The 91375-nt window shown below is 46.2% G+C and carries 83 protein-coding genes, 1 tRNA gene and 1 other RNA gene; 75 read left to right on the top strand and 10 right to left on the bottom strand.

The window, feature by feature from the left end; translation table 11 throughout:
* The first annotated feature begins 323 nt into the window (after positions 1-323).
* The gene (locus E4665_RS12360; protein ID WP_135349104.1) at positions 324-1109 is read left to right on the top strand and encodes a hypothetical protein; all 786 of its coding nucleotides are present in this window, start codon (positions 324-326) and stop codon (positions 1107-1109) included.
* Between the two features lie 250 nt (positions 1110-1359).
* Positions 1360-1797: a transglutaminase-like domain-containing protein gene (locus tag E4665_RS18845; RefSeq protein ID WP_135349103.1), complete on the top strand. Its 438-nt coding sequence runs from the start codon at positions 1360-1362 to the stop codon at positions 1795-1797.
* A gap of 210 nt (positions 1798-2007) precedes the next feature.
* Here the strand turns inward: E4665_RS18845 and E4665_RS12350 are convergent, their stop codons facing one another.
* Positions 2008-2298: a hypothetical protein gene (locus E4665_RS12350; RefSeq protein ID WP_135349102.1), complete on the bottom strand. Its 291-nt coding sequence runs from the start codon at positions 2296-2298 to the stop codon at positions 2008-2010.
* A gap of 225 nt (positions 2299-2523) precedes the next feature.
* Here E4665_RS12350 and E4665_RS12345 point away from each other — a divergent pair, with 225 nt between their 5' ends.
* The 15 genes from E4665_RS12345 (at position 2524) to fliT (ending at position 17411) form a co-directional block, all read left to right on the top strand.
* Entirely contained in the window at positions 2524-3174 is a 651-nt protein-coding gene (locus E4665_RS12345; protein ID WP_135349101.1) for a GIY-YIG nuclease family protein, read from the top strand.
* A gap of 316 nt (positions 3175-3490) precedes the next feature.
* A complete protein-coding gene (locus E4665_RS12340; protein WP_206663586.1) occupies positions 3491-4555 on the top strand; it encodes a nucleotidyltransferase family protein in 1065 nt (354 codons plus the stop codon).
* Positions 4548-5249 carry an acylneuraminate cytidylyltransferase family protein gene (locus tag E4665_RS12335; RefSeq protein ID WP_135349099.1) on the top strand — a complete coding sequence of 234 codons (702 nt, stop codon included), beginning with the start codon at positions 4548-4550 and terminating at the stop codon, positions 5247-5249. Before E4665_RS12340 ends, E4665_RS12335 begins: the two co-directional genes overlap by 8 nt.
* Positions 5246-6262, top strand: coding sequence for an N-acetylneuraminate synthase (gene neuB / locus E4665_RS12330; RefSeq protein ID WP_135349098.1), 1017 nt, complete (start codon positions 5246-5248; stop codon positions 6260-6262). Before E4665_RS12335 ends, neuB begins: the two co-directional genes overlap by 4 nt.
* 11 nt (positions 6263-6273) lie before the next feature.
* A complete protein-coding gene (gene neuC / locus E4665_RS12325) occupies positions 6274-7425 on the top strand; it encodes a UDP-N-acetylglucosamine 2-epimerase (protein ID WP_135349097.1) in 1152 nt (383 codons plus the stop codon).
* Between the two features lie 16 nt (positions 7426-7441).
* Positions 7442-8089 carry an acetyltransferase gene (locus E4665_RS12320; protein WP_135349096.1) on the top strand — a complete coding sequence of 216 codons (648 nt, stop codon included), beginning with the start codon at positions 7442-7444 and terminating at the stop codon, positions 8087-8089.
* Positions 8090-9082, top strand: coding sequence for an NAD-dependent 4,6-dehydratase LegB (locus tag E4665_RS12315; protein WP_135349095.1), 993 nt, complete (start codon positions 8090-8092; stop codon positions 9080-9082).
* 19 nt (positions 9083-9101) lie between these two features.
* Complete coding sequence (locus E4665_RS12310) at positions 9102-10208, top strand: DegT/DnrJ/EryC1/StrS family aminotransferase (RefSeq protein ID WP_135349094.1); 1107 nt, start codon at positions 9102-9104, stop codon at positions 10206-10208.
* 163 nt (positions 10209-10371) lie between these two features.
* Complete coding sequence (locus E4665_RS12305) at positions 10372-11610, top strand: flagellin N-terminal helical domain-containing protein (RefSeq protein ID WP_135349093.1); 1239 nt, start codon at positions 10372-10374, stop codon at positions 11608-11610.
* 175 nt (positions 11611-11785) lie between these two features.
* Positions 11786-12388, top strand: coding sequence for a hypothetical protein (locus tag E4665_RS12300; RefSeq protein ID WP_135349092.1), 603 nt, complete (start codon positions 11786-11788; stop codon positions 12386-12388).
* On the top strand, positions 12375-14222 hold the full coding sequence (locus tag E4665_RS12295; protein ID WP_167815201.1) for a motility associated factor glycosyltransferase family protein: 1848 nt from the start codon (positions 12375-12377) through the stop codon (positions 14220-14222). Before E4665_RS12300 ends, E4665_RS12295 begins: the two co-directional genes overlap by 14 nt.
* A gap of 91 nt (positions 14223-14313) precedes the next feature.
* A complete protein-coding gene (locus E4665_RS12290; protein ID WP_135349090.1) occupies positions 14314-14661 on the top strand; it encodes a flagellar protein FlaG in 348 nt (115 codons plus the stop codon).
* 14 nt (positions 14662-14675) lie between these two features.
* The gene (fliD, locus tag E4665_RS12285; protein ID WP_135349089.1) at positions 14676-16646 is read left to right on the top strand and encodes a flagellar filament capping protein FliD; all 1971 of its coding nucleotides are present in this window, start codon (positions 14676-14678) and stop codon (positions 16644-16646) included.
* Positions 16647-16668: 22 nt separating this feature from the next.
* Positions 16669-17064, top strand: coding sequence for a flagellar export chaperone FliS (gene fliS / locus E4665_RS12280; protein ID WP_135349088.1), 396 nt, complete (start codon positions 16669-16671; stop codon positions 17062-17064).
* A gap of 2 nt (positions 17065-17066) precedes the next feature.
* Positions 17067-17411 (top strand): flagellar protein FliT, encoded by a 345-nt coding sequence (fliT, locus tag E4665_RS12275; RefSeq protein ID WP_135349087.1) that lies wholly within the window; start codon positions 17067-17069, stop codon positions 17409-17411.
* A 100-nt stretch (positions 17412-17511) separates the two neighbouring features.
* On the opposite strand, the gene E4665_RS18185 is transcribed toward fliT, so the two are convergent.
* Positions 17512-17649: a hypothetical protein gene (locus E4665_RS18185; protein WP_167815200.1), complete on the bottom strand. Its 138-nt coding sequence runs from the start codon at positions 17647-17649 to the stop codon at positions 17512-17514.
* 402 nt (positions 17650-18051) lie between these two features.
* Here E4665_RS18185 and hpf point away from each other — a divergent pair, with 402 nt between their 5' ends.
* The 5 genes from hpf to E4665_RS12250 all read left to right on the top strand — a co-directional run bounded on the left by hpf (position 18052) and on the right by E4665_RS12250 (position 24142).
* Positions 18052-18606, top strand: a complete 555-nt coding sequence (hpf, locus tag E4665_RS12270) for a ribosome hibernation-promoting factor, HPF/YfiA family (RefSeq protein ID WP_135349086.1) — start codon at positions 18052-18054, stop codon at positions 18604-18606.
* 501 nt (positions 18607-19107) lie between these two features.
* A complete protein-coding gene (gene secA / locus E4665_RS12265; protein WP_135349085.1) occupies positions 19108-21624 on the top strand; it encodes a preprotein translocase subunit SecA in 2517 nt (838 codons plus the stop codon).
* A gap of 29 nt (positions 21625-21653) precedes the next feature.
* Positions 21654-22752, top strand: a protein-coding gene (gene prfB, locus E4665_RS12260) for a peptide chain release factor 2 (protein WP_135349084.1) whose coding sequence is annotated in 2 segments (ribosomal slippage) — positions 21654-21716 and positions 21718-22752 — 1098 coding nt in all. Because the reading frame shifts where the segments join, the coding sequence is not laid out codon by codon here.
* 207 nt (positions 22753-22959) lie between these two features.
* On the top strand, positions 22960-23748 hold the full coding sequence (locus E4665_RS12255; RefSeq protein ID WP_135349083.1) for a helix-turn-helix domain-containing protein: 789 nt from the start codon (positions 22960-22962) through the stop codon (positions 23746-23748).
* Positions 23732-24142, top strand: a complete 411-nt coding sequence (locus tag E4665_RS12250; protein WP_135349082.1) for a toxin-antitoxin system TumE family protein — start codon at positions 23732-23734, stop codon at positions 24140-24142. The genes E4665_RS12255 and E4665_RS12250 overlap by 17 nt, the downstream gene beginning before the upstream one ends.
* Before the next feature lie 188 nt (positions 24143-24330).
* On the opposite strand, the gene E4665_RS12245 is transcribed toward E4665_RS12250, so the two are convergent.
* Entirely contained in the window at positions 24331-24675 is a 345-nt protein-coding gene (locus tag E4665_RS12245) for a DUF4181 domain-containing protein (RefSeq protein WP_135349081.1), read from the bottom strand.
* A 162-nt stretch (positions 24676-24837) separates the two neighbouring features.
* On the opposite strand from E4665_RS12245, the gene E4665_RS12240 reads away from it, so the two are divergent.
* The 6 genes from E4665_RS12240 to E4665_RS12215 all read left to right on the top strand — a co-directional run bounded on the left by E4665_RS12240 (position 24838) and on the right by E4665_RS12215 (position 31465).
* A complete protein-coding gene (locus tag E4665_RS12240) occupies positions 24838-25734 on the top strand; it encodes a YitT family protein (protein ID WP_135349080.1) in 897 nt (298 codons plus the stop codon).
* A gap of 380 nt (positions 25735-26114) precedes the next feature.
* Positions 26115-26801, top strand: coding sequence for a cell division ATP-binding protein FtsE (ftsE, locus tag E4665_RS12235; RefSeq protein WP_135349106.1), 687 nt, complete (start codon positions 26115-26117; stop codon positions 26799-26801).
* Positions 26791-27684 (top strand): permease-like cell division protein FtsX, encoded by an 894-nt coding sequence (gene ftsX / locus E4665_RS12230; RefSeq protein WP_135349107.1) that lies wholly within the window; start codon positions 26791-26793, stop codon positions 27682-27684. Before ftsE ends, ftsX begins: the two co-directional genes overlap by 11 nt.
* Positions 27685-27924: 240 nt before the next feature.
* Positions 27925-29379: a S41 family peptidase gene (locus E4665_RS12225; RefSeq protein WP_135349079.1), complete on the top strand. Its 1455-nt coding sequence runs from the start codon at positions 27925-27927 to the stop codon at positions 29377-29379.
* 313 nt (positions 29380-29692) lie between these two features.
* Positions 29693-30895, top strand: coding sequence for a cell division protein (locus tag E4665_RS12220; RefSeq protein WP_135349078.1), 1203 nt, complete (start codon positions 29693-29695; stop codon positions 30893-30895).
* 279 nt (positions 30896-31174) lie between these two features.
* Entirely contained in the window at positions 31175-31465 is a 291-nt protein-coding gene (locus E4665_RS12215) for an AbrB/MazE/SpoVT family DNA-binding domain-containing protein (protein ID WP_135349077.1), read from the top strand.
* A 262-nt stretch (positions 31466-31727) separates the two neighbouring features.
* On the opposite strand, the gene E4665_RS12210 is transcribed toward E4665_RS12215, so the two are convergent.
* Positions 31728-31931: a hypothetical protein gene (locus E4665_RS12210; protein WP_135349076.1), complete on the bottom strand. Its 204-nt coding sequence runs from the start codon at positions 31929-31931 to the stop codon at positions 31728-31730.
* 203 nt (positions 31932-32134) lie between these two features.
* Between E4665_RS12210 and uvrB the strand changes: the two genes are divergently transcribed.
* From uvrB to E4665_RS12140, 15 genes are all read left to right on the top strand, one after another.
* Positions 32135-34105: an excinuclease ABC subunit UvrB gene (gene uvrB / locus E4665_RS12205; RefSeq protein ID WP_135349075.1), complete on the top strand. Its 1971-nt coding sequence runs from the start codon at positions 32135-32137 to the stop codon at positions 34103-34105.
* A gap of 7 nt (positions 34106-34112) precedes the next feature.
* Complete coding sequence (gene uvrA / locus E4665_RS12200) at positions 34113-36995, top strand: excinuclease ABC subunit UvrA (RefSeq protein WP_135349074.1); 2883 nt, start codon at positions 34113-34115, stop codon at positions 36993-36995.
* A gap of 116 nt (positions 36996-37111) precedes the next feature.
* Positions 37112-37306, top strand: a complete 195-nt coding sequence (locus E4665_RS12195; protein WP_135349073.1) for a PspC domain-containing protein — start codon at positions 37112-37114, stop codon at positions 37304-37306.
* 5 nt (positions 37307-37311) lie between these two features.
* Positions 37312-37689, top strand: a complete 378-nt coding sequence (locus E4665_RS12190) for a phage holin family protein (protein ID WP_135349072.1) — start codon at positions 37312-37314, stop codon at positions 37687-37689.
* A 152-nt stretch (positions 37690-37841) separates the two neighbouring features.
* Complete coding sequence (locus E4665_RS18180) at positions 37842-38033, top strand: hypothetical protein (RefSeq protein WP_167815199.1); 192 nt, start codon at positions 37842-37844, stop codon at positions 38031-38033.
* A complete protein-coding gene (gene hprK / locus E4665_RS12185; protein ID WP_135349071.1) occupies positions 38011-38931 on the top strand; it encodes an HPr(Ser) kinase/phosphatase in 921 nt (306 codons plus the stop codon). Before E4665_RS18180 ends, hprK begins: the two co-directional genes overlap by 23 nt.
* Before the next feature lie 89 nt (positions 38932-39020).
* Complete coding sequence (gene lgt, locus E4665_RS12180) at positions 39021-39830, top strand: prolipoprotein diacylglyceryl transferase (RefSeq protein ID WP_135349070.1); 810 nt, start codon at positions 39021-39023, stop codon at positions 39828-39830.
* 193 nt (positions 39831-40023) lie between these two features.
* The gene (gene ppaX / locus E4665_RS12175) at positions 40024-40677 is read left to right on the top strand and encodes a pyrophosphatase PpaX (RefSeq protein WP_135349069.1); all 654 of its coding nucleotides are present in this window, start codon (positions 40024-40026) and stop codon (positions 40675-40677) included.
* A gap of 172 nt (positions 40678-40849) precedes the next feature.
* Positions 40850-41371: a DoxX family membrane protein gene (locus E4665_RS12170; protein ID WP_135349068.1), complete on the top strand. Its 522-nt coding sequence runs from the start codon at positions 40850-40852 to the stop codon at positions 41369-41371.
* Between the two features lie 177 nt (positions 41372-41548).
* The gene (locus E4665_RS12165) at positions 41549-43063 is read left to right on the top strand and encodes a tetratricopeptide repeat protein (protein WP_135349067.1); all 1515 of its coding nucleotides are present in this window, start codon (positions 41549-41551) and stop codon (positions 43061-43063) included.
* 135 nt (positions 43064-43198) lie between these two features.
* Entirely contained in the window at positions 43199-44149 is a 951-nt protein-coding gene (gene trxB, locus E4665_RS12160; protein ID WP_135349066.1) for a thioredoxin-disulfide reductase, read from the top strand.
* Positions 44150-44487: 338 nt separating this feature from the next.
* Positions 44488-45351: an RNase adapter RapZ gene (rapZ, locus tag E4665_RS12155; protein ID WP_135349065.1), complete on the top strand. Its 864-nt coding sequence runs from the start codon at positions 44488-44490 to the stop codon at positions 45349-45351.
* Positions 45352-45360: 9 nt separating this feature from the next.
* Positions 45361-46323: a gluconeogenesis factor YvcK family protein gene (locus E4665_RS12150; protein ID WP_135349064.1), complete on the top strand. Its 963-nt coding sequence runs from the start codon at positions 45361-45363 to the stop codon at positions 46321-46323.
* A gap of 188 nt (positions 46324-46511) precedes the next feature.
* Entirely contained in the window at positions 46512-47444 is a 933-nt protein-coding gene (gene whiA, locus E4665_RS12145) for a DNA-binding protein WhiA (RefSeq protein WP_135349063.1), read from the top strand.
* 33 nt (positions 47445-47477) lie between these two features.
* On the top strand, positions 47478-47735 hold the full coding sequence (locus E4665_RS12140) for an HPr family phosphocarrier protein (RefSeq protein ID WP_135349062.1): 258 nt from the start codon (positions 47478-47480) through the stop codon (positions 47733-47735).
* 639 nt (positions 47736-48374) lie between these two features.
* On the opposite strand, the gene clpP is transcribed toward E4665_RS12140, so the two are convergent.
* Entirely contained in the window at positions 48375-48965 is a 591-nt protein-coding gene (gene clpP / locus E4665_RS12135; protein ID WP_135349061.1) for an ATP-dependent Clp endopeptidase proteolytic subunit ClpP, read from the bottom strand.
* Between the two features lie 302 nt (positions 48966-49267).
* Positions 49268-49342: transfer RNA gene (locus E4665_RS12130), tRNA-Arg, on the bottom strand.
* 212 nt (positions 49343-49554) lie between these two features.
* Between E4665_RS12130 and E4665_RS12125 the strand changes: the two genes are divergently transcribed.
* The 27 genes from E4665_RS12125 (at position 49555) to E4665_RS18175 (ending at position 78606) form a co-directional block, all read left to right on the top strand.
* Positions 49555-50004 (top strand): CotD family spore coat protein, encoded by a 450-nt coding sequence (locus tag E4665_RS12125; protein WP_135349060.1) that lies wholly within the window; start codon positions 49555-49557, stop codon positions 50002-50004.
* Positions 50005-50712: 708 nt separating this feature from the next.
* On the top strand, positions 50713-51654 hold the full coding sequence (locus tag E4665_RS12120; RefSeq protein WP_135349059.1) for a magnesium transporter CorA family protein: 942 nt from the start codon (positions 50713-50715) through the stop codon (positions 51652-51654).
* Between the two features lie 237 nt (positions 51655-51891).
* Positions 51892-53211, top strand: coding sequence for an RNA polymerase factor sigma-54 (rpoN, locus tag E4665_RS12115; RefSeq protein WP_135349058.1), 1320 nt, complete (start codon positions 51892-51894; stop codon positions 53209-53211).
* 481 nt (positions 53212-53692) lie between these two features.
* A complete protein-coding gene (locus E4665_RS12110; protein ID WP_135349057.1) occupies positions 53693-54718 on the top strand; it encodes a sugar-binding transcriptional regulator in 1026 nt (341 codons plus the stop codon).
* Positions 54719-54742: 24 nt separating this feature from the next.
* Positions 54743-55750, top strand: a complete 1008-nt coding sequence (gap, locus tag E4665_RS12105; RefSeq protein ID WP_135349056.1) for a type I glyceraldehyde-3-phosphate dehydrogenase — start codon at positions 54743-54745, stop codon at positions 55748-55750.
* 159 nt (positions 55751-55909) lie between these two features.
* Positions 55910-57097 (top strand): phosphoglycerate kinase, encoded by a 1188-nt coding sequence (locus tag E4665_RS12100; protein ID WP_135349055.1) that lies wholly within the window; start codon positions 55910-55912, stop codon positions 57095-57097.
* Positions 57098-57138: 41 nt separating this feature from the next.
* Positions 57139-57900 carry a triose-phosphate isomerase gene (gene tpiA, locus E4665_RS12095; RefSeq protein ID WP_135349054.1) on the top strand — a complete coding sequence of 254 codons (762 nt, stop codon included), beginning with the start codon at positions 57139-57141 and terminating at the stop codon, positions 57898-57900.
* 239 nt (positions 57901-58139) lie between these two features.
* Entirely contained in the window at positions 58140-59423 is a 1284-nt protein-coding gene (gene eno, locus E4665_RS12090) for a phosphopyruvate hydratase (protein WP_135349053.1), read from the top strand.
* A gap of 414 nt (positions 59424-59837) precedes the next feature.
* Positions 59838-60701, top strand: coding sequence for an AraC family transcriptional regulator (locus E4665_RS12085; protein ID WP_241654842.1), 864 nt, complete (start codon positions 59838-59840; stop codon positions 60699-60701).
* A gap of 219 nt (positions 60702-60920) precedes the next feature.
* Entirely contained in the window at positions 60921-61790 is an 870-nt protein-coding gene (locus E4665_RS12080; protein WP_135349051.1) for a DUF2231 domain-containing protein, read from the top strand.
* Positions 61791-62196: 406 nt separating this feature from the next.
* Positions 62197-63285 carry a hydrogenase small subunit gene (locus tag E4665_RS12075; protein WP_135349050.1) on the top strand — a complete coding sequence of 363 codons (1089 nt, stop codon included), beginning with the start codon at positions 62197-62199 and terminating at the stop codon, positions 63283-63285.
* Positions 63282-65000, top strand: a complete 1719-nt coding sequence (locus tag E4665_RS12070; protein ID WP_135349049.1) for a nickel-dependent hydrogenase large subunit — start codon at positions 63282-63284, stop codon at positions 64998-65000. The genes E4665_RS12075 and E4665_RS12070 overlap by 4 nt, the downstream gene beginning before the upstream one ends.
* A 13-nt stretch (positions 65001-65013) precedes the next feature.
* Entirely contained in the window at positions 65014-66297 is a 1284-nt protein-coding gene (cybH, locus tag E4665_RS18840) for a Ni/Fe-hydrogenase, b-type cytochrome subunit (protein WP_135349048.1), read from the top strand.
* Positions 66297-66725, top strand: a complete 429-nt coding sequence (locus E4665_RS12060; RefSeq protein WP_135349047.1) for a Rieske (2Fe-2S) protein — start codon at positions 66297-66299, stop codon at positions 66723-66725. The genes cybH and E4665_RS12060 overlap by 1 nt, the downstream gene beginning before the upstream one ends.
* Positions 66718-67071: a hydrogenase maturation nickel metallochaperone HypA/HybF gene (locus tag E4665_RS12055; RefSeq protein ID WP_135349046.1), complete on the top strand. Its 354-nt coding sequence runs from the start codon at positions 66718-66720 to the stop codon at positions 67069-67071. Before E4665_RS12060 ends, E4665_RS12055 begins: the two co-directional genes overlap by 8 nt.
* A 4-nt stretch (positions 67072-67075) precedes the next feature.
* Positions 67076-67735: a hydrogenase nickel incorporation protein HypB gene (hypB, locus tag E4665_RS12050; protein WP_135349045.1), complete on the top strand. Its 660-nt coding sequence runs from the start codon at positions 67076-67078 to the stop codon at positions 67733-67735.
* Positions 67720-70011: a carbamoyltransferase HypF gene (hypF, locus tag E4665_RS12045; RefSeq protein WP_135349044.1), complete on the top strand. Its 2292-nt coding sequence runs from the start codon at positions 67720-67722 to the stop codon at positions 70009-70011. The genes hypB and hypF overlap by 16 nt, the downstream gene beginning before the upstream one ends.
* Before the next feature lie 67 nt (positions 70012-70078).
* Positions 70079-70303 (top strand): HypC/HybG/HupF family hydrogenase formation chaperone, encoded by a 225-nt coding sequence (locus tag E4665_RS12040; protein WP_135349043.1) that lies wholly within the window; start codon positions 70079-70081, stop codon positions 70301-70303.
* Complete coding sequence (gene hypD, locus E4665_RS12035; protein WP_135349042.1) at positions 70287-71396, top strand: hydrogenase formation protein HypD; 1110 nt, start codon at positions 70287-70289, stop codon at positions 71394-71396. Before E4665_RS12040 ends, hypD begins: the two co-directional genes overlap by 17 nt.
* Before the next feature lie 3 nt (positions 71397-71399).
* Entirely contained in the window at positions 71400-72404 is a 1005-nt protein-coding gene (hypE, locus tag E4665_RS12030; protein ID WP_135349041.1) for a hydrogenase expression/formation protein HypE, read from the top strand.
* Positions 72405-72617: 213 nt separating this feature from the next.
* On the top strand, positions 72618-72854 hold the full coding sequence (locus tag E4665_RS12025; protein WP_135349040.1) for a twin-arginine translocase TatA/TatE family subunit: 237 nt from the start codon (positions 72618-72620) through the stop codon (positions 72852-72854).
* A gap of 16 nt (positions 72855-72870) precedes the next feature.
* Positions 72871-73629, top strand: coding sequence for a twin-arginine translocase subunit TatC (gene tatC / locus E4665_RS12020; protein ID WP_135349039.1), 759 nt, complete (start codon positions 72871-72873; stop codon positions 73627-73629).
* Between the two features lie 114 nt (positions 73630-73743).
* Complete coding sequence (gene secG, locus E4665_RS12015) at positions 73744-73977, top strand: preprotein translocase subunit SecG (protein WP_135349038.1); 234 nt, start codon at positions 73744-73746, stop codon at positions 73975-73977.
* 221 nt (positions 73978-74198) lie between these two features.
* Entirely contained in the window at positions 74199-74951 is a 753-nt protein-coding gene (locus E4665_RS12010) for an alpha/beta hydrolase (RefSeq protein ID WP_135349037.1), read from the top strand.
* A gap of 19 nt (positions 74952-74970) precedes the next feature.
* A complete protein-coding gene (gene rnr, locus E4665_RS12005; protein WP_135349036.1) occupies positions 74971-77313 on the top strand; it encodes a ribonuclease R in 2343 nt (780 codons plus the stop codon).
* A 222-nt stretch (positions 77314-77535) separates the two neighbouring features.
* Entirely contained in the window at positions 77536-78381 is an 846-nt protein-coding gene (locus E4665_RS12000; RefSeq protein ID WP_135349035.1) for a Cof-type HAD-IIB family hydrolase, read from the top strand.
* A gap of 51 nt (positions 78382-78432) precedes the next feature.
* On the top strand, positions 78433-78606 hold the full coding sequence (locus E4665_RS18175; RefSeq protein ID WP_167815198.1) for a hypothetical protein: 174 nt from the start codon (positions 78433-78435) through the stop codon (positions 78604-78606).
* Positions 78607-78733: 127 nt separating this feature from the next.
* Here E4665_RS18175 and E4665_RS11995 read toward each other — a convergent pair whose 3' ends face one another.
* On the bottom strand, positions 78734-79891 hold the full coding sequence (locus E4665_RS11995; protein WP_135349034.1) for an RNA-guided endonuclease TnpB family protein: 1158 nt from the start codon (positions 79889-79891) through the stop codon (positions 78734-78736).
* Between the two features lie 224 nt (positions 79892-80115).
* On the opposite strand from E4665_RS11995, the gene smpB reads away from it, so the two are divergent.
* Both smpB and E4665_RS11985 read left to right on the top strand, forming a co-directional pair.
* Entirely contained in the window at positions 80116-80583 is a 468-nt protein-coding gene (gene smpB / locus E4665_RS11990) for an SsrA-binding protein SmpB (protein WP_135349033.1), read from the top strand.
* Positions 80584-80697: 114 nt separating this feature from the next.
* A complete protein-coding gene (locus E4665_RS11985; protein ID WP_135349032.1) occupies positions 80698-81639 on the top strand; it encodes an aldo/keto reductase in 942 nt (313 codons plus the stop codon).
* A 343-nt stretch (positions 81640-81982) separates the two neighbouring features.
* Here E4665_RS11985 and E4665_RS11980 read toward each other — a convergent pair whose 3' ends face one another.
* Positions 81983-82732: a class I SAM-dependent methyltransferase gene (locus tag E4665_RS11980; RefSeq protein WP_135349031.1), complete on the bottom strand. Its 750-nt coding sequence runs from the start codon at positions 82730-82732 to the stop codon at positions 81983-81985.
* A gap of 518 nt (positions 82733-83250) precedes the next feature.
* On the opposite strand from E4665_RS11980, the gene E4665_RS11975 reads away from it, so the two are divergent.
* Both E4665_RS11975 and E4665_RS11970 read left to right on the top strand, forming a co-directional pair.
* The gene (locus E4665_RS11975; protein ID WP_167815197.1) at positions 83251-85875 is read left to right on the top strand and encodes a winged helix-turn-helix domain-containing protein; all 2625 of its coding nucleotides are present in this window, start codon (positions 83251-83253) and stop codon (positions 85873-85875) included.
* Positions 85876-86031: 156 nt separating this feature from the next.
* On the top strand, positions 86032-88794 hold the full coding sequence (locus tag E4665_RS11970; protein WP_167815196.1) for an InlB B-repeat-containing protein: 2763 nt from the start codon (positions 86032-86034) through the stop codon (positions 88792-88794).
* A 76-nt stretch (positions 88795-88870) separates the two neighbouring features.
* Here E4665_RS11970 and E4665_RS11965 read toward each other — a convergent pair whose 3' ends face one another.
* Positions 88871-89638 (bottom strand): nucleoside phosphorylase, encoded by a 768-nt coding sequence (locus tag E4665_RS11965; RefSeq protein ID WP_206663585.1) that lies wholly within the window; start codon positions 89636-89638, stop codon positions 88871-88873.
* Between the two features lie 276 nt (positions 89639-89914).
* Between E4665_RS11965 and ssrA the strand changes: the two genes are divergently transcribed.
* Positions 89915-90273, top strand: a transfer-messenger RNA (tmRNA) gene (ssrA, locus tag E4665_RS11960).
* A 353-nt stretch (positions 90274-90626) separates the two neighbouring features.
* On the opposite strand, the gene E4665_RS11955 is transcribed toward ssrA, so the two are convergent.
* The gene (locus tag E4665_RS11955) at positions 90627-90950 is read right to left on the bottom strand and encodes a hypothetical protein (protein ID WP_135349028.1); all 324 of its coding nucleotides are present in this window, start codon (positions 90948-90950) and stop codon (positions 90627-90629) included.
* Positions 90951-91375 lie beyond the last annotated feature (425 nt).

The raw sequence follows: 91375 nt of genomic DNA, 5'->3' as shown, positions 1-91375 counted from the left end.
ACGTATGTCAATTGCCGAAACTTTGATGAGCCGATTCATTTTGAATCTGGACGTGTCAAAAATGGCTTGATTTTTCGAGAAATCTCCGCTCAGGAACGGAAAAAACTCGTTCTATGAATAATTCAGGATAAATATTTGAGGGACTTCGTTAAACATTTTGAAAATAGACTTGCTTATTTTTCTATAAAGAAGATTTCCTTAAGAGAAGGAGTGTTAGATAAATGTTTTAATTACTCAAAGAAATGCACTAAAAGATGCATCCACTAAATAATAAACGATTATTGGATCGACCTTTAAAATTGATCAACCTGGGGTGACAGAATATGAACAATTTGGATTTATTAGATGTACCATATGAGAAAAGAAAATACGTATTAATTGTTGAAAGTCAAAAGGAAGAAGCATCAATCTTAAAAGAACTTAAAAAATATTTTGTTATTCCATCATTGATTGCTAGACCAATCCCTACTTTGTTAGTTTATCTTTCAAGTGAATTACTGAGACAGATTGAAAAAAGAATAAAAGCAAATATTTATTTCGCAACATCCGATCAAGTAAGTGGTATCGTGTTTCCAGGCATAGGTTCACCTCAAAAGAACATGTTGTATGTTTGTAATCCCGTTGATCCAAAAAGATATTACCATATTAACAATTTTCATAATGAAATGGAAAAACATAAGATGAACGAAATTATTTACTTACTACAGTCCTTAGGTGCAGTCGAGATAAATGTTGCATTAGAAAATAGTAGCCAAAGAAATACGACTGTTGGTTTAGCAGATGATAGACAACAAACCCATTCATCGAAAAACTCAGATTTGAAACTTAGATTTCATGGTACATACGAACCAAAACATTCCCCTTATATTCCGGTTGATTTGAATTGGTATGATGATGAACCACAATGGAAAAATATCGCACAAGAAAGAATGCGTTATGAACTAAAATCATTTGAATTTGAAATAGGAATAGAAAATGACTTTGGAGTAACTGCCAAATTATTCGCCCAGTTAAAAAAAATTCCTAAAATACAGCTAGGGGGAGAGTACCATTCTTTTCAGAAAAAACATCTTGTCATTTCTGGGAATTTCAAAGATATGTTGATGTAAATAGCAAGGGTCTGTCCTTCTTACAATTCTTTAATAATAAGATAATATTCTGATAAGAGAAGTGATGGAGTTGCAAGGGAGAGGATGAGTAGATGTCATGAAAAAAACATATAAATTATTTGCCGTTTTGTTGGCAGCCTTTGTACTTGTTTTTTCAGTTGAGAATCCTTCAATTACCTAAGCAACAACACATCGAGTCATTTATTCGTCGAAAGGCTGGACAAATGGCAATTTTGTAGATATATGGATTATGTTGCCATGTCAAATAATTCGATTAATAGACAAGCGGATAAACTCGGAAAGAAGAGTTACGAGCGCTACCGCATTAGCCGTCAGTACATGGACACATAATCATTTAAAATATGGACATCCAAAAGTTGGAGGAGGCGCCATTCGTGCATTCCAACAGAGACGAGGTGTCTGCACAGACCATTCTTACTTGACAGTGGTTATGTTAAGCCATTTGAAGATTAAGGTAAGATTAGTGTCTTCGAGACCCCTATCTAATGGATTAATGAATCATGTATGGACTGAAGTATGGACTCCCTCAAAACATCAATGGCGTGTTTATGATTCAACCTGTGGCCTTTATGACTTTAGTAAGGCGGATTACAACTTTTATTTAGATTACTTCATCGAACCAAATATTGACCATAAACATCAGCATGTGATTGGACAATGGAATTAAATTCAATCGAGACACTCAGGAGGCTCTTTATTTGTGGACTTTTGTCCGTTGAACACGCATCGCCTGCGAAACTGAGAACCATCACTATTGAACTGACGCTTTGAAGCTGGACAATTAAAAGCCAACTCAGGGGTTTTGATTAGACGATTATTCTGTTACGCTATTGGATACCTGGGCTTTGGTAAGCAATGAGATGTAATGAAATATCGTTCAGATTTCTTCACTTTCTATTATAAGTCGGCTGGTATAGTCTAACCCATTTTTACAGGCTTCCTGAAATTTTGATGACGCCTCTAGGATTCTATTAATATCTACTGAAGTTACTTTGCCATTAATATTTCCAGTATAAACATGAATGGACCATTTTAGATTTTCCAGCTCTTTACTGTATTTATCCACCATTGCACTGTCGTTAATTTTTTGAAAGCTATTAATACACTTATTTAGACAATCAATTCGTCGTTTAGCGTTTTCTATATCCTTAATAGCTATTTGGGACAACGTTATCATTTCCTTCAAGAATTTAGTGTTTTACATATACTATATACTATACGCGAGTTTATACATTAATATAATTCAATGGAGAGAAACATACTTATTGAGAATAGTTTTAACCATTCGCTTATTATTTAGTTTCCAAACGTTTCTTCTCTATGTAATAGCCTCAATTATTAACCGATAGCGATAATAAGCAGAACAAGAATAATTTTTTTGGAGGTGAAGAAAATGGGCTTTTTGGATATTTTATTTACTGTTGGAGAATATATTTTAGAAAGTGCACAAAAATCAAAAATAAGAAGAGACAGAGCATTGGGAAGAAGATTAGATAATTATGAACGAAAAATCAATAGGGCAGAAGATTTATCATCTAATAATATAGAACAGATGCAAAAAATAAAACAAGCTAGGGAAAAATTGGACAGAGCACGTCAAAAAATTGAAGAACAATCCCTATATGGAATTTCCCAAAGTAATTTAAATGATAATAACGGCCTCCTTACAGGCGGAAAAACACTTGATCAGTGGGATCGACAATGGATTTGTATTGGTTCATTAAAGGATGCAACCTTAGAGCCTTTTAATCATGTTGTTGGATTATATCGACATGATATAAATGGGACAACTGTATATGTAGGGCGCGCAATTGAACTTTTTAATGGTGGAATTAGAAAAAGGTTAAGTGACTACAGAAGGGGTAGTAATAGTGCCAGAATATATTCTTCCGGAAGAGCAATAAATGATCATATTGATGAAATTATCACTTATGTATTAATAGTAGGAAATGATGGAGTGGCAGTAGATAATGTAAAAAAGTTAGAGGTTTACTTCATCGGACGATATCATCCTCAGTATAATAAAATGTTCAAATATATATAACTTTAGCAGCTTAGCTATAGTAGGTAAGCCTTGATATAGTTGGGTAGTCTGTCAATTTATTGCTGGAGTTGATAAGAGCCCCCACTTTTTGATCGTATTCTTGGTTCCGACTAAACGATCACCTGCTTCAGCTGGTGGTCGTTTAGTAACTCAATTACTTTCTGCACTTAACTTCGAAATTAAAGATTAAACGCCTAGCTAATCTCTTAATAATGCATGTTACATATCCGATAATTATAGTAGTATAGGGAGAGTTGAACTACCTTTCCATCGTTTTTTCCTCTTACCAAAATAATAGCTGAAAGGGATGACAGTTTTGAAGAAACTGGATAAATTCCTTCTTTCTGAACAAACGACAATTATTGATGCATTAGTGCACATAAATAACAATGCGACGGGAACGGCAATCATTGTGGATGAGAACGATAAGCTGCTTGGCACATTGACAGACGGTGATATTCGCCGGGCCCTGATTCAGAGCGTTCCATTAAATGGGATCATAAAAAACATATATCGATCCAATTGCATATTCTTTTATGATGGCTATGATGAAGAACGGGTTAAGGAAGTTTTTAATACATACATTAAAATCATTCCGGTGATCGATCATAATCGTACAGTGATAGACGTAGTGACTGACAAAGACTTTTCAGTACAGAACCATCCACGGACCAATGCGGTACTGATTATGGCAGGCGGACTGGGTACAAGACTACGGCCACTGACACAAGAAATCCCCAAACCGATGCTTAAAGTCGGCGAAAAACCCATTCTGCAGCTGATTATTGAGCGTTTTAGAGATCTTGGTTTCAAAAATATTTTGTTATCCGTGAATTACAAAGCCGATATTATAGAAAACTATTTTATGGATGGATCGGCCTTTGGTGTCACCATAAAATATATCAAAGAAACGAAAAGGATGGGAACTGCCGGTGCCATTGGCCTTGCAGAAAAGTACTTAAAGGAACCCTTCATTGTTATGAATGGCGATATATTAACTAACCTGGACTTTAATAGACTGCTTGACTATCATAAAAATAACGATTTTTCTATGACAATAGGTTCAAGAAGCTTTGAGATGCAGGTGCCTTATGGTGTTCTCAATGTAGATAATGAAAAAATTATTTCGTTGGAGGAGAAGCCAACCGAACGATATGTCGTAAGTGGCGGCATTTATGTTTTGAACCCCAATGTCATTGAACATATTCCTGATAATGAATTCTATGATATCCCTCAATTAATTGACGGGTTAATCTCATCTCATAATAAAGTAGGCAATTTCCCGATTCTAGATTATTGGATGGATATTGGCAAAATGGGGGATTATCATCAGGCAAACGAAGATATGAAAGAACAGTTTGAGGGGCTTAATTATGTATAACGGGGAAAACATTCTGGCAATTATTCCGGCAAGAGGCGGATCAAAGGGAATTCCACATAAGAATATTGTGGAAATCTGTGGGCAGCCCTTGATCGCTTATAGCATTAATGAGGCCAAAAAAAGCAGTTATATCGATAAGCTCATTATTTCGACTGAAGATGAAGAAATAGCAAAAATTGGGGAAAAATTTGGAGCGGAAGTTCCGTTTATGAGGCCTCAGGCACTGGCTCAGGATTCCACACCAGGAATTGATCCAATTCTGCACGCAATGGACTGGTTCAGGCAAAGAGGAATTGTTTATAATTATGTTATGTGCCTTCAATGTACTAGCCCGCTTCGAACAGTTAACCAAATTGATGAAGCGATCAAACAGCTTATTGATCAGGGAGCAGATTCAATAGTAAGTGTTTGTGAAAGTAAGGTATCACCTTTTTGGATGAAGAGAATCAATGAGGGCGTTTTGGCAGACTTTCTAACAAATGCCCCCTTTTATGCAAGACGCCAAGAGGCCCCTACTGTTTATCAGCTAAATGGAGCATTGTATTTGGCCAGGGAAGAGATATTAAGGACAAATAAAAACTGGTATACAAAGCAAACCCTTCCTTACATTATGGATGAAATCAGTTCATTAGATATTGACTCTCAGACAGATCTGCAATTTTTTGAGTTTCTTGAAGGGAGAAAGAGGAAATGAGAGAACCTCATCATACGTTTATCATTGCAGAAGCAGGGGTTAATCACAATGGCGACGTTAACACGGCGATTCGATTGATTGATGCGGCAAAAGAGGCGGGGGCAGATGCTGTCAAATTTCAGACATTCAAAGCTGAGAATTTGGTGACACGTGAAGCACCTAAAGCGAAGTATCAAAAATCGACGACTGGGAGCGGAAACCAGTTTGATATGTTAAAAGCACTGGAACTATCATTTAATGATCATCTAATTCTAGAAAACTACTGCGATGAAAAAAAGATCAAATTTTTATCCACACCGTTTGATTTTGAGAGCGTTGATCTTCTTGAAAAAATCGGCGTTGAATTTTACAAAACAAGTTCCGGAGATTTAACGAATACTCCGCTACTCGCATACATAGCAAAACAGGGTAAGCCCATGATTGTTTCAACAGGTATGGCTAATTTGGGTGAAGTAGAATCAGCTGTTGAGGCAATGAAACAAACAGGTAATGATCAAATCAGTCTATTACACTGTACATCAAATTATCCAACAGCGATGGAAGATGTCAATCTCAACGCAATGATCACTTTACGAAATGCGTTTATGCTGCCTATAGGCTATTCGGATCATACGCTCGGAATAGAGGTTCCAATTGCTGCCGTTGCATTAGGAGCAGAAATTATTGAAAAGCATCTGACGCTTGATAAGAAAATGGAGGGACCCGATCATCAGGCATCCCTTGAGCCGAATGAATTAAAAAAAATGATCAAGAGTATCAGGAATATTGAACAGTCTTTCGGTGACGGTATAAAAAGTTGTCAGACAAGTGAAGAAAATACGAAAAGTGTAGCCAGAAAAAGTATTGTTGCAAGATATGATCTTAAAAAGGGCGATAAATTAACTCTGTCGAATTTGGATTTTAAAAGGCCTGGGTCTGGTGTCAGTCCACGTTATATTAATTTAGTGATTAATAGAAGAATAGTCAGAGATATCAAACAAGATGAGCGCATCACTTTTGATTTATTAGAATAGAAGGTGAACGGATGAGGAAAATCCTTGTTGTAACGGGAACAAGAGCTGAATACGGGCTGCTGTACTGGACGATGAAGAGAATAAGTGAAGATGGCGAGCTAAAACTGCAGCTTATTGTAACTGGAAACCATCTTGTTCCAGAATACGGATACACCGTTGAAACGATAAAAAAAGATGGTTTTGTTATAGATGAAGAAATCGACATGCTGGTCAATTCTCCTCAAAAAAGCAGCATTCCCAAGTCAATGGGGCTGGAATTGATTCAAATGGCGCAATCATTTGATCGATTAAAACCGGATCTGCTTTTGATCTTAGGCGACAGGTATGAAACTTTTGTGGCTGCGACATGCGCCATGATGATGAATGTTCCCATCGCTCACATGAATGGAGGGGAATCCACAGAAGGGGCTGTAGATGAACAAATACGACATGCGATAACAAAAATGGCCCATATTCATTTCCCTGGTTCTGAATATTATAAGAATGTTATTCTGAAACTGGGAGAGGAATCTTGGAGAGTACATAATGTTGGAGAAGCAGGAATTGAAAATATCAAAAAAGTCAAGCTGTTGACAAAGCAAAATCTGGAAAAAGAATTGGGTATTCATTTTAATAAGCCCATTTTTTTAATTACCTATCATCCGGTAACATTAGAAGCTGAAAGCACTGAAGTACAGATTGTTAACTTATTAACAGCCATTAAACAATTCGATGCGGAATATGTCATTACTTATCCCAATGCTGACTTCGGAAATGAAATTATTATTAATAAAATTAAACAGTTTGCTGGAGAAAATAAGAACACTCATGTTTATAAAAACTTGGGACAGAAACGATACCTAAGCATGATGAAATATTCATCTGTAGTCATTGGAAACTCTTCAAGTGGAATAATAGAGAGTCCGGTATTTAAAACTCCGTGTGTGAACATTGGAAACAGACAAAAAGGCAGAATAAAAAATATAAATATTATTGATACGGGGTATGCAGAGGAAGAGATTTATAAAGGAATATATCAAGCGATTTATGACGGTAATTACAGAAGAAATCTAGAGAATCTAGTCAATGTTTATGGTGATGGCACGACGAGCAATAAAATCATTCACATATTAAAAGGAATAACCATTGATAAAACATTATTATTAAAAAAGCTTTCATTTTAAATAAATGGAGGTCATGATGAAGAAGATCGTTTTAATAGGCGCTGGAGGGCACTGCAAAGTCATTATTGATCTGATAAGAGCAGCAAATGAGTTTGAAATAGTCGGAATTACAGATCGTCGCCCATCAAAAGATCAGCTCTTAGGCGTTCCAATCATTGGTGATGATGAAAAGTTACCTTCAATTTTTAATAGTGGCGTTCACCATGCATTTATATGCATAGGGGCACTCAATAATATGAATTTGAGGAATGTCATTTACAGGAATTTAAAACAATTGGGATATGCACTGCCCATTCTCGTACATAATACTTCCTCAGTTTCCAAGTTTGCCAGAATTGAAGAGGGGACCTGTATCATGCCGCAAGCGATCGTGAATGCAGGGGCTTTGATCGGCCCTAATTGCATTGTCAACTCTGCTGCGATTGTAGAACACGATTGCTTCTTAGAGGATAACATTCATATTTCACCAAATGCTGCCTTATCAGGTGGTGTTCATATAGGTCGCAACACACATATGGGTATCGGATCTTCGACAATACAATCACTGACGATTGGCCGGAATGTAACAGTTGGAGCTGGAGCAGCGGTCATTCATGACATTCCGAATAATGCAGTGGCAGTAGGCGTCCCTGCAAAAGTCATCAAATTTAAGGAGAATAAATAAATGGATCTACAGGGAAAGAAAGTACTGGTGACTGGGGCTGAAGGGTTTATTGGCAGTCACTTAACCGAACGTTTAGTGGAACTTGGCGCGGATGTAACGGCTCTTGTGCAGTATAATTCCTTCAACAATTGGGGCTGGATTGATACTTTTGAAAAAAAGGTTAAGGACAGTATTCATATTGTCACGGGTGATGTCCGGGAGTATGACGGTATGAGCCGTATCATAAAAGGGCAACAAATTGTTTTTCACCTCGCGGCATTAATAGCCATTCCTTATTCCTATCTTTCACCTATGGCTTATGTGCGGACGAATGTGGAAGGTACAACGAATGTTCTCGAAGCCTGCCGAAATTATAATGTGGAGAAAGTCATTCATACCTCAACTTCGGAGACTTATGGAACGGCCCTCTATGTCCCTATCGACGAGAAGCATCCGATGCAGGCACAATCGCCTTATTCTGCTTCGAAAATGGGCGCGGACAGGATGGCAGAAAGTTTCTATAAAAGCTTCGACCTTCCTGTAGCGATTATCAGGCCTTTTAATACATATGGACCAAGACAGTCCGCAAGAGCAGTGATTCCAACGATCATCTCACAGATCCTTTCAAGGAAGAAAGAAATAAAATTAGGCAGCCTGACTCCGACGCGGGACTTTAATTATGTTAAGGACACGGCGGAGGCCTTCATTGAAGTAGCTATAAGTAATCAAACCATTGGCCAAGTGGTTAATGCCGGATCAAACGACGAGATATCTATTGGGGACACTGTCAACAAGATCGTCCATTTAATGGGATCAGACGTGGAAATTGTTTGCGATGATCAAAGAATGAGGCCTGTAAATAGTGAAGTCAATCGTTTGTGGGCTGATAATACGAAAATTAAAAAGCTAACTAATTGGCGGCCGCGTTATTCACTCGATCAGGGATTATTGGAGACTATAGAGTGGATAAAGCAAAACTTGCACTATTTTAAAACGGATATTTACAATGTCTAAAAAAGAGGGGGCAGTGTCGATGATTCCTTTATGTGTTCCGGAAATCAGGGGTAATGAATGGAAGTACGTTAAAGATTGCCTGGATACGAACTGGGTCTCTTCAGCCGGATCCTATGTTGATCGCTTTGAAAAAGACTTTGCCCAATATTTGGATGTCCAACGCGCTGTGGTGACCATGAATGGTACAGTTGCTCTGCAATTAGCGTTACTCGCCCTAGGGATCGGTTCCGGAGATGAAGTCATCGTTTCTTCAATGACATTTATTTCACCTGTGAATGCGATTCGTTATGTTGGCGCGGAACCGGTATTTGCTGATGTACGGGAAGACACATGGGTGCTCGATGAGCGGCAGATTGAGGCACTTATTTCTCCAAGGACAAAGGCCATTCTTCCGATCCATATTTACGGGCAACCGGTGAACATGTCCAAGGTAATGGAAATAGCTGAAAAACATCATTTGTACGTCATTGAGGACGCAACGGAAAGCCTGGGTGCTAGTTGGAATGGACAAAAGGTTGGTACGATCGGGGATATTGGCTGTTTCAGTTTTAATGGTAATAAACTGATGACAACTGGAGCAGGGGGTATGTTAGTAACCAATAACGAGCAAATCGGGGAACGCGCTAAATATCTTTCGACACAAACAAAAACAATTCGTGAGAATGGATCTTTCTTTCATGAAGAAGTGGGCTACAATTTTCGAATGCCGAATCTTCTCGCGGCGATGGGCTGCGCACAATTGGAGAAAATTGATGAATACAGCTTATTGAAAAGAAATCATGCCAGACTATATAATGAGTTGCTTCATAAGATACCCGGACTGATATTGCCGGCAAATGAAGAGGGATTTCAGAACGCCTACTGGCTTTACTCTGTATTGGTGACGCATGACTTCCCTATTTCCAGAGATCAACTCATTGATCATTTGCGTGAGAATGGCATTCAGTCTCGGCCATTTTTTCAGCCGGTACATGAAATGCCGCCATATTCAGGCAGTCGTACCTCATTGGACATGAGTGCCACAGTCCATACCTCAACATTTGGACTGAATCTGCCCAGCTCAGTGGGTCTGACAGAAGATCAAATCCGTTATATTTGCAATACAATCAGGAATTTAGACCTATGATCCACGGATTAAAAAAGTCACGGGAATTTTTCATGAAACTATTAAACATTTCCGATTGATGACGATATATAAATTGTCAGGAGATGAGGAGGGCGCCCTCCAGATTCTCTTAATATATCCATAGGGACGTGGATGAATATCAATTTCAGGGAGGAAATTTTAAATGATTATCAATGACAACATTCCGGCGTTGAATACGCTGAACCAGTTGGCCAAAAACAATAATTCGGTCAACAAATCATTACAACGTCTGTCTTCTGGTCTAAAGATCAACAGTGCAGCGGATGATCCGGCAGGACTCGCCATTTCACAGAAAATGCAGGGACAGATCAATGGCTTGGATCAGGCTTCACAAAATGCACAGGACGCTAACTCGCTGATTCAGACAGCTGATGGATCACTGAGCGAAACACAGTCGATTCTTCAGAATATGCGTGAACTTGCCGTTCAAGCCGGCAACGACACGAATACATCTGCTGACCGTCAGCAGCTGCAGCAGGAAATCAACCAGTATACTTCAGAAATCAACGGTATTTCCAACACGACTCAGTTCAACACACAGAACCTGCTCGACGGCAGCCAGAACGCAGCTAAAGGCGTATCAGGAATACTGAATTTCAAACTGCTTGCAAATGCTTCAGGTGGTGGGACAATACTGGTTGGTAATCAGTCGTTTACTTTCATCAGCGGTACCAGTAACTATGCGAGTGGGCAGATCAAAGCATCTAGTGGTATTTCAGGATTGGCTGCTGCAATTAATAAGAACCACGGCTTAAGCGGTAATTATAATGCAAAAGCAAGTGGATCAGTATTGGTACTTCAGCAGAAGAAACAAAATTCTTTGACGGTTAGCATTGCGGGTACGGGCGTTGATGCTAATACAGTCAAAGTTGCAACACAGGGTGTAACTGCTGGCAGTGGAAAATCCTTAACTTTCCAGATCGGTGCGAACCAAAATCAGACGCTTTCCCTGAACATTGGCAAAATAGATGCCGTTTCTCTTGGCATTGCGTCAAATACTGCTGGTGCAAGCGGCAACGGCTTTACATCATCTTCTAAGAGTGTTACCAATGGCATAAACAATACGGGTGTTGAATACGGCTTGGATATCACCACTGCAAGCGGTGCTGCCAAGGCAGTCACGACCATCCAGAGTGCGATCGATATGGTTTCGACACAGCGTTCCGTACTTGGTGCTTACCAGAACCGTCTCGATTCTACGGTTAACAACCTGACGACTTCTTCACAGAATCTGACGGCTGCTAAATCCGGCATTACCGATGTCGACATGGCTGCTGAAATGTCTAACTTTACGAAAGAAAATATTCTTACTCAGGCCGCTCAGTCGATGCTGGCTCAGGCCAACCAGCTTCCTCAGAACGTTCTGAAACTCTTGCAGTAATAGTTAGTCTTTACAGGACAGGCTTCCCAATGGGGGCCTGTTTTATTTTGGCCTAAATTAATTTGGAGTAAACAGGGCCTTGAAAATCATATGAAGAGACATAGAGTTTCACTTTGAATGCTTTTGTTCCGATATAATACATATGGAACGTTTATTGGAAAGTGGGGCAAAAAAAGTGAAGTTCATCGTAAAAGAAGAACGGCGTGAAATTAAGCAGCCAACGGTTCAGAAGGTGCTTGATCTCATTGCCACACGGTTGCAGTCGGATTGCTACTATAACGGCTTGATCGTGGACGGTCATCCTATTGATGGGGACTACGCCACTTATATCAGCACTCATTTGGATGATATTCATGAACTGGAGCTTGTGACGCAAACGCTGGAGCAGATGTTGTACAACAATCTGGTTATGGCGAGAGACTATCTGGAGCGGGCAATGGAAAATCTGCCGCTGCTCGCGGATCACTTTTATGCCGGTCCTAAAGTGCCGGACTGGCAAGGTTTTTCTAACTTTGTGCAGGGCATGGAATGGATTGGAAAGTTGGTGGAAACCATTCGGGAGAATAAACGGATATATGGCAAACATGCCGATCAATTTCTGGATCTTTATGGGAATCTGAGGAATCAATTAAAGGTGTTGGAGGACGCTGTAGCAGTGAAAGATACAGTAACTATCCCGGACACGATTCTGTATGAACTTCAGCCACAGTTACTCGAACTGAAGAATGCAATTGGATCCATATTGGTGCGGAAGGGGAAAATTAATGATACGGAGTGAGAACCGTAATATTCTGCACTTTAAAAATGAATCTCTGCTTGAAAGGCTGTCTCATTCGGACGCGCGGACCTCAACGGATATCGTGCTGGAAACCTCAAAAAATGGCGCCCCGACACTAAAGAAAAAAATAGGTTCAACCTATCACTACATGCACAGCCAGTATAACCCGGTTCGAGAGGCCGAGAGCTTTGTCTCGGGAATGGGTGACGTGCAGGACTATGATCAGGTACTCTTCATCGGTGCTGGGCTGGGTTACATAATCAAGGCTTTTTCAGTGGCCTATCCGGATAAAAAAATTTATGTCTACGAACCGGAACTTGATGTGCTCGATGCGTTTCTGGAAATTCAGGATCTGTCAGAACCCTGGGCAGCAGGGATTCGCTCTATCACCAACAATAGCGATGAAATTTTGCAGACCGTTGGGCAGTTGCTCGATGAAACAGGGAAACCCTTTTATTTCAGCGTCCTGCCTTTTTACGAACGGAATAATACAGAAGGAGTCAATCAGCTGCTTACGGCGCTCAAAGAGCGGCTGATTAACAGAAAATCGGCCCTGGTGACGGATTTTTCCTTCCAGCAGCGCTGGATTTTAAATGCAGTGAAGAATTTTCTGCGGGTGATGAAGACACCTAATATTCTGATGGATCTGGATCCGTCTGTCTTCAAGAGAAAGCCGGTTATTCTGATCGCGGCCGGTCCATCGCTGAACGATGAGCTGGATCATCTGAGGAAGATTAAAACGGAAGGCTCGGCTTATCTTTTTGCCGTGGGATCGGCCATTAATGCGCTCATCAGCCATGATATTATTCCGGATGCTTTTCTCTCCTATGATCCGACGGAAAAGAACCAGATGGTTGCTCAGCTCGTCAAGGATCGTGGGCTGTCTGAACTGCCTCTGATTTTCGGCAGCACGGTCGGATTCGAGACTTTGGAAGATTATCCGGGTCCCATGTGCCATGTGGTTAATATACAGGATACACTTTCTCCGCTGTTGCTTCAGCGGGAAGATGGGAAACCGGTGGAAGCAGTGTATGATGCGCCCTCAATTGCCATCATAACGATGCAGATCCTGCTTCGGTTGCAGGCGGATCCGATTATTCTTGTTGGACAGAATCTGGCCTATTTGAATAGCAAATTTTACGCACAAGGTATTTCGTATGATGGAGTGAAGAATGAACTGAGCGAGAATCAGTTAAAATCTGCCATCAAAGTGAAGGATGTCCTCGGTAATGAGGTGCTGACCAGCCGCGGTTACGATTCCATGCGTAAGGAGATGGAAATGTACATCGGTCAGCATCCAGAATGCCGAGTGATCAATACCACACGTGGCGGGGCAGCAATTGCCCATACGCCGTATCAACCCATGGATCGGGTTCTAGAAGGACTGAAACCCGGTATTGTTGTTAAGGGCTGGTATGATCGCGGAAACGGGTATAATCCGTCGGCTGCCTCTGAAAGTGCGGCGCGCCTGCTCTGGCAGGGGAGAGAACTCAAAGAACTTTTCGGTAAAGTGGTTAAAGCACTGCGCCGCTTAAAGAATTTGAAGGAACAGCATGCAAAAGCGACGGAACTAACTTTGCAGATTGAGAAGGCCAATCAGTTCCTTCGGAGAATGCAAAAGAATAATTTTTTCCAAAGTCTGATCGTACCGATGATGCGCGTTCAGGTCGAACATTTTAATAAGGTCGGAAATCATATCCGCACGATCGTTGACGCTGGTGAGAAAACCGAAACGGTTTTGAAAGAAATCACTGTTTTTTTAAATGAATGTATCATGAATTATCGCGTTATTTTCCCTCTGGTGGAGGAATTACGAGACAAAATCAATGCGTGACTTTTGACTTATTGTCACTGTTTTCTTTAACACTTTTCATGCCCCATCCGATAATTAGGTTAGAGAGTCAAGCGGATATGGGGGGAAAGCCATGAATGTGTCAGTAATCAGGCCAGAAAATACGGTTCAGGTACCAGAGACATATTCTTTCCAGAATAAAGATGACAGTCCAAAAAGTGTGGCAGATGGTGAAACACAACAGGAAAATGAGAAGACAAGAGGACGTATGAAGCAGATGGCTGAAGAGGCAAATAAAGTGCTCCAGCCTGTTCAGACAGAACTGCATTACGTTTTCTATGATAAATTAGATCGTTATTATGTTCAGGTTGTGAATACGCGGACACGGGAGGTTGTCCGGGAAATACCTCCAAAAAAAGAACTTGATTTCTACGCGGCAATTGCTCAACAAATGGGATTGATTACGAATCATAAGATCTGAAGGGGTGAAATGCAGTGACAAGCATTGGCAGTTTAACGACAAGTTCGTCAAATTCTACTTCAAGTTCAAATAGTTCTTCAGCCGTTACAATCCAGCAGATTAACAGCCTGATTGGCTATACAAACAGCAATCAAGTCAGTGGACTGGTCAGCGGCATTGATACGGACAGTATTGTTGCCAAAATGATGGAGTCTGCCGTTGCACCGCTTATTAAGATGCAGCAGACGCAGCAGCAGATGGAGTGGCAGCGCGATGACTATCGCTCAATGAATACACTGCTTCAGACTTTTCAGCAAAATGTTCAAACGATGAGCCTGCAGGGGACTTATTTGGCGAAGACGGTGAGTTCCAGCAACTCAGCTGTTGCAACGGCGACGGCGGGACCAACGGCAGGAAATTCAACTTATTCATTAGTTGTCAACAACTTGGCAACTTCTGCTTACATTAATGGAGGAAAAATTTCAAACGCTAGTTTTGATCCTTCAAAGAGTCTATGGAGCATGCAGTCAAATTTAGCCAATGGGGTTGCCTGGAGTCCACAGCAGGTTAATAACGAAAAAACTACGGTATCAGCGACGGGATCTACATTCCAGTTACAGCATGCATACATTGATTCTTCTCAACCACTTAGTGTTCAAGTTGACGGGACGAGTTATTCTGTGATCACAGACAGTAGCACAACTTTAGATCCAGCACAGAACGAAGTTTATGTAAATAAAGACAGTGGACAGCTAACTTTTAGCCATTCTATTAGTCAGGGTTCAACAATTACTGCTAATTACAGCTATGATATGGCTAATGTGACAATTGCGACTTATGATTCAAGCGGGAATCAAAATCCCCAGAGTTTTTCATTCAGTCCAAGCACATCTTTGAACGATATGTTAACGACAATATCGCAGTCAAACGTAGGTGTGAACGCTTTTTACGATACAACAAAGGGTCAAATTTCTATTACAAGAACTGATACAGGAAATCTTGTTTCTAGTTCCGGTCAGGCTATAGAAGCTATCACCCCATCTAATCCTGCTTCATCGGATATTTCAGATCAATCCATAAACTTTTTTAACCAGACATTAGGCCTAGATACTAACAGTTCGGATAGCAAATATCTTGGCGGAACCCTTGGTGTAGGTAAGGATGCTTCATTTACAATAAATGGGCTTAATACCACACGTTCCAGTAATTCTTTTACGATTGGTGGCACGACATTTTCTTTACAGGGCACAGGTTCTGCTTCTCTCAATGTGACCAACAATACAGATTCTGTCACAACAGCCATCAACAATTTTATCAGCACATACAACAGTACAATCAGTCAAATCAACAGCAAAATTGATGAACAACCCAATCCTGATTATAAGCCGCTCTCCAGTATTCAGCAGTCGCAGATGTCGGATACGGATATTTCGAACTGGAATGCGAAGGCGCAGCAGGGAATGCTGGCAAACGACAGTATTCTCAGCAATGCGCTGTCGCAAATGCGTCAGGATTTGTATGCACCAGTCAGCAGCACTGGAGATTCAACAATCAGTCAGCTCGCACAGATCGGAATTACCGTAAGTACGGACTACACGCAGCACGGTCAGCTTATCGTGACAGACCCGACGAAGCTTCAGAATGCACTCAACACAAATGCCCAGGCCGTCATGGAGTTATTCACAAATAATGGCACTGTAACCAATCCTGACGGAACAACCAGTACAGATTCTTCGAAGCAGGGAATCATGGATCGGTTGAGCGCTACAATAACAAGCACCATGAACCAGATTGAGCAGAAGGCCGGAAATACAACCATGGCGGATCAGCAATATTATCTGGGGCAAAACATCAATAATTTGAACACACAAATTTCTCAAGAAAAAACAAAGCTTAATGGTGTTGAAACCAATTATTACAGCCAATTCAATGCTATGGAGATCGCTATTGAACAGGCCAATCAACAATCTAGTTACTTACAGAGCTTCTTAAGTAATAATTCGTGATTTCTGGAAGGTGGTTAACTCATTGCCTGCAAATGCCTATCAAACCTATCAGCGAAATTCGATTCTGACGGCGAGTCAGGGGGAATTGATTCTGGCGCTTTACAATGGATGTCTTAAATTTATCCGTTTGGCTAGAGTGGCTATGAACAACAAAGATATGAGTTCCAAGAATACTTATCTGCAGAAGGCACAGTCAATTATTCTGGAATTAACCGTTACCCTTGATGAAAAACAGCCAATTTCCGAAGACATCGCGAGAATCTATAATTATATCCGGCAGCGGCTGATTCAGGCTAACCTTAAAAATGATCCGGACATGCTTGATGAAGCTGAAAAGCTGGTTGCTGATTTTCGTGATACCTGGAAACAGGTTGTTGAGAAAGTCCAGAAGAATAAACCCAGACAGGATCGTATATAAAAATGACAATGGAGCAGGTTTATCAATTGACGGAAAATCTGAAACAGCTCCTTGATCACTATCATCTGCAGGATCGTGTTGTAACGATCCGTGAACTTAAAGAACTGCTTGATAAAAGAGGAGAACTTATTGATCGACTGGAGTTACCGTGCTCAGAAGAAGATCAAGTACTCGTACGGAAGATTGATGCAATGAACCAAAAAATAAACCCTGTTCTAGAATCAATAAGAACAGAGATTATTAAAGACATGCAGCAATTGAAAAAAACAAAAAAAACGATTAGCCGTTACCGCAATCCCTACCAGGGACCTTCACAGGATGGCATGTTTCTAGATAAGAGGGAGTAAAAATCACCGTCTGAATGAACGGTGATTTTTTCATAAATAAAAAGCCCACCCGCGCATATTCTGCCGGATGGGCCTCTCAATTTATCACTTGTTTGTTCTGTCAGTCGGCTACAGCCGCCGTCTCATTTTCTTCCACATTCAAACTTGTCAGGAACTGCAGGTAGTTGTAAGTCGATTCTTTCTCGTCTTCATTGAGCCTTTCGAACAATTCAACGATTTCTTCTTTTTTAACAGACATTCTGAAGTCTCCCTTTTCGAGATGTTTTTGTCACCGTCTCAGCGCGAACTTCGTGAAATTTATCACAAACTTGTTAACAAAGTCAAACTTCAATCTTATTATGATGTCCCATAAAAACCTGTGAAAACGATCACTTACTGAGGTTTTCCCTCACTGCGTAATTTATTATATGTGCTATTCAAGACATGGTCAATAGGATTTGGCGCTTTAAAAGCCCGTGTTTCAATTGAAGTTTTGCATGTGATTGGTACATTTTTTGCATGAATTTAAAAAAGTCTGTGTGTTAGGCATTTGTGTCGAATCATTGAAAATGAAAGCGCTATTTGTAAAAATATTTTGAAGTTTGGGAAGGAATCAGGACGGGAATGGCGAAGATATATAATATCGAAGGGAGGCTTTCTCATGGAATTGAACATTCGAGGAGAAAACATTGCTGTAACACCGTCTCTGCAGGAATACGCGGAGAAAAGGATTGGCAAGCTGGAGAAGTATTTTAGTTCGCCGCTGACAACAGGGGCCCGTGTGAATATGCGGGTACACAACAAAGAGCAGGTGATTGAAGTCACGATTCCGGTTCAGGGGCTCCTCCTGAGAGCAGAAGTAGGGCAGGAAGACATGTATACGGCGATCGATTTGGTTGTTTCGAAGCTCGAACGCCAGATCAAGAAGTATAAAACAAAGCTGAACCGTAAAACCCGCCAGGATGCGCGTCAGGTCATCGAGGTTGCGGGCAGCAGTACGCTGACAAGGCCGGCTGCAACTGAGGCAGTCGAGGATTCGCCGGAAATCGTCCGGAGAAAGAGCTTCGTTCTGAAGCCGATGACGGCGGAAGAAGCGATCCTTCAGATGGATATGCTGGGCCACTCGTTCTTTGTTTTCAACAATGCCGACAGTGGGGAAATCAACGTTGTTTATCAACGCAAGGATGGACGCTACGGGCTGATCGACCAGGAATAAGTTTTGTAATGAATAAATGATGATCGGGGGGATTCGTACTTTGCGAGTCTCCCTTTAAATTTCGTTTTATTTCAACGCGGTACAAGGGGTGCTATGGCTAAAAAAAATGTGCGCTGTGCAGCATCAAGGGTTCCCCACATCTATTTTCAAGCCTGCCATTTTGGCGTATAATGATAATTGTTTGTTTTTAACCTGATTTTGGAAGAACGGATACTTTGCCCCGCAATGCCGGTTATGCGTGCGAACACTTTGGACGAAATAGGTTCTATAACGGGTCTTGTTAAGTAAAGATGACCTTTTACAGAGACGTGAATGACATTGTCACCTGGCCGGATCATTGCTACAATTAGGGGACATGCTTGTCTGCTTTTTTTCAGGCAAAGCGGATTTTTGTGTCCTGTTTTGATGAGAAAAACTGCTGATTGAAGATTGGAAAGATACAAATAGCCCGCCTGCCTGACAAGGCACGGCGCGGAAGTCTAAAATGAGGTGTATGCAGGCATGATAGGAATGCTTAAAAAGGTATTGGGAGATACGAGCCTTCGCAAACTCAGCCGAATGGAGAAGATGGCTCACGGGATTGAAGCGCTTGCCGATGAGATGAAGGCGCTGAGTGATGATGAGCTGCAGGCGAAAACACCGGAGTTTAAGAAACGTCTGGAAGATGGCGAGACTCTGGACGATTTGCTTCCGGAAGCTTTCGCGGTTGTCCGCGAGGCGTCGACGCGTATTCTTGGTATGACTCCTTTTTATGTTCAGCTGGTTGGCGCCATCGCCCTGCATGAGGGCAACGTGGCCGAGATGAAAACCGGTGAAGGTAAAACGCTTGTTGCGACGATGCCTCTTTACCTGAACGCGCTTGAAGGCAAGGGCGTCCACTTGATTACGGTCAACGATTATCTGGCTTCTCGTGACGCGAACGCACTCGGCCCTCTCTATAATTTTCTCGGAATGTCTGTCGGGCTGAACTCGGCCGGCATGCCTCCGGAAGAGAAAAAGGTTTCCTATGAAGCGGATATTACGTATGGCACAAACGCAGAATTCGGTTTCGATTATCTGCGTGACAACATGGTGCTTTATAAAGAGGAAAAAGTTCAGCGTCCGCTTAACTTCGCGATTGTCGATGAAGTCGACTCCATCCTGATTGATGAGGCGCGGACACCGCTGATCATTTCCGGAAATGCGGAGAAATCGACGGATCTGTATGTACGGGCGAACCAGTTTGCCAGGCTGCTGACCGAAAAGCAGGACTACACGGTGGACCTGAAAACGAAAACCGTCCAGCTGACTGAAGAAGGAATGACTAAGGCGGAAAATTTCTTCCACATCAAAAACCTGTTTGACTACTCGAATGTTGAATTGAACCATCATGTCAGCGAGGCATTGAAAGCCCACGCGATCATGCACCGCGACACGGATTACGTGGTTCAGGACGGCCAGATCATCATTGTCGATCCGTTTACCGGCCGACTCATGCAGGGTCGCCGCTATAGCGAAGGGTTGCACCAGGCGATTGAAGCCAAGGAAGGCCTCGAGGTGCAGAGCGAAAGCAAGACGTTGGCGACGATCACACTGCAGAATTTCTTCCGTATGTACGGCAAACTTTCAGGTATGACCGGTACGGCGAAGACCGAAGAAGAAGAATTCCAAAGTATCTATAATATGGACGTTATCGTCATCCCAACGAATAAGCCGATGATCCGTCTGGATAATCCGGATCTGATCTACAAATCGAAGGACGGCAAGTTCAAGGCGGTAGTCGAGGAAATTTCCGAATTGTATCATCGCGGCCAACCGGTGCTTGTCGGTACGGTTGCTGTTGAAACATCGGAACTGATTTCGAAACTGTTGAAGAGGAAAGGCATTCCGCACAATGTACTGAACGCGAAGAACCACGCGCGTGAAGCCGAAATCATTGAAAATGCTGGACAGGTCGGTTCAGTTACGATTGCGACGAACATGGCCGGCCGTGGTACGGATATCAAGCTCGGCGAAGGTGTGGAAGAGCTCGGCGGGTTGTTTATTCTCGGCACCGAGCGCCACGAATCCCGCCGTATTGATAACCAGCTGCGCGGTCGTTCAGGCCGTCAGGGTGATCCCGGTGAATCGAGGTTCTATCTTTCTCTTGAAGACGACTTGATGCGCCGTTTCGGCTCGGATAAAATGAAGAGCTGGATGGAACGGCTTGGCATGGAAGATGATCAGCCGATCGAAAGTAAAATTGTCAGCAAGTCCGTCGAAGCGGCGCAGAAACGCGTCGAAGGAAACAACTTTGACGCTCGTAAACAATTGCTTAAATTTGACGATGTCATGCGCCAGCAGCGTGAAATTATTTACAAACAGCGCAATGAAGTGATGGAATCGAAGAACGTCCGCCCGGATATCGAGAATATGATAAACGCGGTGATCGAAAATGAAGTCAAGGCGCATACTCCGGACAATGAAGTGCCGGAGGAGTGGGACCTGAACGCGGTGATCGATTACCTGAACGGGCAGCTGTTTGACACAGGAGTGCTCGCTGTCAGCGACCTTGATGGCAAAGATCCGGAAGAAATGATTGAATCTCTTGAAGAAAAAGCGATCGCGAAATACGATGAAAAAGAAGAACAGTTCACTCCGGAACGGATGCGTGAGTTTGAGCGTGTGATCATGCTCCGTACGGTTGACACGAAATGGATGGATCACATTGACGCGATGGAACAGTTGCGCGAAGGTATTTACCTGCGCGCATACGGTCAGGTGGATCCTTACCGTGCCTATCAGATCGAAGGATTCAAGATGTTCGAAGAAATGGTCGCCAGCATCGAAAACGAAGTCGCAAGCTTTCTGATGAAAGCGGAAATTCGCGAAGAACCGGTTCAGCGCGAACGTGTCACACACGGTCTGAGAGTCATTTCCGGTGGGCAGGATGATGAGCCGCAAAAGGCAAAACCATTCGTCCGCAAAGTGCATGTCGGACGGAACGATCCTTGCCCGTGCGGCAGCGGGAAAAAATATAAAAACTGCCACGGCAAATGAGCCGGGTATATTGGAAAGTAGGATGAATGATGGATTTACCTGAAATGAAGCACGAGATTGACGAAATGGAGACCAGTCTCCAAAAATTTAGGGGGTCTCTTTGACTTAGATAACAAAAAGGCCCGGATCGCCGAGCTTGAGGAAAGAATGACGATGCCGGGTTTCTGGGATGACAACGAAAAAGCCCAGAAAGTGATTGATGAGTCAAACGATCTGAAAGCCAAGGTTGATAATCTTGGCGAACTGGAATCCAGGTTTGAAGATTTGCAGGTGGCGTACGAGCTGGTTAAGGAAGATGACGATGCGGAGCTTAAGGATGAGCTAGAAGAGTCGCTCACCGAGGCAGGTCAGGCATTCCGCCAATATGAAACACGTCTTCTCCTCAGCGGTCCGCATGACAAGAGCAACGCCATTCTTGAATTGCATCCGGGGGCGGGCGGCACGGAAGCCCAGGACTGGGCTTCAATGCTGCTGCGCATGTACACACGCTGGGCGGAAAGCAAGGGTTTCGCGGTTGAAACGCTGGACTATCTTCCCGGTGATGAAGCAGGTGTTAAAAGTGTCACGCTGCTAATTAAGGGGCTGGATGCATACGGCTATCTGAAGGCGGAAAAAGGCATTCACCGGCTCGTCCGGATTTCGCCGTTTGACGCGGCTGGACGCCGCCACACGTCTTTCGTTTCCTGCGAAGTGACGCCTGAGCTGGACGACGATATTGACATTGAAGTCCGGCCGGAGGATGTGAAAATGGATGTCTTCCGTTCGAGCGGCGCCGGCGGGCAGCACATTAACAAAACATCGTCGGCGGTCCGCTTGACACACATTCCGACAGGGATTGTTGTCAGTTGCCAGTCGGAACGCTCACAGTTCCAGAACCGCGACCAAGCAATGAAGATGCTGAAATCGCGTCTTTATCAATTGGAAGAAGAAAAACGCGAGGCGGAAAAAGCGGCGCTCCATGGCGAGCAGAAGGAAATCGGCTGGGGCAGCCAGATTCGCTCCTACGTTTTCCATCCGTACTCGATGGTCAAAGATCACCGGACCAATGTGGAAGTCGGCGACGTCAACCGCGTCATGGACGGCGATCTCGATCCGTTTATTGATGCGTATCTGAGATTGAATCTATAATTTGAGTGAAAAGAAGCCTGATGAGGGCTTCTTTTTTTACGAGCAGGAGAAATATTTCACTTTGTTTGTCGAATATCAATGATTCATCTTAGAACAGGGTTAAACTTATAAATTTTATTAATGAGGTATTTAATTTAAATAATGGATTTAAATTAAATGTAAAATATTGAAATAAAGTCAAAATAACTTATAATAGAGGTAAGCATTATGGGGGGAGCGATTGATATGCCAACCTTAGTATTTGATAAGTCTAAGGAGTACATTGCCCATGCCTTTAAAGAAAAAGATTCCGCCGCTCTTCAAAAAGAGGCTGTCTTTTTGATCAATACCCTAGCAACAAGCATACCTAACATTTTCTCTGATTATGTTCGTTATGTTGCTGTTCGACGGCCCGTATATAAAATACAAAAAAATTTTCTTCCTAAATATGAGACAGAATATCTTAAATTTCTGGAACTCCTGACAACAAAAATGGGAAACAAAAGCAAGGATTTGGGTAACGTTAAACTTGAATTTAATAAATTTTTCTTGAACAACACGGATGAAGGATTTATCGACTTTGATTACCAGACTTCTGAGTTGTTGTCTGTTGATGAAACGGCACATTTGCTAAGTTGCAGTAAACAATCTGTTTACAACTATCTGAAAAGAGGACTTGAGTTTCAGACAGTGAACAATGTAGCGAAAATACCGAGATCAACCGTTGAGTTATGGAAGGATCCGAGGACTGCATTTGAAATACAGTGGGTATATCAACAAAACCAGTTAAGAAAACAAACCCATGAAGATAAGTATGACAGGATTCAAAGTGAAATAGCTGCCTTTGAAAAAAAATACGGAGATACTTTTGAAAATATTTATGGCTCATTTACAGAAGATGAACTCGACGGCCGTGATGAAGCGGTTGATATTAGTGATTGGAAAGAACTGATTATGGAGAAAAAAGACGTGCTATATAAAATTAAACAGGATAGAGATAATGCCAAGTCTGAGTGATTATGGTGCAATCATTTCCAGATATTCGACGATTTTCCGTCAGCCACCATCCTTGATTCTGAATGAAAATGAGTTAAAAATAACCTTATACTTTATCACAAGTTTTTACGGTGAGACGCAGTTGCGTGTCAGAGAATGGTTTGATTCTGATGATAAAAAAATCAGATATCGCTATTGCTGGGAGAGAAATAATAGTCATCCGGGTCATATCAGCGCATGGGAAAACGAGCATGATCATGATGGATTACAAACGAATCCGCATCATCATCACTATGTCCCTGGAAACAGGCACCAAGTTCAGAATAATTACAATGTAAGAGATCTAGAAAGCGCATTATCCGTAGTCAAAGATTATCTTCTTAGCAACCTCGAATATGATGGCAAAGAAATCTAAGATCCCTGAGCGGATCTTTTTTTGTGAAAAATTTTTCAGCGGGGTGGAACGGCTGAGCTAATTGGTGCTTAAATTGATTTTAAGATAGACGCTACGAATAAAGTGATCAGGGCGCTGACAATGATTGATAAATATAACAAGCACAATCGTCTCTCAATCCTAAAAATCAACGGCCTGTCATTGAATAATCATTTAAAGAGCCAGAAGGGGGTCAAAGCGAGTAAATAACCTATTCCCCAAAGCATGGTGATCAGATATTGTTTCTTTTCTCTGGAATACTTCCACTCAAAGAAAGCGCGTATTCCCTCAAAAAAGAGGAAAAACAAAGGGTAGATAAAGACATAGTCCATAAAGAAAAACATTAAAATGATCATTAAAATGAAAAGGCTGGTTTCGACCCAAGCTTGCATTTTATTGACGGGCTGATAAATAAACCCTTCCACCTTTGGAATTTGCAACTTTTTTCGCAGTACTCTGTCAACGCTAAATAAAATACAGAACATGACGATGATAATGCCAATGATATAGAACAATGAATCACGTCCTCTCGGTTTATTACCATTATAAGGAACATCATTATTCTGAGAAACTCTGAGACTGCAGGAATATGCCGGATCGGTTTGACCGCCGCCATCTCATGCTATAAAATGGTCACATTGCATTCCATTTTGAACGTGTTACAGAGGAGAATGAATATGGCTTTGTTATGGAAGAGGGACAAGCATGCCACTGCACCGCGCGGGTGGCGAGCGGTCGTGCTTGATTATGTTTACATTGTGATCGGTTCGGTCATTCTGGGGATTTCGTTTAATGTCTTTCAGTTGCCGAATAAGATTGCTGGCGGCGGTGTCAGCGGAATCAGTATCATTTTGCACTATACATTGGGATGGGAGCCGGCTTTTGTGCTCTGGGGGCTGAATATTCCGCTTTTTATCGGTGGTGTACTAATTCTGGGACGCAGCTTCGGCTACTTTGACTATGCGCTGAAAACGTTGGTGGGGACGCTCTTTTTACCGTTAACCGTTTATCTGACGTCCGACTGGCCGGCGGCGACCAACAATCCGCTGCTCGGCGCACTCTACGGTGGGATCGGTGTCGGGCTGGGATTGGGCATTGTGTTCCGCGGCCGGGGCTCCACCGGCGGAACAGCTCTAGCCGGGCAGGTGATTCAGAAATTTACCGGCCTTTCGCTTGGATTATGCGTCTCAGTGATCGACGGTATGATCGTCGTCACTTCCGCCTTCACTCTATCGCTTGAGTCGGCCCTATACGCGCTGATTTGCATCTACCTGCAGGCAAAAATGATTGATGTGGTTCAGCTTGGTTTCAACACTGAAAAAATGGCGCTGATCATTTCTGATAAAGAGGAAGCGATGCGCCAGGCAATTTTGGATGAAATTGACCGCGGCGTGACGCGGATCACCAGTCAGGGCGGGTATACCGGCGACGACCGGCCGATGCTGATGACTGTTGTGTCTCAGGGGGAATTAACTCATCTGAAGCAGCTGGTCAAGGCGATTGATCCGGAGTCTTTTTTCATTATTACCAATGCGACCGAAGTATTCGGCAAGGGATTTTATACCCGAACGTAAATCAAGTACTTCTCTGCTTCTTGAAAACGGTTTTAATCTAGTTTTCTTTTAAAAAATCGTTTCATGTCGCATTTTGAAATTTAAATGTAATATTTTTCATACGGAATGGCCGTGGCGAGAATGGTATAATAAAACTTGTTCGAAGCTTGATGAGCGGAGAGCAGATACATAATGCGACATTTTGAAACGCCCGCGCCAGTCGAGCGAAAAAGTTTTAAACGTTTGTTTACTTACAGTGCAGATGCGTTCCGGATGACCGGAACCGACGCATATTCTGACTTAACGCGAATGATTTCAGATAATGGTTTAGCTGTCGTGAATTTTGTTGTTTTTATCAAATTCAGTGCAAAAGGAGCAGAGGAAAGTACATTATGGATGACATGATTGTGATGCAGAATGTCTGGAAGGCCTATCCAAATGGTGTCATGGCACTGAACGGCGTCGACCTGTCGGTCAAAGAGGGCGAATTCATTTATGTCGTCGGGCCGAGCGGTGCCGGGAAATCGACGTTCATCAAGATGATTTTCAGAGAACTGAAGCCAACGAGGGGAAAAATCTTCGTTAATCATAAAAATATTGCGAATCTGAGAGAACGGCAGGTTCCGTACTTCAGGCGTAAAATCGGAATCGTTTTTCAGGATTTTCGTCTGCTGCCGAAACTGACCGTTTATGAGAATGTTGCGTTCGCCCTTGAGGTGATTGAAGAGCCGCCGCGCATGATCAAGCGGCGTGTCATGGAAGTGCTGGATCTGGTCGGGCTGAAACATAAGATGCGTTCTTTCCCTGATCAGCTGTCCGGCGGCGAGCAGCAGAGAGTCTCAATCGCGCGTTCGATCTGCAACAGGCCTCCAGTGCTGATTGCCGATGAACCAACGGGCAATCTTGACCCGGAAACATCATGGCAGATTATGGATGTTTTCAAAAGGATCAACGAGCAGGGCACAACGATCGTCATGGCGACACACAACCGAGATATTGTCAACACGGTGAAGCACAGAGTCATTGCGCTTGAAGGCGGCATGATCGTGCGTGATGAAGAGGAAGGTGCATATGGTTATGAAGCTTAGGACTCTGCAAAGGCATGTCAAAGAGAGTTTCAAGAGCCTCGGACGTAACGGCTGGATGACTTTCGCGTCGGTCAGCGCGGTGACTGTGGCACTTGTCCTGGTCGGACTCTTCATGATGGTGCTTTTCAATCTGAATAAAATAGCCGGCGACATTGAAAGCGATGTTGAAGTGCGCGTCTATGTCGATCAGTCGGCAACAAAGGCTGATCAGACTCAGCTGGCAAGCAGCTTGAAGCAGCTTAAAAATGTTCAGTCGGTAACGTTCCAGTCGAAAACACAGGGACTGAACAGCCTGATGAAAAGCCTCGGAAATGACAAAAATGTGTTTGCGGATGTGAAGAGTGACAATCCGCTTCCGAATGCTTATATATTGAAAACGAAGCAACCGGAACAAACCGCGAGTGTGGCTTCTCAGGCGAAGACTCTGCCGCACGTTTCAGATGTCCGGTATGGGCAGGGCACCGTTGAAAAACTGTTTCACGTCATCAATATTGCGAGAAATGTCGGCATTGTTCTGATCCTGGGGCTGCTGTTCACCTCTGTCTTCCTGATCGCTAATACAATTAAGCTTACGATTGTAGCGAGGCGCCGTGAAATTGAAATTATGAAACTGGTCGGAGCGACCAACGCCTTTGTCCGATGGCCCTATTTTATAGAAGGTCTGATCATGGGCGTGCTTGGTTCCGTTATACCGGTTTTTCTGGTCATTGTGGTCTATCATTTCGCTTACTATAACCTTGGCGGAAACTTATCCTCAATGTTCATCAGCCTGATACCGTATCAGACAATGACGACAAACCTGAGCTTGCTCCTGGTTGGAATCGGAGCGGTGATCGGAGTCTGGGGCAGTTTAAGTTCCATCCGCAAATTCCTGAAAATCTGAGGTTCTCCGGATTCGGAGAACCTTGTTTTTTATCCTGAAGTTTGGGAAAACTTTAAAGAGCCCTTGCACCGGTACGGACGCGCAAGGGTTTTATTCCCGCTCCCTGATCGTCAAGGCATGGCCCGCGTCCCTTGGGAGAGACAAACCGATTAAAGTGCGGTATCATATCACTAAAGTTCGTTTCAAGATGCCACTGGTGTCCAAGGCTCTTGGTGACACTAATGGAGGAGGCAGTTTTCTATGAAAAAATTCAGCAGCAAAGCAGTTGTGCTGCTCATGGCGCTTTCCCTGATTGTGGGGGCGCTGGGTTCATTTGCAGTTTTCAGTGCCGTGCAGCATCGCCAGGCTACACCGGCTCCCGCCGTTGAAACGAGTGCGGCGGCCTCAGGCGAAACGGCCAAGCTGAAAACCATTCATGATCTGATTGAAAAAGATTATTTTCAAAAGGTCAGCAGCAGTAAGCTGTATGACGGCGCGATTCAGGGCATGATTAATGCCTTGGGTGATCCTTTTTCCAGCTATATGAATGCCCAGACGGCTTCAGACTTCACCCAGTCGCTGTCTTCCTCGTTCCAGGGGATCGGCGCTGAGGTACAGATGGTCGGAAATACGATCAGCATCGTTGCGCCGATCAAGGGCTCTCCAGCTGAAAAAGCGGGGCTCAAGCCCAACGACCAGATTGTCGCTATCAATGGCAAATCGACCGAAGGCCTTGATATTAATACGGCAGTTAATCGGATCCGCGGGAAAAAAGGGACGACGGTCCAGATAAAAATTAAGCGACCCGGCGTCAGTAATATTCTGACTTTCTCGATCAAACGTGATGATATACCGATCCAGACGGTCAACAGCCGGATGATTCACCAGAACGGCCAACCGATCGGATATATTGCGATCACACAGTTTAATGAAAATACGGATCAGGAATTCTCCAAAGCATTGACCTCTTTACAGGATCAGAAAATGAAAGGCCTGATCATTGATGTTCGCGGCAATCCGGGTGGTTATCTTCAGGCAGTGGAAAAAATGGCCAATCTGCTTGTTCCTGACAGTAAGCCAATTGTTCAGGTTCAAGACCGGTCCGGTAAAAAAACGCCATTCTACTCAACACTTAAAGAGAAGAAAAGCTATCCAGTTGTCGGCCTGATTGACGGCGGGAGCGCTTCTGCGGCCGAGATTATGGCGGGCGCCTTGAATCAGGCCGCCGGTTATCCTCTGGTCGGTGTAAAGTCGTTTGGCAAAGGAACGGTTCAGCAGGGCATTGAGCTGTCGGATAAGAGTGAATTGAAGCTAACGACAGACAAATGGCTGACGCCGGATGGCGACTGGATTCACAAGAAAGGCATCCAGCCGACCTACAAAGTACTCCAGCCATCCTACTTCTATGCCGCTCCTCTGACATTGAAAAAAGGCCAGACACTTAAATATGACCAGACGGGTTCATCCATCGGAGACGCGCAGAAGATGCTGATTGCTGCCGGTTTTGATCCGAAACGCACGGACGGTTATTTCAGCCAGACGACGCGACAAGCGGTCTTGGCATTCCAGAAGTCAGCTCATTTGAGCGCTACGGGCGCCATCGATCAAAAGACAGCCGACGCGCTGCAGGCAGCGACGCTGAAAGCCATAGCCAACCCTAAGAATGACAAGCAGCTGAATGAAGCGATTAACATTATTGAAAAATCGATTAAATAAAGGAATTATGTTGGGAAGCCGGGGCGTTCGCGCTCCGGCTTCTTTTTACTTAATCGACGAGCGGGTTCAAACCCCTGAGTTCCGATATATTTCTCCGAGTTCTGATATATTTCCCTGAGTTCCGATAAAACCCCATAAGTCCCGATAAATCTCCGCTAGTTCGGATAATCGGGCCTCCTGAATGGATGGAATAGGGTAAAAATTCCTGGCGAGTCTCATATTTTGTATCTAAGCGGTTCACAGATGTAGCCTGTTTGCTGTATTCTTAAGTTATCGAAACTTTTATCAGCTCATGGACTTGGGGGAACAGCATATGGCGGACGTCATTCGTTCAATTTTGCTTGGTATCGCGGCTTTTTTTATTAATCCGGTTTTTTATCTTCTGGTGGTCGGCCTTTTTCTGTTCAGCGCGCAGCGGGTGAGGCGTGAGCGGCGATCTTTCCGCGTCAAGGCCTATGGGATGTTCAACACGATTTTCAGAAGTATCGCGCCAAGTCTGATCATTGGTGCCGCCGGTTCCGCTCTCTTGCTGATCTCGGGAACCGCTCTGCCGGCAGGAACGATAGTGCTGATTTCGTGCGCCTATCTCGCCATTATGCTGACTACCCAGTTGCGCTTCCTTTCACCCGCAATTGCTGGAGGGCTGAGCCTGATTGTCGTCTATTTTATGCCGGATGTTCACACTTCTTACCCACTTGTCAATCAGTGGATTGCCGGTATACGGCACACGAGTTTTTTGTCATTGGGTGTTTTCATCGCTGTCGGCATGCTTGCGGAATCGGTTCTTGTTTACCTGTGGGGGGCGAATCAGCCGTCGCCTCGCCTGATTAACAGCCGCAGAGGCGGCATGGTTGGGGCCCAGGAAGCAAGCGAGCTCTGGATCATTCCGCTGTTTTTCCTTGTCCCTCTTTCAGGGCCCATTGGCCACATCGGGTTCTGGCCTTTGATTCCGGGTACGAGAAATTCGTTTGGATTGGCTCTTTTCCCGCTTGGGGTAGGCATGGCGCAGCTGATCACTTATTCGCTTCCCAAAGAGGCTGTCCGGAAAACGGGGCACTGGCTGCTCATCACGGCAGGAGGCTTCGCCGTTTTTATCGCACTGGCCGCTGTATTACGAATGCCGCTTTTTGCCGTTACCGGCGGGGCGCTGGCACTGGTCAGCCGCCTGGCATTGATCTGGCATCAGCACGTGCTTCGTGAGAACAAACCATTCTATTATATCAGGCCGAATAAGGGAATCCGCGTGATCGGTGTCATTCCGCACTCACTCGGTGCCAAAATGGGTATTCTTCCAGGTGAAGAGATCATGCGTGTCAATGACATAGATGTCGTCAGTGAGTACGATTTTTACCAGGCGCTACAGAAACATGTAGCCTACTGCAAACTGGAAGTGATTGACCGGTTTGGGGAGCCGCGGTTCGCCAAGGGGCCGGTTCATGAAGAAGACGGGCATAAAATTGGCCTGCTTTTTCTGGAATCAGATCAATGGAATGGAAATCTAAAGACAAAATCGTGACTGGTATCACGAATACTATTTTTGGAACTTGATCCGGTATTAATAGACTGTCCGATGCTTTTTCCAGCTTATGAAAAGTATGGAATCCAGCTTTGAGAAGTGCGCTGCCCGCCGGTTCTGAAAGCGAGGACCGGACTGTTTTGTTCTCCGGATGTTCCATTTTTAATTTGGATAAAAGGAAGTATGTAAAAAAAGAGTTAATTTTTCGTGGTTTTTATTTTTTGTGTTATGCTGAATTTAAGATTTGAGACAAATTAGGAAAGGAGTAAATATAAGGATATGAAATCAACAGGGATTGTACGAAAAGTAGATGAACTGGGCCGTGTTGTTATTCCGATCGAACTGAGACGGACGATGAATATCAAAGAAGGCGATCCGCTGGAAATATTTACAGAAGATGACCGCATTATCTTTAAAAAATATATTCCGAGTATGGCCTGCCAGATTACTAACGAAGTTTCACCGGACAACCTGGTTCTGGCGAATGGCAAGCTGATTCTGAGCCGGAAAGCAGCCAAAGAAGTTGTTGATGAAATTGAAAAATATATTGGCGAAGACGCACATTCGTAATTTTTGCCGCTTGGCGGCGGGTTAAGCTCAGAGGTAAATATCTTATTTGGCAAGGTAATCAGCGATTCGGATCGAAGATGATCGGAATCGCTGATTTTTTTTATCTAAGGTTTTCTATCAGTAAAGATTGACCACCCATCAGCCAAAATCAATCGCTTATCACAAAAGTTTTTCACAAAGCCTGGATAAATGCGTGCGTTGAGAAAAAATCCCTTTTTAGGTTTACCGCACAGCAAAAAGTGAAATGATTTTATGAGATAAATCAATTTCTCCAGAAAATGCTGTAGGTTAGTACGGCCAGAGTAATCAGACTGATCAAAAGACCGATGATGTGGTTAACAAACAGCTTAACCCGGTCCTTATGATCGGCTCCGGACCATCTGACAATGACCCAAACAGACTTGGCAGCAATGGCTGCAGCTAAAACGATATAACCGAAAATAATAAATCCATGCTCCTGATCCATGTGCTTCATCTCCGGATTTCAATCACTATGTTTGTCTGAAAAATCGGCATCTTCTTATTCATAGTCTAACAGATTTTTGAGAAGACGAATCCAGATTTTTGCTGGCAGTCAACTGAGAATATCTGTTCGCTTTTTCTGCCTTTTTTATTATGACATGTGTTATAATCATACTTAACGATTCTTATGATTTGGAGGGCGGATGAATGGATTTTCAGCTTGTTTCCAATTATCAACCGCAGGGCGATCAGCCTGAAGCGATTCGTGAACTGGTCAATGGCATTGAAACCGGGAAAAAGCACCAGACTTTGCTTGGCGCGACCGGAACGGGCAAGACATTCACGATGTCCAATGTGATTGCGCAAGTGAAAAAGCCGACGCTTGTGATTGCGCATAATAAAACGCTGGCGGGACAGCTCTACAGTGAGTTTAAGGACTTTTTCCCGAATAACGCCGTCGGGTATTTTGTCAGCTACTATGATTATTATCAGCCTGAAGCGTACATTCCACAGACGGATACTTATATTGAAAAAGATTCGAGCATCAATGACGAGATTGATAAGCTGCGGCATTCGGCGACCAGCTCGCTGTTCGAGCGACGTGACGTGATTATCGTGGCGAGTGTTTCCTGTATCTACGGTTTGGGTTCTCCGGAAGAATACAAATCGCTCGTTGTATCCTTGAGGCCGGGGATGGAAAAAGATCGGGACGCGATGCTGCGTCAGCTGGTGGATATCCAGTATAGCCGCAATGACATTAATTTCACCCGCGGCACGTTCCGCGTGCACGGGGATGTCGTCGAAATTTTCCCGGCGTCCCGCGACGACCACTGCATACGCGTCGAATTTTTCGGCGACGAGATTGAGCGGCTGACGGAGATGGATCCGATGACGGGGGAAATTGTCGGTGAACGCGATCATGTTGCCATTTACCCGGCTTCCCACTTCGTCACCGGCCAGGAAAAGATGAAAAAGGCAATAGTCAATATTAAAGAGGAACTTGACGGTCAGCTGAAAATGCTGAAGGACAACAACAAGCTTCTGGAGGCGCAGCGTCTGGAGCAGCGTACCCGCTATGATCTGGAAATGATGGAGGAAGTCGGGTACTGCTCTGGCATTGAAAACTATTCCCGCCATCTGACGTTCCGTAAAGCCGGGGAGTCACCTTATACGCTGATGGATTACTTTCCGAAGGATTTTCTGATTATGGTGGATGAATCCCATGCCACTCTGCCTCAGGTGCGGGCTATGTATAATGGCGACCAGGCGAGAAAAAATGTGCTCGTAGACAACGGGTTCCGGCTTCCGTCGGCGAAGGATAACCGGCCGCTGAAATTCGAGGAGTTCGAAGAAAAAGTTAATCAGGTCGTTTTCGTTTCGGCGACACCGGGTGATTATGAATTGGAGCACTCCGGAAAACCGGTGGAACAGATTATCCGGCCGACAGGACTGCTTGATCCGCTGATTGAAATTCGGCCGATCAAAGGACAGATTGACGATCTGTTTGATGAAATCAACCTCAGGGTGAAGCGCCGGGAAAGGGTGCTTGTTACCACACTAACAAAGAAGATGGCGGAAAATTTGACGGATTATCTCAAGGGCATGGGTGTCAAGGTCCGTTATCTGCATTCGGAAATCAAGACACTGGAGAGGATCGAGATTATTCGCGACCTGCGCCGCGGCGAGTTTGATGTGCTGGTTGGTATTAACCTGTTGCGTGAGGGTCTTGATATCCCGGAAGTGTCGCTGGTCGCAATTCTTGACGCTGACAAGGAAGGTTTCCTTCGCTCTGAACGCTCATTGATTCAGACGATGGGACGCGCCGCACGAAATGAAAACGGCAAGGTGGTTATGTACGCCGACCGGGTGACGGATTCAATGCGAGTGGCTATGGATGAAACGACGCGCCGACGCACCATTCAGAATGAGTTCAATGAAGAACATCATATCACGCCGAAAACAATTAATAAGGCGATACCGGAACTGATCAAAGCGACTTACGAGGTCGAAGATGAGGCGAAAGCCGGCAAGAAGAAGAAACGCAAACTCACGAAGAGTGAACGTCAAAAAGCGTTGGTCAGCATGGAAAGCGAAATGAAAAAGGCTGCGAAATCGCTTGATTTTGAGCGCGCGGCAGAACTCAGAGATATTATCTATGAACTGAAGGCGGAGGGATAACGAGTCTATGGTACTGGAAAACATCGTCGTTAAAGGCGCTCGCGAACATAATCTGAAAAATGTCAGTGTGACCATACCGCGTGACAAAATGGTCGTTGTCACCGGACTTTCCGGCTCCGGCAAGTCTTCACTGGCGTTTGACACCATCTATGCCGAAGGTCAGCGCCGTTATGTGGAATCACTGTCGGCCTATGCACGCCAGTTCCTCGGCCAGACAAACAAACCGGATGTCGACGCCATTGAGGGGCTCTCTCCGGCGATCTCGATTGACCAGAAAACGACAAGCCATAACCCGCGTTCGACCGTCGGTACAGTAACGGAGATCTATGACTATCTGCGGCTACTCTATGCACGTGTGGGCCATCCGTTCTGCCCAAATCATGGGATTGAAATCACGTCCCAGACGGTGGAACAGATGGTGGATCGCGTGCTCGCCTATCCGGAGCGGACAAAGATTCAGATCCTCGCACCGCTCGTTTCCGGAAGGAAGGGGACACAGGCTAAAGTTCTTGAAGAGATTAAGAAAAAAGGGTATGTCCGTGTCCGCGTTGACGGGGAGCTTCGTGAAGTCAGCGAGGAAATTAAACTTGAAAAGAATAAGAAGCATGATATAGATGTGATCATCGACCGGATCGTTATCAAACCGGAGATTGAGGGCCGGCTGGCCGATTCCCTCGAAGCGGCCTGCAAACTGACGGAAGGACATGCCCTTGTCGACGTGATCGGCGGAGAAGAGCTGCTTTTTTCCGAACAGCACGCTTGCCCCTATTGCGGTTTTTCCATCGGCGAACTGGAGCCGCGCCTCTTTTCATTCAATAGCCCATTCGGCGCCTGCCCGGACTGTGACGGGCTCGGCTCGCGGATGGAAGTGGATCCCGATCTGGTGATTCCTGACCGGACAAAGACTCTGGCGGACGGCGCAATAGCCGCTTGGGAACCAACCAGCTCGCAGTACTACCCACAGCTGCTGAAGGCGGCCTGCGCACATTTTGGCATTGACATGAATGTGCCTGTTGAAAAGCTGCCTAAAGATCAGTTGCACATGCTTCTGCATGGTTCAGGAACTGAGCGGATCCATTTCCATTATGAAAATGAATTCGGCGATGTCCGCGATAAGGACATGTATTATGAAGGTGTCCTGCCGAACATCAGCAGGCGTTATAAAGAAACGACTTCGGATTACATCCGTGAACAGATGTCGGAGTATATGATGCAGAAGCCTTGCCCAACGTGCCACGGCTATCGGCTTCGGCCCGAAGCGCTGGCCGTTAAAATCAGTGGGAAGCATATCAGTGAAGTGACGGAGATGCCGATCAGGCTGATGCTTCAGTTTTTCAACGGTCTGGAACTGACACCGAAGGAACAGACGATTGCCCGACTGATCCTGCGCGAAATCAAACAGAGAACAGAATTTCTGATTGACGTCGGTCTGGATTATCTGACGCTGAGCCGGGCGGCAGGAACACTTTCCGGCGGTGAGGCGCAGCGTATCCGGCTGGCGACTCAGATTGGCTCGCAGCTGATGGGGGTGCTTTATATTCTGGACGAGCCGTCCATCGGCCTCCATCAGCGGGATAATGACCGACTGATCCATACGCTGCTCAATATGCGTGATCTCGGCAACACACTGATTATCGTCGAACACGACGAAGACACGATGCTTGCTTCGGATTATATTATTGACGTTGGCCCGGGCGCCGGCGAGCACGGTGGGCGGATTACCGCCCAGGGTACCCCGCGGGAGATCATGAAGGATGAACACTCGCTGACCGGCCAGTACTTGTCGGGTAAGAAATTTATTCCAATACCGGCGAAACGCAGAAAAATAACAAATCGGGCGATCAAGATTGTCGGGGCGAAGGCGAATAATCTGAAGAATATCAGTGTCAGCTTTCCGCTTGGCGTGATGACCGTTGTGACGGGTGTTTCCGGCTCGGGAAAGAGTACGCTGGTCAATGAAGTGCTCTTCAAAGCCCTTGCCCAGAAACTGCATGGCAGAAAAGACGCTCCGGGAGAATTCAAACAGATCAAGGGGATCAAGGAACTTGACCGCGTCATTCAGATCGACCAGTCGCCGATCGGGCGTACTCCGCGATCCAACCCGGCAACCTATACCGGTGTTTTCGACATGATCCGGGATGTATTCGCCGCGACAAATGAAGCCAAAATCCGCGGTTACAAAAAGGGGCGTTTTAGTTTTAACGTTAAGGGCGGACGCTGCGAGGCCTGCACCGGTGACGGAATCATAAAAATCGAGATGCACTTCCTGCCGGATGTTTATGTCCCGTGTGAAGTTTGCCACGGAAAGCGTTACAACAGAGAAACTCTGGACGTTACCTATAAAGGAAAGACGATTGCTGATGTACTTGATATGACTGTGGAGGAGGGCCTTGAGTTTTTTAAAAATGTGCCGCGGATCAGAAGGAGGCTGGAACCCCTGTTTGATGTCGGCCTAGGATATATTCGTCTCGGACAGCCAGCGACAACTTTGTCGGGCGGCGAAGCGCAGCGTGTCAAGCTGGCTTCACAGCTGTTCCGGAGAACGAAAGGGCGCGCACTTTATATTCTGGACGAGCCGACAACCGGCCTGCACACCGATGATATCGCCCGCCTGCTCCGGGTACTCCAGGCACTCGTCGACAGCGGGGACAGCGTGTTGATCATTGAACACAATCTTGACGTCATAAAATGCGCCGATTACCTGGTCGATCTCGGACCTGAAGGCGGAGACGGCGGCGGAACGATTGTTGGTACTGGCACTCCGGAAGTGATCGCAGAAACATCGGGATCCTACACTGGAAAATATCTGAAACCGATACTTGAGCGTGACCGGAAACGGATGGATTCACTGCTTGAGGATCAAGAGCTGGCAGCAGGGAAAGCGGAATAAACAAGACCTGGGAATTTTTTTTCAGCAAGTCCATTAAAATCAGATAGACATCCGGCTTGTTAATCTGGCCGTGAACAGGGTATAGTTGAAAGAGATTCGTATTCGGGAGGCAAACCATGAAGAAGAGACTTGTTCGATCCCGTAATAACCGTGTTTTGGCGGGAATTCTCGGGGGCATCGGAGAATATTTTGATATCGACCCGACGCTTGTCCGTGTCATCTTTATCGTTCTGCTGGTCGCCAGCTTCTTTTTTCCATGTACCGTCGGCTATTTTCTGGCCTACTTTATCATTCCCGAACAAGGGGAGTGAATGGGTTGTTTCGAAGCTGGATTGCCAATTCTTTGCTTAATATCGTCATCAACATGATTATTCTTATGACGCTGGCGGGTTATCTACACACAATGGTTCAATTGTCAGGTGTTGGGGCGGCTTTCCTAGCCAGTGTGGTATTATCCATACTTAATGTATTTGTCCGGCCGGTTCTGCTTCTTTTTTCACTTCCGGCGACCATTCTCTCACTCGGGTTTTTTATTTTTGTGATCAATGCGCTGATGCTTCTTCTGACCTCAGCCATTATGGGGCCGGCTTTCAAACTTGAAGGCTTTGGCAGCGCGCTGATCGTGGCTATTATCATGGCGCTTTTTCAGATGATTATCCAGACATTTATTATCCGACCATTGAAAAAAAGGTAACCAGATGCCCGGCTATTTCTCATAGTGAAGAAGGAGCATCAATTCCAACAATCTATGGTAAAATGAAAAAAAGATCGGATGCGCCAGGTAGATCGCATTTCTGATCAGAATGTTAATTGTGAACGAGAATCAGGCTTCCGGGAACGCCGGGTGTGGCGGCGCGGCGCAATTTCAGAGAGAATTCGGAGGGGAAGCTCTCCCGGGGGTATGTACGCCGCGCTGCGGCGGAATTTAAGCTTTCGGAGTGCGTGCCGGACTGCAGCAGCAGATGCACGATGAAGAGAGAACGGACGAAGTCGGTCCGGGCAGCGGCTATCGCTTATGAACAAAGTGCGCGTCAGTGAACTGATTGAACATTTCGATTTAACACTGGTCAGCGGTGAGAAAGGGACCGGCCGGGAAATTATTGTTAGTGATATTTCGCGGCCCGGGCTGGAAATTGCCGGTTATTTTACCTACTATCCGAGAAGGCGGCTGCAGCTGCTCGGGCGGACTGAATTGTCTTTTTTTAATGAGCTGAGCACGGATGAACGTTACAAACGTACATCACAGCTGTGCACGGCCCAGACACCCTGTATCGTCATTTCGCGCGGAATTGAAGTTCCTCAGGAATTTATTATTTCTTCCAATAAGCGTGATGTTCCGATCCTGCAGTCCAAGATGAAAACGACTCGCTTGAGCAGTATGATTACCAATTATCTTGAATCGCGGCTTGCGCCAATGACGGCGGTTCATGGTGTCCTTGTCGATGTCTATGGTGTCGGCGTGCTGATCACGGGGGAGAGCGGGGTCGGCAAAAGTGAAACGGCGCTTGAACTGGTTAAACGCGGGCACCGTCTGGTAGCGGACGATTCGGTGGAGATCCGGCAGGAAGGTGAATCCGAACTAGTCGGAAACGCGCCTGAACTGATTCAGCATTTGCTGGAAATCCGCGGACTCGGCATCATCAATGTGATGACTCTGTTCGGAGCGGGAGCTGTCCGAAACTACAAGCGAGTATCACTCGTCATTCATCTCGAACTCTGGGATCAGAATAAAGTCTATGATCGGCTCGGTCTTGATGAAGAAAAAATAAAGTTAATTGATACGGAAGTGCCGCGTCTTGTGCTTCCGGTGCGCCCTGGCCGTAACCTGGCCGTGATTATTGAGGTGGCAGCGATGAATTTCCGCCTGAAAAATATGGGCTATCACGCCGCGCAGCAGTTTTCCGACCGCTTGAACGATACATTGAATGAACGCTGAACGGAATCTTGATTCACTCTTTTCGTGAGTCTTTATCTTATTGATCAGAACTCCCTTTTACATCTATGAAAGGCATGGTGGAAAAAAGAATGGATCAGTCGATTGAACCTTTGAACCGGGTCGCCCTTCAGCTGGGCCCGATTCATATTTACTGGTACGGCATCATCATTGCGGGTGGCGCTTTGCTCGGTTTGCTTCTGGCGATGCGTGAAGGGAAAAAACGAGGCCTTCCTCATGATACATATATTGACTTAATCATGTTTGCAGCTCCGATTGCGGTGATTTCGGCGCGAATCTACTATGTCGCTTTTGAATGGCCCTACTATTCTCAGCATCCTGCACAGATCATCGCGGTCTGGAACGGCGGTATCGCTATCTATGGAGCCTTGATTGGTTCCGTAGTGACCGCTATTGTTTTTTGCCTCGTTCGCCATCTTCCCTTCTGGAAGGTGGCCGATGTCGCGGCACCCAGCGTGATTCTTGGCCAAGCGATCGGACGCTGGGGCAACTTTATGAATCAGGAAGCGCACGGTGGTCCCACGACACGGGCCGCGCTTGAAAGTATGCATCTGCCGAATTTTATTGTCAATCAAATGCTGATCAATGGTGTCTACTACATCCCAACCTTTTTGTACGAGTCGGTGTGGGATTTTGCGGGCTTCATCCTTCTGCTTATTCTGAGACGGGTGAATTTGCGCCGCGGTGAACTTTTTCTGTCCTATGTCATCTGGTATTCACTCGGCCGCTCATACATCGAAGGACTTCGTACCGACAGCCTGATGTTGGGACCGCTACGTGTCTCTCAATGGCTCGCTGTGATATTGGTTATTTTCGGGGTAGGCCTGATCCTGTTCTGGAGACTGAAAAAAGAGAAGCGTCCACATTATCTGGACACCTGACTCTACTGTGCCGTGCCGTAAATACGGGGCGGCGTTCTTTTTACTTTGGTTCTGTTAAAGTTCAATGTTGATTTCGCTCCTTTGTTGAGTAGGCTGAAGGTGCGCAACGCCCGCGGAAAGCGAACATCTGGAGCGAAAAAGAGCAGACACGTTTAACTGAGCCTTTACTTTTAAAACGCTTGGGGGATTTAGCTTGATTCGAACGGTTTTATTTGATCTAGACGGGACGCTAATTAATACGAATAATCTCATCCTGGCATCATTCCAATACACACTTGACCGCTATTTTCCGGGTAAATATACAAAAAAGGATCTGATTCCTTTTATAGGAGAGCCGCTTGAACTGAGTTTTGACCATGTCGATCCTGCACAGAGGGATGAAATGATCGAAGTGTACCGGGCACATAACAGCAAATTTCATGACCGACTGGTGACTGAATTTCCCCATGTTCATGAAACACTGGAAAAGCTTTCCTCAGAGGGATGCAAAATGGGTGTCGTTTCAACAAAAAAGAGGGACATGGTCAACCGCGGTCTTGAATTTACCCACATTGCCGGATATTTCGATACTGTCGTGACGAGTGATGACGTAGCACGTCTGAAGCCGGATCCGGAACCGGTTGAAAAAGCGATGGTGCAATTGGCGGCGCAGCCGGAATCCACTCTGATGGTAGGAGACAGTCCCTCCGATATTCTCGCGGGCTCGGGCGCACATGTCCGCACAGCAGCGGTCGGCTGGTCAATGAAAGGCCGCTCTGTTCTGGAAAAATTGCATCCGGATTATTTGATCGACAGTATGAACGACTTGCTGAAACTGGTCCGGACAGCGGACAGCGCCACTTTATGAAATCGGTGTGTGCCCACTTAGATGACATGGAATTTTTTAAAAGAGGGTTATTTATGTGATTCAAATCACATAATTATTTAATGAAAGGGGGTATAAAATAGTTAGGTGATGAAAATCACTTTGATTGACCAGTAAAAATGAAAGCGCTTAATAATGAATGGGGGCCGGCATTATGGTTAATTGGTTAAGAACCAGTAAAACGTCTTCAGTTATCTTACTTCTTCTGCGCTTATGGCTCGGTTGGCAATGGACAATGGATGGATTTCACAAAGTTTTCGGAGCTAAGCCTTTCGATGCATCAGGCTTTATGCATGGTGCAATCGCTCATCCGGTCACCGGACCAACAGGTAACATTCTTTACGGTCCATTCAACGCGTTTCTTCAGCATATCGCACTGCCCGCATCACCATTTTTCAGTTTCCTTGTGAAGTGGGGCGAACTGCTGGTTGGTATCGGTCTGATTCTCGGGACACTGACGACCGCAGCCATTTTCTTTGGCCTGCTCATGAATTTTATGTATATGTTCGCGGGTACGGTTTCAACAAACCCTCTTTACGTCTTGATCGGAGTCATTATTCTCTTTGCTGGCTTTAACGCGGGTAAGCTTGGCGGCGATTTTTGGGTCATCCCTTGGATCCGTAAAACGGTGGGTGGCTGGTTTGGAAAGTCGGCGTCCAGAGATGAGGCTGCGTGACAAAGAGTCAAATTTAAGGTGCAGAGGCTCAAGAGACAGATCTTGAGCCTTTTTTCATGTCGCGCCGAAGTACACTTTCCGCACGTTAGGATCCTTCAATCTTTTCTAAGGCCGAATTAAATATGCTATACTGAATTTACAGAGGAGATTAAAGGTGTACGGAGGCAGAAGGATTGTATGAGTAAAGGAGATCAGTCGCAGAAGAAGCGGGTCATATCCCTGCATCATGACGGAGATTTTTTCTATCAGAAGGGGATGACCAGTTACCAGAAAGGCGATCTGGAGCGCGCAAGCAGGTATCTTGAACGCGCTCTGAAGATAAAACCCAATGAGGTCGAGTATCTTGCCCAGCAGGCGGCGATTCTGTCCGAGTTGGAGAATTATACCGCATCGATAGACCTGCTGAAAAAGATTGTTCACGAGCTTGATGCGCAAATGACCGAATGTTATTTTTTTATGGCTAACAATTATGCCTATCTCGGTGATTTTGAGGAGGCGCTCACCGAAGTAAGGACATATATGGCACTTGAACCGCATGGCGCTTTTGCCCACGAAGCCCGGGAATTATTAGAGATGCTTACTTCAGAAACACAGGATATGGATGAGGATGAAGAGCCGCCTTATATCAGCTTGCACGAGCGGGGGAGAGCGGCTCTGGAGCATGGACGTTTTGAAGAATCCATTTATTTATTTAAAAAAGTGATCCGGGAAGAACCGGATTATCTTGCGGCTCAGAATAATCTAATGATCGCCTATTTTTCAACAGGCGCCACAGAAAAAGCCATGGCAGTAGCTGAAGCCGTTCTGGCCAAAGATCCGGGAAACATCCACGCATTGTGTAATCTGGCGACTTTTTTCAGTCAGCTTGGGGAACAGGAAAATCTCCGGAAAGTGATGAAACGACTGGATGGAATTTTTCCGATCCTCCCTGAACACTGCGGTAAAATCGGATCAACGTATCTTTTCGTTGGTGACTATAAAAAAGCTTTTTACTGGCTGAAAATTGCCGAACAGAGGGGTGTCCACCGTGATCAGGTTTTTTGTTTCTGGATGGCGCTTGCCGCTTATCATATGAATCATCGGAAACTTGCTGAGAAATACTGGGGGATGGTTGATTATTTCAGCAGCAAACCCTTTCATCCATTCAAGTACAGCAAGATTCAGGACATGATGTTCGAGCCTGAAGCGCGAGAAAACTTTATGATCGGGGATCTGCTCAGAAAAGAGATATGGGATGGCGGACGCGCTTATCAGCTGTTCTCACTGTTTTATCTCGCCAGAACGGAAGAAGGATCCTTAATTGAAGAGGCGTCGAAAAAAGGACCGGATGCCGAGATCAGAGGGATTGCGGCCCGTTTGCTGAACGAGCGGCAGTCCGGAGAGACGGATGACAGAATTCAGATCATGAGAATTGTTGAAAGCCTGTCTGGTGGAGAAAAAGAGGCTATGAAACACCCTGAACTTTACAGCTTCTGGCTTGTCGTCGATTCAGTCGCCGGAGCGTCAGAAAACACGGACTGCAGCGGCTGGGCGGCTGCACTCTATTATTTATGGAAAAAGGAGTTCGGTATGCATGCGTCCCAGAAGGCGATCGCCGATAAAGCAGGTACCACCGTTTATCGGATACGCAAACATGTAGGGGAACTGACGCGGGCGCTTGACAGCAAATGGGAAGAAAAACTGATGAACTGATGGACCGCCACCCCTATTTGTGTCCGATGAGCAGTTTTCTGGACTTTGCACCTCCCTTTCTTTAGCATAGAAGTATCAATTAAGCAGATAATAATTATTATAATTAATGCAGGCATGGAAGGAATGGGATGAAAAGTGGCAGAGGAAGATAAAATTTATGACGTAATCATCGCTGGGGCAGGACCCGCTGGGATGACAGCGGCGGTTTACGCAGCACGCGCAAATATGGATACACTGATGATTGAACGCGGGATACCCGGCGGACAAATGGCAAACACAGAAGCAGTTGAGAATTATCCGGGATTTGAATCAATACTGGGCCCGGAACTCTCAAACAAGATGTTCGAGCACGCCAAAAAATTTGGTACGGTTTATGCCTATGGCGACATCAAGGAAATTAAGGACGGCAAGGAATTTAAGACGGTTGTATGCGGAAGCAAGGAATATAAAGCACGCACGGTGATCGTAACGACAGGTGCGGAGTATCGTAAGCTAGGCGTTCCGGGAGAAAAGGAACTGGCCGGACGAGGCGTGTCTTATTGCGCAGTATGCGACGGCGCTTTTTTCAAAGAAAAAAAACTTGCCGTGATTGGCGGTGGCGATTCAGCCGTTGAAGAGGGGACTTATCTGACGCGCTTCGCTTCCCAAGTGACGATCATTCACCGCCGTGATCAGCTCCGCGCTCAGAAAATACTCCAGACACGCGCGTTCAATAATGAAAAAGTAGACTTCGTCTGGGATACGGTTTGCACGAAAATCAATGGCACGGACGGTAAGGTTTCCAGCCTGACGCTTAAGAATAAAAAAACCGGCGAAGAAACAGACTTTCTAGCTGACGGTGTGTTTATTTATGTTGGCATGAATCCTCTCTCACAAGCGGTTCAAGCTCTCGGCATCACTGACGAACAGGGCTATATTGTCACAAATGAGAAGATGGAGACCAGTATTCCCGGCATTTTTGCAGCCGGTGACGTCCGCCAGAAGGAACTTCGTCAGATTGTGACTGCGACGGGTGATGGAAGCATTGCTGCGGACAACGCGCAGAAATATGTTGAAAAGCTGAAGGATGCATCTGCCGTAGGTTGAACTTCAAAAAAACGTGTGGCACTTCGGTCGCAGATATTAGGTCACTGTTTGAATCCATTTTTATCCACCCTTAACCTGTGTGTAACCGATCTGCAATGAAATAAAGGTATACTAAAATAGAAATTGACCCCCCTTTTTTAGATATAAATCATTGGGACGACACGATGGAAATAACGTGTCGTTTTTTTTTATCCGCGATTTATAGGAAGATACTGCGGCTCCGTTTCTGAATCACTTTCTGATCAGACAGTTTTCGAGTATACTGTAAAGAGTAACGGTTTTCCGTTAAAGTATGAAACTGGCTGTACAGAATTTTAAGGTGACGGGACGGGAGAAGGATGAAAGACATTCAAGTAGTGATCATTACCGGGATGTCAGGTGCAGGGAAGACGGTTGCGACCCGCATTTTTGAAGATATGGGCTACTTCTGCATAGACAATCTTCCCCCGACCCTGATGCCGAAATTCATTGACCTGATTGAAGACTCTGAATCGGATAAATTGAATAAACTGGCATTAGTGATGGATCTTCGCGGAAGGGAATTCTTTGACTCGCTTTTTAAGTCGCTGGATGCCTTCAGCAAAGCGGAGAAAATCAGGCCAAAAATATTGTTCTTGGATGCGAGCGACCAGACACTTGTCCGGCGCTATAAAGAAACGCGACGTTCACACCCGCTTTCGCCCAAAGGACGTCCGGTAGAAGGGATCCGGCTAGAACGGAAAAAGCTGGAGGAGGTCAAGGGCCTGGCCCAATATTACATTGATACATCCGACCTTTCGCCTCGTCAGCTCCGAGACCAGATCATCAGTGATTTCGGGATTGAGAGTGAAACGTTCCGCGTTAATGTACTCTCATTCGGCTTCAAATACGGGCTTCCAATTGACGCTGATCTCGTTTTTGATGTGCGTTTTCTTCCCAACCCTTACTATATCAAGCATATGCGCGAGCGGACCGGTCTCGACGCCGATATTTCCGAATACGTGCTTAAATGGACAGAGACACAGCAATTTCTGCAGAAGCTGATGGATCTCCTGAAGTTCATGCTTCCGCAATATAAACGCGAAGGCAAGGGGCAGCTCGTGATCGCGATCGGCTGCACGGGCGGAAAGCACCGTTCTGTCGCGCTGACAGAATGGATCAGCAAGAAGTTGTCGGCTGATTACCCGATAAGTGTATCGCACCGGGACATAGAGAGAGGATAGCTTAATAAAATGACAGATCGGAAAAAAGTTGTCGCCATTGGAGGAGGAACGGGACTTCCCGCCGTGCTCCGTGGACTGAAAAAATATTCAGTGGATATAACTGCAATTGTGACTGTAGCGGATGACGGTGGGAGCAGCGGCATGCTGAGAAATGAACTTCAAATACCTCCGCCGGGGGATATTCGTAATGTGCTCGTTTCTTTGTCCGATGTCGAACCTGTATTTGAAAAACTGCTACAGCATCGCTTCAAAACAGACAGTGGCCTGAACGGCCATTCACTCGGTAACCTGCTCATCGCGGCGCTGACGTCGATCACCGGCGACTTCGTCAAGGGAGTCAGGGAACTGAGCCATATTCTTAATGTGCATGGGCAGGTGCTCCCAGCCGCCGATCAGAGCATCGTACTTTGCGCTGTTATGAGTGACGGAAGTATTGTTGAAGGCGAATCAAGCATCCCCGAAGCGAATAAAAAAATTGAGCATGTTTTTCTGAAACCGTCTGATATTCAGCCGCTTCCGGAAAGTATTACAGCTATCAGGGAAGCGGATCTGATCACGCTCGGACCCGGAAGCCTCTATACCAGTGTAATTCCGAATCTGCTGGTACCGGAACTGGCGGAAGAGGTGATTCGTTCCAAAGCAAGGAAAGTCTATGTCTGCAACGCCATGACCCAAAAGGGGGAAACAGACGGATTTTCTGCTTCAGACCATATTCTTGCGATGAACCGCCACGTCGGATGCTCTTTTATAGATACAATAATTGCGAACAACCAGCCGATCGCTCCATCCATTATTGAACGCTATGCGAGGGAAGGAGCGGAACCCGTGTCTGTCGATCGTCCGAAACTCGAGGCACAGGGGCTGAGCGTGATTTCGGCTCCGCTGATTAAAACGGCGGGAGGCGTCATCCGCCACAACGAAGCAGCGATCGCGAAGCTGCTGATGACCATGTTTACAGAAAGGCTATGTTAATACTGAATGTTGATTTTAGTGCTCTATTGATTTGAGCGGAAGGCGCGAGACTCCTGTGGGATCAACGAGGGCACCGAGCGAGGAGGCTCACGGATCGCCTGCGGAAAGCGAGCGCCTGAAGCGAAAAACAACAGACAAGTTTAACAAAGTTTACAGAAAAAAAAGTCTGAAGTCCGGGAGGTCTTGCGATGTCATTCGCCGCTGATACCAAAAGAGAACTGACGATGCTGGAAGTCGACGACTGTTGCGCGCACGCGGAGCTTGCGGCGCTGACACGGATGAACGGGTTTGTGTCGATCAGGAACAAACGCATCGAACTGGATATAGCGACTGAAAACGCAGCCATTTCGCGGCGGATCTATCGGTTGATCAAGCAGGTTTACCATTATCAGATTGAGATTCTTGTGCGCAGGAAAATGCGTCTGAAGAAAAATAATGTGTATATTGTCCGGCTGAAAGAAACAGCGGGCCCTTTTTTGCGTGATTTAAAGATCATCGATGAAATGAGCCAGTTTACACGCGAAATAGCGCCGGAACTGGTTAAGAAAAAATGCTGCCGCCGGTCCTACCTGCGCGGTGCGTTTCTCGCCGGAGGATCTCTGAACCATCCGGAATCCTCATACCATCTCGAAATTTTTTCGAATTATGAAGAACATACGTATTCTTTGGCTAAACTGATGAATAGCTTTGATCTGAATGTCAAAGTGCTGTCCCGAAAAAACGGGTATATCATTTACATGAAAGAAGGCGAGAAGATCACCGATTTTCTAAGCATTATCGGCGCGAACAAGGCCCTCTTTTATTTTGAAGATATCCGAATTGTCAAGGACATGCGCAACTCAGTGAACCGGCTGGTCAACTGTGAGACGGCTAATCTGAACAAAACAGTCGGCGCCGCTATGCATCAGGTGGAGAATATCCGTCTGATTGAAAAAACCATTGGACTGGACGAACTTCCGGTAAAATTGCGTGAGATTGCCGAGCTGAGACTGAAACATCCCGATATCACGCTTAAGGAGCTCGGGGAACTGGTGAGTGGAGAGCCAATCAGCAAATCAGGCATTAATCACCGGTTTCGGAAAATTGATCTGATTGCGAGCCGCATTCGTCAGGGACAATAAATTTAATAGATTGGAAAAGAGAGGTGACGGAAAATGATTCATAAAAAAGTGACCGTTCGGATGAAGTCAGGTCTTCGAGCCCGCCCCGCGGCTCTGTTTGTCCAGGAAGCCAGCCTTTTTCAGTCGCATATCACACTGGAAAAAGGCGGAAAAGTGGCGAACGTGAAAAGTATCATGGGCGTGATGGGCATTGCCCCGGCTTTCGGTGATCAATTGGTGCTTGAAGCCGACGGGCCGGATGAAAATGAAGCCATCGCCGTTCTCGCGGCGATGATTGAAAAAACCGATTGATTCGCCTATTTTGTAAGCGCTATTATTGATGAAACTTAGTGATTTAACCGTAATCGCAAAGTTTTATCAGAACTGACTACAAAAAAAGGTGCCTGAAATCCGGAAACTGCTGAACAGGGACAATCAATTGTTAAAAATAATCATTAATGGGTGATCTATAATGAACAGTAGGCGAATAATACGCGGCAAAAAATAGCATCAGTACTTCTTTCGGAGACAGAAATGGGTTTAACCTGGGAATTGGATCTGCTGAAACTACGATTCGGCCGATTCAGAGATCCTTATCAATGAATACGGAATCATTATCAATAAAAACTTGGGTATCATCAATCAAAATTCATCATTTATCAATAAAAATAGGAGAAGTTTCAATAAAGACGATTTTTTTCGTTATCGGAAGGAGCCAGCGGGTTCCTCAGTTTATTTGTCGTGTCTTATCAGCGGCACCAGAAAGTGTACTAGACGAAACGGGCAGAGTATCAGTCAAACTATTGTGAGTGAATCATGTCTTGATCAACAGGAACTGAGTCGCTGCGTAGTCCGCTTTAACCGAGCACACTTTTCAACTGAGCCAGATTCGTACCACAACAAAAACATCCCGGAGCATTTTTCACTCCGGGATGCTTTCATAACACATTGTTAAGCTTTTTTCGGTGCGGTCATAATATCATCGATCAGACCGTACGCTTTGGCTTCTTCCGCGGACATGAAATTGTCGCGGTCGGTGTCCTTTGAGATGACATCGTATGGCTGGCCGGTTCTTTCGGCATAGATGTGATTCAGCTTTTCACGGATCTTGAGAATCCGTTTTGCATGAATTTCCATGTCGGAGGCCTGGCCCTGCATGCCGCCGAGCGGCTGGTGGATCATGATTTCACTGTTCGGCAATGCGTAGCGCTTGCCGATTTCTCCGGCTGTCAGCAGGAAACTCCCCATTGAGGCAGCCATGCCGATGCAGATCGTTGAAACTTTCGGCTTGATAAACTGCATCGTATCGTAGATCGCCATGCCGGCAGTGATTGAACCGCCGGGACTGTTGATATAAAGCGAAATATCTTTTTCGGAATCCTCCGCCGCGAGGAAGAGCAGCTGTGCAACAACGGCGTTGGCGACATTATCGTCGATTGCCGTCCCCAGCATGATGATTCTGTCTTTCAGCAAGCGGGAATAAATGTCGTACGCGCGTTCACCGCGGTTTGTCTGCTCAATGACTGTAGGAATTAAAGGCATTGAACATACCTCCTTTTATTCGTATAGGGATAACTTTTATCTAACCAAGGACAATGATACATTAAAGGTCAATATAGGTCAAATTTTATCTCCTGAAGATAAGGCTCTGTTAAATTCGTCTGCCCTTTTTCGCTCCATGTGCTCGCTTTCCGCAGGCGATCTGTGAGCCTCCTTGCTCGGTACCCTCGTTGATCCCACAGGAGCCCGCGCACCTTCCACTCAATCAACAAAGGAGCAAGAGCAACATTGAACCTTAACGTAGCAAAAAAGATCAGCCCGAACGGCTAATCTTTTATCTGTGATGCGCTCGAAGGGATTCGAACCCCCGCCACATGGTACCGGAAACCATTGCTCTATCCAGGCTGAGCTACGAGCGCACATTATTTAATTAATTTAATTAATTCGCTGACATTTGTCTATTTTAAGCGATTGCCGTCCATTTTGCAAGGGCAATTTTGTAAATCTGGGGCTATGGCTTTCACCCGCCCAAATTCGAGTACATGAAAAAAATTAGGTGTTCTCATTAGGGCAAGGCTATTCCCCAGTTCATAGGTTATTAATGTACTTTAAATTGCGAGGAGGAACAAATATGGAGGTTTCACCTTATTCAAATAAGCCGATACCCGTTAATCCATACGCGCCGGCCAATAATTATCCCGGCATAAAGCCTGAAACGAAGCTGCCAACATGGAGTCCTACAGCTGCTGTCCAGCCTGGAAAAGGAAAAGGCCCGATCGCGAGCCCTTATGGAAAAGCGCCGTGGGGCGGCAAGGGAAAAGGCATGGCATGCGGGCCCAGCCAGACACTCAATTGCCCGCCGCAGCAGGCAGGTGCGATCTATGATCCGCAAAGTGTCAACGTCCAGGATATTTTTAAACCGGTTATTGTACAGCACATTCATCCGATGCACACGGAAATCAGGACACATTATGTTTATGAACATCAGCACTTTTATCCGCATTCCGTTTCGCAGTGCTGCGACGAACGGCACTATGACGTGCAGTGCGGTCAACCGTGCTTTCCGCAACCGCATTGCTGAGCATGATCACATGTGATCCGGACCTTTTGCCGAATAGGCAAAAGGTCTTTTTGGCAATAAGTTTTCCTCAACAACATGAGGAAAAAATACGATAGGGTGTTGTGATCAAAGGAACAGTGAACGGCCAATAGTTGAGTCACAAAGAACGAGTCGCAGTCAATTTGCACCGAAATCTTAATCAATCACAGGGGATCAAGATAAATCCAGCCTTGAATACAGCTAATGAAACGGCTTACCAGCCGCGATCGCAAATTTACCGGCCGGATTCGGAACTTTACCAGCCGCAATCGTAAATTTACCAGCCGTCCTCTTAAATGCTGTATCTTTTCGCTACATCACAGTTTCGTGATCCATGTTTGCTGCGTGACAGCTTTGTTCAGAATTCCCTCTAAACAATGGAGGACCGGGTTTTCCCGGTTTTTTCATCTGCCGGAGACTTTTATCAGTCCATACATTTAATAATTGTTTTATCCGCTCAGTCAATGTATCATAGAACATGTTGGCCAGATTGAGCCGACTGACACAAATCTGGCAAAAGGAGTTGATCACTTAATGAGTTCCGATAGTTCGTCGAATCAGAAACCTGGTCCCGGGCATAGTAAGGAGGAAGTTTCCATATTGTCCGGATATCGGCAGCTCATGAGTGGACGGCTGCCGTTGCCTGACTGATATGCATAAGCTTCCTCCATAAAACGAGGAGGTGGAATCATGATTGATATTTATTTGACAGATGAACAAGATAACCTGATTAAAAAAGATGAGCTGGTGAAGGGTTGCTGGATCAACCTGACGCGGCCATCCGAGTTTGAGGTCGGAAAGGTTGTTGAGGGAACTGGTATCCCGTCCGATTTTATCCGTGACTCTCTGGACGACGATGAACGCTCCCGTATTGAAAAAGAAGACGACACGGTTCTGATCATCGTTGATTTTCCGGTTCGGGTAGAGGATGAATCGGACTCCGCACCCTATGACACGATTCCTCTTGGTATTATTGTGACACCGTTTTACTTTGTTACAGTCTGCCTGCAGAGCAATCCGATTGTTGAAGATTTTATCAATAATAAGATAAAAAATTTCTTTACTTATAAAAAGACACGCTTTACGTTACAAATATTATACGCGATTGCCCGGTATTATCTCAGGTATCTTAAAACGATTGACCGGCGGACCTCCGTGATCGAACGCGAACTGCATGAATCCATGCGTAACAAGGAACTTTTCAATTTGCTGAGTCTGGAAAAGACGCTGGTCTATTTTACAACGTCCCTGAAATCCAATAATATCGTTATGGAAAAGATGACGAAGCAGCGGTTCCTGAGAATGTACGAAGATGATCAGGATCTTCTGGAAGACGTCATTATCGAGATCAAACAGGCTATTGAAATGTCTGAAGTGCACAGCAACATCCTGAGTGGAATGATGGACGCTTATGCCTCGGTCATCTCGAATAACGTGAACGTTGTGATGAAATTTCTGACGACCGTGACGATTGTCCTGTCGATCCCGACGATGGTGGCAAGTTTCTATGGCATGAATGTCAACGGAATTCCGTATCAGGGTCTGGCCCATTCATTCTGGATCCCTTTCGGTATTGCGCTGCTTTTATCGGGAATCACAGCACTTTTTTTCTGGAAAAAGAAATATTTCTAAATATAATGCGATCTATAGCAATGGCGGAGCGAAATCAAGGGATTTCGCTCTTTTATTTTGCCATGCGATGCAAAAGCTGAAGTCTATTCTCATACAATCGATAGTAGGCGCGGCATTCGGAAAAGTTCAAAGGCCGCAGGAAAAAACAAAATCTGTGTAAAATCGACGGAAGTCTATAATGTAAGCGTAGCCATTTCGCCGATTGATTGATATAATACTCTGTAAGAGGTGAGTCGGATGGCGCTGGCACTGGTTCAGAAACAGGCTTTGAAATTAAAAATGACACCTGCATTGTTTCAGTCGGTGACCCTTCTTCAGTTCAGCAATGAACAGTTGTCGGAGTATATCATGGAGAAGGCCATGGAAAATCCGTTACTGAACGCAGAAAAAAATGATTTTCAGTCTGCGGATCCCGGGGCCGTTTCTTCTTTCGCACAGTATGGAGACGAAGCGAAGAGTGCGACGGATGTAATCGAAGAAACCGTCGCCTCTTCAAGCGATTACCGCGATCTGCTACACCGTGATCTCCATCAGCTTCAGCTTGATAAAATATGTCTGGCCGCCGCTGATTTTTTGATTGATAATCTCAATGAAAAAGGATACTTTGATGAGGAACCTGAGGATTTGCTCGAAGGATACGGACTCAGCCCGGAAGTTCCCGGGAAGGCGCTTGAAGCCGTACAATCGCTGGAACCCGCTGGTGTCGGGGCCCGCACCCTTACTGAATGCCTGGTGCTTCAACTGAAGAGAATGGCTCCGGCGAACCCTCTCCCCATACGCATTCTTTCTGATTATAGCGACTGCTTTCTCTCAGGAAACTGGGGAGAACTTGCCACTATTCTTGGAACCACTGAAAAGAGCATACGGGCTGCTATCGAAGTAATACGAGGGCTTAGTCCAACTCCAGTTTCATCGATTCAGGAGGAAGCGCCTCAATACATTATCCCGGATGTGACGATCAGAAAGTCGGACAGCGGTTTAAGCTGCGAGATGGAAGACCGATATCTCCCTAAAATAACGTTGGACAGCACGGGTTATGAAAATTATCTGGACAAGGCGGATAGCGAGACAAAGCGCTACCTGCGTGAAAAAAAAGATGAGGCGGACTGGTTGATTGCAGGAATATCAAGACGCAAACAGACACTCCTGAAGCTGACTGAACTGCTGATGCAGGTACAGAAGGCTTATTTCGAAAGCGGAAGGTATGAGGCGCTCAAACCGTTTCCCATGAAACACGCGGCGGAACAGCTCTCGGTCAATGAATCGACAGTCAGCCGGGCGGTCGCAAATAAATATGTTGAGACACCTTATGGTCTTTTTCAGATGAAAAAATTTTTTGTGCGCGCAATAAAAACCGGTCAGGAAGAAGTTTCTTCTTTCCAGATCCTTTCCAGGATTAAACACTGGATCAGTGTCGAAGACCGCAGCACGCCTTTTTCCGACCAGAAATTGGTTCAACTCCTGTCGGATGAAGGACTGCATTGTTCGAGAAGGGCTGTTGCCAAGTACCGCAGGGAATCCGGCATTGGTTCGACCGTTCAGAGACGGTCGAGATAAAGAAAAAAGCGGACTGCGGCGCGTAGTGACGGCATTTATGAGAACAAATTCACAAAGGTTTCAGGCGCATGATGCATGTTAAACGATTACATATATTTCTTTAAGGGACATTAACTGTCCCTTAACATAAACTTTATATGACTCAAAGTGCCTGTGTTATGTTTTATTCTGCACGTTACGGGGAATACTCAACTTGCGAAACGGACACATTCAGCTTCCGGCTGACGAAACGGGTGATGTCAGAAAAAGTGATACTTTTCGAAATTTGCAGACAGTTGATAATCCATGGAAATCGCCTAATATCAACACTTTTTTGCAGATGTGACGAAAATGCGTCAAAAAAAGGCTGATACAAAAGATTTACATGTTTACGCTTGTAAAGGCGGCGGAAAGTTGATATTATGTACGTGGAGCAGATGGGACATAAAATGACTTATGTGGGACATTTTTAGACCGCTTTGGGTCGATCGAGGGGAACGCTGTGGAACACTTGCTTGATCTTCAAAAAAAGCTAATCCCTGATGTCTTAGACATAATGTCCAGCCGCTTCCGTATTCTTCAATCTTTGCACTTTCTTCAGCCGATCGGCAGGCGCAGCCTGTCATCCCACCTTGGGATGACCGAACGTGTCCTACGTGGAGAGGTGACATTTCTCAGCCAGCAGGGGCTGATCCAGATGGCGTCAAGCGGCATGTATCTGACGGAAAATGGAGAGGCCATTGTCAAGGATCTGGGAAATGTAATGAAGAATATCTCTGGATTGAAGGAGATGGAGAAACAATTGGAACACGCCCTGGGCGTTTCCAAAGCAGTGATTGTATCCGGCGACAGTGATCAGTACGCATTGGTCAAAAATGAGATCGGGCTAGCTTGCGTCAGGGAGATTGAACGTTGTCTGGATGCGGAGAACATTATTGCGGTAACAGGGGGTTCTACTCTTGCTTCCGTTGCCGCAATGATGCATCCGCTGAAAAAGGCGCATCAGGAACTTCTTTTTGTGTCTGCCAGGGGCGGTCTTGGCGAGAAAGCTGAAAATCAAGCGAATACGATCTGCGCGAAAATGGCCGAGAAGGCTGAAGGACACTATCATCTGCTCCACGTTCCCGACCAGCTCAGCGACGAATCCTATCACAGCTTGATGGAAGAGCCCAGCATTCACCGGGTTCTGCAGCTTGTCCACAGTGCATCGATTATCGTTCACGGGATAGGCAGTGCAAGAACCATGGCGATTCGCCGGCATTCCGGGGAGGAAGTTCTCAGGCAGGTCGACACGGAACATGCTGTGGCCGAGGCTTTTGGCTATTTCTTTGATCAGACGGGCCGCGTGATCCATAAGGTTCAGACAATTGGACTCCAATGGGAAGACCTTTTCGGCGCACGGTCCGTGATTGCCGTAGCCGGGGGCAAGTCTAAGGCTGAGGCAATTAAGGCTTATTTCAAGAGGGGTCCGGATTCCGTACTTGTGACAGATGAGGGAGCCGCGCAAGAGATTTTAAAAAATTTTTAAACCATTTAGGAGGTCATCTTCGTTATGACAGTAAAAGTTGGTATTAATGGTTTCGGACGTATCGGTCGTTTGGCTTTCAGAAGAATCCAGGATGTTCCAGAATTGGAAGTTGTTGCGGTTAACGACCTGACAGATCCGGCAATGCTTGCAAACCTGCTGAAATACGATACAACTCAGGGACGCTTCAAAGGCGAAGTTAAGGTTGAAGAAGGCTACTTCGTTGTTAATGGCAAGAAAGTTAAGGTTCTCTCACAGCGTGACCCAGCTGAATTGCCATGGGGCGAACTGGGTGTTGATATTGTTCTTGAATGCACAGGCTTCTTCACTTCGAAAGACAAAGCAGAAGCTCACATCAAAGGCGGCGCGAAGAAGGTTGTTATTTCCGCTCCTGCAAAGGGCGATCTGAAGACGATCGTATTCAACGTTAACCATGATACGCTGGACGGCTCGGAAACAGTTATTTCCGGTGCATCTTGCACAACGAACTCTTTGGCTCCTGTAGCTAAAGTTCTGAATGACAAGTTCGGCATTGAAAAAGGCCTGATGACAACTGTTCACGCTTATACTGGCGACCAGATGACTCTTGACGGCCCGCACAGAGGCGGCGACCTTCGCCGTGCACGTGCTGCTGCTGAAAACATCGTGCCTGCTTCTTCAGGTGCTGCACAGGCCGTTGCCCTTGTTATCCCTGAACTGAAAGGCAAATTCGACGGCTCTGCTCAGCGTGTCCCTGTTAAATCGGGTTCAGTAACGCTGCTCTACGCAACTCTTGCGAAGAACACTACAGTTGAAGAAATCAACGAATCTTTGAAAGCAGCAGCCAACGAGACCCTCGGCTACAATGAAGACCCGATCGTTTCTTCAGACGTTATCGGCATCACTTACGGCTCTCTGTTTGACGCAACACAGACGAAGATTCTTGACGTTGACGGCAAGCAGCTGGTTCAGGTCGTTGCATGGTACGACAACGAAATGTCCTATACATCACAGCTTGTAAGAACTCTGGAATACTTTGCAAAACTTGCAAAATAATTCAGTGAGAAATTTTTGAATAGAACTTGAATAGCGGAAACAGCTTTGTTTCCGCTATTTTATCATGATGCAAAATTAGCTTTCAGACGTTGTCAGAAGTTTTTTCTACAATCGTCCGGCAGAGTTTGTATCGAAATAAAGTGGAAAGAGGGTTTTGACATGGCAAAGAAAACCATTCGTGATATTGATGTCAAGGACAAAAAAGTTTTTGTCCGTGTTGATTTCAATGTTCCGCTGAGTGGCACGACCGTAACGGATGACACACGTATTCGCGCGGCACTGCCAACGATCAACTATTTGATCGAAAATGGTGCTAAAGTGATTCTGGCTTCTCACCTTGGCCGTCCTACAGCTGAAAACAAGGAATCTCTTCGGATGAACCCTGTTGCGGCACGTCTGAGTGAATTGCTCGGCAAGCCGGTTGCGAAGACGGACGAAGTAGTCGGACCTGAAGTTGAAGCGGCAGTTGCCAAGCTGAATGACGGAGACGTTCTTCTTCTTGAAAACGTCCGCTTTGAAAAGGGCGAAAAGAAGAATGATCCTGAACTTGCAAAAGCATTTGCCGCTCTCGCTGACGTTTATGTCAACGACGCGTTCGGATCGGCTCACCGTGCCCATGCTTCAACCGCGGGTATTGCTGAATACTTACCTGCTGTCGCCGGATTCCTGATGGAAAAGGAACTGAAGATTCTCGGCGCTTCACTTGAAAATCCGAAGCATCCTTTTACAGCAATCATCGGCGGCGCGAAAGTTACCGACAAAATTGGCGTTATTGAAAATCTGCTCGACAAGGTTGATACACTGATTGTCGGCGGCGGACTTTCCTACACGTTCGTCAAGGCTCAGGGCTACGGCATCGGTTCTTCACTGCTGGATGCTGAAAAACTTGACTTGGCTAAGAAATTCCTTGAAACAGCCAAAGAAAAAGGTGTCAACTTCCTGACTCCAGTTGATACGGTTATCGCTGACAAATTCGCAGCTGATGCCAATGTTGACACGGTCGACATTGACAAAATTCCGGACGGCTGGCTTGGTGTGGATATCGGACCAAAGACGGTTGCCCTCTATTCAGACGCAATCAAAAAATCAAAGCTCGTTGTCTGGAACGGACCAATGGGTGTCTTTGAAATGGAACCATTTGCTAAGGGAACTGAAGCAGTGGCTCAGGCGCTTGCTGACGCAACCGACGCGACAACGATCATCGGCGGTGGCGATTCCGCTGCAGCTGTTGAGAAATTCCATCTTGCAGACAAGATGAGCCACATTTCAACCGGCGGCGGTGCATCTCTTGAACTGATGGAAGGCAAAGTACTTCCGGGTGTAGCGGCACTGGACGACGCTGAATAAAAGAAAAAGAAATTTAACGCAAGAAAGGATGGGTGTCTTACATGTCACGCAAACCGATTATTGCCGGCAACTGGAAGATGAACAAGACGGTTAAGGAAGCGCATGAATTCGTTGAGGCGGTCAAGGACAAGGTTCCTTCACCTGAACTCGTGGATTCAGTAATTGCCGCTCCATTCCTTGCTCTTGATCGTATCGTTGCCGATGCAAAGGGTTCCGATCTGAAAATCGCAGCTGAAAACGTACATTTTGAAAACTCCGGTGCATATACCGGCGAAGTCAGCCCTGTAATGCTGGAAGACCTCGGCGTTGACTACGTTGTTATTGGCCATTCTGAAAGAAGAGCTTACTTCGCAGAAACTGATGACACGGTCAACAAAAAGGTTCTTGCTTCTCTCGAACATCATCTGCTCCCGATCTTCTGTGTCGGCGAATCGCTGGATGAGCGCGAGGGCGGCAGATGGCAGGCAGTGATCAAGAATCAGGTAACGAAGGCGTTTGCCGGTGTACCTGCTGATCAGGCACCTGCTGTTGTCGTTGCCTATGAACCAATCTGGGCAATCGGCACAGGCAAATCTGCTTCTTCAGATGATGCCAATGAAGTCTGCCATTTCATCCGTGAAACGGTAGCCGGGCTTTACGGTGAAGCTACCGCTGAAAAAGTCCGCATTCAGTATGGCGGCAGTGTAAAACCTGCTAATATCGCGAACTTCCTGGCACAGTCGGATATCGACGGTGCTCTGGTCGGCGGCGCAAGCCTCCAGCCTGAATCATTCCTTGCTCTGCTCGACGGTGCAAAAGCCTGAGCTTCCGCAGGATGTGGTGACTTCGGTGTTGTGCACAGGACGTTCTACCGCAGGATGCGGTGACTTCGACGTTGTGCACAGGACGTGCACGTTCTTAGTCGAAGAACCTTAGTAGTCGAAGATCCTTGGCATTACAACTGAATCAGATTTTTCGCTCCGGGACCGGTTCTTTGTCCGGACATTGGCCGGTTTCCGGCTGCAGTACTTAAAATATGAAAACAAAATAAGGAGAGATACAAATGTCTCAAATTACAGATGTTTATGCTCGTGAAGTCCTTGACTCACGCGGCAATCCTACAGTAGAAGTTGAACTTTACACCGATCTTGGTGGCTTTGGCCGTGCACTTGTGCCAAGCGGCGCGTCAACTGGCGAACACGAAGCCGTTGAACTTCGTGACGGCGACAAGAGCCGTTTCGGCGGCAAGGGTGTTCTGAAAGCTGTCAAGAACGTCAATGAAATTATTGCTCCTAAGGTTATCGGTATGGAAGTTGACGAGCAGGTTGCACTTGACCAAGCTATGATCGACCTTGACGGCACGGAAAATAAAGGCAAACTGGGTGCCAATGCTATCCTCGGTGTTTCACTGGCTGCTGCTAATGCTGCTGCCGATGAACTTGGTATTCCGCTGTATCGCTATCTTGGCGGCGTGAATGCAAAGGTTCTCCCTACACCAATGATGAACATTCTGAACGGTGGAAAGCACGCAGACAACAGCGTTGACTTTCAGGAATTTATGATCATGCCTGTCGGCGCGGAATCTTTGAAAGAAGCTGTCCGCATCGGTGCAGAAGTTTACCACGCTTTGAAATCCGTTCTTGCTGCCAAGGGTCATCTGACAGCTGTCGGCGACGAAGGCGGTTTTGCTCCGAACCTGAAGAACAACGAAGAAGTGCTTGACACGATCCTTGAAGCAATCGAAAAAGCAGGCTACAAACCAGGTGTTGACGTTAAACTGGCTATTGATCCGGCTTCTTCCGAATTGTACGAAGATGGCAAGTACAACTTTAAAGGCGAAGGCGTTGTCAGAACGACTGACGAAATGATCGAATACTACACACATTTGGTTGAAAAGTATCCGATCATCTCGATTGAAGACGGCCTCGATGAAAACGACTGGGAAGGCTGGCAGAAACTGACCAAAGCCATCGGCGATAAAGTTCAGTTGGTCGGCGATGACCTGTTCGTTACGAACACAGATTACCTGAAGAAAGGGATCGACCTTGGCGTTGCTAACTCGATCCTGATCAAGGTTAACCAGATCGGTACACTTACCGAAACACTGAACGCGATTGAAATGGCTCAGAAGGCCGGCTATACGGCTGTCGTTTCACACCGTTCTGGTGAAACGGAAGATACTTCGATTGCCGACATCGTTGTTGCAACGAACGCTGGTGAAATCAAGACCGGTTCACTTGCAAGAACAGATCGTATTGCTAAGTACAACCAGCTGATCAGAATTGAGGACGGCCTCAAGGGATCAGCTAAGTATCTGGGCAACGAATCGTTCTACAACATTAAATAATAAGCTCGGATTCAGCTTCAACGAATCTGACAAGACGGAACGGGCTCTGTAAAAGGAGCTTCGTTCCGTTTTTGTTTTATATAGAAAATTTGATTGACGAAAGCTGCGCCACACTTAAAAAAGTGGCTGGATAAAACGCGAAAGTCACCGGATGATGTCTGAAAGTATTTAAATCAAAATCAAGGCAAAACAGGTTGGGAATCTGCCGCGATTTCTGCAGCAGTGCCGGACAATTCGTGTTCATTTTTATTTCCGTATGTATTTTCGACGGCAGTAGATTGTGGAGAGAATTATTGTCAGTTCTGACAATCCGTGTTATCCTCGATAAAGAAAATAGTGCAGTTGTTGCAGTGTTGGATGAATACTTTGTAATAGAGGGATGAGCGCATGGTCCATTATTCAGTGGAAAATTTTATGACAAATCAGCAATTCCCCTTTTACATAAGTATCGACGAGTATCGGAACGGGGAAATTTCGGGTGAACATGATCATGATTTTTCGGAAATCATTTATGTTGGCGGAGGAAAAGGCACCCACCAATATGATAAAACCACGAGGAAGATCCGAAAGGGGGATCTTTTTATCATCCAGCCTGGGATGGTACACGGCTACAGCGCAGATCGGGGATCCTGTCTGCGTCTCTACCGAATCATGTTTGATCAGCATCTCCTGAGCGGCGAGTGGTCGACCTTAAATCATGCTTCATCTTACATCGATCCGATTTTTATCGATCCTGCATACAGCGGCAATAAGCAATTCAGTTCTCATATCTCTTTAACAAACAAGGAGCAGATTGAACTGACACTGCTTCTGGACCGTATGAACGGAGAATTTCAGCAGAAGCCGTGGGGCTACCATTGCATGATCCGGATGCAGCTCATGGAGATCTTTCTTTACCTTGGAAGGTGGTCGATGGAAACCCGTGAAGAGACGGTCAACCCGGCCACGGCAAAGATTGAAATGCTGAATAATGTCTGTTCTTTTATTAAGCAGCATTACATGGAACCAATCACTCTCGAACAGGTTTGCGGGATGTCCGGGATGAGCCAGTCAGCATTCACGATGAATTTTAAAAAAGTGACAGGCACCTCTTTTATTGACTACAGGAATAAAGTCCGCATTCAGGCGGCAAAAGAGCTGCTTGAATCCACAGCCTACACAATTATCATCGTTGCACAGAGGGTTGGATTCGAGGACTTGAGTAATTTTGACCGGACTTTCAAACGTATCGAAGGCGTCTCCCCGCTATCCTACAGGAAAACAATCTCCGACAAATAGTCGCAAAATACGACATCAATATCAGCATTGGCCTTATGAAAATTTATTTTTTTCCCATCATTCAAATTATCGCCCCATTCTGATAGCAATTTAAGCAAATATGCAAAATCCCCCGGCAAATCCGCACAGTTTTTCCACTAAAAAGGGCTTATCATTCGATAGGTAAAAACAAATTGTTATTATACTACAATACAAAAGTTTGGAAAGTGGGGGAGTTCAGTGGCAAGTCCTAATGTATTTAACACATTTCATTTTCTGGTGCTTCATTTCCCGATTGCTTTGATTGTAATCAGCTTTGTCTGCGACTTGGTTGCATCATTCGTTAAAAAATCAAAATGGAATGGCACCCTTAAGAAAGCCGGATTCATCGCACTGGTTCTGTGCGCGCTGTCAGGCATCGTTACCTGCTTTGCAGGGCTGATTGCAGCAGCCTCGCTACATCTGCTTGGAACGATCGGCGCACATGCCGCAAAGGGCATTGAGTTTACGATCTATGTTACGCTTCTCGCAATTGTGAGACTGGTATTTGCAAAAGTTAAAAAGATTGACATCGGAGATAACCTTCTCTATCTAATCTTCGCTCTTGTCGGTGCCATTCTGTCCTTTACACTGTTTAAAATTTATCGCTACCCGCACTGGGGCGTTCTCCAATTCACAGTTCCGTTAGTCATCACAGGATTCCTTGCTGATATCGGCGCTCTGATCTGGAAAACAAAGCAATGGGCGAAAAGCCTTCAAGATATCGGCTATACCTTCCTGATTCTCGGCACGGTCGCCATTATTGCTACAGTAATCACAGGCTATCAGAGAGCAGCAGAAATGCCGGCATTGGCACATGCTGCAGTTAAACCAGTTAAATATGATCCGGCGGCTCTGCATGTCCATGAAATCTGGGGCGTGATCACGATGATCTTCTTCATCCTGCTCAGCGCGGTACGTTCATACTTCCACTTCAAGTTTGAAGTGAGCAGTCTGGTTAAGGGAAAAACAGTTTTTGTCGTCGGAGCAGTTATCGGCATTGTCATTATTTCCATTGCTTCGCACTTAGGCGGAACAGTTGCATTGTTCCCTGAATTGTTTGGCAAGTAATAGCGAGCATTGAAATTATGAGAAAGTCCGTGACCTCGGACTTTCTCTTTTTTCATTAGGCTATGTTTAAATTCAATGTTGTTTTGCCCTTCGTTGATTGGAGCGGATCGCCCGCGGGAAGCGAACGCCTGGAGCGAAAAACAACAGATAAGTTTAACAAAGCCTTTTATTAACTGGCCTTTGGTTGCTACATTAGAAAATATTTCTTTTCTCTCTGAATTCCTTTGGAAAAAAAGGTAGTTTAATACAAAACTCGATCCGTGTATGTGATATTAATCATATCAGGTCTCAGTAAAAGACGGTTAAAATTAACATAAATGTGACATTTATGTTTTGATTCATTCTTGTTCGAAATGTCCTGAAAGATTTTTGATGAAATACAATTTGCAGAGGGGAAGCGAATCATTTGAAACAGGAAGAACCGACGATTTACGAGAGCGTGCTGCAGCAAGGCTATACGCGACGCACTTTTTTAAAAATCTGTGCGGCCCTGGCCGCTACGATGGGTCTGGATTATTCACAGACCGGAACGGTTGCCCACGCGCTGGAGACTAAAAAGAGGGTTCCACTAATCTGGCTGCAGATGCAGGATTGCACCGGTTGTTCGGAATCATTCATTCGTTCCTCATATCCGAAGACCGAAAGTGTTATTTTTAATATGATTTCCCTGGAATATATGGAACTGCTGACTGCCGCCGCAGGTTTCCAGACTGAAGACGCGGAACAGAATGTGCTGAAGAAGTACAAGGGAGAGTATGTTCTTGCAGTAGAAGGCAGCGTACCGAAAGAGGCAGGCTATCTGACCATCGGAGGCCGTTCGGGTGAAGACCTTCTGAGGGAGGCGGCCCAGAATGCCAAGGCTGTGATGGCGTTCGGGACGTGCTCTTCCTGGGGCGGGATCGCCAAAGCCAAACCGAATCCAACAGGCGCTCAGCCAATATCAGCCGTGCTGAAAGGTATTCCGATTATCCGCGTCCCCGGATGTCCACCGATCGCTGAAGTCATGACAGGTGTGCTTGCCAACCTCGTGACATTTGATCAACTTCCGGAAACCGATATGCTCGGACGCCCGAAAGCTTATTACCGTCACCGCATCCATGACAAATGCAACCGCAGAGCTTATTTTGATGCCGGGCTATTTGCAGAATCCTTTGACGACCCGAATCTTAAAGCGGGGTATTGCCTGTACAAACTCGGGTGCAAGGGACCAACCACTTACAATTCCTGCGCCGAGCTGCGCTGGAATGGTGGCGTCAGCTATCCGATCCAGTCGGGGAACCCATGCATTGGCTGTTCCGAAGCTGATTTCTGGGACAACGGGCCTCTCTATACGCATTTCGCTAAATTACCTCTGACACAGACGACGATTGATCCTGAAAAGTGGGGCGCCGGAATAACCGGAGCGGCGCTGGTCGGTGTCGGTGCTCATGCGGGAATAACAGCTGCAGTGAAACATCATAAAGAAAAGCAGCAGGATAAGGGTGATCAAGAATGAGTAAACGTGTGGTTGTCGATCCGATAACGAGAATAGAAGGACATTTGCGGATCGAGGCAGATGTGCAGAACGGAAAAATTACCGATGCTTTCAGTTCAGGAACCGCGATCCGCGGTATTGAACTGGTTGTTAAGAACAGGGATCCGCGTGATGTCTGGGCTTATGCGCAGCGTATCTGCGGCGTCTGTACGACGGTTCACGCGCTCGCAAGCATCCGGTCCGCTGAAGATGCGCTCGGAATTCGTATTCCGCCGAACGCCAGCCTGATCCGGAATATTATGAACGCGACAATTATTCTTCATGACCACGTGGTCCATTTTTATCATCTGCACGCGTTTGACTGGGTCGACGCGCTCAGCGCGCTGAAAGCCAATCCTAATGAAACAAGCCGGATTGCCCAATCTATTTCACCCTGGCCGAACTCGTCTCCGGGCTACTTCAAGAGTGTCCAGGATAAAATTAAGAAAGTTGCGGACAGCGGGCAGCTTGGGGTATTCGCCAATGGCTACTGGGGACATCCCGCCTACAAACTACCTCCGGAAGTCAATCTTCTGGCTGTTGCTCATTATCTCGAAGCACTGGACTGGCAGAAGGAAATTGTTAAAATTCACACCATCTTCGGAGGGAAAAACCCGCATCCGCATTATCTGGTCGGTGGCATGGCAACACCGTTGGATATTAACATGGACAACGGGATTCACTCGGAGCGGCTGGCTCAGATCGATCAGCTGATCTCCCAGGCTCATGACTTTGTCACTCAGGTCTATCTGCCAGATCTTATGGCGATTGGCTCTTTCTATAAGGACTGGGGAAAGATCGGCGGCGGTCTGAACAATTATCTGTGCTACGGAGACTTTTCGACAAAAGACATCCGTGACACTCAGCTTTACCGTGTGCCGAGAGGCATCATTCTAGGTGGCAACATGAACGAGGTCGTTGATGTCGATCCGCGTGATCCGAATCAGGTCAGTGAGCTGATTGATCACTCTTGGTACACTTATGACGGTAGCGGATCAGGTGGACGTCATCCGTGGAAGGGCGAGACGACAATGAATTATTCAGGTCCGAAGCCTCCGTTCCAGTATCTGAACACAAATGAAAAGTACAGCTGGGTCAAATCTCCACGCTGGAAGGGTAATCCGATGGAAACTGGCCCGCTCGCCCGGATTCTGGTCGGCTATGCGGCGAACCGCGGAGACTACCGCGCTGTTGTTGACGACGCACTGAAAAAACTGGGTGTTCCGCTCTCAACGATGCAATCGGCGCTCGGTCGCACAGTTGCCCGCGGCCTTGACGCGCAGATGATTGTAGGCTGGCTTCGCGACGATTTTAACAGCCTGATTAATAATATTAAAAACGGTGATCAGACGACTTTTGACAATTCAAAATGGGAACCGAAAACGTGGCCGGCGCATGCGTTTGGGGTTGGCACGGTTGAAGCTCCGCGCGGCGCGCTCGGACACTGGATTGAAATCAAAGACGGAAAAACGGCAAACTATCAAGCTGTTGTTCCGACCACGTGGAATGCTTCACCGCGGGACGATGCGGGAAAAATCGGCGCCTATGAATCTTCATTAAAAAATGTTCCGGTGGCCGACATGAATCAGCCTCTTGAAATTCTGAGAGTTGTGCATTCCTTTGATCCCTGTCTCGCCTGCGCTGTTCATCTGACGGATCTGGAGAATCAGAAGCTTACCTCGGTTCACGTGGAATGAGGAGGGAAAAGCGATGAAAACTCTGACAGATATCAAACCGGTGATCCGGCGTAAACTGGCTCAGGAACGGCTTGAAAATAAGGCAACATCCCTCGCCGATCAGCGGTCAGTCGCCGCGCGCGAACAGAATTCGGTCTATGTCTGGGAATTTCCGATCCGTATTTTTCACTGGGTGAATGCGGCTGCGATCATGATCTTGATGGTTACCGGTATTTATATCGGCCATCCTTTTATCACACCGGCAAATAATGGCGAAGCCTATTACAATTTCCTGATGGGCTGGGTGCGTGAAGTCCACTTTTTCACAGCTTTTGTCTTTACGGCGAATCTGATTTTCCGTCTCTACTGGACTTTCAGAGGCAACCATTATGCCAAATCACAGATTTTGCAGAAGACTTTCTGGACAGGGCTGATCGAAACGGTGAAGGGCTATCTTTTTTTACCCAATCACAAGCCGCACTATATCGGGCATAATCCGTTGGCTCAGCTCAGCTACTGGATTTTCGTCGGTGTTGGTTCGGTCATTATGGTGTTTACCGGCTATTATCTGCTGTTCCAGCCGCAGCCGGACACTATATTCGGCAAGGCTTTTGCATGGGTCATCTTCCCATTTGGCGGCTCGGACTATACCGTGCGTTCCTGGCATCATCTCGTAGCCTGGGGATTCATGCTGTTTGTTGTCATTCATGTTTATATGTCGATCCGCGAAGACTGGCTTGCTAAAAACGGGACCATGTCATCCATTTTTACCGGCTATAAATTTGAACCGGCGCATCGGGCGGAAGAAAAAGCGCAAGCTACGGAATCACCGGCCGCCGCTCCTGAAAGTGCAGAAAAGATTACAATCCTCGGCATCGGTAATGCCTTGTACACAGATGAGGGGCTGGGCGTCGCGGTTCTTCCCCGCCTTCAGGAAGCGCTAAAAGGAATCAACGATCTTGAATTTGTCGATGGGACGACCGAAGGCATGCAGTTACTCGGACCGGTCGAAGACACTCAGAAGCTGATTATTATCGATGCGATCAATGCCGGAAAAGAACCCGGAACGCTGGTGACGCTGTATAAAGAAGAGATCCCTTCGTTTAATGGAATAAAAATGTCGGTGCATCAGATCGGATTTCAGGAAGTTGTTTCAGCGGCTCAGCTGCGCGACCGCCTTCCGGAAAAAATGGTCATGTTCGGCATGCAGCCGGCGTCACTGGAGCTCGGCACTGAAATCAGCGAAACGGCAAAAGCGGCTGTTCCGTATTTGATTGAGAAAGTCAGACAACAGATTGACGAATGGCGTGATGCGTAATGGATCGGCGCTCTTTTCTGAAAGAACTGGTTCAAAGTCTGACGGATACCGGAAAAGAAATCGTGTACCCGCTTTTTGAGAACGATATTGATAAACTTGAGCGAGCGGCCGATGTGCTGACCGGTGTCAGCTGGATGCGCCTCGAATCCATTGAGCCGGGTTATCAGGAACAGATCTGCGCGGGCAGGATCATCAGCCTTTATCTTGCGGCTGACCGCCTGATCGCTTGCAGTAAAATATGTCCCGACTGCCATGAAACATTGCAGTGGATCGCCTACGACCGGCGGCTGACTTGTACAGCCTGCGGGCGAAGCTACACTTTTTCAGACAGTGAAGATTCGCTTCGGCCGAATACTTTTTCTGTTAAGAAAGAAGAAGGATCATGGTGGGTAGCACTTCCTGACAAAGGGGTGCCCACGGATGCATGAAATGGGACTCATGGAAGAGGCGCTTCAGATGGTCTCTGAAGACGCGGAAAAACATGGTTTGGAGACGATTGACAAAGTTTCGCTGATAGTCGGCGATCTGAGCAATGTCTTGCCGGACGCGTTGCGTTTCGCTTTTGATGCGTTTTGCAAAACAGGCGAAATACCACGGATTGGCGAGCGTGCTCAGTTAGAGATTATCAGGGAGAGAGGGCTGGCCCGATGCGCCCTTTGTGGCAAAGAATACGAACCGTCGGAATATCTGGCTCTGTGTCCGGAATGCGATATGCCCTTTGGCGTGATTCAATCCGGAGAAACGTTTAAAATTGAATCATATGAAGGGAGCTAAACCCATGAAGATTACATTGGAAAAAGATGTGATGGAAAACAACGACCGTGCCGCTGAATTCAATCGACAGCTGTTCAGACAGTCAAAGACACTGGTTATTAATATCATGAGCTCGCCGGGCGCCGGCAAAACGACCATTCTGGAAAAAACGGCTGCCGCTCTATCCGGTCAGTTCAGAATTGCGGTGATTGAGGGCGACATTGCCACAGAGCGCGATGCGGACAGAGTCAGGGCGACAGGTGTGCGAGCGGTGCAGATTGCGACTGAAGGAGAATGCCATCTTGATCCCAGGATGATCGCGAAAGTGCTTCCGGATATTAATCTCGAAGAAACCGATATCCTTTTTATCGAAAATGTGGGCAATCTTGTCTGTCCATCCGAATTTGATCTTGGGCAGGACCACCGGATCGTCGTGCTCAGCACACCGGAAGGGAATGACAAAATTCCAAAATATCCGCTGATGTTTCATGTTACGGAACTGGCGCTGATCAATAAAATTGATCTGCTATCCTATACTTCGTTCGATCTGGAAAAAGCGCAAGAGGACCTGAGAGGGATCAATCCTTCGTCACGGATCATGCCGCTATCGGCGAGAACGGGTGAAGGCTTCGACGATTGGCTTAACTGGGTGAAAGAAGCGTATCAGGCTTGCCAGAAGCGGTAAAGGTCACCGTCCGCGGTCGGGTTCAGGGCGTTGGCTTCCGGCCGTTTGTCTACAGGATCTCTCACGAGGAAGGCCTGGCCGGAACCGTTCAGAATAATATGGACGGTGTGCGGATTGTCTGGGAGGGCAACGGGGACGCAATCGAGCAGGCCTTGAAAAGGCTAAGAGCTGAAAAGCCCCGGCTGTCTCGGATTGACGAGGTGGCCATCAATCCGGCTGGTTTATCCGGATTGAGCGATTTTCAGATCATCGACAGTGACCGCTCCGGAAAATCGGAATTGGTGATACCCGTTGATTCGGCAGTCTGCGATGACTGTCTCAGAGAAATGCGTGATCCCAAAAACTTTCGGTACCGTTATCCGTTCATCAATTGTACTCAATGTGGTCCGAGGTACACCATTATTGAAGAATTGCCTTATGATCGGGTGTACACGTCAATGAAGGGCTTTAGAATGTGCGGCAAATGCGCGGAGGAATATAATAATCCGCTGAACCGCCGCCACCACGCGCAGCCGATTGCTTGCGATGCCTGCGGACCCCATCTGACGCTGCTCTCACCCGATGGAGAAACTCTTGGCGAACATGAAGACGCGCTGAAGGGGGCTGTCCGAACGCTCGAAAAGGGTGGAATTGTTGCCATTAAAGGGATCGGCGGATTCCATCTGGCCTGTGACGCGGCCAATCCTGATGCTGTAGCCAGGCTCAGGCAGCGCAAGGGCCGGCCGGATAAACCGCTGGCTATAATGGCGGCATCCGTTGAGGTGACGCAGAGGGTTGCCAGTCTTTCGGATGAGGAAGCGGATGTGCTGCAGTCGCCGGAAGCCCCGATTGTTCTTCTTGAGAAAAAGGATTCTTTTTCGGATGTGCTGCCGGAGGCCCTTGCTCCGGGTGTTCGTACAATCGGAGTGATGCTGCCTTACGCGCCATTGCACCATTTACTTTTTGACGATGGAAACTATTTATTTCTGGTCATGACGAGTGCCAATCCGTCCGGGCTTCCGATTCTCTACCAGGATGAGCGCGCTGTTCACTATCTGAACAGGATCGCGGATCAGATCCTGACCCACAATCGACCGATTCTTCACGCCATTGATGATTCAGTGGTGCGGATCGGAAGCCATACTCCATTCTTTCTGAGACGGTCCAGAGGCTATGTTCCCGACCCGATCAGCACGGAGCGGAAAGTGGATGGCATCGCGGCGCTTGGCAGTCAGATGAAAAATACATTTGCCCTTGGGCGAGGCAGCCAGATTTTTGTCAGCCCGCATCTTGGTGATCTGGCGGCTGTGGAAAGCATGGCCCACTATGAGGAGACGCTGGCTCATCTGACCCAATGGATGGGGGTTGATCCTCGGATCATTGCGATTGACAGGCACCCGGATTATAGCACCCGGGAAATAGCGGAACGGATGGACCGACAGGTGATCGAAGTGCAGCATCATCACGCACACCTCGTATCCTGCATGGAGGACAACGGGCTTACGGGTGAATGCCTTGGCCTAATTCTCGACGGGACCGGATACGGCGAGGACGGCAACGTTTGGGGTTTTGAAGTGCTGCACGGCGGAGCGTCCGGATATCAGCGGCTGGCACATCTTCGCTACACGCCGCTTCCCGGCGGTGACCGGGCAGTGACCGAACCGTGGCGCAACGCGGCGGCGATGCTGATCAGCCTGCTTGGGGAAAAGGGCAAGGGGATTGCGGCACAGCTTTTTCCGAACCAAGGCGCTGCGCTGCGCGTGATTGAACGAATGGTGGCTATGAAGCTGAACGCCCCTCTGGCGGGAACCTGTGGGCGCCTGTTTGACGCAGTCAGCGCGATGCTCGGCATCTGCAAGGTTTCGACCTATGACGGCGAAGCGGCGATTCTTCTGTCTGAATGCATCGGCAGTCATGGGGGGAAGATTGAGCCCTATCCCTACTTGGTGACGGATGAAAAGTTGATTGAAATTGATTTTTCTCCGATGCTGGAACAAATTGCCGATGATCGTCTGAATGGTCTACCGGTCGCGCAGATCAGCCTTCGTTTTCATGAAACAGTGGCGGTGGCCTGCGTCCGTGTGATCCGAAAGATCTATTCACGGCATCCGGAATTTGGAAAACGTGTCGCACTGTCCGGAGGGAGCCTTAATAATCCCTATCTGGCTGAGCGTCTGAACGAATGGTTGAGCGCGTCGGGTTTTGACGTTTATACCCATCACCGTATTCCGTGCGGAGACGGAGGCCTGTGCCTGGGGCAGCTGGCCGTGGCGGCGGAAATGCAATCTGGTAAATAATGATTCCCTTTGAAAATTGATAAAGTGATATATTAATAAAAAGGCATTACATAGGAGGATGAGCAGCATGTGTGTAGGCGTTCCTGCTAAAGTCATTGAAAAAAAAGAGTATACGGCACTTGTTGATGTCATGGGCACGAAAATGGAAGTCGGCATTCTGTTTGTGCCGGAAGTGGAAATCGGAGAATATGTGATTGTTCATGCCGGACAGGGCATGTCGATCATTGACCAGACCTTTGCGCATCAGAGTATCAGCGAATGGGAGAAGATGGCCCGTGCAGACGTTATTTGAACCGGCGGATCCTGCAGTAGCTAAGGAACTTGCGCAGAAGGTCATCGAACTGGCCGACCGTTGCAAAGAAAAATTTGGCGTGATGCCTGCTTTTATGGAAGTCTGCGGATCGCATACGATGGCACTGGCAAAAACCGGCGTGAAACTGATTCTCCAGGGACATGTCAATTTGATCTCGGGACCTGGCTGTCCGGTTTGCGTGACAGATCAGAAACAGATCGATGCAATGATTGAAGTCGCTGAATCGAACAACCGGATTGTTTGCACATTCGGGGATATGATACGCGTCCCCGGTTCGAAACGGAGCCTGCAGAGTGCGAAAACGGAAGGGCGTGATGTCCGGATCGTGTACTCGCCGCTTGATGCCGTCCGGATTGCTGAAGAAAATCCGGAAAAAGAAGTCGTCTTTCTTGGTGTCGGCTTTGAGACGACGGTCCCGGTGCTCGCGGCTGCGATTCAACTAGCCGCGCAGAAAAATCTGAAGAATTTTTCGATGTGGGCGACGACAAAACTCGTTCAACCCGTGCTCCGAACACTGCTCTCTGTCAAAAAAGTCAAAATCAACGGTTTTCTGCTTCCGGGCCACGTTTCCATCGTGCTTGGCGAACAGGCCTATCAGTTTCTGATTGATGAATTCCGGATGCCCGGCGTGATCAGCGGGTTTGAACCCGTAGAGATGCTGAGTGCGATCTATAAATTGTTGAAAATGGTTTATGAAGACCGCCCGGAAATCCTCAACAATTATAAGAGCGTCGTTCGTTTGGAGGGCAACAAAACGGCGCAGAAAATCATGAATGAATTCTTTCAGCCCTGTGACGAGGCTTGGCGAGGCATCGGCGTCATTCCGCAGAGCGGTCTTGAAATTCGCGAGAAATACAGCCGTTTTAATGCCAAAGAGAAGTTTAACATTAAGGTCGGAGAGCCGAAGAAGACGCTCTGCCGTTGCGGCGACATGATCTGCGGCTTGGCATCTCCCGAAGAGTGCGTACTGTTTGGAAAAGCCTGCACACCGCTTCATCCGATCGGGCCTTGCATGGTTTCCACAGAAGGCAGCTGCGCGGCTCATTATTCATACATGAGAAAGGAAGGATGATCGATGGAACGCAAAGTGACACTGGCTCATGGAGACGGCGGGGAACTGGCCCACAAGCTGATCCAGCAAATCTTTGTTTCTGCGTTCGGCAACGGAAATGACGCTCGCTTCGACTCGGCATTTCTATCGCTGAACAGTGGAGAGATTGCGGTCACCACTGACAGCTTTGTTGTCCGACCGCTTTTCTTTCCGGGAGGCGACATTGGCAAGATCGCTGTTTCCGGAACGATTAATGATCTGGCGGTTGCCGGAGCCATTCCCCTTTATATGACTGTGGGGTTTATCATCGAAGAAGGTTTTCCATTCGCCGATTTGAGAAAAATCGTCCGATCACTGGCTGAGGAAGCTGAAAAAGCGGGTGTCCGTGTAGTCGCCGGCGATACAAAGGTTGTGGAAAAAGGCGGGGCCGACGGCGTTTATATCAATACAACCGGAGTTGGCCTGCAGCGTGTTTCAGGAGCCATTGACCCTTCCAGAATCGAGGCGGGGGACGATATCATTATCAGCGGAACACTCGGTGATCACGGCATTGCCATACTCGCTGCCCGCGGCGAACTCGGGCTGATGACGGATCTTCAAAGTGACTGCGCCCCGCTGAACAAAATGATCCATTCAGTCATTGAAAAGGGCTGCGATGTGAAAATGATGCGTGATCCGACACGCGGGGGCGTAGCGACAACACTTGTGGAAATCGCCGAAGATTTTAGTTCCGTTCTCGAGATCGAAGAACAGTCGCTTCCGATACGTAATGAAGTCAGAGGAGCCTGCGATATTCTCGGATTTGATCCGCTTTATCTGGCAAACGAAGGAAAAGTGATTATGATCGTTTCCCATTCGGATTCTGAAAAGGTTCTGGATACACTGCATCGTTTCCCTGAAGGAGAGAATGCTGTGGTCATCGGACATGTCACGGGCAAGGGAATCGGACATCTCCTGCTCGAAACACCGCTTGGCAGTAAGAGAAGGCTTCACCGCCTTTCGGGCATGATGCTTCCGAGGATTTGCTAAAACATCGTACATTTGTTTTTGTCCCTCAGTTAATTGGAGCGGAAGGCGCGAGACTCCTGCGGGATCAGCGAGCCAGGTGAGACCCCGCAGCGAAGGCACCGAGCGAGGAGGCTCACGGATCGCCCGCGGAAAACGAGCGTCTGGAGCGAAAAACAACAGACAAGTTTAACAAAACCAAAAAAATTAAGTGACATAAGTGAGGAGTGAATAATAATGGGACTTGGTAATATTGGCTTTCCTGGATTAATTATGATACTAGTCATTGCTCTGATTATTTTTGGGCCGTCAAAACTTCCGGAAATCGGCAAAGCATTTGGAAAATCTCTGAGAGAGTTTAAAAAAGCAACAACAGGCCTGGCATCAGATAACGAGGAAGAAGCATCAGAAAAGAAAAAAAATCTGACGGAAGCCCATACGGAACAGGCGAATAGCGAAGAAAAAAAAGGATGAAGGAAGCCGGATCGATATGAAAAAAAGCGGCCAAGGCATGACACTGCTGGAGCATCTGAATGAACTTCGGAAGCGATTCATCATTATTCTGGCAGCTTTCATCGTCAGTTTCGGCATCTCTCTGATCTTTGTACGCAAACTTTATTACTGGCTGATCTATGATCTGGGGATCCATGGGAAACTGACCGTTCTCGGACCGACAGACATCATGTGGGTTTATTTTATGCTTGCCGGTGTCATCGCTCTGGCTGTTACGATACCTATTACCGCATGGCAGCTCTGGATCTTTGTTTCGCCAGCACTGACAGAAAGAGAGCGGAGAATTGCATTGTCTTATATTCCTGCTATCTTTCTTCTGTTTATCTGCGGCATCTGTTTTGGTTATTTCGTTGTTTTTCCGAATATCCTTCGCTTTCTGGTGTCGCTCAATGCTGGTATGTTCACAGTCATGTTCACCACACAAAAATATTTCGAATTTTTAATGCAAATTGTTGTTCCTTTCGGGATCCTTTTTGAAATCCCGGTGGTCGTCGTATTCCTTACCAATCTAGGCATCCTGTCACCGGCCCGGATGAAGAAGATGAGAAAAATAGCGTATCTTTGTCTGGTCGTTCTGGCAACGATGATTTCTCCTCCGGAATTCATCTCCCATATGCTTGTGGCGATCCCTCTTCTTTTGCTTTATGAAATCAGTGTGGCATTGTCGGGGTTCGCGTACAGAAGGAGAATGAAAAGGATGGCCGCGGCTGAAAAGGATCTGCCTGTGACTCTCTGAACAGATCCGCAGGGATATGGATAAAATATCTGCATTTAGTTGCGGCAGGACAGCCCATATGTTAAATTAAAAATAGTGGATTTTGAACGTTGATCCGAAGATTGGGGCGAGTTGATGCATACATTTTTGTTGATTCTGATGATTGCCGCTGCAGTCATCATGGTGGTACTGATTATGATGCAGAGGAGCCGCGGCGACGGCCTGTCCGAGGCGATTACCGGAGGCGCGGAACAGCTTTTCAGCAAACAGAAAGCTAGAGGCATTGAAGTTGGCCTGAACCGGTTGACAATCTTTTTTGCCGTCATCTTTTTTGTTTGTGCTTTTTTGCTTGGGTACTTTTTTAAATAACCGAATAAGATGCATCCAACCGGAAAGACGGCCATCGAGGCTGCCGCTCCGGTTTTTGTCATTCATGATTAAATGCGGACTGCGTTCCATGATTTTCCGGCCGGTTTTAGACCTGAACGCTCGGATGGCGTATAATGGAAACAGATAATGGCAGAAAGCGGCGAATCCCCTCCTTACACGCTGTCCGTCAGGAGACAGGGGATGCAAAGGGAGGTCCTTCTATGGCGAAAATCAGGCCGCCCAGGCCATTTCTGTTTGAAGGGGGAAAGCGGGCCGTTTTACTGCTTCATGGGTTCACCGGAAATTCCGCGGATGTCCGCCAGATTGGCAGGTTCCTGAATAAGCGGGGTTATACTTGCTACGGACCGCATTACTCCGGGCACGGCGTTCCGCCGGAAGAACTGGTTAAAACGACGCCGGATGACTGGTGGTGGGATGTGCAGGAGGCTTATCAGTTTCTGGAAAATTCCGGTTTCAGGGAAATTGCGGTCTGCGGCCTTTCAATTGGCGGAGTATTTTCCCTTAAATGTGGCTACACTTTTCCTGTAAGAGGTATCGTTCCAATGTGCGCGCCGGCGGATACCAGCAATGAAAGCAGACTTTATGCCGGAGCCATCGGGTATGCACGGAATTATAAGATGTATCAGGAGGAACCCCGGTCGCAGATTGATACCGAAATGGCGGCTGTGAGCGAAAAAATGCCCGAACTTCTGTCGGCGATCGGCGTCCTGATCCGTGAAGTACGTTCGAATCTTCACCGTGTTACAGCCCCGGCGTTTATTGTTCAGGCTGCCCTTGATGAAATGATCAATCCGGACAGCGCCGATATTATCTATCATGAAATACAATCGAAAATCAGACAGCTCAAGTGGTACGGGCAGTCCACTCACGTAATTACGTTGGGAACAGAGAAAGCGCAGCTGCACGAGGATATTTATGCGTTTCTTGAAAGCCTGGATTGGTCTGTTTCCTAAAGGACAGGGAGGTTTATATATGGCGGAAGAACGCATTTCAAAAATTCTGGATTATATGCGGGAAGAAACATACCGGCCGATGACACTGGAGGAATTAGAAGAAGCTTTCAGCGTCAGTGATTCGGAAGGATTTACTGAATTTGTAAAAATACTGAACGAAATGACCGAGCAGGGTCTGGTGATTAAAACCCGCTCGGACCGGTACGGATTGCCGGAAAAAATGAATCTGATGAAAGGCCGCGTGCAGAGCCACGCCAAGGGATTCGCTTTTATCATTCCAGAAGACGAGAAGATGGACGATGTCTTCGTCGGACCAAATGATTTGGCCGGAGCGATGAATGGGGATACCGTTGTTGTCCGCGTTTCCTATAAAACCTCCGACCGCGGGGATCGGGCTGAGGGTACAGTCATCCGGATTCTGGAACGGGCAATCAAGCAGGTCGTCGGCACGTTCAACGCGGGCAAGCACTTCGGTTTTGTTATACCCGACGATAACCGGATTAATGGGGATATTTTTATTCCCGAGAATGCGGAACACGGCGCCATGGAAGGACATAAGGTCGTCGCTGAAATCACGAAATACCCTGAAGGGCGTAAAAATGCCGAGGGCATGGTCACCCAGATTCTCGGCCACAAGAATGATCCCGGGGTTGATATTCTGTCGATCATTTATAAGCATGGCCTGCCGCTTGAATACCCTCCGGAAGTGATGTCGGAAGCGGAAGCGATTCCGGAAGAGATCTCGGATAAGGACCGTGCCGGCCGGCGTGATCTGCGTGACGAAACGATTGTGACGATCGACGGGGAAGATTCCAAGGACCTTGATGACGCAGTGACCGTGGCTAAGCTTGAAAATGGAAATTATAAATTGGGCGTACATATCGCCGATGTCAGTTACTATGTGACAGAGGGTTCAGCTCTTGACGCGGAAGCGTACGAGCGGGGCACGAGTGCCTATCTTGTCGACCGTGTGATTCCAATGATTCCGCACCGGCTCTCGAACGGCATCTGCAGTCTGAATCCTCAGGTCGATCGACTGGCAATCAGCTGCGAGATGGAGATCGATCCTCAGGGCATTGTGGTCGCCCACGACATTTTCCCGAGTGTGATCCGCACGACGGAGCGTATGACGTACAACAATGTCAGAAAGATTCTGAAGCGCGAAGATGAGGAAGTGCTCGAACGCTATCATGATCTGATTCCTTTCTTTGACCTGATGGCTGAGCTTGCGAAGGTACTCGAGAAGCACCGACAGGATCGCGGCGCGATTGACTTCGACTTCACCGAAGCAAAAATCATTGTCGATGAGGAAGGTAAACCGACCGACGTGGTCATCCGCGAGCGGACGGAAGCGGAGCGGCTGATTGAATCCTTCATGCTCGCGGCCAATGAAACGATCGCGGAACACTTTGAAAAACGTCAGCTGCCGTTCCTCTATCGTGTCCACGAGGAACCCAATCCGGAGAAACTTCAGAAGTTCTTTGATTTTGCGGTGAATTTCGGTTATGTACTGAAAGACTCGCCGGAGCACGTCCATCCCCGTACACTCCAGTCTCTGCTGGAAAAGGTCAAGGGACAGCCGGAAGAAGCTGTCATCAGCACGGTAATGCTTCGGTCGATGGCAAAAGCGAAGTATGACGATAAATGCCTCGGACACTTCGGGCTTTCAACCGAATACTATACCCACTTCACCTCGCCGATCCGCCGCTACCCGGACCTTACCGTCCACAGGCTGATTCGCAAGTATTTGTTTGATGGGCATACGGACGGCAAAACGCAGGCTTTTTGGAAAGCACAGCTTCCGGAAATTGCTAAAAGCACATCTGCCAGCGAGCAGCGCGCGGTGGAAGCGGAACGTGATACGGACGATCTGAAAAAAGCTGAATTTATGCAGGATAAAGTCGGGCAGACCTTCGACGGTGTCATCAGCGGCGTCACGAACTTCGGACTCTTTGTTGAACTTCCGAATACGATTGAGGGTCTGGTGCACATCAGCTATCTGACAGATGATTACTATCGCTACAGCGAAGAAAATATGGCGCTGATCGGCGAACGGACAGGTCATCTGTATAGAATCGGCGATGAGATACAGGTGAAGGTGCTTGACGTCAACATGGAAGAGCACGCCGTTGATTTCGAAGTTGTCGGCATGAAGCCGCAGAAACCGAGAGTGCACAAATCACGTCCGACCATCATTCAGGGAAAAGCCCCGGATGACGGAAAGAAAAAGCGGTTTGGCGACAAGCCTTCCGCCGGACGACCGGACCATCGAAAGTCTTATCAGAACAGTAATGGTGGCGGTAACCGGAATTCCGGTGTCAAGAACAGGCCGCATTTCAAAAGTAAAGGCAGAAGCAAATAAAACATGATCAAAGGAGAATCCGATGCGATTCTCTTTTTTTTTGCGTGTCAAAACTCGCTTGTGTATGATAAATTTTTGGTCTTGTGGAGGTACCCAAAGTAAAGATTTGTTATAATGAAAGGAGATGGAAGCGCATAAATCGCGAAGTGTTCTATTAGCGATCCGGGAGTAGTGGAAGCTTCGGAATGATGGAACAAACGATAGATGACCAGGAGGCCCTCAATGATGAAACTTTTGGCTATGGATATGGATGGGACATTATTAAACAATCAGCGAACGATCAGTTGGGACAATTTGAAAGCGCTACGTTTTGCAAGATCAAAGGGTGTCACACTAGCCATTGCTTCAGGACGTGCTTTTTTTGATATTAAAAATCTAATGCGTGAAATTGATATGGAAACGCATATCATCGGAACGAATGGGGCGACGATCCATACCATTGATGGCAAATTGCTGGGCGCGGCTTCCCTTGATCGTCCAGAAGCTCTGGACATTGTCGCTCATTTGGTGGAACAAAAGTATTATATCGGCGTCTATTCAGAACATCATATCTATGTCCCTGAAGATGGAACAGACTGGCTGCATGAGGAACTCAAACGCTTGCACATTCACGAGGACCGCTCGGTAGGGTTTCAGGGGGCTACCCGTGATGATTTTTATCGATTCTTCAGCGACTGGCATGAAATCAAGGCTAGAGGGTCCGAAATTTTTAAAATCATCATTTGTTCCTATGATGATGCGAAACTTCAGAAAGCGCGCAGTTTTTATGAAGCGAAACATCGCTATAGTATTGTGACCAGCGGTGTGGGGAATTTTGAAATCATGGCTCAGAATGTATCGAAAGGCAATGCACTTTATCAACTTGCTAGCTACCTTGACATACCGCTCAGCGATGTCATGTCAATCGGCGATAATTATAACGACCTCTCCATGTTCGAAGTATCCGGTGTCTCAGTCGCAATGGGTAATGCCGATGATGTGATCAAAAGCAAATGTGACCGGGTGACGCTGAACTGTAATGAAGACGGTGTGGCACATGCTATTTATGAGGAACTGAACAGAAAGTAAGGCCTGAAGCGGCCAGAGCTCGGGGATTCATCTGATAGGGGATGATTTGACTTGAAAAAAACATTGAGGTATCTGATTTTTTTTGCTGCCAGCTTTGTGATCCAGTGGATATGGTATACGATGGTGACCCCGGGTACACATAAATCTTTGCTGAACATGCTGCTCGCTTCTCTCGTTTTTGTTTTCATCCTGTTTATACTTGACCTAGTTCCCAAAAAAAGATAGGGTGAAGGTGAACTACTCGGCTATGAATAGCCAAGCTTCTGGGAACACAGCTCACTTGCTTCGAAAATGCTGAAGTAGAGGCCACTGCTTTTTACCATGGTTCGTCCCGAACCCGCCGGCTCACTGCTTAACGGCCAAAAGCGAGCTGCTTGATATTGATCGCTGCGTTGACATCTCGGTCGTGGTGCGTGCCGCATTGCGGGCACGTCCATTCCCGGATAGCCAGGACTTTCTTTCCATCGTCATGCCCGCACGTGGAACAGATCTGTGACGTTTTGTACGGATTCACAAGCTTGAGCTCTTTGCCGTACCACGCACACTTATAGGTGAGCTGCCGCCGGAGCTCGCCCCACGCTTGGTTGGCGATCGCCCGGGCGAGGGTATGATTCCGAAGCAAATTTTTAGTTTTCAAGTTCTCCAGGGCGATCCGGTCATACGTTTTCACGAGTTGGGTCGTCAATTTATGGAGCTTGTCCGCCCGCTGGTTCGCTATTTTTTCATGAATCAGAGCGACTTGAAGGCGGGCTTTGGCTACGTTTTTAAAATCCGCCAAGGTGCGGGGTACGGGCACCTTTTGGTGGTGGTCCCAGGCAATAGCCTTTTTCGCTAGCCGTTGCCGCCGGGCTAATGTTTGCTGCCAAAGGCGAAGCTTATGCGCCAAGAGCTTGTCATGACGGCAGGTGCCCTGTCTTTGAACATCCGAACCCACGAGCAGGTCTTTTACGCCTAAATCATAGCCGACGGTTTGGCCGGTTTTGGGGAAGGCTTGGTTTTCGCCTTCCACGGTTAAGACGGCAAAGTATTTCCCTGTCGGCGTGCGGCTCAGGGAGACCTGTTTGATCGTTTCAGGGGGCCGTTGTCCTGCTTTAAAGCGAAGGATCCCCAGTTTCGGTAGACGAATCCCATGATGGCCGACGGGCTGGATGTTGCCATTCACGCACTTGGAGGTATAGCTCTGCCGAAAGAATCGTTTGGCTTTGAACTTAGGATGCTTCTTCTCCTTCTTAAAGAAAGCAATAAAAGCATCCGTTAAATATTTGTTGACCATCTGGAGACTGGTACTCTCTGCATCCTTAAGGAATGGATGTTCTTTTTTCAGTTGAGGGAGTAAGTTGTTCAGCTCATAGATGTGTAAAAAAGAAGCCTTGGGATTATTTTCTTGCCGCTCATTGAGCATTGCCAGCATCTGATTCCAAACAAAACGCACACAGCCAAAGTTTTGAGCCAATTGCTGGCGTTGCTGTTTATTGGGATAGATTCTCAATTTTAAGCCCTTCGTAACCATGGGATTCACCTCCTTCTGAGATGATTATAGCACACATGTTCTCGTTTTAACACAACAAGGTTGGTGATCTTATCTCTATGGGGTTGCCCAAGACGCGGATTCATCTCGTCATTAAAATGGACGAGTTTTCTCCACTGGCAACCTTTAAAAAAAGGCTGCGCTTGCGGCGCACCGTATGCTTAGCCTATAATGATTAGATGGTAGCAGTCAGGCAGGTGGAGAAAATGGTAAATGTTGAGGGCCGTGTCCTTGCTCAGAACCGCAAGGCACATCACGATTATTTTATCGAACAGACCGTGGAATCCGGAATTGTTTTGCAGGGAACGGAAATCAAGTCGATCCGCAAAGGAAAAGTCAATATCCAGGATGCCTTTGCCCGCATCGAGAACGGTGAAGCGTATCTTTACAATATGCATATCAGCCAGTATGAACAGGGAAACCGGTATAATCATGAACCGCTCAGAACGCGTAAGCTGCTGATGCATCAGAAAGAAATCAGGAGATTGGGCGCCGATGCGGATAAACCGGGCTACGCACTGATTCCGCTTAAAGTTTATTTGAAAAATGGCTTTGCAAAAGTGCTTGTCGGTCTCGGACGAGGCAAAAAAATGTTTGATAAGCGGGAAACGCTAAAGAAACAGTCAGCGGAGCGTGAAATTGCAAAAGCCTTCCGCGCCCGGCAGAAGATGTGAGCGTTTAAATCTGAATGGGACAGCCATGCGTCGCAAGGATCGGGCAGAATCTTTGACGCGGGTTGTCCTGTTTATTTACGATTAAAGTAATCTGTAGAGGAGCTGGTGATTCTTTTGAAAAAGATTCAAATCGGGAAAACGGATCTGCGGGTCCGTTCTTTAGGACTCGGAACCAACAAAATCGGTGGATACAACCTGTTCCCAAATCTGGATGATGAAACAGGCAAAAAAGTCGTGCAAACGGCCATTGATCATGATGTTGAAATGATCGATACGGCGTATATGTATGGTCTCGGCCACTCGGAAGAACTGATCGGTGAAGTGCTGCAGCATAATGACCGCGACAAAGTGGTTCTGGCATCCAAGGCGGCGCAGCAGGTAGCAGAAGACGGAACGGTCACGCTGAATAACACACCGGAGTTCCTGACCAAGTCCGTGGATGAAGCCCTGAAACGTCTGCAAACCGACTATCTGGATATCTTCTACATTCATTTTCCAGATCAAGAGACACCTAAAGCCGAAGCGGTCGGTGCGCTGCAGCGACTGAGAGAAGCCGGAAAACTTCGCGCCATCGGTGTGTCAAACTTCTCTCTGGCGCAGGTTAAAGAAGCGAACGCAGACGGCTACGTGGATCTCGTGGAGAATCAATATAATTTATTGCAGCCGGACGCCACGAACGAACTGGTTCCCTATCTGAATGAAAAAAATATATCCTTCGTACCATACGAACCGTTTGCCGCTGCGCTCCTGACCGGCCGGTATTCACTGGAAAACCTGCCTCACTTTGAGGAAGGTGACCATCGTCTGAAGATTGAACTGTATGAACCGGATCAATTGAAAAAGAATGTGGCCAAGGTCGATCAGCTGAAGCCGATTGCCGCTCGCTACGATGCAACGGTTGCGCAGCTTGTTCTGGCATGGTATCTCAAGAACCCGAAAATTGGCCCGGTCATCCCCGGCGCGCGTACCCCTGAACAATTATTGAGCAATGTTAAGGCTTATGATGTTCAGCTGAGCGATGCGGACTATGAAGCCGTGGCTAAAATTTTTGCATAAATTGAAAAGGTAAAAGAGATTTAGGCTGTGCGCCTGGGTCTTTTTTTGTTTGAAGAGCTTTGGAAATCGGTCTTCACTGGGAAGAAATCGGTCTTCATGCCGATAAATCGGTCTTCACTGGGAAGAAATCGGTCTTCATGCCGATAAATCGGTCTTCACGAGAAAAAATCGGTCTTCCTGTAAATAAATCGGTTTTCACAAAAATAAAATCGATGTTCAGAGCTTAGATGGGCGTTATTCATTGCAACCTGAGTTTATAAAATTTCGGAACAACTTAATCCTATTAGTCAACAAGGGATGCCCGTGAAAGGCATCCCTTGTTGATAATATTCGGTCTTAAATATTATTTGTGTGCCACAAGCATAAATCTTGAGGCATTTGTTTCAATTCCCTTATCCGCTGTATGAGTTTGGATGAACGCATCAAGAAATTTAAAATCTTCTTTGCGTTCTCCAAAATCAGGCACAATTGGTGTATGCTTTAACAAAAAAATCAAGTCTTCTGGACGGGAATAGTACTCAGTCACATTGGACTCAAACGTTTGTATGTTGCTGAATCCTGCGCTTTGTAATGCCTTGATGTACTTTTTCCTCAATGTTCCTTGTGGTATTCCGTAAGCTTGACCTCTGCCAAAAAATTCTTTGATATTCGACTTGTCATTCTCACTTACTTGTTGCGTCAAGAATATCCCATCTTGAGCCAGAACCCGAGACACTTCTTTTGCACTGAAGTCGGAATGCCTGCACGTGACCAAATCGAAGAATTGGTCTGGAAAATCAAGTCGTGTTGCGTCCATTAGCAAAAACCGGACGTTCTCTTTCTTTTGCTTCTCCAGATTTGTCATGGCTGTTGCAATCATTCCTGAGGAACAATCGATACCCACCAGAAGTAATACAGAATTGCTTATAGATAATGCGGCTTCTCCGCCTCCAGTGCCGATATCGAGTAATATCTCAGATCCTTTGGCTTTTTCAACAACATGGCTAAAGAGGTTTACGCTCTTTCCCTCAGTTAGAGACACTACCTTGCTGAAATTCCAGCCGTTCTCAACACCAACTCGATCATAGAACGCTTTATAATTAAATTCTTTCATCCTCATATCCACCCTTCAAAATTAACAGGCACCAGACGCAGAGTGCCTGGTTTTTCCATGAATGCTTGGCGCCCATTCAAGTTCTAAGTTTCATAACGACCAAAGGGCAAACTCCACCCTTGATGGCTGGCACGCGTTTTTACCCAGCCCGAAACTTAGATACTTCGAATGATACGGAGAAACATCCGCTTCACACCTCTTTTGAAAGATTGGATCCATTATATCACAAAGCGATCAACGGTCTTAGTCTGGTATTTCATTCCTCTTCTCACTAGTGCCGCAAAGAAAAAATAATGTATCACAATAAATCATAATTTTATGCAGTCAGCAACAATGCACAAAGTAAATCTGTTCCTGGAGAGTAATGAAAACAATAGATAGGGCAGAGGCATAGTGTTGACGCAACGCGTTTCTAGAGAATAGAACTAATTATTGGAAAATAATGAAAGCGAATTGCTTGCATCCATCTCGTTAATCAGTTTATAAAGAGAATAATAAAGTGAATGGGGGATAAGCAGATGCCGCTGCCTGGTCAGAATATAGATACTCCATTAATGACATCAATTCTTGTTACAAAATGCCACATTCCCAAAATAAAAACAGAAACGCTTCTCCGACCAAGATTAGCTGCGCTGTTAGATCAAGGGATACAAAGAAATTTGACTTTTATTAGCGCGCCGGCAGGCTATGGAAAATCGACGTTGCTTGCTGAGTGGACATATCGACTGGATCATCGTCCGGGTTGGCTCTCTTTAGAACAGGCAGATAACAATCTTGTTCGTTTTTGGCGGTACTTGATTGCATCAATAGATGTTCAAGACTTTGGTTTTGAAAAAAGAGCGCTGCCTTACTTAAATATGCTCTATCCAACCGATTTTGAGCAGGCCCTCAACATGATTTTAAACGAGCTGCAGAAGACAGAACAAACACTTGTGTTGATCTTGGATGATTTTCACTTCATAACAGAAAAAAGCTTAGTCTCGTCTTTTTCCTATTTTATAGAACATTTGCCTGATCACGTCCATCTTTTTATTGCTAGCCGAACGGAACCTCCTTTTCTATCGGCGAAGCTGCAAACCAATCAACTTTTGCACCGCATAGATGCAAAGGATCTATCATTTACCAATGCGGAGGGTGCTGATTTTTATCTTCGCTGCATGAAGCTGCATTTGGATCAGAAAGTAATTGCGGACTTGGTGCAGCGAACGGAGGGCTGGGTGACAGCTCTGAAACTGGCTGGAATGGCATTGCAGTATCCGGATCAAACGTTAACTAATATTCAAAACTTTTCCGGAAATTTTCGTTTGTTGGAGCAATATTTGCTTGAAGAGGTTTTTCATCAGCAAAGTGAACCGGTACAGAAATTTCTGATGGAATGTGCCGTTCTTAAACGAATGAATGCTCATCTATGCAACGCGATTACTGGCGAAGACAATGGGCAGGTAATGCTTGATGATCTGGAACATGCCCAGCTCTTTCTGACTCCATTGGACGAAGTGCATGGCTGGTATCGGTTCCATCATTTATTCTCTGAATTTCTACAACATAGGATGAAGCGAACGAATCCTGATCGAATTTCATTACTGTATCTGAATGCAGGAGAATGGTGTGAAGAGCAGCTTTCTGAGGAAGAAGCATTAGAATACTACATAACCGGAGAACATTTTGAACCTGCTTTACGTTTGTTGGGAAAAATGACAACGAAAATGTTGCGTATGGAATGGTCACTATTAAAATCATGGTTGTCCAAGATACCTAGGGCAATGCTTTTGGAATGTCCATCACTCTACTTTTCCTACGCACTCTCCTTACTTTACGGTGATAAAAGGTACAATTTAGTCGAAAAAATGCTTAGTGAAGCGGAGAAACAGTTTGATCGTTTGTCAGGCAGTTGGACGACGGATGAAAAGAATAATTTTTGGGGCAGTTTTTATTTTGTAAAGGCATATTTTTCTGCGGAGGCATTACACGACATGAATCTGGTCGTTCAGAATATGAAGCGTTCCAGACAATTTAATCCGTCGGGACCGAAACTCGTTTTCGCCCAGAAAAATATGGGCACGCCTTCCATGGTCAAAGATCATGTTGCGCCGCCTGAAGGTCAATTGCATCGTTCACTTCTGACTCCTTTTTACCAAAATATAATCGCAACGGTGGATGATCTGGATTTGGGATCTCCGGCAAGGGTCGGACTCTCTGAGTTCCTTTATGAATGGGATGACCTTGACGAAGCTGAATCTACATTAAATGTCGTTTTTGAATCAACAGATTTTAATAATCCAGTTGCTTCCGAAGCGTTGGTACCCGCGTGGCTATTGCATTCCCGCATCAAAAAAGCTCAAGGATTATTGGTTGAAGCCGAGCAAATCTTGCTGCAGGCAAAGAGGAATTGTATGGTTCTAGGGGTTCCCTCGGCACTGATCTATTTCGATGCAGAGCTGTCCGATCTTGCTCTAAAGAAGGGGAATATGGAACCGGCGGATGAATGGATCAAGCACTATTCGCTGTCCATTAATGATGAATTATCAGTCGCTCGGCTGTTCGAATATCTTTTCTTGCTACGTATTTTAATTATTAAAAATTCCTTTGAGGAGGCGTGGGCATTTTCTGAAAGGCTTAGAACGGTCTCCTATAAGGGAGAACGTGTTTTCTATTGGACGGAAGTCATGATCTTACAATCAATTCTTCTGCAGAAGATGGGAAAAACAGAGTTCGCTCTTGAAAAGTTGAGAACAGTATTAAGTCGAACGGAACCCGAAGAATTTATACGCATCTTTGTCGATGAAGGGAAGCCGATGGCAGAATTACTTTCCCAGTATGTCCGGTTGCCGAAGGGCATACAAACCGGAGGCGCGCCATCTCTGAATTATATTCGCTCACTCCTGTCTCGTTTTAGAAACAAGATAGGTGAGTTGACGGAGGATCAGGCCTCTGTCGTGGTCAATCCGTTGACTGACCTTTTAACGGAACAGGAAAGTAACGTGCTGCAATTAATTGTACGAGGAATGAAGAACAAAGAAATTGCTGAAAAACTGAATATCAGCTATGGCACGGTCAAAACGCATATCAATAATGTATACAGTAAACTCGACGTTCACAGCCGATTGGCAGCGATTCGAAAAGGAAAAGAATTGGGACTTTGAATTTATTCACGAAAGATCCACCCCTGTCTCTACCCGAGGGTGGATCTTTTTTTTGACATTTTTAGATATAATTTTATACGAAAGAGTGATGTGACATATATCACAATGAACACTATTTATGAAATTTTCTATAAGAAAGGAGATGATCCAACAAACATGCATTCGAAAAAATACTCTTTTATTTTTCTTGCTTTTATAATGTTGCTATCACCAATTGTTCAATTATTTACCTATCCCCAAGTAGGGCTTGCGGCTGCCTCGAGCTTCGCCGGGGGTAACGGAACAGCAGAGGATCCATGGATGATCGCAACACCGCAGCAATTGGATAATGTACGTAATGATTTATCTGCCCACTATCAATTGGTAAATGATATTGATTTGTCATCGTATGTATCATCAAGCGGTGCGGGTTATCATGGCGGTGCCGGCTGGGAACCGATCGGAAATGAATCAACCACTTTCACAGGTACATTTGATGGGCAGGGGCACAAGATCATCGGACTTCAGATCAATCGTCCTTCGAGCAATTTTATTGGACTGTTTGGTGATGTCGGCCTTGGGGGAAAGGTTGAGGATATCGGAATAGAGGGCGGCAGTGTCAGTGGAAATATGCACATTGGCGGATTGGCAGGCTCAAACGATGGGGGAAGTATTGTTAACTCCTATTCTTCATGTATCGTATATGGTGATCGTGGAACAGGAGGTCTGGTGGGACGTAACCTGGGCAATATTACCAACACCTATGCGACTGGAAATGTAAACGGCCGCGATGGCGCCGGTGGACTTGTTGGTTATGGATATGGAGGCGGCATCAATAATACCTACGCAACGGGTCGTGTGAACGGCACATCTTCTGTCGGCGGCCTTGTAGGCATTAATGCCGGATCCACAATTCTGAACAGCTTTTATAATACTGAGACAACGGGTCAATCCGATACTGGCAGGGGGACACCGAAGACAACAGCAGAGATGAAGACCAGCTCAACCTACACAGATGCCGGTTGGGATTTTGACAATACGTGGGGTATTAATTCGGCGGTAAACGGCGGCTATCCATTTTTTGTTTCACACTATTTAGTGACCTATAATGACAATGGCAGTACTGCAGGGAGTGTGCCGACCGACAATAATGCGTATAAGGAACAAGATACCGTTACCGTACAGAACAATACTGGCAATCTAGGAAAAGACGGGTACACTTTCGATGGCTGGAATACAAAGCCGGACGGGAGTGGAACGACTTATGCGCCAGGTGCTCAGTTAACAATGGGTACATCCGATGTAACACTATATGCCAAGTGGACAAAAAACTTTTACTTAATAACGTATAACGGGAACGGAAGTAACGAGGACGATATAACATACACCACTCCCCTATCGGAACCGGGTACACAATTTGACGTTGTGGCTAATCAATTTACCCGATCTGGTTACAGTTTTACTGGATGGAATACCAAAGCGGATGGAAGCGGCACGACTTACCAACCTGGCGACAAATACACTTTAGGTACATTCAACGTGACAATGTACGCCCAGTGGGCTCCTATAGCGCAATACCACGTAGCATATGACGGAAACGGCAATGACGGAGGCTTTGTTCCACCTCAGTCGGTACTTACCGCATCAGGTGATACAGTAACTGTACAAGGAAATCTCGGTGAACTTAGCCGATCCGGCTATACATTCGAGGGGTGGAACACCGAATCAGATGGAAGCGGCACGACTTATCATGCTAATGACCTTTTAACGATCAGCGAGTCAAGTGTCACACTGTACGCCCAGTGGGAGATTAACAGCTATTCGGTCAGTTTCGAGAGGAATGGTGGGTCGGCTGCCGATGATCAGACGGTGAACTATGGTGATAAAGTCTCAGAGCCGTCTGAGCCAGCCCGCACAGGTTACACTTTTGATGGCTGGTACGCGGACAGCGGGTTGACAAAGGCATTCGATTTTAGCACGGTGATCACCACTAATAGGACACTTTATGCTAAATGGAACCCCAACCACTACACCGTTCGCTTCGACAGTAATGCAGGGAGTGCAGTCACTGCTATTGACGCTGATTATGGGGCAATAATCAGCGTTCCCTCCGTGCCGACAAAAGAAGGCTATACTTTTACCGGATGGTACACGGACAAGAATTTGACGGAGACCTGGGATTTCAATAAGGATACTGTTGCAGGGGATACGACACTCTATGCGAAATGGACTGCCAGCAGATACTCTATAATGTATGACGGGAATGGTAATGATGGTGGCAGCGTGCCTAGCAATGAGAGCGATCAGTATAAGAGCGCAGTCACTTTAGCCAGGAATACAGGTAACTTAAGTAAAATAGGCTACACATTTACCGGATGGAATACAGAATCAAATGGAAGTGGGACGGCCTATGCACCTGGAGACTCTTTTACATTGGGATCTGCAAATGTCCAGTTATATGCCCAGTGGACGATTAATCCTTATACTGTCAGTTTCGACAGCAATGGAGGTTCGGCAATCAGCGATCAGAAGTTGAATTATGGCGATTCGGCCGTCAAACCTGCCGATCCCTCGCAAACGGGTTATACATTTGCCGGCTGGTACGCAGACAACGGTCTGACTAAGGTTTTTGATTTTGGTACGAAAATTACTGCAGATACAACACTCTATGCGAAGTGGACTGCCAATCCGTACACGGTACATTTTGAAAGTAACGGGGGTAGCACGCAACAGGTCGATCATGCCCGAACCAATCTGACTCAGGAACGCACCGGATTAACGGCTCAGACCGTCGACAAGAAGAGACTTCAGGCGAAATCAGACATACTGCCTACTACCGGAGACGGCAGTGACTTCTTCGCGATGCTAAGCGGGCTGGCTCTGTTCATATTCGCTGGGCTGATCACCTTCATCACCAGAAGACTTAAGAAGAACAACTGACCGGTAAATTGTCTTCAAGTTCAATCTTATTGGGAGTGAACCTATTCAGGGCTCGCTCTTTTTTGGTATTTAATCGCTACAAATTTTTTGCAAGATACAAAGCCAATTCAAAAAAAGAATAAACTGGATGAGCTGCAGTTCTTTCTAAACGTCTAGGCCTCCATTTCTTATCTTCAATGTCGACATGATCAGCCGTATAAAAGAAGTGATAAGTCTCTGTATGACGATATTGTGCCCAAGCCGCCACCGCTGAACACTCCATGTCAACAACTTGACATCCCATCTCAAGACGGTGCTTTGTTTTATTTGGTGTTTCCCTGAAAAATCCGTCAGTAGTCCACGTTTTTGCTGTCATATAATCGACATTTGCCTGGTCAAAAACACGAATAAGTTTTTTAATGCTCTGCGGGTTGATCTCAATTTCATCAGCAGATGGAGCATAGTGGTAACTTGTTCCCTCATCACGTATCGCACTTGTAGGAACAATGACTTGATGAGCTGGGATTGACTTGTCAAGCACACCACATGAGCCAAATAGGATGACCTTTTTAACACCGTTCGCCATTAGTTCCTCTAATGCTCCGATGCAATTTGTCGCTCCGAGTTCTGCACGAGCTATGGTGTAGTCTCTGTCTCCGTCTTTGTATAGGTAAACAGGATATGATTGGTTAATCGAGTGTTGTTCGCCAACCCAAATACAGTTTTCACTTGCAATAATTTCAGCCATAACCTCACCAGAGAAAGGAGCAATTAATATCTCAGGCAATCGATCTACTGTTAACGTCATGTCAGAATCAAACGGTGTAATGATTCCTTCAGCCGGGTCAAATTCTTCTAATATCAATGGGGTTCCTCCTTGTTTATTTTTGAACATTGTAACACTCATCCGCTTTCTGTAAAGATTTCAGAAGTAGATTTTACACGATTCATATCGAAATCAAAGCCAATACGGTCAAGGATATTAAACCATGCGAAAAATATGGGCAAGTCTTTCGTCGCACACTTAATGGAAAAAAGTTGCACAAATTCTTATTTCGTGTTACAATTTTTGCACTGCAAGAATGACGCAGTACAACAGTTATGGAAGTTTTTTCATTTTCCAGCACGCCCGTTATTTAACGGGGACGTTACGGATTCGACAGGGGTAGGTCGGGTTTAAGCGGCGAGCCGAGGGGGTCGGCCTCGTAAAAACGCCAAAGCCATAACTGGCAAAGAAAACAACAACCTCGCTTTAGCTGCCTAATCAGCTTTTAGCGGTCCCTCCCTCCATCGCCCATGTGGTAGGGTAAGGGACTCACTCTAGTGGGATACGCCGGAAGCCTGCATCCTGAAGGCCAGGGAAGAGATCAATCGGGATAGTCCCGCGAAAGCCTGTCGGCGGGCCGACGCCGGGGCGAAATGCTAATATGTCGACTACGCTCGTAGAAACTTAAATCACGATGCTTCTGGACGTGGGTTCGACTCCCACCGTCTCCATTCGGAGCATTTTATAACTTTTTTAGAATCCTCAAAATCGTTGATATGACGCGATTGTGAGGATTTTAATTTTAGATCATTTTATAATTTTGCTGGCTAGAAACTACGCGCATCATTGAAGATACAGATACGAAAGTCTATCTAGAGAAAAACATCGAGAGCAGTGATCTTAAAGTATGGAAAAAGCAGCATGCAGAAAATCATGATTTCACAGCAAACAGGAATATATTTGAAACTTCGGCGGGAAGCCCCAAAAACAGAAAAATCATCAGCCTCTGCACAGGTGGACGACTTCAAGTTAAAACATTATCAAAAACCAACTAATGTCATTGTAGTACAATGACGATTCGAGTTCTTCACACGCCGGCATAGCTGGCCATGATTAAAAAGATAATAAACAGAGAACAAAGGACGAAGGTAAGCAGACAGACGTTTAAGCCAATTTTTAGTGATGGGTGTTTATAGTTCTTCCAAAGTCTAACAATACTGATCACATAGGTGATCATTCCTGTGAGCGAAAAAAATAAGGTCATTATGTAAAAAAATTCTGCAAAATTTATTTCTATCCACGGTTGGGGGAAAAACACACCGATAGAAGATAGACAGAAAAAAACTGTCGTAGTAGCAAAAATCATTGTGATGATTGGGAATGTCATTTGATTCGTCCACTTTTTCTTCAATGGCATTACCTCCAAGTAAATCTAGGGCCACTTGGCAATCATTTTAACATATGGACGATTATCAGTAATTATTATTGCTCTATAATATACCTATGATTAACAACCGCAACTGAAATCAATATTCTAAAACCAAGCAGACGCTAGTCGTTTGATACCCAAGACTGTGTCTTTTTCTGATATCCTGCTATAGCCAATTAGCCATTAGTTCGAGTAGATCTTTTTAAAAACAGATCAAATCAGGAAATCAAAGAATTATTAGATATCATTGCTTTGAATTTGTTAATATAGCTGTAATTAATGTAATTGTCAATTGAAAAATCCCCCACATCGTCATTAAAAATTCCCCCACCTTATATTTGATTAAGCAGGGAAATTGAAATCCAAAAGTTAAAACGGATCTAATCCCAGTTGAAGATTTTCCCTTT

It is taken from the genome of Sporolactobacillus shoreae, assembly GCF_004684935.1.
Classification (GTDB): Bacteria; Bacillota; Bacilli; order Bacillales; family Sporolactobacillaceae; genus Sporolactobacillus; species Sporolactobacillus shoreae.
This window is presented reverse-complemented; position numbering and strand designations above follow the sequence as displayed.

What these genes read in the sequence shown, in the direction of transcription:
- eno (WP_135349053.1), top strand. Translation starts at nt 58,140, where the DNA reads ATGTCTCAAATTACAGATGTTTATGCTCGTGAAGTCCTTGACTCACGC.
- E4665_RS12225 (WP_135349079.1), top strand. Translation starts at nt 27,925, where the DNA reads ATGAAAAAATTCAGCAGCAAAGCAGTTGTGCTGCTCATGGCGCTTTCC.
- lgt (WP_135349070.1), top strand. Translation starts at nt 39,021, where the DNA reads ATGGATCAGTCGATTGAACCTTTGAACCGGGTCGCCCTTCAGCTGGGC.
- E4665_RS12120 (WP_135349059.1), top strand. Translation starts at nt 50,713, where the DNA reads ATGATTGATATTTATTTGACAGATGAACAAGATAACCTGATTAAAAAA.
- secG (WP_135349038.1), top strand. Translation starts at nt 73,744, where the DNA reads ATGCATACATTTTTGTTGATTCTGATGATTGCCGCTGCAGTCATCATG.
- E4665_RS12320 (WP_135349096.1), top strand. Translation starts at nt 7,442, where the DNA reads ATGAAGAAGATCGTTTTAATAGGCGCTGGAGGGCACTGCAAAGTCATT.
- tpiA (WP_135349054.1), top strand. Translation starts at nt 57,139, where the DNA reads ATGTCACGCAAACCGATTATTGCCGGCAACTGGAAGATGAACAAGACG.
- E4665_RS12055 (WP_135349046.1), top strand. Translation starts at nt 66,718, where the DNA reads ATGCATGAAATGGGACTCATGGAAGAGGCGCTTCAGATGGTCTCTGAA.
- E4665_RS12000 (WP_135349035.1), top strand. Translation starts at nt 77,536, where the DNA reads ATGATGAAACTTTTGGCTATGGATATGGATGGGACATTATTAAACAAT.
- E4665_RS12290 (WP_135349090.1), top strand. Translation starts at nt 14,314, where the DNA reads ATGAATGTGTCAGTAATCAGGCCAGAAAATACGGTTCAGGTACCAGAG.
- fliT (WP_135349087.1), top strand. Translation starts at nt 17,067, where the DNA reads ATGACAATGGAGCAGGTTTATCAATTGACGGAAAATCTGAAACAGCTC.
- E4665_RS12310 (WP_135349094.1), top strand. Translation starts at nt 9,102, where the DNA reads ATGATTCCTTTATGTGTTCCGGAAATCAGGGGTAATGAATGGAAGTAC.
- E4665_RS12140 (WP_135349062.1), top strand. Translation starts at nt 47,478, where the DNA reads ATGATTCATAAAAAAGTGACCGTTCGGATGAAGTCAGGTCTTCGAGCC.
- gap (WP_135349056.1), top strand. Translation starts at nt 54,743, where the DNA reads ATGACAGTAAAAGTTGGTATTAATGGTTTCGGACGTATCGGTCGTTTG.
- E4665_RS12220 (WP_135349078.1), top strand. Translation starts at nt 29,693, where the DNA reads ATGGCGGACGTCATTCGTTCAATTTTGCTTGGTATCGCGGCTTTTTTT.
- smpB (WP_135349033.1), top strand. Translation starts at nt 80,116, where the DNA reads ATGGTAAATGTTGAGGGCCGTGTCCTTGCTCAGAACCGCAAGGCACAT.
- E4665_RS12165 (WP_135349067.1), top strand. Translation starts at nt 41,549, where the DNA reads ATGAGTAAAGGAGATCAGTCGCAGAAGAAGCGGGTCATATCCCTGCAT.
- E4665_RS18185 (WP_167815200.1), bottom strand. Translation starts at nt 17,649, where the DNA reads ATGTCTGTTAAAAAAGAAGAAATCGTTGAATTGTTCGAAAGGCTCAAT.
- hpf (WP_135349086.1), top strand. Translation starts at nt 18,052, where the DNA reads ATGGAATTGAACATTCGAGGAGAAAACATTGCTGTAACACCGTCTCTG.
- E4665_RS12305 (WP_135349093.1), top strand. Translation starts at nt 10,372, where the DNA reads ATGATTATCAATGACAACATTCCGGCGTTGAATACGCTGAACCAGTTG.
- E4665_RS12195 (WP_135349073.1), top strand. Translation starts at nt 37,112, where the DNA reads ATGAAGAAGAGACTTGTTCGATCCCGTAATAACCGTGTTTTGGCGGGA.
- ftsX (WP_135349107.1), top strand. Translation starts at nt 26,791, where the DNA reads ATGAAGCTTAGGACTCTGCAAAGGCATGTCAAAGAGAGTTTCAAGAGC.
- E4665_RS12215 (WP_135349077.1), top strand. Translation starts at nt 31,175, where the DNA reads ATGAAATCAACAGGGATTGTACGAAAAGTAGATGAACTGGGCCGTGTT.
- E4665_RS12070 (WP_135349049.1), top strand. Translation starts at nt 63,282, where the DNA reads ATGAGTAAACGTGTGGTTGTCGATCCGATAACGAGAATAGAAGGACAT.
- rapZ (WP_135349065.1), top strand. Translation starts at nt 44,488, where the DNA reads ATGAAAGACATTCAAGTAGTGATCATTACCGGGATGTCAGGTGCAGGG.
- E4665_RS12360 (WP_135349104.1), top strand. Translation starts at nt 324, where the DNA reads ATGAACAATTTGGATTTATTAGATGTACCATATGAGAAAAGAAAATAC.
- E4665_RS12010 (WP_135349037.1), top strand. Translation starts at nt 74,199, where the DNA reads ATGGCGAAAATCAGGCCGCCCAGGCCATTTCTGTTTGAAGGGGGAAAG.
- E4665_RS12295 (WP_167815201.1), top strand. Translation starts at nt 12,375, where the DNA reads ATGATACGGAGTGAGAACCGTAATATTCTGCACTTTAAAAATGAATCT.
- cybH (WP_135349048.1), top strand. Translation starts at nt 65,014, where the DNA reads ATGAAAACTCTGACAGATATCAAACCGGTGATCCGGCGTAAACTGGCT.
- E4665_RS12210 (WP_135349076.1), bottom strand. Translation starts at nt 31,931, where the DNA reads ATGGATCAGGAGCATGGATTTATTATTTTCGGTTATATCGTTTTAGCT.
- E4665_RS12315 (WP_135349095.1), top strand. Translation starts at nt 8,090, where the DNA reads ATGGATCTACAGGGAAAGAAAGTACTGGTGACTGGGGCTGAAGGGTTT.
- ftsE (WP_135349106.1), top strand. Translation starts at nt 26,115, where the DNA reads ATGATTGTGATGCAGAATGTCTGGAAGGCCTATCCAAATGGTGTCATG.
- E4665_RS11975 (WP_167815197.1), top strand. Translation starts at nt 83,251, where the DNA reads ATGCCGCTGCCTGGTCAGAATATAGATACTCCATTAATGACATCAATT.
- hypB (WP_135349045.1), top strand. Translation starts at nt 67,076, where the DNA reads ATGAAGATTACATTGGAAAAAGATGTGATGGAAAACAACGACCGTGCC.
- uvrB (WP_135349075.1), top strand. Translation starts at nt 32,135, where the DNA reads ATGGATTTTCAGCTTGTTTCCAATTATCAACCGCAGGGCGATCAGCCT.
- E4665_RS12335 (WP_135349099.1), top strand. Translation starts at nt 4,548, where the DNA reads ATGTATAACGGGGAAAACATTCTGGCAATTATTCCGGCAAGAGGCGGA.
- E4665_RS12085 (WP_241654842.1), top strand. Translation starts at nt 59,838, where the DNA reads ATGACAAATCAGCAATTCCCCTTTTACATAAGTATCGACGAGTATCGG.
- rpoN (WP_135349058.1), top strand. Translation starts at nt 51,892, where the DNA reads ATGGCGCTGGCACTGGTTCAGAAACAGGCTTTGAAATTAAAAATGACA.
- E4665_RS12170 (WP_135349068.1), top strand. Translation starts at nt 40,850, where the DNA reads ATGGTTAATTGGTTAAGAACCAGTAAAACGTCTTCAGTTATCTTACTT.
- clpP (WP_135349061.1), bottom strand. Translation starts at nt 48,965, where the DNA reads ATGCCTTTAATTCCTACAGTCATTGAGCAGACAAACCGCGGTGAACGC.
- E4665_RS12240 (WP_135349080.1), top strand. Translation starts at nt 24,838, where the DNA reads ATGGCTTTGTTATGGAAGAGGGACAAGCATGCCACTGCACCGCGCGGG.
- E4665_RS12040 (WP_135349043.1), top strand. Translation starts at nt 70,079, where the DNA reads ATGTGTGTAGGCGTTCCTGCTAAAGTCATTGAAAAAAAAGAGTATACG.
- neuB (WP_135349098.1), top strand. Translation starts at nt 5,246, where the DNA reads ATGAGAGAACCTCATCATACGTTTATCATTGCAGAAGCAGGGGTTAAT.
- E4665_RS12125 (WP_135349060.1), top strand. Translation starts at nt 49,555, where the DNA reads ATGGAGGTTTCACCTTATTCAAATAAGCCGATACCCGTTAATCCATAC.
- E4665_RS18845 (WP_135349103.1), top strand. Translation starts at nt 1,360, where the DNA reads ATGTTGCCATGTCAAATAATTCGATTAATAGACAAGCGGATAAACTCG.
- secA (WP_135349085.1), top strand. Translation starts at nt 19,108, where the DNA reads ATGATAGGAATGCTTAAAAAGGTATTGGGAGATACGAGCCTTCGCAAA.
- E4665_RS12100 (WP_135349055.1), top strand. Translation starts at nt 55,910, where the DNA reads ATGGCAAAGAAAACCATTCGTGATATTGATGTCAAGGACAAAAAAGTT.
- uvrA (WP_135349074.1), top strand. Translation starts at nt 34,113, where the DNA reads ATGGTACTGGAAAACATCGTCGTTAAAGGCGCTCGCGAACATAATCTG.
- E4665_RS11980 (WP_135349031.1), bottom strand. Translation starts at nt 82,732, where the DNA reads ATGAAAGAATTTAATTATAAAGCGTTCTATGATCGAGTTGGTGTTGAG.
- E4665_RS12345 (WP_135349101.1), top strand. Translation starts at nt 2,524, where the DNA reads ATGGGCTTTTTGGATATTTTATTTACTGTTGGAGAATATATTTTAGAA.
- whiA (WP_135349063.1), top strand. Translation starts at nt 46,512, where the DNA reads ATGTCATTCGCCGCTGATACCAAAAGAGAACTGACGATGCTGGAAGTC.
- tatC (WP_135349039.1), top strand. Translation starts at nt 72,871, where the DNA reads ATGAAAAAAAGCGGCCAAGGCATGACACTGCTGGAGCATCTGAATGAA.
- hprK (WP_135349071.1), top strand. Translation starts at nt 38,011, where the DNA reads ATGAACAAAGTGCGCGTCAGTGAACTGATTGAACATTTCGATTTAACA.
- E4665_RS12255 (WP_135349083.1), top strand. Translation starts at nt 22,960, where the DNA reads ATGGGGGGAGCGATTGATATGCCAACCTTAGTATTTGATAAGTCTAAG.
- E4665_RS12250 (WP_135349082.1), top strand. Translation starts at nt 23,732, where the DNA reads ATGCCAAGTCTGAGTGATTATGGTGCAATCATTTCCAGATATTCGACG.
- E4665_RS11995 (WP_135349034.1), bottom strand. Translation starts at nt 79,891, where the DNA reads ATGGTTACGAAGGGCTTAAAATTGAGAATCTATCCCAATAAACAGCAA.
- neuC (WP_135349097.1), top strand. Translation starts at nt 6,274, where the DNA reads ATGAGGAAAATCCTTGTTGTAACGGGAACAAGAGCTGAATACGGGCTG.
- E4665_RS12025 (WP_135349040.1), top strand. Translation starts at nt 72,618, where the DNA reads ATGGGACTTGGTAATATTGGCTTTCCTGGATTAATTATGATACTAGTC.
- hypE (WP_135349041.1), top strand. Translation starts at nt 71,400, where the DNA reads ATGGAACGCAAAGTGACACTGGCTCATGGAGACGGCGGGGAACTGGCC.
- E4665_RS11970 (WP_167815196.1), top strand. Translation starts at nt 86,032, where the DNA reads ATGCATTCGAAAAAATACTCTTTTATTTTTCTTGCTTTTATAATGTTG.
- E4665_RS12150 (WP_135349064.1), top strand. Translation starts at nt 45,361, where the DNA reads ATGACAGATCGGAAAAAAGTTGTCGCCATTGGAGGAGGAACGGGACTT.
- E4665_RS12060 (WP_135349047.1), top strand. Translation starts at nt 66,297, where the DNA reads ATGGATCGGCGCTCTTTTCTGAAAGAACTGGTTCAAAGTCTGACGGAT.
- rnr (WP_135349036.1), top strand. Translation starts at nt 74,971, where the DNA reads ATGGCGGAAGAACGCATTTCAAAAATTCTGGATTATATGCGGGAAGAA.